108 protein-coding genes and 1 other RNA gene (2 of these 109 only partly in view) are annotated in these 112,737 nt (G+C 72.7%); 37 read left to right on the top strand and 72 right to left on the bottom strand.

Translation table 11 applies throughout. The features are described from left to right. Positions 1-689, bottom strand: partial view of a type I glutamate--ammonia ligase gene (glnA, locus tag BAY60_RS10720; RefSeq protein WP_112280569.1) — the 5' portion only. 655 nt of this gene lie to the left of the window's left edge; only the first 689 of its 1,344 coding nucleotides appear in the window; its start codon is at positions 687-689; its stop codon lies beyond the left edge, outside the window. A 28-nt stretch (positions 690-717) separates the two neighbouring features. Next, complete coding sequence (locus tag BAY60_RS10715) at positions 718-2,004, bottom strand: MFS transporter (protein ID WP_245992394.1); 1,287 nt, start codon at positions 2,002-2,004, stop codon at positions 718-720. A gap of 70 nt (positions 2,005-2,074) precedes the next feature. Between BAY60_RS10715 and BAY60_RS10710 the strand changes: the two genes are divergently transcribed. Next, positions 2,075-3,055, top strand: a complete 981-nt coding sequence (locus BAY60_RS10710; RefSeq protein ID WP_112280567.1) for a GlxA family transcriptional regulator — start codon at positions 2,075-2,077, stop codon at positions 3,053-3,055. Between the two features lie 9 nt (positions 3,056-3,064). Continuing rightward, complete coding sequence (locus tag BAY60_RS10705) at positions 3,065-3,766, top strand: LppX_LprAFG lipoprotein (RefSeq protein WP_112280566.1); 702 nt, start codon at positions 3,065-3,067, stop codon at positions 3,764-3,766. Between the two features lie 6 nt (positions 3,767-3,772). Here BAY60_RS10705 and BAY60_RS10700 read toward each other — a convergent pair whose 3' ends face one another. After that, positions 3,773-5,341, bottom strand: a complete 1,569-nt coding sequence (locus tag BAY60_RS10700; RefSeq protein ID WP_245992393.1) for an alpha/beta hydrolase — start codon at positions 5,339-5,341, stop codon at positions 3,773-3,775. Positions 5,342-5,381: 40 nt separating this feature from the next. Between BAY60_RS10700 and secA2 the strand changes: the two genes are divergently transcribed. From secA2 to BAY60_RS10685, 3 genes are all read left to right on the top strand, one after another. Continuing rightward, positions 5,382-7,706 (top strand): accessory Sec system translocase SecA2, encoded by a 2,325-nt coding sequence (gene secA2 / locus BAY60_RS10695; protein WP_112280565.1) that lies wholly within the window; start codon positions 5,382-5,384, stop codon positions 7,704-7,706. 143 nt (positions 7,707-7,849) lie between these two features. Further along, on the top strand, positions 7,850-9,574 hold the full coding sequence (locus tag BAY60_RS10690) for an NAD+ synthase (protein ID WP_112280564.1): 1,725 nt from the start codon (positions 7,850-7,852) through the stop codon (positions 9,572-9,574). 109 nt (positions 9,575-9,683) lie between these two features. After that, positions 9,684-10,226, top strand: coding sequence for a methylated-DNA--[protein]-cysteine S-methyltransferase (locus BAY60_RS10685; protein ID WP_211330220.1), 543 nt, complete (start codon positions 9,684-9,686; stop codon positions 10,224-10,226). 12 nt (positions 10,227-10,238) lie between these two features. On the opposite strand, the gene BAY60_RS10680 is transcribed toward BAY60_RS10685, so the two are convergent. Both BAY60_RS10680 and BAY60_RS10675 read right to left on the bottom strand, forming a co-directional pair. Next, positions 10,239-10,817, bottom strand: a complete 579-nt coding sequence (locus BAY60_RS10680) for a DinB family protein (RefSeq protein ID WP_112280562.1) — start codon at positions 10,815-10,817, stop codon at positions 10,239-10,241. Continuing rightward, positions 10,786-11,520 carry a DUF998 domain-containing protein gene (locus BAY60_RS10675; RefSeq protein ID WP_112280561.1) on the bottom strand — a complete coding sequence of 245 codons (735 nt, stop codon included), beginning with the start codon at positions 11,518-11,520 and terminating at the stop codon, positions 10,786-10,788. Before BAY60_RS10675 ends, BAY60_RS10680 begins: the two co-directional genes overlap by 32 nt. A gap of 183 nt (positions 11,521-11,703) precedes the next feature. Here BAY60_RS10675 and panB point away from each other — a divergent pair, with 183 nt between their 5' ends. Together panB and pip are read left to right on the top strand one after the other, a co-directional pair. Continuing rightward, positions 11,704-12,582 carry a 3-methyl-2-oxobutanoate hydroxymethyltransferase gene (gene panB, locus BAY60_RS10670; protein WP_112280560.1) on the top strand — a complete coding sequence of 293 codons (879 nt, stop codon included), beginning with the start codon at positions 11,704-11,706 and terminating at the stop codon, positions 12,580-12,582. Positions 12,583-12,601: 19 nt separating this feature from the next. Beyond that, a complete protein-coding gene (gene pip, locus BAY60_RS10665; protein ID WP_112280863.1) occupies positions 12,602-13,561 on the top strand; it encodes a prolyl aminopeptidase in 960 nt (319 codons plus the stop codon). A 19-nt stretch (positions 13,562-13,580) separates the two neighbouring features. On the opposite strand, the gene BAY60_RS10660 is transcribed toward pip, so the two are convergent. The 5 genes from BAY60_RS10660 to BAY60_RS10640 are packed head-to-tail and all read right to left on the bottom strand — an operon-like array spanning position 13,581 to position 19,059. Further along, entirely contained in the window at positions 13,581-14,387 is an 807-nt protein-coding gene (locus tag BAY60_RS10660; protein WP_112280559.1) for an ABC transporter permease, read from the bottom strand. Between the two features lie 8 nt (positions 14,388-14,395). Beyond that, entirely contained in the window at positions 14,396-15,280 is an 885-nt protein-coding gene (locus BAY60_RS10655; protein WP_170160348.1) for an ABC transporter permease, read from the bottom strand. A 4-nt stretch (positions 15,281-15,284) separates the two neighbouring features. Further along, a complete protein-coding gene (locus tag BAY60_RS10650; RefSeq protein ID WP_112280558.1) occupies positions 15,285-16,505 on the bottom strand; it encodes an ABC transporter substrate-binding protein in 1,221 nt (406 codons plus the stop codon). 13 nt (positions 16,506-16,518) lie between these two features. After that, positions 16,519-17,622: an ABC transporter ATP-binding protein gene (locus BAY60_RS10645; protein WP_112280557.1), complete on the bottom strand. Its 1,104-nt coding sequence runs from the start codon at positions 17,620-17,622 to the stop codon at positions 16,519-16,521. A gap of 15 nt (positions 17,623-17,637) precedes the next feature. After that, entirely contained in the window at positions 17,638-19,059 is a 1,422-nt protein-coding gene (locus tag BAY60_RS10640; RefSeq protein WP_112280556.1) for a gamma-aminobutyraldehyde dehydrogenase, read from the bottom strand. A gap of 125 nt (positions 19,060-19,184) precedes the next feature. Here BAY60_RS10640 and BAY60_RS10635 point away from each other — a divergent pair, with 125 nt between their 5' ends. Beyond that, positions 19,185-19,886: a FadR/GntR family transcriptional regulator gene (locus BAY60_RS10635; RefSeq protein ID WP_112280861.1), complete on the top strand. Its 702-nt coding sequence runs from the start codon at positions 19,185-19,187 to the stop codon at positions 19,884-19,886. Positions 19,887-19,923: 37 nt separating this feature from the next. Continuing rightward, positions 19,924-20,667, top strand: coding sequence for a cache domain-containing protein (locus BAY60_RS10630; protein ID WP_112280555.1), 744 nt, complete (start codon positions 19,924-19,926; stop codon positions 20,665-20,667). On the opposite strand, the gene BAY60_RS10625 is transcribed toward BAY60_RS10630, so the two are convergent. Next, positions 20,664-22,121 carry a PucR family transcriptional regulator gene (locus BAY60_RS10625; RefSeq protein WP_112280554.1) on the bottom strand — a complete coding sequence of 486 codons (1,458 nt, stop codon included), beginning with the start codon at positions 22,119-22,121 and terminating at the stop codon, positions 20,664-20,666. The two genes, BAY60_RS10630 and BAY60_RS10625, sit on opposite strands and share 4 nt — an antisense overlap. Positions 22,122-22,196: 75 nt before the next feature. Between BAY60_RS10625 and gabT the strand changes: the two genes are divergently transcribed. After that, entirely contained in the window at positions 22,197-23,531 is a 1,335-nt protein-coding gene (gabT, locus tag BAY60_RS10620; RefSeq protein ID WP_112280553.1) for a 4-aminobutyrate--2-oxoglutarate transaminase, read from the top strand. Beyond that, positions 23,528-24,955 (top strand): aldehyde dehydrogenase family protein, encoded by a 1,428-nt coding sequence (locus tag BAY60_RS10615; RefSeq protein ID WP_112280552.1) that lies wholly within the window; start codon positions 23,528-23,530, stop codon positions 24,953-24,955. The genes gabT and BAY60_RS10615 overlap by 4 nt, the downstream gene beginning before the upstream one ends. On the opposite strand, the gene BAY60_RS10610 is transcribed toward BAY60_RS10615, so the two are convergent. Genes BAY60_RS10610 through BAY60_RS10600 form a run of 3 tightly spaced genes read right to left on the bottom strand, consistent with a single transcriptional unit; the run spans position 24,927 to position 27,482 of the window. After that, positions 24,927-25,697 carry a helical backbone metal receptor gene (locus BAY60_RS10610; protein ID WP_112280551.1) on the bottom strand — a complete coding sequence of 257 codons (771 nt, stop codon included), beginning with the start codon at positions 25,695-25,697 and terminating at the stop codon, positions 24,927-24,929. The two genes, BAY60_RS10615 and BAY60_RS10610, sit on opposite strands and share 29 nt — an antisense overlap. Beyond that, positions 25,694-26,080 carry a DUF4326 domain-containing protein gene (locus tag BAY60_RS10605; protein WP_112280550.1) on the bottom strand — a complete coding sequence of 129 codons (387 nt, stop codon included), beginning with the start codon at positions 26,078-26,080 and terminating at the stop codon, positions 25,694-25,696. Before BAY60_RS10605 ends, BAY60_RS10610 begins: the two co-directional genes overlap by 4 nt. Then, the gene (locus BAY60_RS10600; protein ID WP_112280549.1) at positions 26,061-27,482 is read right to left on the bottom strand and encodes an RNB domain-containing ribonuclease; all 1,422 of its coding nucleotides are present in this window, start codon (positions 27,480-27,482) and stop codon (positions 26,061-26,063) included. The genes BAY60_RS10605 and BAY60_RS10600 overlap by 20 nt, the downstream gene beginning before the upstream one ends. A 112-nt stretch (positions 27,483-27,594) precedes the next feature. Here BAY60_RS10600 and BAY60_RS10595 point away from each other — a divergent pair, with 112 nt between their 5' ends. Continuing rightward, the gene (locus tag BAY60_RS10595) at positions 27,595-28,545 is read left to right on the top strand and encodes an ATP-binding protein (protein ID WP_112280548.1); all 951 of its coding nucleotides are present in this window, start codon (positions 27,595-27,597) and stop codon (positions 28,543-28,545) included. Here the strand turns inward: BAY60_RS10595 and BAY60_RS10590 are convergent, their stop codons facing one another. The 10 genes from BAY60_RS10590 to BAY60_RS10545 form a co-directional block, all read right to left on the bottom strand. Continuing rightward, positions 28,546-28,758, bottom strand: coding sequence for a hypothetical protein (locus tag BAY60_RS10590; protein WP_112280547.1), 213 nt, complete (start codon positions 28,756-28,758; stop codon positions 28,546-28,548). It abuts the gene before it with no gap. Positions 28,759-28,798: 40 nt separating this feature from the next. After that, positions 28,799-29,737, bottom strand: a complete 939-nt coding sequence (locus tag BAY60_RS10585) for a hypothetical protein (RefSeq protein ID WP_112280546.1) — start codon at positions 29,735-29,737, stop codon at positions 28,799-28,801. A 29-nt stretch (positions 29,738-29,766) separates the two neighbouring features. Beyond that, positions 29,767-30,756 carry a C40 family peptidase gene (locus BAY60_RS10580; RefSeq protein WP_112280545.1) on the bottom strand — a complete coding sequence of 330 codons (990 nt, stop codon included), beginning with the start codon at positions 30,754-30,756 and terminating at the stop codon, positions 29,767-29,769. 2 nt (positions 30,757-30,758) lie between these two features. After that, entirely contained in the window at positions 30,759-31,367 is a 609-nt protein-coding gene (locus tag BAY60_RS10575) for a hypothetical protein (RefSeq protein WP_112280544.1), read from the bottom strand. Positions 31,368-31,376: 9 nt separating this feature from the next. After that, on the bottom strand, positions 31,377-33,473 hold the full coding sequence (locus BAY60_RS10570; RefSeq protein WP_112280543.1) for a polysaccharide biosynthesis protein: 2,097 nt from the start codon (positions 33,471-33,473) through the stop codon (positions 31,377-31,379). 85 nt (positions 33,474-33,558) lie between these two features. Continuing rightward, on the bottom strand, positions 33,559-36,489 hold the full coding sequence (locus tag BAY60_RS10565; RefSeq protein WP_112280542.1) for an ATP-binding protein: 2,931 nt from the start codon (positions 36,487-36,489) through the stop codon (positions 33,559-33,561). 3 nt (positions 36,490-36,492) lie between these two features. Next, a complete protein-coding gene (locus BAY60_RS10560) occupies positions 36,493-36,981 on the bottom strand; it encodes a hypothetical protein (protein WP_112280541.1) in 489 nt (162 codons plus the stop codon). Positions 36,982-36,997: 16 nt separating this feature from the next. After that, positions 36,998-37,264, bottom strand: coding sequence for a hypothetical protein (locus BAY60_RS10555; protein WP_112280540.1), 267 nt, complete (start codon positions 37,262-37,264; stop codon positions 36,998-37,000). Positions 37,265-37,767: 503 nt separating this feature from the next. Next, positions 37,768-38,637 (bottom strand): SCO6745 family protein, encoded by an 870-nt coding sequence (locus BAY60_RS10550; RefSeq protein WP_112280539.1) that lies wholly within the window; start codon positions 38,635-38,637, stop codon positions 37,768-37,770. 27 nt (positions 38,638-38,664) lie between these two features. Then, entirely contained in the window at positions 38,665-39,120 is a 456-nt protein-coding gene (locus tag BAY60_RS10545; protein WP_112280538.1) for a MarR family winged helix-turn-helix transcriptional regulator, read from the bottom strand. 53 nt (positions 39,121-39,173) lie between these two features. Here BAY60_RS10545 and BAY60_RS10540 point away from each other — a divergent pair, with 53 nt between their 5' ends. Beyond that, on the top strand, positions 39,174-39,782 hold the full coding sequence (locus BAY60_RS10540; RefSeq protein ID WP_211330219.1) for a TIGR03086 family metal-binding protein: 609 nt from the start codon (positions 39,174-39,176) through the stop codon (positions 39,780-39,782). A 19-nt stretch (positions 39,783-39,801) separates the two neighbouring features. Here the strand turns inward: BAY60_RS10540 and BAY60_RS37040 are convergent, their stop codons facing one another. Next, the gene (locus BAY60_RS37040; protein ID WP_170160345.1) at positions 39,802-39,969 is read right to left on the bottom strand and encodes a hypothetical protein; all 168 of its coding nucleotides are present in this window, start codon (positions 39,967-39,969) and stop codon (positions 39,802-39,804) included. A 241-nt stretch (positions 39,970-40,210) separates the two neighbouring features. Between BAY60_RS37040 and BAY60_RS10535 the strand changes: the two genes are divergently transcribed. Beyond that, positions 40,211-40,423, top strand: a complete 213-nt coding sequence (locus BAY60_RS10535) for a KTSC domain-containing protein (protein ID WP_112280536.1) — start codon at positions 40,211-40,213, stop codon at positions 40,421-40,423. A 132-nt stretch (positions 40,424-40,555) separates the two neighbouring features. Here BAY60_RS10535 and BAY60_RS10530 read toward each other — a convergent pair whose 3' ends face one another. From BAY60_RS10530 to BAY60_RS10500, 7 genes are all read right to left on the bottom strand, one after another. Then, positions 40,556-40,996, bottom strand: a complete 441-nt coding sequence (locus BAY60_RS10530; RefSeq protein WP_112280535.1) for a hypothetical protein — start codon at positions 40,994-40,996, stop codon at positions 40,556-40,558. A gap of 766 nt (positions 40,997-41,762) precedes the next feature. Next, complete coding sequence (locus BAY60_RS10525) at positions 41,763-42,158, bottom strand: hypothetical protein (RefSeq protein WP_112280534.1); 396 nt, start codon at positions 42,156-42,158, stop codon at positions 41,763-41,765. Next, positions 42,158-42,541: a hypothetical protein gene (locus BAY60_RS10520; protein ID WP_112280533.1), complete on the bottom strand. Its 384-nt coding sequence runs from the start codon at positions 42,539-42,541 to the stop codon at positions 42,158-42,160. Before BAY60_RS10520 ends, BAY60_RS10525 begins: the two co-directional genes overlap by 1 nt. Positions 42,542-42,720: 179 nt before the next feature. Then, an RNA gene (rnpB, locus tag BAY60_RS10515) (RNase P RNA component class A) lies at positions 42,721-43,121 on the bottom strand. A 116-nt stretch (positions 43,122-43,237) separates the two neighbouring features. Further along, positions 43,238-44,362: a bifunctional RNase H/acid phosphatase gene (locus tag BAY60_RS10510; protein ID WP_112280532.1), complete on the bottom strand. Its 1,125-nt coding sequence runs from the start codon at positions 44,360-44,362 to the stop codon at positions 43,238-43,240. Beyond that, a complete protein-coding gene (locus BAY60_RS10505; protein WP_112280531.1) occupies positions 44,359-45,096 on the bottom strand; it encodes a zinc ribbon domain-containing protein in 738 nt (245 codons plus the stop codon). The genes BAY60_RS10510 and BAY60_RS10505 overlap by 4 nt, the downstream gene beginning before the upstream one ends. 13 nt (positions 45,097-45,109) lie before the next feature. Next, positions 45,110-45,913 carry a Nif3-like dinuclear metal center hexameric protein gene (locus tag BAY60_RS10500; RefSeq protein ID WP_112280530.1) on the bottom strand — a complete coding sequence of 268 codons (804 nt, stop codon included), beginning with the start codon at positions 45,911-45,913 and terminating at the stop codon, positions 45,110-45,112. 125 nt (positions 45,914-46,038) lie between these two features. On the opposite strand from BAY60_RS10500, the gene BAY60_RS10495 reads away from it, so the two are divergent. Continuing rightward, the gene (locus BAY60_RS10495; protein ID WP_112280529.1) at positions 46,039-47,274 is read left to right on the top strand and encodes a cytochrome P450; all 1,236 of its coding nucleotides are present in this window, start codon (positions 46,039-46,041) and stop codon (positions 47,272-47,274) included. On the opposite strand, the gene BAY60_RS10490 is transcribed toward BAY60_RS10495, so the two are convergent. From BAY60_RS10490 to BAY60_RS10470, 5 genes are read right to left on the bottom strand one after another with little or no spacing between them, the layout of a single operon-like run. Next, entirely contained in the window at positions 47,240-48,469 is a 1,230-nt protein-coding gene (locus BAY60_RS10490; protein ID WP_112280528.1) for a cytochrome P450, read from the bottom strand. The genes BAY60_RS10495 and BAY60_RS10490 overlap by 35 nt on opposite strands. Further along, complete coding sequence (locus tag BAY60_RS10485; protein ID WP_112280527.1) at positions 48,466-49,095, bottom strand: GTP-binding protein; 630 nt, start codon at positions 49,093-49,095, stop codon at positions 48,466-48,468. The genes BAY60_RS10490 and BAY60_RS10485 overlap by 4 nt, the downstream gene beginning before the upstream one ends. Beyond that, complete coding sequence (locus BAY60_RS10480; RefSeq protein ID WP_112280860.1) at positions 49,076-49,435, bottom strand: DUF742 domain-containing protein; 360 nt, start codon at positions 49,433-49,435, stop codon at positions 49,076-49,078. The genes BAY60_RS10485 and BAY60_RS10480 overlap by 20 nt, the downstream gene beginning before the upstream one ends. Continuing rightward, the gene (locus BAY60_RS10475) at positions 49,435-49,854 is read right to left on the bottom strand and encodes a roadblock/LC7 domain-containing protein (RefSeq protein ID WP_112280526.1); all 420 of its coding nucleotides are present in this window, start codon (positions 49,852-49,854) and stop codon (positions 49,435-49,437) included. Before BAY60_RS10475 ends, BAY60_RS10480 begins: the two co-directional genes overlap by 1 nt. A gap of 15 nt (positions 49,855-49,869) precedes the next feature. Beyond that, positions 49,870-51,255: a sensor histidine kinase gene (locus BAY60_RS10470; RefSeq protein WP_211330290.1), complete on the bottom strand. Its 1,386-nt coding sequence runs from the start codon at positions 51,253-51,255 to the stop codon at positions 49,870-49,872. 386 nt (positions 51,256-51,641) lie between these two features. On the opposite strand from BAY60_RS10470, the gene BAY60_RS10465 reads away from it, so the two are divergent. The 3 genes from BAY60_RS10465 to BAY60_RS10455 all read left to right on the top strand — a co-directional run bounded on the left by BAY60_RS10465 (position 51,642) and on the right by BAY60_RS10455 (position 54,017). Then, positions 51,642-52,139, top strand: a complete 498-nt coding sequence (locus tag BAY60_RS10465; RefSeq protein ID WP_112280525.1) for a low molecular weight protein-tyrosine-phosphatase — start codon at positions 51,642-51,644, stop codon at positions 52,137-52,139. Continuing rightward, positions 52,136-53,011, top strand: coding sequence for a fructosamine kinase family protein (locus BAY60_RS10460; protein ID WP_112280524.1), 876 nt, complete (start codon positions 52,136-52,138; stop codon positions 53,009-53,011). The genes BAY60_RS10465 and BAY60_RS10460 overlap by 4 nt, the downstream gene beginning before the upstream one ends. A gap of 166 nt (positions 53,012-53,177) precedes the next feature. Then, complete coding sequence (locus BAY60_RS10455) at positions 53,178-54,017, top strand: SURF1 family cytochrome oxidase biogenesis protein (protein ID WP_112280523.1); 840 nt, start codon at positions 53,178-53,180, stop codon at positions 54,015-54,017. A gap of 32 nt (positions 54,018-54,049) precedes the next feature. Here BAY60_RS10455 and BAY60_RS10450 read toward each other — a convergent pair whose 3' ends face one another. The 5 genes from BAY60_RS10450 to BAY60_RS10430 all read right to left on the bottom strand — a co-directional run bounded on the left by BAY60_RS10450 (position 54,050) and on the right by BAY60_RS10430 (position 59,630). Continuing rightward, positions 54,050-54,859 (bottom strand): MBL fold metallo-hydrolase, encoded by an 810-nt coding sequence (locus BAY60_RS10450; RefSeq protein WP_211330218.1) that lies wholly within the window; start codon positions 54,857-54,859, stop codon positions 54,050-54,052. A gap of 40 nt (positions 54,860-54,899) precedes the next feature. Continuing rightward, positions 54,900-55,775, bottom strand: a complete 876-nt coding sequence (locus tag BAY60_RS10445; protein WP_112280522.1) for a cobalamin biosynthesis protein CobD/CbiB — start codon at positions 55,773-55,775, stop codon at positions 54,900-54,902. 179 nt (positions 55,776-55,954) lie between these two features. Continuing rightward, positions 55,955-56,959, bottom strand: coding sequence for an NAD(+) diphosphatase (gene nudC, locus BAY60_RS10440; RefSeq protein ID WP_112280521.1), 1,005 nt, complete (start codon positions 56,957-56,959; stop codon positions 55,955-55,957). After that, on the bottom strand, positions 56,956-58,347 hold the full coding sequence (locus BAY60_RS10435; RefSeq protein ID WP_112280520.1) for a M16 family metallopeptidase: 1,392 nt from the start codon (positions 58,345-58,347) through the stop codon (positions 56,956-56,958). Before BAY60_RS10435 ends, nudC begins: the two co-directional genes overlap by 4 nt. Further along, positions 58,344-59,630 carry a M16 family metallopeptidase gene (locus BAY60_RS10430; protein WP_112280519.1) on the bottom strand — a complete coding sequence of 429 codons (1,287 nt, stop codon included), beginning with the start codon at positions 59,628-59,630 and terminating at the stop codon, positions 58,344-58,346. Before BAY60_RS10430 ends, BAY60_RS10435 begins: the two co-directional genes overlap by 4 nt. Before the next feature lie 72 nt (positions 59,631-59,702). Between BAY60_RS10430 and BAY60_RS10425 the strand changes: the two genes are divergently transcribed. Continuing rightward, positions 59,703-60,506 (top strand): SDR family NAD(P)-dependent oxidoreductase, encoded by an 804-nt coding sequence (locus BAY60_RS10425; protein ID WP_112280518.1) that lies wholly within the window; start codon positions 59,703-59,705, stop codon positions 60,504-60,506. Here BAY60_RS10425 and BAY60_RS10420 read toward each other — a convergent pair. Beyond that, positions 60,470-61,339: a helix-turn-helix transcriptional regulator gene (locus BAY60_RS10420; RefSeq protein WP_112280517.1), complete on the bottom strand. Its 870-nt coding sequence runs from the start codon at positions 61,337-61,339 to the stop codon at positions 60,470-60,472. The two genes, BAY60_RS10425 and BAY60_RS10420, sit on opposite strands and share 37 nt — an antisense overlap. Before the next feature lie 86 nt (positions 61,340-61,425). On the opposite strand from BAY60_RS10420, the gene BAY60_RS10415 reads away from it, so the two are divergent. Then, positions 61,426-62,421 carry an aldo/keto reductase gene (locus BAY60_RS10415; protein WP_211330217.1) on the top strand — a complete coding sequence of 332 codons (996 nt, stop codon included), beginning with the start codon at positions 61,426-61,428 and terminating at the stop codon, positions 62,419-62,421. A gap of 3 nt (positions 62,422-62,424) precedes the next feature. On the opposite strand, the gene BAY60_RS10410 is transcribed toward BAY60_RS10415, so the two are convergent. Further along, entirely contained in the window at positions 62,425-63,297 is an 873-nt protein-coding gene (locus tag BAY60_RS10410) for an RDD family protein (RefSeq protein ID WP_112280516.1), read from the bottom strand. Positions 63,298-63,352: 55 nt separating this feature from the next. Here BAY60_RS10410 and BAY60_RS10405 point away from each other — a divergent pair, with 55 nt between their 5' ends. Further along, complete coding sequence (locus BAY60_RS10405) at positions 63,353-64,360, top strand: stage II sporulation protein M (RefSeq protein ID WP_112280515.1); 1,008 nt, start codon at positions 63,353-63,355, stop codon at positions 64,358-64,360. A 126-nt stretch (positions 64,361-64,486) separates the two neighbouring features. After that, positions 64,487-65,509, top strand: a complete 1,023-nt coding sequence (locus tag BAY60_RS10400) for a class I SAM-dependent methyltransferase (protein ID WP_112280514.1) — start codon at positions 64,487-64,489, stop codon at positions 65,507-65,509. A gap of 27 nt (positions 65,510-65,536) precedes the next feature. Here the strand turns inward: BAY60_RS10400 and BAY60_RS10395 are convergent, their stop codons facing one another. Genes BAY60_RS10395 through BAY60_RS10375 form a run of 5 tightly spaced genes read right to left on the bottom strand, consistent with a single transcriptional unit; the run spans position 65,537 to position 70,443 of the window. Continuing rightward, positions 65,537-66,832, bottom strand: coding sequence for a DUF58 domain-containing protein (locus BAY60_RS10395; RefSeq protein ID WP_112280513.1), 1,296 nt, complete (start codon positions 66,830-66,832; stop codon positions 65,537-65,539). Beyond that, on the bottom strand, positions 66,832-67,791 hold the full coding sequence (locus tag BAY60_RS10390) for an AAA family ATPase (protein ID WP_112280512.1): 960 nt from the start codon (positions 67,789-67,791) through the stop codon (positions 66,832-66,834). Before BAY60_RS10390 ends, BAY60_RS10395 begins: the two co-directional genes overlap by 1 nt. Then, positions 67,788-68,870, bottom strand: a complete 1,083-nt coding sequence (locus BAY60_RS10385; RefSeq protein ID WP_112280511.1) for a DUF4350 domain-containing protein — start codon at positions 68,868-68,870, stop codon at positions 67,788-67,790. Before BAY60_RS10385 ends, BAY60_RS10390 begins: the two co-directional genes overlap by 4 nt. Further along, entirely contained in the window at positions 68,867-69,496 is a 630-nt protein-coding gene (locus tag BAY60_RS10380) for a DUF4129 domain-containing protein (protein WP_112280510.1), read from the bottom strand. Before BAY60_RS10380 ends, BAY60_RS10385 begins: the two co-directional genes overlap by 4 nt. Then, positions 69,493-70,443, bottom strand: coding sequence for a DUF7847 domain-containing protein (locus tag BAY60_RS10375; RefSeq protein WP_170160344.1), 951 nt, complete (start codon positions 70,441-70,443; stop codon positions 69,493-69,495). Before BAY60_RS10375 ends, BAY60_RS10380 begins: the two co-directional genes overlap by 4 nt. 124 nt (positions 70,444-70,567) lie before the next feature. Here BAY60_RS10375 and BAY60_RS10370 point away from each other — a divergent pair, with 124 nt between their 5' ends. After that, on the top strand, positions 70,568-71,638 hold the full coding sequence (locus BAY60_RS10370) for a neutral zinc metallopeptidase (protein WP_112280509.1): 1,071 nt from the start codon (positions 70,568-70,570) through the stop codon (positions 71,636-71,638). A gap of 19 nt (positions 71,639-71,657) precedes the next feature. Here BAY60_RS10370 and BAY60_RS10365 read toward each other — a convergent pair whose 3' ends face one another. The 5 genes from BAY60_RS10365 to BAY60_RS10345 all read right to left on the bottom strand — a co-directional run bounded on the left by BAY60_RS10365 (position 71,658) and on the right by BAY60_RS10345 (position 81,384). Beyond that, the gene (locus BAY60_RS10365; RefSeq protein WP_112280508.1) at positions 71,658-72,134 is read right to left on the bottom strand and encodes a hypothetical protein; all 477 of its coding nucleotides are present in this window, start codon (positions 72,132-72,134) and stop codon (positions 71,658-71,660) included. Between the two features lie 73 nt (positions 72,135-72,207). Next, positions 72,208-73,212, bottom strand: a complete 1,005-nt coding sequence (locus tag BAY60_RS10360) for a potassium channel family protein (RefSeq protein WP_425466463.1) — start codon at positions 73,210-73,212, stop codon at positions 72,208-72,210. A gap of 151 nt (positions 73,213-73,363) precedes the next feature. Then, positions 73,364-74,719 carry an IS4 family transposase gene (locus BAY60_RS10355; RefSeq protein WP_112280480.1) on the bottom strand — a complete coding sequence of 452 codons (1,356 nt, stop codon included), beginning with the start codon at positions 74,717-74,719 and terminating at the stop codon, positions 73,364-73,366. A 231-nt stretch (positions 74,720-74,950) separates the two neighbouring features. After that, positions 74,951-78,154, bottom strand: coding sequence for an ATP-dependent helicase (locus BAY60_RS10350; RefSeq protein WP_112280507.1), 3,204 nt, complete (start codon positions 78,152-78,154; stop codon positions 74,951-74,953). A 35-nt stretch (positions 78,155-78,189) separates the two neighbouring features. After that, positions 78,190-81,384, bottom strand: a complete 3,195-nt coding sequence (locus BAY60_RS10345; protein ID WP_245992391.1) for an ATP-dependent helicase — start codon at positions 81,382-81,384, stop codon at positions 78,190-78,192. Positions 81,385-81,456: 72 nt separating this feature from the next. On the opposite strand from BAY60_RS10345, the gene BAY60_RS10340 reads away from it, so the two are divergent. From BAY60_RS10340 to BAY60_RS10325, 4 genes are read left to right on the top strand one after another with little or no spacing between them, the layout of a single operon-like run. Next, a complete protein-coding gene (locus BAY60_RS10340; protein WP_112280506.1) occupies positions 81,457-81,747 on the top strand; it encodes an MGMT family protein in 291 nt (96 codons plus the stop codon). 14 nt (positions 81,748-81,761) lie between these two features. Continuing rightward, positions 81,762-82,616, top strand: coding sequence for a siderophore-interacting protein (locus BAY60_RS10335; protein WP_112280505.1), 855 nt, complete (start codon positions 81,762-81,764; stop codon positions 82,614-82,616). Positions 82,617-82,647: 31 nt separating this feature from the next. Then, positions 82,648-82,896 (top strand): type II toxin-antitoxin system Phd/YefM family antitoxin, encoded by a 249-nt coding sequence (locus BAY60_RS10330; protein WP_112280504.1) that lies wholly within the window; start codon positions 82,648-82,650, stop codon positions 82,894-82,896. Beyond that, positions 82,893-83,273, top strand: a complete 381-nt coding sequence (locus tag BAY60_RS10325; RefSeq protein ID WP_112280503.1) for a type II toxin-antitoxin system VapC family toxin — start codon at positions 82,893-82,895, stop codon at positions 83,271-83,273. The genes BAY60_RS10330 and BAY60_RS10325 overlap by 4 nt, the downstream gene beginning before the upstream one ends. An 82-nt stretch (positions 83,274-83,355) precedes the next feature. On the opposite strand, the gene BAY60_RS10320 is transcribed toward BAY60_RS10325, so the two are convergent. Both BAY60_RS10320 and BAY60_RS10315 read right to left on the bottom strand, forming a co-directional pair. Beyond that, the gene (locus BAY60_RS10320; protein WP_112280502.1) at positions 83,356-84,162 is read right to left on the bottom strand and encodes a uroporphyrinogen-III synthase; all 807 of its coding nucleotides are present in this window, start codon (positions 84,160-84,162) and stop codon (positions 83,356-83,358) included. Next, positions 84,155-85,123 carry a helix-turn-helix transcriptional regulator gene (locus BAY60_RS10315; RefSeq protein ID WP_112280853.1) on the bottom strand — a complete coding sequence of 323 codons (969 nt, stop codon included), beginning with the start codon at positions 85,121-85,123 and terminating at the stop codon, positions 84,155-84,157. Before BAY60_RS10315 ends, BAY60_RS10320 begins: the two co-directional genes overlap by 8 nt. Before the next feature lie 62 nt (positions 85,124-85,185). Between BAY60_RS10315 and BAY60_RS10310 the strand changes: the two genes are divergently transcribed. Next, on the top strand, positions 85,186-85,581 hold the full coding sequence (locus BAY60_RS10310; RefSeq protein WP_112280501.1) for a DUF3224 domain-containing protein: 396 nt from the start codon (positions 85,186-85,188) through the stop codon (positions 85,579-85,581). Positions 85,582-85,583: 2 nt separating this feature from the next. Beyond that, positions 85,584-86,702, top strand: a complete 1,119-nt coding sequence (locus tag BAY60_RS10305; protein WP_112280500.1) for a winged helix DNA-binding domain-containing protein — start codon at positions 85,584-85,586, stop codon at positions 86,700-86,702. A gap of 26 nt (positions 86,703-86,728) precedes the next feature. Here the strand turns inward: BAY60_RS10305 and BAY60_RS10300 are convergent, their stop codons facing one another. From BAY60_RS10300 to BAY60_RS10260, 9 genes are all read right to left on the bottom strand, one after another. Beyond that, positions 86,729-87,394, bottom strand: a complete 666-nt coding sequence (locus BAY60_RS10300) for a DNA alkylation repair protein (RefSeq protein ID WP_245992390.1) — start codon at positions 87,392-87,394, stop codon at positions 86,729-86,731. 64 nt (positions 87,395-87,458) lie between these two features. Beyond that, a complete protein-coding gene (locus BAY60_RS10295; RefSeq protein WP_112280499.1) occupies positions 87,459-88,133 on the bottom strand; it encodes a sirohydrochlorin chelatase in 675 nt (224 codons plus the stop codon). Beyond that, complete coding sequence (locus BAY60_RS10290; protein WP_112280498.1) at positions 88,130-89,254, bottom strand: uroporphyrinogen-III synthase; 1,125 nt, start codon at positions 89,252-89,254, stop codon at positions 88,130-88,132. The genes BAY60_RS10295 and BAY60_RS10290 overlap by 4 nt, the downstream gene beginning before the upstream one ends. Further along, the gene (gene nirD, locus BAY60_RS10285) at positions 89,251-89,604 is read right to left on the bottom strand and encodes a nitrite reductase small subunit NirD (protein WP_425466457.1); all 354 of its coding nucleotides are present in this window, start codon (positions 89,602-89,604) and stop codon (positions 89,251-89,253) included. Before nirD ends, BAY60_RS10290 begins: the two co-directional genes overlap by 4 nt. Then, positions 89,601-92,120, bottom strand: a complete 2,520-nt coding sequence (gene nirB, locus BAY60_RS10280) for a nitrite reductase large subunit NirB (protein ID WP_112280497.1) — start codon at positions 92,118-92,120, stop codon at positions 89,601-89,603. The genes nirD and nirB overlap by 4 nt, the downstream gene beginning before the upstream one ends. A gap of 123 nt (positions 92,121-92,243) precedes the next feature. Continuing rightward, positions 92,244-93,629 carry an MFS transporter gene (locus BAY60_RS10275; RefSeq protein ID WP_112280496.1) on the bottom strand — a complete coding sequence of 462 codons (1,386 nt, stop codon included), beginning with the start codon at positions 93,627-93,629 and terminating at the stop codon, positions 92,244-92,246. Between the two features lie 137 nt (positions 93,630-93,766). Then, a complete protein-coding gene (locus tag BAY60_RS10270; protein WP_112280495.1) occupies positions 93,767-95,209 on the bottom strand; it encodes an FAD-dependent oxidoreductase in 1,443 nt (480 codons plus the stop codon). After that, complete coding sequence (locus BAY60_RS10265) at positions 95,206-97,305, bottom strand: molybdopterin oxidoreductase family protein (protein ID WP_112280494.1); 2,100 nt, start codon at positions 97,303-97,305, stop codon at positions 95,206-95,208. The genes BAY60_RS10270 and BAY60_RS10265 overlap by 4 nt, the downstream gene beginning before the upstream one ends. A 226-nt stretch (positions 97,306-97,531) precedes the next feature. Beyond that, a complete protein-coding gene (locus tag BAY60_RS10260; protein WP_112280493.1) occupies positions 97,532-98,329 on the bottom strand; it encodes a TIGR02569 family protein in 798 nt (265 codons plus the stop codon). Positions 98,330-98,436: 107 nt separating this feature from the next. Here BAY60_RS10260 and BAY60_RS10255 point away from each other — a divergent pair, with 107 nt between their 5' ends. Beyond that, positions 98,437-98,976: a hypothetical protein gene (locus BAY60_RS10255; RefSeq protein ID WP_112280492.1), complete on the top strand. Its 540-nt coding sequence runs from the start codon at positions 98,437-98,439 to the stop codon at positions 98,974-98,976. A gap of 69 nt (positions 98,977-99,045) precedes the next feature. Here BAY60_RS10255 and moeZ read toward each other — a convergent pair whose 3' ends face one another. The 3 genes from moeZ to BAY60_RS10240 form a co-directional block, all read right to left on the bottom strand. Next, positions 99,046-100,224, bottom strand: a complete 1,179-nt coding sequence (gene moeZ, locus BAY60_RS10250; protein WP_112280850.1) for an adenylyltransferase/sulfurtransferase MoeZ — start codon at positions 100,222-100,224, stop codon at positions 99,046-99,048. A gap of 92 nt (positions 100,225-100,316) precedes the next feature. Next, a complete protein-coding gene (locus BAY60_RS10245; protein WP_170160343.1) occupies positions 100,317-101,441 on the bottom strand; it encodes a DUF3152 domain-containing protein in 1,125 nt (374 codons plus the stop codon). 102 nt (positions 101,442-101,543) lie between these two features. Next, positions 101,544-102,557 carry an alpha/beta fold hydrolase gene (locus BAY60_RS10240; protein ID WP_245992389.1) on the bottom strand — a complete coding sequence of 338 codons (1,014 nt, stop codon included), beginning with the start codon at positions 102,555-102,557 and terminating at the stop codon, positions 101,544-101,546. Between the two features lie 87 nt (positions 102,558-102,644). Between BAY60_RS10240 and BAY60_RS10235 the strand changes: the two genes are divergently transcribed. Then, on the top strand, positions 102,645-103,310 hold the full coding sequence (locus tag BAY60_RS10235) for a TetR/AcrR family transcriptional regulator (RefSeq protein ID WP_112280490.1): 666 nt from the start codon (positions 102,645-102,647) through the stop codon (positions 103,308-103,310). Between the two features lie 9 nt (positions 103,311-103,319). On the opposite strand, the gene BAY60_RS10230 is transcribed toward BAY60_RS10235, so the two are convergent. Next, positions 103,320-104,222, bottom strand: coding sequence for an alpha/beta fold hydrolase (locus tag BAY60_RS10230; RefSeq protein WP_112280489.1), 903 nt, complete (start codon positions 104,220-104,222; stop codon positions 103,320-103,322). Then, complete coding sequence (locus BAY60_RS10225) at positions 104,219-105,124, bottom strand: AurF N-oxygenase family protein (protein ID WP_112280488.1); 906 nt, start codon at positions 105,122-105,124, stop codon at positions 104,219-104,221. The genes BAY60_RS10230 and BAY60_RS10225 overlap by 4 nt, the downstream gene beginning before the upstream one ends. 56 nt (positions 105,125-105,180) lie before the next feature. Between BAY60_RS10225 and BAY60_RS10220 the strand changes: the two genes are divergently transcribed. Together BAY60_RS10220 and BAY60_RS10215 are read left to right on the top strand one after the other, a co-directional pair. Further along, positions 105,181-105,951, top strand: a complete 771-nt coding sequence (locus BAY60_RS10220) for a TetR/AcrR family transcriptional regulator (RefSeq protein WP_112280487.1) — start codon at positions 105,181-105,183, stop codon at positions 105,949-105,951. Then, positions 105,948-106,283, top strand: coding sequence for a DUF4873 domain-containing protein (locus BAY60_RS10215; protein WP_112280486.1), 336 nt, complete (start codon positions 105,948-105,950; stop codon positions 106,281-106,283). Before BAY60_RS10220 ends, BAY60_RS10215 begins: the two co-directional genes overlap by 4 nt. Before the next feature lie 78 nt (positions 106,284-106,361). Here BAY60_RS10215 and BAY60_RS10210 read toward each other — a convergent pair whose 3' ends face one another. Together BAY60_RS10210 and BAY60_RS10205 are read right to left on the bottom strand one after the other, a co-directional pair. Continuing rightward, the gene (locus BAY60_RS10210) at positions 106,362-106,592 is read right to left on the bottom strand and encodes a DUF3107 domain-containing protein (protein WP_112280485.1); all 231 of its coding nucleotides are present in this window, start codon (positions 106,590-106,592) and stop codon (positions 106,362-106,364) included. Positions 106,593-106,636: 44 nt separating this feature from the next. Then, on the bottom strand, positions 106,637-107,293 hold the full coding sequence (locus BAY60_RS10205) for a ferritin-like fold-containing protein (RefSeq protein ID WP_112280484.1): 657 nt from the start codon (positions 107,291-107,293) through the stop codon (positions 106,637-106,639). A gap of 394 nt (positions 107,294-107,687) precedes the next feature. Between BAY60_RS10205 and BAY60_RS10200 the strand changes: the two genes are divergently transcribed. The 4 genes from BAY60_RS10200 to BAY60_RS10185 all read left to right on the top strand — a co-directional run. After that, positions 107,688-109,319 carry a DEAD/DEAH box helicase gene (locus BAY60_RS10200; protein WP_170160375.1) on the top strand — a complete coding sequence of 544 codons (1,632 nt, stop codon included), beginning with the start codon at positions 107,688-107,690 and terminating at the stop codon, positions 109,317-109,319. Positions 109,320-109,323: 4 nt separating this feature from the next. Then, positions 109,324-110,685, top strand: a complete 1,362-nt coding sequence (locus BAY60_RS10195) for an Rv3212 family protein (RefSeq protein WP_112280482.1) — start codon at positions 109,324-109,326, stop codon at positions 110,683-110,685. Next, positions 110,682-111,581, top strand: coding sequence for an alpha/beta fold hydrolase (locus tag BAY60_RS10190; RefSeq protein ID WP_112280481.1), 900 nt, complete (start codon positions 110,682-110,684; stop codon positions 111,579-111,581). Before BAY60_RS10195 ends, BAY60_RS10190 begins: the two co-directional genes overlap by 4 nt. A 237-nt stretch (positions 111,582-111,818) precedes the next feature. Beyond that, positions 111,819-112,737, top strand: partial view of an IS4 family transposase gene (locus BAY60_RS10185; RefSeq protein ID WP_112280480.1) — the 5' portion only. The gene runs 437 nt beyond the window's last position; only the first 919 of its 1,356 coding nucleotides appear in the window; it begins with the start codon at positions 111,819-111,821; the stop codon falls past the right edge of the window.

Here is a 112,737-nt window from a genome sequence, read left to right as displayed (position 1 = left end):
GTCGCCCGCACGCCCTGCATGAGTGCGACCTCCTTGACGACGTACCGGAACGTCATCACGTTGTCGGCCATCGTCAGGGCGTCGGCGTAGCGCAGGTCGATCTCCTGCTGGCCGGGCGCGCCCTCGTGGTGGCTGAACTCCACCGAGATCCCCATGGCCTCGAGCGCCTCGATGGCGTGCCGGCGGAAGTGCGTGGCCGTCGCGTGGCTGGCCTGGTCGAAGTAGCCGCCGTTGTCGGCGGGCTCGGGCTCGCTGCCGTCCTCCGGCAGGTCCGCGAGCAGGAAGAACTCGATCTCCGGGTGGACGTAGCAGGTGAACCCGGCCTCGCCGGCCTTCGAGAGCTGCCTGCGCAGCACGTGCCGCGGATCGGCCCACGACGGCGAGCCGTCGGGCATCGCGATGTCGCAGAACATCCGCGCCGAGTAGTGCCCGCCCTCCGGCGTCTCCCACGGCAGCACCTGGAAGGTGGCCGGGTCGGGCTTGGCGACCATGTCCGACTCGTAGACCCGCGCGAAACCCTCGATGGCCGAGCCGTCGAAGCCGATGCCCTCGCTGAAGGCGCCCTCCAGCTCCGCGGGCGCGATGGCGACCGACTTGAGAAAACCCAGCACGTCGGTGAACCAGAGCCGCACGAAACGGATGTCGCGTTCCTCCAGCGTGCGCAGCACGAACTCCTGCTGGCGATCCATGCCGCGACCCTATGCGCGCCGTGTTAACTCAATGTTTCGGGGCCGTCTCCTCGTTCGGGCGAATGCGCAGGGACAGCACCGCCGCGATCGCGCACAGCCCGCCGGCCACGTACCACGCGAGGTCGTAGGCGCCGAGCTGGTCGCGCGTGAACCCGGCGCCGAACGCGGCCAGCGCCGCCCCCACCTGGTGCGAGGCGAACACCCAGCCGAACACGATGGGCCCCGTGAGGCCGAACCGTTCCCGGCACAGCGCGACCGTGGGTGGCACCGTCGCCACCCAGTCGAGCCCGTAGAAGACGATGAAGGCCCACATCGGCGGCTCGGTGGTGGCCGCGAAGAGCTGCGGCAGCACGAGCAGCGACGCGCCGCGCAGCGTGTAGTAGGCGCCGAGCAGCTTGCGGGGATCGACCCGGTCGGTCAGCCAGCCCGAGGCGATCGTGCCCGCGACGTCGAAGATCCCCACCAGCGCGAGCAGGCCCGCGGCGGTGGTGTGCGGCATCCCGTGGTCGTGCGCCGCGGGAACGAAATGCGTGCCGATGAGCCCGTTGGTCGAAGCGCCGCAGATCGCGAACCCGCCCGCCAGCAGCCAGAACGTCGGTGTGCGCACGGCGCCGGAGAGCACCGACAGCGCCCGCGCGGCACTGCTGCCGGTGCGGGCCGCGGCCTCCTCGACCGCGCCGGGCGCGGCACCGTAGGCCGTGGTGCCCACGTCGCTGGGGCGGTCGCGCAGCAGGAGCAGTACGACCGGAACCACCACGAGTGCCGCGCCGGACACGGCCAGCGAGGCCGGACGCCAGCCGTGGTCGGTGGCCACGTTCGCGACCACCGGCAGGAACACGAGCTGCCCGGCCGCGCCCGCCGCCGTCAGCACGCCACTCACGAGGCCGCGGTGCCGCACGAACCACCGGCTGGTGACGGTGGCGACGAACGCCAGCGCCATCGACCCGGTGCCCGTGCCGACGAGCACGCCCCAGCACAGCAGCAACTGCCAGCTCGCCGTCATGAACACCGTGAGCCCGCTGCCCGCGGACACCAGCACGAGGGCGCCTGCGACGACCCGGCGCATTCCCAGCCGCTCCATCAGCGCGGCGGCGAAGGGCGAGATGAAGCCGTAGAGCAGCAGGTTGATCGACACGGCGGCCGAGATGGTGCCGCGCGACCAGCCGAACTCGGCATGCAGCGGGTCGATGAGCACGCTTGGCGCTGCACGGAAACCGGCGGCGCCGACCAGCGCGACGAACGCGGCGAACGCCACCGGCCAGGCCCAATGGACACGCCGGGAGGCCGGGGCGGCAGGGGTACGAACATCGGTCACCACGACAGCGTCGTCACCGCGCCCTCCGGGCACGAGTGGCATGAATGCCAATATGTGAAAGAATCCTGCCATGGCTCCCGCTGTCCACCGGGTGGTGGTGCTGGCGATCGGTGAGGTCGTCGGCTACGACATGCAGATCCCGCCGCAGATCTTCACGGAGGCGCGGCGGGATGGGCTGCCGCTCTACGACGTGCGGATCTGCGGGGTCGACGACCGGCCCGTCCGGTGCGGCAGCGGCTACACGGCCGTGCTCGACCACGGGCCGGAGGCGCTGGACGACGCCGACACGGTGATCATTCCCGGCACCCGGGTGGACGGTCCTCGCACGAACGGGACGCTGCCCGGCGACCTCGCCGCCGCGCTGGACCGCATCCCGCCGAACGCCCGGATCATGTCCATCTGCACCGGCGCCTTCGTGCTGGGCGCGGCGGGCCTGCTCGACGGGCGCCCCGCCACGACGCACTGGGCGCATGCCGAGCGGTTCCGCGCCCTCTACCCGTCCGTCCGGCTCGACGAGAACGTGCTGTTCGTCGACGACGGCGACGTGCTCACCTCCGCCGGGCTCGCCGCGGGCGTCGACCTGTGCCTGCACGTCGTGCGCAACGACCACGGCAGCGAGGTGGCCAACACCGCGGCCCGCTACTGCGTCGTGCCGCCGTGGCGGGACGGCGGGCAGTCGCAGTTCATCGACCGGCCGCTCACGCACACCGCCGACGGCAGCACGGCCGCCACCCGAGCCTGGGCGCTGGAACACCTCGGCGAGCCGCTCGATCTGGCCACCCTCGCCGCCCACGCCCGGATGAGCCTGCGCACGTTCAGCAGGCGCTTCCGGGACGAGACCGGGCTACCTCCGCACACCTGGCTCACGCGCCAGCGGGTGCTGCACGCCCGCCACCTGCTGGAATCCACCGACCTGCCGGTGGACCGCGTCGCCGCCGAATGCGGGCTCGGCACCGCCGCGTCGCTGCGCCAGCACCTGAACGCCGCGATCGGCGTCTCACCGCTGGCCTACCGGCGCACCTTTTCCTCGCGGCGGCCGGCGTCCCGCTAACGTAGCCACATGGTGTTCCGCCGGACCGCCCTGCTTCTCGTCGTCATCCTCGGCCTGCTCGGCGGTTGCGCGTCGTCGCCCGACGCCACGGGGCCGATGCCCGAAGGCAAGGCTCTCCTCGACGCCTCCGCAGCCACGCTGCGGGACCTGCACACCGTGCGCTTCGAGGCCAAGGCGAACGGCGCCCTGCCCGGCCTGTCCATCCGCACGGTGTCCGGAGTGGCCAGCCGCGACGGCGGGCGGTACGGCTACGCGCGCGGCGAAGCCGACGTCCAGGAGCACACCGACCGCGTGCAGTACGACTTCCTGCTCTCCGGCGACCGGGTGCGGCTCACCGACCCCGAGGGCAGGGACACCCAGCGCGAGGTGGCCGAGCAGTTCAGCCCCGCCCGGCTGCTCGACCCCGAGCGTGGTCTGTACCAGCTGCTGGCCCACGCGCGGAACGTGCGCACCGAGACGCGGGAGGAACTCCACGACGTCCCCGCCTACCGCGTCGCCGGGCAGCTGTCCCGGGACGTCGTGTCCTCGGTGATTCCCGGCGTGCACGACGACGTCGACGTCAAGTTCTGGGTTGGCGCGGGTGCGCAGCGCACCCTGCTGCGCCTGTGGCTGCAGGTCCCGCCGCAGCAGAAGAACCAGGGCGCCGTGATGCTCGAGCTCGCCCTGACCGACCACAACCGGCCGGTGAGCGCCACGCCGGTGCGGGACTGACCGCGCTCAGCAGCGGGTGCCCTCCTCGGGCAGTGTCCCGTCGACGAGATAGGCGGTACCTGCCTCGTCGACGCAGGAGTTGCCCAGCACCAGGTACGCCGTGTGCTGGTTGCCCTCCACGGTCAGCAGCCTGCCCTCCAGCGCCTTCGCCAGGTTCACCCCCGCCTGGTACGGGGTCGCCGGGTCGTTGGTGGTGGAGATGACCAGCGTCGGCGGCAGGCCCTCGACGTCCGGCAGATGCGGCTCGGAGGTGTTCGGCACCGGCCAGAACGCGCACGCGTCGCGGGCCGACGACGGCGGGGTCCCCGGGTCGAGGAACGGTGCCACCTCGGCGTAGCGGCGCTGGGCGTCGCGAAGCCGCTGCCTGTCGGTCACCCTCGGGTCGTCGACGCAGCGGATGGCCACGAAGGCGTCCTGGGTGGTGTCGTACTCGCCCTGGGCGTCGCGCGCGTTGTACTGGTCGGCCAGCGCCATCAGCGTCCGGCCCTGACCCTGGCGCAGCTCGTTGAGGCCGGTGTTGAGCGGCTGCCAGAACTGCTCGCTGTAGAGCGCCTGGATGGTGCCGGTGGTGGCGTCCTCGTAGGAGAGCCCGCGCCCGTCGCCCACGGGCACCGGGTTGTCGATCAGCGGGCGCACGAGCTGCTGATAGGCCCGCGTGGCATCTGCCGGGTCGTTGCCGAGAGCGCAGTCCTGACGCTGCGCGCACCACGACGCGAACTCGCGGAAGGCCTTGCCGAAGCCCTCGCCCTGGGCCACCAGCGCATCCACAATGTCCTGCCCGGGGTCCACCGCGCCGTCGAGGATCATCGCCCTGACGTTGCGCGGGAACTCCTCGGCGTAGGTGTAGCCGATGCGTGTGCCGTAGGAGTAGCCCAGGAACGTCAGCTTCTCGTCGCCCAGCACCGAGCGCAGCACGTCGAGGTCCTTGGCGACGTCGCGGGTGCCGAGGTGGGCCAGCATGTCGTCGCCGTGCTCCGTGCGCTGCTCGCACTTCGCGGCGAACTTCCTCTCCTGCCGCTCCTGCTCGGCGACGCCCTGCCGGGTGCCGTCGACCTCGGTGTCCTCGGCGCGGTCGGCATCGCGTTCCCGCGGCGTCAGGCAGCGCACCTGCGGCTGGCTGGCACCGATGCCGCGCGGGTCGAAGCCGACGAGGTCGAACCGTTTCGCCAGCTCGCTGCCGCCCACGCTGCCCGCCATCTGGGCCGCGGCGGTCATACCGGAGGCGCCGGGCCCGCCGGGGTTCATGACGAGGGAGCCGATGCGGTCACCCGGCTCGCTCGCCTGCTTGCGCAGCACCCCCAGCGTGATCGTGGTGCCGCCGGGCTCGGAGTAGTCGAGCGGCACGGTCAGCCGCGCGCACTCCAGACCGTCGCCCTGAAACACCGACTCCGCCGCAGCCGATGTCGCGAAGGAACCGCAGTCGCTCCAGTCGAGCGACTGGCCGTAGAACCGCTCGAGCCCCTGCGGCACCGGCCCGGCCGGCCCGGCAGGCTCCTGGCCGGAGGAGCACGCGGTCAACCCCGCCGCGACAAGGACACACGCGGCGAGGGACAGGTAGCGTTCAAGAGCAGGCACGTGTCGATCGTGCCATCGAGATGGGAACGGGAGGCCACCGGTGGCGTTGATGAGCCGGGTGGGCAGACGGCTGCGCAGAATCATCCAGCGCCCGGCGAGCGTCGAGCTGACCCGCTACGAGGCGTTGCTTCCCGCGATCGGCGAGCGGGAAGCCGAGCTGGAGAAGCTCTCCGATGCCGAGCTCACGGACGCGGCGGCCCGGCTTCGCGAGACGGAGGCCTTCGGCACCGAACAGTACGTCGAGCTGTGCGCGCTCGGCCGCGAGGCGGCCCGGCGGGCGCTCGGCGAGCGGGCGTTCGACGTGCAGCTGCTGGGCACGATGGGATTGCTGTCCGCGCACGTCGTGCAGATGGCCACCGGTGAGGGCAAGACGCTGGCGGGCGCACTGGCCGCGGCAGGCTACGCGCTGCAGGGCAAGCGGGTCCACGTCATCTCCGTCAACGACTACCTGGCGCGCCGCGACGCCGAGTGGATGCGGCCGGTGTACGACCTGCTGGGCGTGTCCGTCGGCTGGGTCGAGCCCGCGCTGGGCGCCGCGCAGCGCAAGGACGCCTACGCGGCCGAGGTCTGCTACGGCGCGGTGAGCGAGATCGGCTTCGACGTGCTGCGCGACCGGCTGGTCACGCGGGTGGAGGACCTGGCGCAGCCGGAGCCGGAGGTGGCGATCGTCGACGAGGCCGACTCGGTGCTCGTGGACGAGGCGCGGGTGCCACTGGTGATGGCGGGCTCGGTGGATGCGGGCATCGCCGATGAGGAGGTCGCCACCATCGTGCGGCGGCTGCGGCTGGGGCTGCACTACGAGACCGACCCCGACGGGCGCAACGCGTGGCTGACGTCGGCGGGTGCGTCGGTGGTGGAGAAGGCGCTCGGCGGCGTCGACCTCTACGGCGACGACGGCGCGGACCGGCTCGCCGCGGTCAACGTGGCGCTGCACGCGCATGCGCTGCTGACCCGCGACGTGGACTACCTGGTGCGCGACGGCAAGGTGCAGCTGATCAACGCCTCGCGGGGTCGCGTCGCCGAGCTGCAGCGGTGGCCGGACGGACTGCAGGCAGCCGTGGAGGCGAAGGAGCAGCTGCCGCCTTCGGAGCGCGGCGAGATTCTGGACTCGATCACGGTGCAGGCGCTGATCGCGCGCTACCCGCAGGTGGCGGGCATGACGGGCACCGCGGTGGCGGTGGCCGAGCAGCTGCGCGAGTTCTACAAGCTCGAGGTGGCGGTCATCCCGCCGAACACCCCGAACATCCGGCAGGACAGGCCCGACCGCATCTTCTCCACGCCAGGGCGCAAGCTGCGGGCGATCGTCGAGGAGATCCGCACGGTGCACGAGAACGGACGGCCCATCCTCGTCGGCACGCAGGACGTGGCGGAGTCGGAGGAGCTGGCCGAGAAGCTCGCCAAGGCGGACCTGCCGTGCGTGGTGCTCAACGCGCGCAACGACGCGGAGGAGGCCGCGATCATCGCCGAGGCGGGCACCTACGACGCGATCACGGTGTCGACGCAGATGGCGGGCCGGGGCACGGACATCCGGCTCGGCGGCGCGGACGGTGCGGACCGGGAGCGGGTGGCGGAGCTGGGCGGGCTGCACGTCATCGGCACCGCGCGGTATCCGAGCAGCAGGCTGGACGACCAGCTCCGCGGGCGTGCGGGCAGGCAGGGCGACCCGGGCAGCTCGGTGTTCTTCGCGAGCCTCAACGACGAGCTGGTGCTGGCCAACGCGCCGGACGTGCCCGAGGGCATCGAGGCGGACCCGGAGACCGGCGAGATCACCGACCCGGCCGCGCACCGGCAGATCAACCACGCCCAGCGCGTCGCCGAGGGCGTCGACCTGGAGATCCACCGCAACACGTGGCGCTACACGCGGCTGATCGAGCACCAGCGCGCGGAGCTGCTGGAACACCGCGACGAGGTGCTCCGCACGGATCTGGCGCGGACGCTGCTCGCCGAGGAACAGCCCGGCCGGTGCGAGGAGCTGGCCGAGTCGGTCGGCGAGGAGACGCTCACGCGGGTGTGCCGGGAGATCCTGCTCTACCACCTGGACCAGCTGTGGGCCGACCATCTGGGCTACCTGGGCAACGTGCGGGAGACGATCCATCTGCGGGCACTGGCCAAGGAGCAGCCGCTGGACGAGTTCCACCGGGCGGCGATTCCGGAGTTCCACAAGATCCGCGCCGAGGCCCTGAAGCGCTCGGCGAAGACGCTGACGGAGGCCTCGGTGACCGAGGACGGCGTGGACCTGGCCGCAGCCGGGGTGCGCAGGCCGACGTCGACGTGGACCTACCTGGTGCAGGACAACCCGTTCGACTCCGACGCCGAGCAGGCCCTCAAGAAGGTGCGCGGCATGCTCCGCAAGAAGCGAACCTGACTCGCGTTTCTTCTCGCCGCTGTGGGAGCAAGGGACCTTTACTCTCGTTTTGTGGGAGTAAAGGTCCCTTGCTCCCTACGGCGCCGGGATGGGTGGGAGCCGACACAGCGCCGCGGGGGCGGGGTGTGGGTGAGAATGAGGCCATGCCGCAACTGCGCATCGCACTCGCCCAGGTGAACCCGACCGTCGGCGACCTGACCGGAAACGCCGGCCTGATCGTCGAGTGGACCCGCAAGGCAGCCGAGGCCGGCGCACACGTGACCGTCTTCCCCGAGATGTCGCTCACCGGGTATCCGGTGGAGGACCTCGCCCTGCGCAAGACCTTCGCCGACGCCTCACGCGCGCAGCTCGGCACGCTCGCCCGGCAGCTGGACGACGCGGGCTGCGGCGAGCAGCTCGTCTACGTCGGCTACCTGGACCAGGACGACGTGGGCCCGCGCAACGCGGCGGCCGCGCTGCACCGCGGCGAGGTGGTGGCCCGGCAGTTCAAGCACCACCTGCCCAACTACGGGGTGTTCGACGAGCGGCGCAACTTCAAGCCGGGACAGGAGCTCGAGATCGTGCGCCTGCACGGCCTCGACATCGGCATGGTGATCTGCGAGGACCTCTGGCAGGACGGCGGCCCGGTGGCCGCGCTCGCCGAGGCCGGGGTGGATCTGGTGGTGTCGCCGAACGCCTCGCCCTACGAACGGTCGAAGGACGACGTGCGGCTGCCGCTGGTGTCCGGCCGCGCGGCCGAGGCCCGCGCGCCGATCGTCTACACCAACCAGGTCGGTGGCCAGGACGACCTCGTGTTCGACGGCGACTCGATAGTCGTGGCGGCCGACGGCGCGCTGCTGAGCCGCGCGCCGCAGTTCGTCCAGCACCTGCTGGTGACCGACCTCGACCTGCCGTCGGGCGGATACACCGCCGAGGGCAGTTTCGCCGGCCTGCGGGTGCGCCGCAGGGTGCTCGGCGCGGACCCGGTCCCGGCCTACGAGCCGACTGCCGAGCCCGCGATCAGCGAACCGCTCTCCGACGAGGCGGAGGTGTGGTCGGCGCTGGTGGTGGGCCTGCGCGACTACGTGCGCAAGAACGGCTTCCGCTCGGTGATTTTCGGCTTCTCCGGCGGGATCGACTCCGCCGTCACCGCGGCGCTCGCGGTGGACGCGCTGGGCCCGGACGCGGTGCACGGTGTGGCCATGCCGTCGGTGTACTCCTCCGAGCACTCGCGCTCGGACGCCGCCGAGCTGGCCCGCAGGCTCGGCTGCCACTTCCGGGTGGAGGAGGTGGCCGACATGGTCGGTGTGTACGTCGACCAGCTGGGGCTGGCGGGGACCGGGCTCGCGGAGGAGAACATCCAGGCGCGCGTGCGCGGCATGCTGCTGATGGCGCTGTCGAACCTGGAGGGTCACCTCGTTCTGGCCACCGGCAACAAGACGGAGCTCGCCGTGGGGTACTCGACGATCTACGGCGACGCCGTGGGTGGGTTCGCGCCGATCAAGGACGTGTTCAAGACGCACGTGTGGGCGCTGGCGCGGTGGCGTAACGCCGAGGCCGAGAAGCGGGGCGAGACGCCGCCGATCCCGGAGAACTCGATCACGAAGCCGCCGTCGGCCGAGCTGCGGCCCGGCCAGGTCGACACCGACTCGCTGCCCGACTACCCGCTGCTCGACGACATTCTCGACGACTACGTGGAGGGCGACCGGGGGTTCGCGGACCTGCTGGCCGCCGGGTTCGACGCCGGCGTGATCGACCGCGTCGTGCGCATGGTGGACAAGGCCGAGTACAAGCGCAGGCAGTACCCGCCGGGTACGAAGATCACCTTCAAGGCGTTCGGCCGCGATCGCAGGCTGCCGATGACCAACGCCTGGCGCGAGACCCACTGAGGCCCGCCGGACGGGAGCAAGGGACCTTTACTCCCGCCAAACGAGAGTAAAGGTCCCTTGCTCCCGTCCGGGGGCGGTTTTGTCGGGGTGGGGGCGTAGCGTGCCGGGTGTGGTGGCAGTGGGGTTCGCGGTGTTCGAGACGGCGATCGGGCACTGTGGCATCGCGTGGAGCGAGGACGCCGTCGTCGGCAGCCAGTTGCCGGAGGGTGATCCGGAACGGACCCGTGCACGGCTGCGGGCGGCGTTCCCGGACGCGGTCGAGCGGGAGCCCAGCGCGCTCGCACGGCGGGCGATCGAGGGCGTCACGGCCCTGCTGCGCGGCGAGGACCCGGACCTGTCCGCCGTGGCGCTCGACCTCAGCCGGGTGCCGCCGTTCCATCGCCGCGTCTACGAGCTGGCCAGAACCATCCCGCCGGGCTCCACGATGACCTACGGCGAGGTCGCCACCCGCCTCGGCGACCCCGGCTCCGCGCGGGCCGTGGGCCAGGCCCTCGGCAGCAACCCGTTCGCGCCGATCGTGCCGTGTCACCGCATCCTCGCCGCGGGCGGCAAACCCGGCGGCTTCTCCGCCCGCGGCGGCACCGCGACCAAGCGCCGCATGCTGGAGATCGAGGGCTGCTACCTGGAGCCGCCCGCACTGTTCGACGTCTGAACGCACCCGGCGTCAGCGCGAAGCCAACCGCCCGCGCGGCACCCGCCACGGCTTCATCCACGGCGATTCCGGCCAGCCCTCGGCCGCCGCCATGAGCGGGAACGCCGTGGCGCCGTCGATGCTCTCGCGCAGGATGTCGGCATGCCCCGCGTGCCGCGCGGTCTCCTCGATCAGGTGCAGCAGCACCCAGCGCACCGACCACGCCTGCACGTCGTCCGGAAACCAGGGCACGTTCCTCGGCACCGGCACGGGCCTGCCGAGGTCGTCGATCCCGGCGACGATCTCCTCGGTGTCCGTGGCGACCCGCTCGTACTCGGAGATCACCTCTTCCAGGGTCTCCCCCGGCCGCAGCCGGAAGTCTGCGCCACCTCGCCCCGGTCCACGACCGAGCACGGTGTTCATCCACGCCCGCTCGGTGCTGGCCACGTGCTTGATGACGCCGCCGACGCTCAGCGCGCTCACCGTGGGCGTGGCGCGCGCCTGCTCGTCGGTGAGCCCGTACGCGGCGAGGCACAGCACGTAACGTTGCTGCGCCAGGTACCCGAGCAGGCCCTCCCGCTCATCGGCGACCGGACCGATCATTCCTGGCATGCAGGGACCTCCCAGTACGGACGTGCTCAGGCGTCGACTGGCCAGCATCCTCCCACCTCGGCCCGCCCTCCCGCCCGACCGTGACCAAGTAGGCGATGCCGGTGACGAGGATCGCCGCGGCCCCGCCCAGCTGGACCCGCATGGCCACGCCGACGAACTCGCCGCCGAACGCGGTCAGCAGCACGATCGCCGCCCACGCCAGCACCTCCACCGCCAGCACCACCGCCGCGGCGAACCGCCAGCCGCCGGTCCACCACACCAGCAGGCCACCGGGACCGGCCAGGTACACGACGTTGAGGGCCAGCGACACCGCGTGGTGCGCCCGCGTGGCCGCGCAGGCGGCACCGGCCGCACCGGGACAGTCCGGCGGGATGGCGCCGTGCAGGATCAGCAGGACACCGAACACGCACACGGTGGCCACGGTCACCCTGGCGTTGCGGTGCACAGGGGCCAGCCGCAGCAGTGGCGGACTCGCGAGCACGAACGCCGCACCCGCGACGATCTCGGCCGTCCGGAACAGGGTGCCGTGCGGCACGCCCTGCGCGCCGAGCGCGGCCGGCGCCGCGTGCAGCGGCGACAGCCCGGTGTCGAGCACGTACTCGAGCAGCCACGCGAGGTGGGCGAGCACACCGGCGACCAGCAGCGCGACGGCGGTCCGGCGAACCGCCGCGAGCGCGGTCGGGCGGTGCAGGACCGACGGCATGCGAAGTACTTATCACGGCCGACCACAAACAGGAACTGAAGATTCTTCACGTGAGATGCGCGGCCGTGTGAACCTCATCGCAGGCGGCTGGGCACCGGGCACGGCCGGTGCAACGCTGTGTGGTGCAACGATCCACGACCCGGGGACCTGAGGCAGGCCTCGAGGGAAGGACGGTCGACGACGATGTCTACGCCAGATCGTGACCACGCGAGCGAGACGGTCGCTCCCTACGGTTCCGGCCCTTCGGCGCAGGAAGCCGCGCCGCGCAAGAAGGTCCGCATCCACCATCTGCAGGAGCTCAAGGACCGCGGCGAGCCATGGCCCATGCTCACCGCCTACGACATGTACACGGCGGAACTGTTCGACGAAGCCGGGATCCCGGTGCTGCTCGTCGGGGACTCGGCGGCCAACAACGTCTTCGGCTACGACACGTCGCTGCCGGTGTCGGTCGACGAGCTGCTGCCGCTGGTGCGCGCCGTCACGCGCTCGGCCAAACGCGCTCTCGTCGTCGCCGACCTGCCGTTCGGCTCCTACCAGCTCTCGCCGCAGCAGGCGCTGGAGACGTCGGTGCGCTTCCTCAAGGAGGGCAGGGCGCACGCCGTGAAGCTCGAGGGCGGGCGCAGGTTCGCGCCGCACGTCGAGGCGCTGACCTCGGCGGGTGTGCCGGTGATGGGCCACATCGGGTTCACCCCGCAGAGCGAGCACAACCTCGGCGGCTACCGCGTGCAGGGCCGGGGCAAGGCGGGCGAGGAGCTGCTCGCCGACGCGCTGGCGCTGCAGGAGGCGGGCGCGTTCTCGGTGGTGATGGAGATGGTGCCCGCCGAGGTCGCCAAGCGCGTCACCCACGAGCTGCGCATCCCGACCATCGGCATCGGCGCCGGGTCCGACTGTGACGCGCAGGTGCTGGTGTGGCAGGACATGGCGGGCCTGCGCCGGGGCAGGGCGCCGCGGTTCGTGAAACGCTACGCCGACCTGGCCGGGATCCTTTCCGGCGCCGCGCAGGCCTTCGCCGACGAGGTGCGCCGTGGCGAGTTCCCGGCCCCCGAGCACGCCTTCCACTGAGCGGGTGGCGTTGGCCGCGATGCCGGAGTTGTATCCGCCGCTCGCCCCGCACGAGCACGGCATGCTCGACGTCGGCGACGGCAACCGCCTGTACTGGGAGTGCAGCGGCAACCCGGACGGCACGCCGGCGGTGGTGCTGCACGGCGGTCCGGGCAGTGGCAGCGCCCCGCTCACGCGGCGGCTGTTCGATCCCGCGGCGTACCGGATCGTGCTGTTCGACCAGCGCGGCGCGGGACGCAGCATCCCGCACGTGAGCGATCCCGCCGCCGACCTCGCGGTCAACACCACCTGGCATCTCGTCGCCGACCTGGAACGGCTGCGCGAACACCTGGGCATCGAGCGCTGGCTGCTGCTCGGTGGCTCCTGGGGCGCCACACTGGCCCTCGCCTATGCCGAGACGCATCCCGGACGGGTCAGCGGGCTCGTGCTGCGCGGGGTGTTCACCGCCCGCAGGCGCGAACTCGACTGGCTGTATCAGAACGGTGCCGGTCACCTCTTCCCCGAGGAGTGGGCCCGCTACCTCGCACCGGTGCCCGAGGACGAACGGCACGACCTGCTCGGCGCCTACCAGCGGCTGGTCGAGCATCCCGATCCCGGCGTCCGGCAGCGGGCCGCCGTGGCGTGGAGCGCGTGGGAGGGCGCGATCGTCTCCGTGGTCCCGCAGGAGGGCTACCGCGCGGGCTACGGCACGCCCCGGTTCGCGGTGCCGTTCGCCCGCATCGCCCTGCACTACTTCACCCATGGCGCGTGGCTGGAGGAGGGCAGGCTCATCACGGAGGCGGGCAAGCTCGCCGGGATCCCGGGGCGGATCGTGCAGGGCCGCTACGACCTGGTGTGTCCCCCGGCGACCGCCTACGAGCTGCACCAGGCGTGGCCGGGCTCGGAGCTGACCGTGCTCGAGGGCGCGGGCCACGCCGTCACCGACCCGGGCATGCTCGCCGCCCTGCGGGCGGCCACCGACGCGTTCGCGGGACGCTAGCCCGGCAGCCGGGCCAGAGCTAGAGCCGCCCGCCGCTGGCGGTGTCGCCGGAAAGCCGCTGCGCCAGGTACACCGGCACGGTCGAGACCAGGATCAGCACCGCAGCGACGACGTTGACCACCGGCGCCTGGTTCGGCCGGAACAGGTTGTTGAGGATCCAGATCGGCAGCGTCTCCAGCCCCGCGCCGAGCGTGAACGTGGTCACGATGATCTCGTCGAACGACAGCGCGAACGCCAGGAGCCCACCGGCCAGCAGCGCCGAGCGCAGCATGGGAAACGTCACGAGCCGGAAGGTCGTGACGCCGTCGGCGCCCAGGTCCATCGACGCCTCCTCCAGGTTCCCGCCGAGCCTGCGCAGCCGCGCGATGACGTTGTTGAACACCACGACGATGCAGAAGGTGGCGTGCGCGACGATCACCGTCAGCATGCCGAGCTCGATGCCGAACACCGTGCGGAAGGCGTTGTTCAGCGCGATGCCGGTGACGATGCCGGGCAGCGCGATCGGCAGGATGATCAGCAGCGACACCTGGTCGCGCCCGAAGAAGCGGTAGCGCTGCAACGCGAAGGCCGCCATCGTGCCCAGCACCAGGGCGATCACCGTGGCCGCGAGCCCCACCTGCACGCTCGTCCACAGCGCGCTCAGCGCGCCCTCGTTGGTGACGGCGCGGCTCCACCACTCCAGCGTGAACCGCGTCGGGGGCCAGCCGAAGGTGGTGTCGGCGTTGACGGAGTTGAGCAGCACGACCAGCAGCGGGAAGTAGATCACGGCGAGCCCGAGGCCGAGTGCGCCGAACAGGACGTAGCGGGTGGTCCGGGAGACGTTCACGGCGATTCCTAGAGGTTGTTCAGCGCGCCCGTGCGGCGCACGGCGGCGAGGTAGACCAGCATGATCACCACCGGCACCGTGGCGACCGTCGCGGCGAAGGGCAGGTTGTTGGCGGCGCCGATGTTGTCGTAGACGACGTTGCCGAGCATCTGGCTCGTGCCGCCGACGATGCGCACGGCGATGTAGTCACCCAGCGACAGCGAGAACGTGAAGATCGAGCCCGCCACGATGGCGGGGAACGTCAGCGGCAGGATCACCGAGCGAAACGTCCGCCACGGGCGCGCCCCGAGGTCACCCGAGGCGTCCACAAGCGACTCCGGCAGCCGTTCCAGCCCGGCGTAGATCGGCAGGATCATGTACGGCAGCCACAGGTACGAGAGCGTGAGCACGGTGGCGAACACGCCGTAGCCCGGACTGTCCACACCGAACGGCGTTCCCAGCCACGAGATCACGCCGTCGCCGGAGAGCATGATCCGCCATGAGTAGGCCTTCACCAGGTAGCTGGCCCACAGCGGCGTCATCACCGCGATCACGAGGATGCGCTGGGTGCGCGGGGAGCAGAACTTGGCCATCGCGAAGGCCATGGGGAACGCGATCACGGCATCGATCACCGTCACCAGTGCGGCGATGCCGAGCGTGCGCAGCGTGATGGTGCGGTAGACCTCGTCGGTGACGAGGGTGCGGAAGTTGTCCAGCGTCCAGTCCCGCACCACCTGGCCGGTGAAGGTGTCGGTGTGCCAGAAGGCGGTGACGAAGAGGGCCGCGAGCGCGCCGAGATAGGCCAGCCCGAGCCACAGCATCGGCGCCGAGAGCAGCGCCGTGAGACGCAGCCTCGGATTGCGGTGGAAGAAGCTCGACACGCCGTGTCGCGGCGCGCTCGCGGTCGTCGTCATGTGCTCAGCCCTTGATCTCGGTCCAGGCGCGGGTCCACTGGCCGTAGTCGGTGCATTTCACGTCGGTGCGGCCGTCGACGCACTGCTCGATCGGTGTGGTCCAGTACCAGATCCGGGAGGCGTACTCGGCGTCACCGGCGTGGTAGTTGTCGCAGTGCTTGGCGTCGGAGGTCAGCTCGCACGCCTTCGGGTTGGCGGGCGCCTCGCCGAAGTACTCGGCCACGGCGGCGTTGGCCTCCGGGCTGACGATGTGGTTGAGCCACTTGTAGGCACAGGTCTTGCGCTCCGACTTCGCCGACACCATCCAGGTGTCCGACCAGCCGGTGGCACCCTCGGACGGCAGCACCGACGACACCGGCGCCCCCTCCCCCGCGGTCAGGTTCACCGTCACCTGCCACGCGGTGCCCACCACGGCGTCGCCGTTCTTGAAGGCCTGGCTCTCCTTGAGGTAGTCCGACCAGTACTCGCTGACCATCGGGCGCTGCTTCTTGAGCAGGTCCACGGCGGCCTTGAACTGCTTGTCGTCGAGCGCGTACGGGTTCTTGATGCCCAGGTCGGGCTGGTGCTTCATGAGGTACAGCGCGGCGTCGGCGATGTAGATCGGCGAGTCGTAGGCCGTGATCTTGCCCTTGTACGGGGAGTCCTCGTCGAACACGGCCGACCACGAGTCGGGCGCCGGCTTGACCTTGTCGGTGCGGTAGGCCAGCACGTTGGCGCCCCAGCCGTGCGGAACGCCGTAGGAGGTGCCGTCGACGCTGTTCCACGACTTGTTCTTGAGGAAGTCGTAGACGTCGGCGTAGTTCGGGATCAGGTCGGTGTTCACCGGCTCGACGTCCCCGGCCGCGATGAGCCGCAGCGACGCGTCGCCGGAGGCGGAGACGACGTCGTACTGGCCGGTCTTCATCAGGTTCACGGCCTCGTCGGAGGTGCCGAACGGCTTGACGTTGACCTGGCAGCCGGTCTCCTTCTCGAACGGCGTCACCCAGTCCACGTTCGGGTCGTTGGAGCCGTCCTCGGCGTAGCCCGGCCACGCCAGGATGTTGAGCTGGCCCTCCGGCTCGCCCAGCTTCTGCAGGGCGGGCAGGTCGGGCGGGGTGAAGGTGCCACCGCCGGATCCCGAGCCGGAGCCGGACGCCGAGTCGCCGCCGCTGGTACCGCACGCCACGGTGGTGCCTGCGCACAGTAAGCCCGCGAACAGCAGGATGACGGACTTGCGTTTCCTCATCTGATCTTTCTCCTTACCTGTGGTCACTGGCGTCGGGCACGCGGAAGCTGTGCTCGGAGCGCCACACCAGCCGGACCCTGCTGCCGGCGAGCTCGAACGCCGGGCTGCCCTCGTTCTGCCGCACCGCGGCGAGCTGGCCGCCCACGTCGAGGGCGACCTCGTAGCGCACCGTGGCCCCGGCGTAGACGACGTCGGTGACGGTGCCGGTTGCGCTGACCTCGTCCGTCCCTGCCGGGGCCGCGAGGTCGGTGTCGACGCGGATCTTCTCCGGCCGGATGCTGTAGACGCCGCTCCTGCCGAGCACGGCCTCGGCGCCGCGGCCGCCGAGCAGGTTCGACGTGCCGACGAACCCGGCGACGAACGCGCTGGCCGGGCGCTCGTAGACCTCGACCGGTGTGCCGACCTGCTCGATGCGCCCCTGGTCGAACACCGCGATGCGGTCACTCATCGTCAGCGCCTCGTCCTGGTCGTGGGTGACGAACACGAACGTGATGCCGACCTCGCGCTGGATCTGCTTGAGTTCCACCTGCATGGCCTGGCGCAGCTTGAGGTCGAGCGCGCCGAGCGGTTCGTCGAGCAGCAGCACCTTGGGCCGGTTGACCAGTGCCCTGGCGAGCGCGACGCGCTGCCGCTGCCCGCCGGAGAGCTGGGCGGGCCTGCGCTGGGCGAAGTCCTCCAGCCGCACGGTGCGCAGCGCCTCCCTGGCCCGTTCGGCGCGCTGGGCCTTCGGCACCCGCTTGACCCGCAGCCCGTACTCGACGTTGGCCTGCACGCTCATGTGCGGGAACAGCGCGTAGTCCTGGAACACCGTGTTGACGTCGCGCTGGAACGGCGCGAGCCTGCTGACGTCGCTGCCGGCCAGCTCGACGGTGCCGCTGGTGGGCAGCTCGAAGCCGGCGATCATGCGCAGCACCGTGGTCTTGCCGGAGCCGGAGGGGCCGAGCATGGCGAAGAACTCACCCTGCGCGATGTCGAGGTCGATGCCGTCGACGGCGGTGACGGTGCCGAAGGTCTTGCGCAGCTCCCGCAGCCGCACGGCGGGCAGCGGCTCCGGCGCTCCGGCGGCGCCGGAGACCGGCGCGGCGGACACGGCGGACGGCGCCTGGTTCGGTGACATGTCGGGCCCCTTCCTTCACAGCGCCGTCATGACGTGCTTGACGCGGGTGTAGTCCTCGAGCCCGTACAGGGAGAGGTCCTTGCCGTAGCCCGACTTCTTGAACCCGCCGTGCGGCATCTCGGCGACCAGCGGGATGTGGGTGTTGATCCACACGCAGCCGAAGTCGAGCCCGGCCGCGAACCGCATCGCCCGGGCGTGGTCGGCGGTCCACACCGAGGACGCGAGGCCGTAGCGCACGCCGTTGGCGACGGCCAGCGCCTCGTCGTCGGAGCCGAAGCGCTGCACGGTGATCACCGGGCCGAAGATCTCCTCCTGCGACACCTCGTCGTCCTGCCGCACGCCGGAGACGACCGTGGGCTCGAAGAAGTAGCCGGTCTCGCCCTGGCGCCGTCCTCCCGTGTGGACGCCGGCGTGCGCGGGCAGCCGGTCGAGCAGGCCGGTGACCTTGGCGAGCTGGCCCGCGTTGTTGAGCGGGCCGTAGGCCACGCCGGTGTCGGACGGGGCGCCGGTGCGGGTGTCCCGCGCCTGGCGGGTGAGCGCGGCGACGAAGTCGTCGTGGGCGGCGTCCTGGACGAGCACGCGGGTGGCGGCGGTGCAGTCCTGACCCGCGTTGAAGTACCCGGCGGCGGCGATGGCCTCGGCGGCGGCGTCGAGGTCGGCGTCGGCGAAGACCAGCACGGGCGCCTTGCCGCCCAGCTCCAGGTGCACGCGTTTGAGGTCGGCGGCCGCCGAACCGGCCACCTCGGTGCCCGCGCGCACGGACCCGGTGATCGACACCATCGCGGGGATCGGGTGCTCGACGAGTGCCCTGCCGGTGCCGCGGTCGCCGCACACGACGTTGAGCACCCCGGGCGGGAGGAACTCGGCGGCGATCTCGGCGAGCAGCAGGGTCGACGCCGGGGTGGTGTCGGAGGGCTTGAGCACGACCGTGTTGCCGGCGGCGAGCGCGGGCGCGATCTTCCAGATGGCCATCAGCAGCGGGTAGTTCCAGGGCGTCACCTGGGCGCAGACGCCCACCGGCTCCCTGCGGACGAACGACGTGTGCCCGGCCAGGTACTCGGCGGCGGCCTTGCCCTCGAGCACGCGGGCCGCACCGGCGAAGAAGCGCACCTGGTCGGTCATCATCGGCAGCTCTTCGGCGGCGGTGAGCGCGAGCGGCTTGCCGGTGTCGGCCGACTCGACCCGCACGAGCTCCTCGGCGCGCGCCTCCATGGCGTCGGCGAGGCGCAACAGCGCGAGCTGCCGCTCGGCGGGCGTGGTGTGCCGCCACGTCTCGAACGCGGTGGCCGCCGTCCGCAGGGCCCGGTCGACGTCCTCGGGCCCGGCGACGGGCGCCGTGCAGTAGGGCTGCCCGGTGACCGGGTCGATGATGTCCGCGCCCGCGTCACCGGCGCCGTCGACGTACTCGCCGCCGATGAAGTGTCTGAGCTGTCGCATGGCGACGAAACATATAAGTCCATATGTAATATGACAAGACTTTGAGGCAAGATTGGCTCCATCGGGTCGCGGAGGAACCGAGGGGACGCATGCCGGAACGGATCTCGCTCAGCGCGCGGACGGCGATGTTCGCCCCGCTGGATCAGACGGGCAGGGTCGAGGCGGTGACCAAACGACTGGTCGACGCCATCACGCTGGGACTGCTCGCCGACGAGGAGCAGTTGCCCAGCGAGGCCGAGCTCGCCGGGCAGTTCGGCGTCTCCACGGTGACCGTCCGGGAGGCACTGATGGCGCTGCGGCAGCAGGGCCTCGTGGAGACCCGGCGCGGGCGCACGGGCGGCAGCTTCGTCCGCGCACCCAAGGACGGGCAGGCGGCCTCGCTGCGCGAACGGCTCCGGGGACTGTCGCTGACGGACCTGCGCGACGTCGGCGACCACTACCTCGCCGTGGCGGGCGCGGCGGCGAAGCTGGCCGCCGAGCGCAGCTCCGCCGAGGACGTCGAGCGGCTGGAGCTGGCCACCGACGACCTGCGGGGCGCCACCGGCGCGGAGGCCTCCCGGGCCGAGCGCCACTTCCACCTGGAGGTGGCCGCCGCCGCGCAGTCGCCCCGGCTGACCCAGCAGGAGGTGCAGCTGCAGGGCGAGCTGGGCGCGCTGCTGTGGCTGCACACGGGCGAGCACGCCGAGCAGGCCCGCGACGAGCACCGGGCCATCACCGACGCCATCGCCGACGCCGACGCCGAGCGGGCCCGCAGGCTCACCGAAGAGCACATCTTGGCCGCGATCGACCGCTTGGCCGAGCTGCACCTAGGCCTTTTGGAGCCATGACCTCTAAGCTGCCCCCAGCCGACACGAGGTGGGATCGATGGTGACCAACACGCGCGCACTGCTCGGCGACGAGATCGTCGAACAGGTCTCGGCTCTGGTCGAGGCGGTCTTCGACGGCCTCGGCCCGCTCGCCACGCAGGCGGGCGGGCTGTTCGCGGGCGAGTCCCCGCCGAGCGCGGCCGACCTGGAACGGCTGCGCCCGCTGGTGCTGGACGCGCTGAGCGGCGTGCACGGCCTCGTGGTCGGCGCGGGGTTCATCGCGGCCCCGCACGCGCTCGCCGACCAGGAGCTCGGCTTCGAGTGGTGGACCGCGACCGGCGACACGCAGCCCCGGCAGCTGTTCATCAGCCTCGACCCGAGCAGCGACCACTTCCTCGACTACACGCGCCAGTCGTGGTTCACGGTGCCGCGGGACACCGGGCGCAGGCACATCACCGGCCCCTACGTCGACTACCTGTGCACCGACGAGTACACCCTCACCTTCACCGTGCCGGTGCGCGCGGGCGGGACGTTCGCCGGGGTCGTGGGCTCCGACGTGTACGTCCGGGAGCTGGAACGTCTGCTCCAGCGGCGGCTGCGCGGGCTGCCCGGCCGCGCCGCCCTCGTCAACACCCAGGGCAGGGTGATCGTGTCCAACACGCCCCGCCAGCCCGCCGGGTCGCTGGTGCGGGCGTTCGACATCCCCGCCTGGTGGGGCTCCGGAGCCGAGCCGGTGTCCGAACCGGACACGACGCTGCGGCGCTGCGGCGACGCCCCGATCGCGCTGCTGGTGGCGCGCTAGAACTCGTCCACCGCGCTGAGCGCCACCCACAGCTCGGCCCGCGTACCCGGGGCGTCCAGGTCGCGCCCGGTCAGCTCCGCCACCTTCGCCATGCGGTTGCGCAGCGTGTGCCGGTGCACGCCGAGCCGAGCCGCGGCCCGCTCGGTGTGCCCGTTGTGCTCCAGCCAGCAGCGCAGCGACCGCACCAGCTCTCCCCTGCCGTGCCGGTCGTGCTCCCGCAGCGGCGCAAGCAGCTCGTCGGCCAGCGCCAGGGTGGCGTCGCGGCCGAGCAGGCCGGCCAGTCCGGTGGCGGCGTGCTCGGCGTAGCGCAGCACCGCTGTCCGGCCCGCGCGCGCCGCCTCCGCCGCCCGCCGTGCCTGCCGGTACCCGGCGGCGACGTCCGCTGTGGACGGTGAGACTCCGGCGTGCAGGCCGGTGATGCGGTGCGGCAGCCCGGTGGCGCGCTCGTCGGCGAGCACCACGAGGGTGTCGTCGTGCTCGGCGAAGAACCCGCCGTGCCCACCGTCCTCCAGCGCCTCGGCGGCCGCCGCCCTGGCCCGGCGGGGACCGGTGAGGACCACGACCGGCCACGGAGGCGCGGGCAGCGGGCCGAACACCGCGGCGATGGTGTCGGCCGCGAGCGTGGCCTGCCCGCCGAGCAGCAGCCGGGCCAGGCCCGTGCGCAGTCCCCGCAGCGCCGTGCCGTGACTGCGCTGCCGTTCCTGCGACAGCGACAGCAGCGCGGCGGCGGTGGCGATGACGTGCTGGTCGGCGGCGTCGAACCCGGTGGCCCTTCCCGCCGCGAGGAACCCGCGGGTGCGGGCGCCCAGCGCCTGCACGACGGCCTCGCCGTCACCGGCGGGCACCAGCAGGGCGCCGCCGCGCACCCGGCCCAGCTCGCCCCGCAGCCCCTCGCCCCGCGCCCGCGCCGCGGCGGGCGCGGCCTCCCGCACGCCGCCGTCGCCGTCGAGCAGCAGGACCCAGCCGTCCACCAGCCGCGCGAGCGTGCGGACCAAAGCGCCCGGCTCGCGGTGCCGCAGCGCCGTCCTGGTGAGCTCCTGCTGGCCCCGGCCGGTGCGCACCACGGCGGCATAGGTGTCGGCGGCCACGGCGGCCGACACCGCCTTGGTGATCGCGATGAACGGCGTGGCTCTCGGCACCTCCAGCAGCGGCAGCCCGGCCCGTTCCGCGGCGCGCACCAGCGCGGGGGGCACCTCGGCGTGGCTGAGGCCGCTGCCGAAGCCCACCCCGGCCACCCCGGCGGACACCAGCCTGCGCACGTAGCCGTCCAGCGGCTCGCCGCCCAGGGCGAGCCCCGTGGTGAGCAGCAGCTCGCCTCCGTCGAGGAACGCGGTGGGATCGGCAAGCTCGGTGGGATGGACCCACGCGATCGCCCGGTCGAGCCCGTCCGCACCGGCGCGGACGCGCAGACCGAGGTCGCGTCGCGCGGCCAGAGCACGCAGGATGAGTGCCATACTGGCGAACTCTAGTCGCCGAACTGTCCGAACCGGCGTGGTGACCCGAGGCCGGGCAGGGCACATGCTGGGCTCATGACAGCCACCACCACGCATCGCAGGCTGCGCACCGAGATCCCCGGCCCCGCCTCGCGGGCCCTGCAGCAGCGGCGCGCGGGCGCCGTCGCGGCCGGGGTGAGCTCGGTGCTGCCGGTCTACGTCACCTCCGCCGACGGAGGGCTGCTCACCGACGCCGACGGCAACACGCTCATCGACCTGGGTTCCGGCATCGCGGTCACCAACGTGGGCCACGCCGTGCCCGCCGTGGTCGACCGCGTGCGCAGGCAGGCCGGGGAGTTCACGCACACGTGCTTCATGGTCGCGCCCTACGAGGGCTACGTGGAGGTGTGCGAGGCGCTGGCCGAGCTCACCCCCGGCGAGCACGCCAAACGCTCGGTGCTGTTCAACTCCGGCGCCGAGGCCGTGGAGAACGCGGTGAAGATCGCGCGGGTCGCCACCGGAAGGCAGGCCGTGGTGGTGCTCGACCACGCCTACCACGGGCGCACCAACCTCACGATGGCGCTGACCGCCAAGTCGGTGCCCTACAAACACGGCTTCGGCCCGTTCGCGCCCGAGGTGTACCGCGTGCCGGGCTCCTACCCGTTCCGCGACACACCGGGCGTGACCGGTGCGCAGGCGGCCGCCGCCGCGATCGACAGGATCGAGAAGCAGATCGGTGGCGACGCCGTGGCCGCCGTGGTCGTGGAGCCGATCCAGGGCGAGGGCGGCTTCATCGACCCGGCACCCGGCTTCCTGCCCGCGCTGGCGCGATGGTGCGCCGAGCAGGGCGCGCTGTTCGTCGCCGACGAGGTGCAGACCGGGTTCTGCCGCACCGGCGACTGGTTCGCGTGCGAGCACGAGGGAGTCGTGCCCGATCTGATCGCGACGGCGAAGGGCATCGCGGCCGGGCTGCCGCTGGCCGCCGTCACCGGGCGCGCCGAGCTGGTCGACGCCGTGCCGCCGGGCGGGCTCGGCGGCACGTACGGCGGCAACCCGGTGGCGTGCGCCGCCGCGCTCGGCTCGATCGAGACCCTGCGCGCGCAGCGGCTGGACCGGGCCGCCCGCGCGATCGGCGACGTGGCGCTGCCCCGGCTGCGGGCGCTGGCCGCCGAGACCGGCGTGATCGGTGACGTGCGCGGGCGCGGCGCGATGCTCGCCGCCGAGTTCGTCCGGCCCGGCACGACCGAGCCGGATCCCGCACTGACCAAACGGGTCGCGGCGGCCTGCCATGCCGAGGGCGTGGTGGTGCTGACCTGCGGCACCTACGGCAACGTGGTGCGCCTGCTGCCCCCGCTGTCGCTGCCCGCCGACGTCCTCGACGAGGGCCTGACCGTGCTGGAGCAGGCCGTGCGGACGGAGGCCGCGGCATGAGCACGCCGTTCTGGGTCGCGGGCAAGCCCGTCACCCGTGCCGAGACCGCCGTCGTCCGCCACTCCTACGACGACAGCGAGGCGGGTACGCACGCCGTGCCGGCCGACGCGGACGTCGAGGAGGCCGTCGCCGCCGCGCACGCGGTGCGCGCCGAGGCCGCCGCCCTGCCCGCGCACGTGCGGGCGGGCGCGCTCGACCACGTCTCGCGGGCGCTGACCGAGCGGGCCGAGGAGTTCGCCGCGCTGATCACCGCCGAGTCGGCCAAGCCCATCAAGTGGGCACGCGCCGAGGTGGGCAGGGCGGCCTCGACGTTTCGCTGGGCCGCCGAGGAGGCGCGACGTTTCGCGGGCGAACTGCAGCGGCTCGACACCGACCCGGGCGGCACCGGGCGGTTCGCGCTGGTGCGGCGGGTGCCGAGGGGCCCGGTGCTGGGCATCACGCCGTTCAACTTCCCGCTCAACCTGGTGGCGCACAAGGTGGCGCCCGCGATCGCGGTGGGCGCGCCGATCGTGCTCAAGCCGGCGCCCGCGACGCCGCTGACGGCGCTCGCGCTCGGCGAGGTGCTCGCGGAGACCGGACTGCCCGCGGGCAGCTGGTCGGTGCTGCCGGTCGGCAACGACGCGGCCGCACGGCTGGTCACCGACCCGCGCCTGCCGGTGGTGTCGTTCACCGGCTCGGTGCCGGTGGGCTGGGGTATCCGCGACGCCGCGCCACGCAAGCACGTCACGCTGGAGCTGGGCGGCAACGCCGCGGTGATCGTGGCGCCGGACTGGCCCGACCTCGACTTCGCCGCCGAGCGGATCGCCACGTTCGCCATGTACCAGGCAGGGCAGTCGTGCATCTCCGTGCAGCGGGTCTACGCGCACGCCGACGTGTTCGGCGAGCTGTCCGAACGGGTGGTGGCGAAGGTGCGCGCGCTCGGCACCGGCGACCCGCGCTCGCCGCGGACCGACGTCGGCCCGCTCATCAACACGGCCGCCGCGCGGCGGGTGGAGTCGTGGATCGACGAGGCCGTCGCGGCGGGCGCGCGGCGCGACACGGGCGGTGGGCGCCACGGCGCCACCGTCGCGCCCACCGTGCTCACCCACGTCCCCGAGGACGTGTCGGTGCAGGCGGACGAGGTGTTCGGGCCGGTCGTGTCGGTCAACCGCGTCGCGTCGGTGGACGAGGCGCTGCGGCTGGTCAACGCCTCCCGGTTCGGACTGCAGGCCGGGGTGTTCACGCGTGACCTTCCGACGGCGTTCCACGCGTCCGCGACCCTCGACGTGGGCGGCGTCGTGGTCGGCGACGTGCCGAGCTTCCGCGCCGACCAGATGCCCTACGGCGGGGTGAAGGACTCCGGCGTCGGCCGGGAGGGCCCTGCCGCGGCGATGACGGACCTCACCGAGGAGCGCGTCACCGTCCTGACCGGACTGACGCTGTGAGCGCGGCGTGCGCGGGGACCAATGACGGCCCGTACCAGGTGAGGTAGCGGCCCGACACGAGCGCGTACGGCACACCGGGAAAGGCCTCGGGCCCGTCGTCGTCGGTGAACTCGTACGGCTCGTCGGGCAGCACCAGCAGGTCGGCCTCGCCGTCGGCGAACCGGCCGCGCAGCTCGTCGAGCTTCGGGCGCGGGTAGCGCTCGGCGTGGCCGGAGTAGACGGTCGCGACACCGAGGCGGCGCAGCACGTCGCCGCCGAAGGTGTCGCGGCCGAGCACCACCCACGGCTTGCGCCACACCGGGACCACGGCGCGAGCCCACACCGGCGGCACGTCCCGCCACCGCCGATCGGCCTCGGTGAGCCACCCGGGTTCGGCGATCCCGAAGGCCTCGGTGAACAGCGTCCGCAGCGAGGTCAGCGCGGCGGGCACGGTGGCCGGAGCGGCCATCACCCACACCGGCACGCCCTCCGCGCGCAGCCGCGCCACGTCCTCGGGCCGGTTCTCCTCGGAGTTGGCGAGCACGAGGCCGGGCCGCAAGGCGAGCACGGCGTCGACCTTCGGGTACTTGGAGCCGCCCACTCTCGGCACGTCGAGCGTGGGCGGGTGGGTGCAGTAGTCGGTGGCCCCGGTGACGGTGCCCGGCAGCGTGGCCTCGACGGCCTCGGTGAGCGCGGGCACGAGCGACACCACGCGCGACGGCGGCCCGGCCAGACCGACGTCGGCGCCGAGATCGTCCTTCACGAGCAGTACTCCAGCAGCACGTCGGCGTGGCAGGGTTGGGGCGCGCACCAGCAGCCGAGCGCGAGGCCGTCCAGTTCGCCGCCGCGCAGGCGGCGCAGCAGCTCGGGCTGTTCGGCGAGGTACTCCCGGTAGTGGCGGATCATCGCCTGGCGATCCTGCTTGCCCTCCTTGACGAACGGGTTGGCGAAATCGGACTCCGGCCACGCGTGCCGGTTGCCCGCGTGCCCGACGTAGGCGATGAGGTTCTGCTCCACCAGCCACGGCACGAGGTGCTTGTGCGGCCCGGACCTGCGGACGTTGACCACGACGCTGTGCCCGTCGAGCACCTGCTCGCGCAGGTCGTGCTCCCACCGGGTCCACGCGTCACCGGACGGGTCCTTCAAAGGAGACCTTCCTCCCCTCGGTGTCGACGGCGGTGAGCCGCACGGCGATGCGGCCGCTGTCGGGAAAGCCGCTGCCGGTGCACCTGGTCAGCACGGGCGGGTCCTCGACGAACACCTCGGCCCGGTTCTCCTCCGCGCGCAACACGACGGCGTCGAACGTCCGCCCGACGTGCTCGGCGAGGATCCAGGCCTCCACCTGGTCGAGGCACGCCCGCTCGACCCTGGCCGCGCGGGTGTCCGAGGCGCTCATCAGCTCGGGCAGGTCGGCCAGCGCCGCCCGGACCCACGCGGGCACCGCGCGCCCGTGCGTCACCGCGAGGCACACCTCGGTGGCGAAGCGGTCGACCAGCCGCCGGATGGGCGCGGTGACGTGTGCGTAGGGGCCGCCGATGCCTGCGTGGGTGGCCAGCTCCGGCACCCCGCCGTCGAACGCGGTGTACCCGGCGCCACGCAGCAGCCTGGTCGTCCCCGCGTAGAGGGCGAGCGACGACGGCTGCCGGGGATCGAGCCCGGCGAGCAGTTCCGACACCGTGGCGTCCTCGGGCCAGGCGATGCCCAGCGCCGTCGCCGTGCGGCGCAGCCAGTCGACGGCGTCGTCGCCCGCCTCGGGCAGCGTACGCAGCACGCCGACACCCGCCTCGAGCATGATCGAGGCGGCCGCCATGCCGGTGAGCAGCGAGATCTCGGAGTTCCACAGCTCCACGTCGTTGCGGGGACGCAGGGTGAGCAGCCAGCGGCCGTCCGGGCCCGCCGCGATCTCCTGCTCGGGCAGCTGCAGCTCGACGGCACCCCGGCGCACCGCCAGGTCGCGGCGGAGCCTGCCCAGCTCGGGCAGCGCGGCGATCGAAGGGTGCGCCCGCCCGCCGTCGATGGCGGCCTGCACCGTCTCGTAGTCGAACTGCTCGGTCGACCGCACGAGCGCGCGCCGCACCCGCACGGCGGTCGGCTCGCCGCCCGAGTCGGTGTCGATGGTCCACAGGACGGCGGGCCGGGTGGCACCCGGCAGCAGGCTGGCCGCGCCCTCCGACAGCTCGGGCGGGTGCAGGCCGACGTTGCCGTCCGGCAGGTACAGCGTCTGGCCGCGCCTGCGGGCCTCGCGGTCCACCTGACCGCCGGGCCGCACGAAGGCGCCGAGGTCGGCGATGGCGTAGTGCACCCGGAACCGGCCCGCGGGCAGGCGTTGCAGGTACACGGCCTGGTCGAGGTCCTTGGAACCGGGCGGGTCGATGGTCACCAGCGGCAGATCGGTGGCGTCCTCGCGGCCGCCCTCGGCGTCGGCGGGGTCGCCCGCGACGGCCTCGGCCTCGGCGAGTACGTCGGGCGGGAAGGATTCCGGCAGCTCGAAGTCGGCGCGCAGCGAGGCGAAGTCGCCGGCGCCCGGCGTGTGGACCACCAGAGCCACACCCAAACCCTAACGCGGCGAGGGTGCCCGGTGACCCGTTCGAGTGCGGCTCACCCGGGTGTACGGTACGCGCACAGGAAATGAAAACCGATCCCACTTTCAGGAGTTACCCGTGAAGGTCGCCTTCGTCGGCAAGGGCGGTAGCGGAAAGACGACGCTGGCCTCGCTGTTCACGTCCTATCTCGCCGAAGCCGGGCACCCGGTGCTGGCCATCGACGCCGACATCAACCAGCACCTGGCCATGGCGCTGGGCGCGAGTGAGGAGCAGGCCGCGGCGCTGCCGACCCTCGGCGACAACCTGCCGCTGATCAAGGAGTACCTGCGGGGTGACAACCCCCGCATTCCCAGCGCCGCGGCGATGATCAAGACGACGCCGCCGGGACGCGGGTCGCGGCTGGTGACGCTCGGCGAGAACAACCCGATCACCGACGCGTGCGTGCGCCGGGTGGGCGGCGTGCGCCTGGCGGTCACCGGCCAGTTCGCCGACGACGACCTCGGCGTCTCCTGCTACCACTCCAAGGTCGGCGCCGCCGAGCTGCTGCTCAACCACCTCGTCGACGAGGCGGGCGAGTACGTCGTGGTGGACATGACCGCGGGAGCGGACGCGTTCGCCTCGGGCCTGTTCACGCGGTTCGACGTGACGTTCCTGGTGTGCGAGCCGACCGTGCGCAGCGTCGGCGTGTTCCGACAGTACACCGGCTACGCGCGCGACTTCGGCGTGCGGCTGGCCGTGGTGGGCAACAAGGTCACCGACGACGAGGACGTGGACTTCCTGCGCGAGCAGGTCGGCGAGTCCCTGCTGGGCTGGGTCACCGGATCCGGGCACGTCCGCGCCGCCGAGCGCGGCAGGCCCCGCCCGATCGGCGAGCTGGAACCGCACAACCTCGGCACGCTGCGCACCATGCTCTCCACTGTGGACTCCACGACGCGGGACTGGGAGACCTACCAGCGGCAGGCCGTGGAGTTCCACCTGCGCAACGCCAACGCGTGGGCAGGCTCGGAACTGGCCGCGCAGGTGGACCCGGACTTCGTGCCGGGACCGCTGGCGACGGCGTCGAGCTAGCTACTGGTCCTCGCCGCCCCATTCGGCGTCGGCCTTGTCGGCCTGGCGGGTGCGCTCGCGAGCGATCTCGAGCGCCCGCCGGGCCGTCTCCTCGTCCGGGTAGGGCCCCATCCGGTCGATGGCCCTGGACACCTCGCCGTGCTCGACCTCGCCCGTCCTGGTGTTGAACCACCATCCGGGGTCCGGGTTCGGATCCTTGCTCATCGGTGCCATACCTCCAGCGTCGCACGGGACAGGGCCGGCAGCACCCCGCTCAGGGGCGGTAACGGTAGGGGATCTCCGTCGGCTCGTCGCCGGTCGGGCCGAACTCGCCGCCACCCGGCTCGGTCCGCCGCCCGCCGCCCTCGCCGGGCATCTCGTCGAACCAGCCCCGCTCGCGGCGCTCGCTCTCGGCCGCTGCCCGCGGCTCCGGCGCCGACCGCTGCTCGGAGACCGGTGCCCGCTCCGCGGGCTGTTCCGGCGCGGGTTGATCCACCGCTGGTGGCTCGGCAGCCGGACCCGGCTCCGGGCGCTGGACGGGCTGCTCCGGCAGGGGCGAGGCCGCGGGGCGTTGCCCGGCCGAGCCGGCCACCGACCGGGCGGTGGGCGGGGGCGGCAACGGTGGCGCGGCCGGCTGCGCAGGCTGCGGGGTGGTCCGCCACACCGGCTGGGGGCCGATGTTCATCGGCGCCGGGCCGCCCGGCTGCGCCGCCTGTGCCTGAGCCCGCGCCTGCTCCACCTGCCGCACGATCGGGTCCAGGCAGGACACCAGCACGGTGGTGTTGTCCGGGTCCTCGACCTTGCGGCCGCTGCGCTCCCGGTACACCATCTCGCCGTCCCCGTCGATCTCCACGAGGTACCCGGCCTCGGCGAGCTGCTCCTCGTCGAGGTCCACCAGCCGCTCCGGCCGCGACGGCACCACCCGGTAGGTCGGCCACGACAGGCGGCCGTGCGTCTCGTGGAACTGGGCGAGCAGGTTGGTCATCTGCTGCTGCCACGGCAGCGGCATCGACTCCGCGAGGGAACGCGGCAGCACGACGTAGCCCGCCTCGACGCCCGGCCAGCCCCGGCGCAGGTAGTCGGCGAGCGGGGTACTCGACGCCGGGGGCGCGTTGCGCGGGGCCGACGGGACGCCGAACATGGTGCGCGGGTCGGCGTCCAGACCGGGGTCCTGCCTGCCGGACTTGCCGCGCTTACCCCACTTCTTGGCCATGACTGTCACTCCTCGTCACAACGAACGCCTCACACGCCCGGCCGCACGGCCTGGGGCAGCAGCTCGGCCTCGTCCCACGCCACCGGCCGGGTGTGCACCGGGACGCCGCTCTGCTGCGCTTCCACGATCTTCCCGTCGCCCAGATACATCGCAACATGGTGAATGGTGGCCGGGTTCGACGGGTCGTAGGCCCAGAACAGCAGGTCGCCCGGCTGCGCCTGCTCCACCGGCAGCATCGCGCCCGCCTTGTACTGGTCGCGGGACACGCGCGGCAGCGTGATCCCCGCCGCCTCGTAGGCCCGCAGCATCAGCCCGGAGCAGTCGTAGGAGTCGGGGCCCGTCGCGCCCCACACGTACGGCTTGCCCCGCTCGCCGAGCGCGAACTGGATGGCCTTGCCCGCGACCTCGTTGGGTGGCAGCACGGGGCCCATGCCTTGGCCGCAGCCGGTGGCGTCCTGGATGTTGCCGACGTTCTCGACCAGGTGCACCGCCATCGGCTCCCAGTCGTGGTAGCGGTCGGGAAACGCCGAGCGCTCGACAGCCTGCGCCGCCTCACCGGGCCGCATCTGCTCCCAGCCCGGGACGGACTCGAGCACGTCGTAGAACTTGTTGACCTGGTACGGCGGGTTGGTGACCTGGGCGACGGTGCCCCAGCCCATCGAAGGGCGCATCTGGAAGATGCCGAGGGAGTCGCGGTCGCCGTAGTTCAGGTTGCGCAGGCGCGACTCGGTCATCCCCGCCTGGATGGCGATCTGCCACGCCCTCGGGGACAGGTCGCGTTCCTTGCCGATCGAGATGATCAGCGCGACGATGGCGCGCTGCTCGGCGTCCAGCTCGGCCGCCTCGCCCGCGCCCCGGTCGCGCTGGCCAGGCTGGGTGGGCCCGAGCGCGGCGTCGCAGCTCAGCGGCGTCACCCCGGCGGCCTGCTGCCTGCTGTCGAGGATGGTCACCATGCCCGCGGCCAGCAACACGGTGATGACGGCCGCGGTGAAGCACCCGACCAGAACCCCGGCGCGCACGGCTAGCCCACCTGGTCGTAGTGCGCCACGCGCCAGCCGGCGTCTGTGCGCACCACGGTGATGCTCAGCGACGGACCATCCGTGGGCACGTGCGCCTCCACCGAACTGGTGTAGGAGGCGGCGGCCCTGGGCTCACCGGTGACCTTGGTGGCCGGGATGTTGGCCGGGTTCACCGACCGCATCACCGGCAGGTACTCCTCGGTGGTGTAGGGGCGAAGACCGTTCAGCCACTGCTCGCTGGTGATGCCCTTCGGGTGCTTGACCCACGCGGACGCCCACTTCTTGGCGACGTCCAGCGCGGCGGGAGCGGGCGGCGCGGTGGTGGGTGAGGCCAGCGGTTCGGAGAGCCGCGTGGGCAGGGCGCTCGTGGACAGCGTGTCCCCCGAACCCGGCCGGGTCTCCCCGCTGCCCGCCGAGGTCTCGGTGGTGGTCGGCGACGCGGCGCCCGCGTCGCCGGGGCCGCCGAGCAGCCGCGGCAGCACGATGCCCGCGGCCACGACGATGGCCACGACCATGATCGCCGTGCCGATGAGGTGAGCGGGCGAGCGCAGCGGCCAGCCCCACAGGCGGCGGTACACCGCCGCCCGGCCCCGGTGTGTGCGAATCGGCATCCCGGCCCCCTACCGCACCAGGTGGTCGGTGTCGCGGACGTCGTCGCCCCGGACCTCCAGCCCGCGGGACGGCCGGTACAGCACGAACACCGGCTTGCCCGCCACGAGCTCCGGCTCCACCCGGCGCGGCTGTGGCGCGGCGCCGACCGGCTGGGGCGGCGGCTGCGGCCCTCGCGGGGGTGGCGTCTGGTAGGCCGCGCCCTCGGCCGCCGACCCCGCCGAGGCGATGCGCGACGGCACGACGAACGGGTCGGCGTCGTCGCCGCGGTCCCAGCTGCGGTCGCTCACCGGCACGGTGTCGACGCGCCTGCTGGGCACGGTGACGGTGGGTCGCTGCTGCTGCATGTAGTCCCCCGGCGAGCGGCCGGGCGTGAACCCGGCGAACGCGCCCGCGGGCGCACCGCCTCCGGCGGGCAGGGCGGGCCGGCCGCCCGCGCCCTCCAGCGTGCCGCCGCCCGCACCGGGCCAGTGCGAGGCCGGGTGCATCGCGCCGCCCGAGGTCGAGTCCAGCCGCTGCGCGGTGGCCATGACCGCCGCCTCCGGACGGCCCCGGCCACGCGTGGCACCCGCCTGGCCCCGGGTCTGCGACCCGCCCGCGGCCTCGTCCTCGTCGCGCACGGTGCGCCAGAACTCGTCCTGCGGTGTCGGCTCGGTCGACTGTTTGCGGAAGCGGGAGAACAGCCCACCGCGGGGTGTCGGCACCGCGGAGCCGACCATGCTGACCGACATCTCGACCATCTGCCACAGCCGCCGGGCAGGTCTGCCGACCATGAACAGCAGCACCGTGACGAGTCCCGCGATGACCATCTGCGTCAGCATCGACAGTGCACTGCCCGCCGAGAAGATCGCCTGCAGCAGCAGGGCATGCACACCCGCTAGGACGGACAGCACGAGGAGGTTGAAGACCACCGTGCCGAGCACCTTGCCGACGCGCCTCAGGATGTCGTGGTGCAGGATCGCCACGAGGCCGATGAGCGGAGCAGTGAGCGTGAACAGGCGCACGAGGACCTGCGCGAGCAACACGGCCAGCTTGGCGAACAGCTGGAACAACGCGTAGACGAGGCTTTGCAGAAGGCTGAGCAGACCCGTGCCGGTACGACTGCCGTCCTCTCCGGTGAAGTACCCGGTGGCCGGTCCCAGCTGATTCGCGATGTTCTCGAAGTTCTGCTTCTTCTGTTCGATGACCTGCTGGTTGCCGTCGTCGCCGTTGACCATCTGGTTCCAGGTGAACGCCTGGGCGTCCAGCAGCCGCCTGCCGAACTGCTCGGCCTGCGGCGCGTCGGGTGATCCGAACTCGCCGCGCAGCCAGTTCTTGTAGACGACCTCGTTGTGCAGCATCGTCGGCAGCACGTGCCGCACCACGCGGTTCTCGGAATCGTCGACGAAGCCCGCCTGGATCTGCGACGTGGTCCGCACGATGGCGTCGTCGATCGTGTCGTAATAGCGCAGCATCGCCATGGACGACGCCGCGAGCCAGACCCCGGCTAGAGCCAGCAACGCCCGCCTGCTCACCGTCGACAGGTCACCACGCCAGATGTTGCGGAACATGAAGATCGCCAGCAACAGCGCGAACAGCCCGAACAGCTGCGCGTAGATGTTGTTGTAGACCTTCTCCGCGCCGCTGGAGACCGCATTGTCGAGCGGTGCAAGCAGCCGGCTGTTGATCACCGTGTAGTGCAGTGCGTTCGTGGCACCGACGATGTTCTTGCCGATGTTGTACAGCTGGTTGCCCGCCCACGTGTCGACCGTGGTGTTCGGGTCCGAGATCGCGAGCGCACCGCTGTCGCAGTCGTAGACGTGCCAGACCATGCCGGCGTAGCCGTAGTCGACATAGGCGCTGCGCGCTTCGCCCTGGCCGTGCGGCGGGTCGACGGCGCCGACCATGCCGGACCCCGGACGCTCCGGATTCGGCGCCTCACAGTTCTGCGCCGCGGCCGGTGGCGCGGTGGCCAGCAGCTGCAGCCCGAGCAGGGCGACGACCAGGAGCAGGGACCGGCGTCTCTCGTGCCCCCGGGCCGGGCGCACGACACCCTGCCGCCGCCTGCGCACGCGCCGCCACGCCCACGCGCAGCCGAGAACGACCAGCAGCGTCAGCAGGGTGCTCATGCGGACCGCTCCACGAGTCCGCGTGCTTCACGGCCGGCGCACTCCCGGTGGCCGGCCCGGCATCGGTGCCACGGCTGAAGGCTCCTCATGCGGCATCCCTGCCGGTGCCGTTCTTCCCGGCGCCCGCGTGCTGCTCCCGCTTCTCCTCCGCGCCGTTGACGCCGGCGCTGCCGTCGCGCGCGTCCTCGGGCTCGGCCGCGTCCTGGTCGCCGTCGGCGGCCGCCGCCCTGCCGAGCAGCTGCTCCTCGGTGAGCCCCATCTCCAGCTCCGCCGCCAGCTCCAGGTCCTCCTCGAGCTCGTCGTCCGGCGGCGGTTCCGGCACGTGGTACTCGGGTTCCTCGTCGCCCCGGGCCGTGCCCGGTTTCTGCGGCTTCTCCTGCACCGCGCCCGGTGTCGTGTCGAGCGCCGACCGCAGATGCTCCAGGTGCGGCCCGGAGAAGTCCACGCGGATGCGTTCCACGCCGCCCGCGCCGTCGCCGAAGATGAACTGCCGCGGATCGCGGTCACGCTGCAGCTCGCGCTGCGAGCCCGGTCGCCTGCCCAGCGCCGAGACCACCTGCTCGTACCCGACGCCCACCGGCACCTTGAGCAGGCGCAGCGCGTCGGCCTGGGCCTCGTCGTCGTCGAGCCTGCCGACGAACACCGAGTCGAGCAGCGCCACGAAGCCCTGGATGCGGAGGAAGTCGGCCGGGATCTGCGACGACAGCAGGACCCGGACGTTCCACTTCCGCGAGTCACGGGCGAACCGGTTCATCAGCACGCGGCCCGTGGGCACCTCGGACAGGAAGAACGCCTCGTCGATCCAGACACCCTTGCGGAGGTCCTTCGACTTCTCGTACACCGAGCGCTGGGTGAGCCACGCCGCCAGGTTGAGCATCTCCACGCCGAGGGCCTCGGCGTCGGTCCAGTGCTCGCGGCCCACGCCCTCCTTCGGCAGCGTCAGCCCCGCCATGGTGAGCACGGTGAGCCGGTCGTCGCGGGTCTCCGAGTACGGGTCGGCGTCGGTCTCCGGTATCAGCAGGGACATGCGTTCCCGCAGCTCGTCGAGGAAGTCGGCGACCACGACGGCGTGCTCGTGGTGCTCGCTGGAGTCCCGTCGCAGCGCGTCGATCACCTGGCCGGGGTCGGCGTCGTAGCGCCCGCCGACGGTGCGCACGGCCCGCAGCAGCACGATGCGCGTCTGCGGCATCCTCGCCACGTCGTAGGGCAGCACGCCGGTCAGCACGTCCAGCACGAGGCGGCGCCGCGTCGCGCCGGCCAGCGCCCGCTCCCGGCGCCAGGCCCGCTCCGGATCCTCCTCGTCCATGAAGTGCTCGAGCAGCGGCTCCGCCACCACCCGGTACGGGTTGAGGATGCCCGGCTGGGCGTTGAGCAGGTTGATCGGCCGCGCGTACGGGCGCAGCTCGGGCAGCTCGCACAACCGCGACAGCGGTCCGGACGGGTCCAAGATCGTCCAGTGCGCCCCCGCGCGCATGGTCTTGTAGACGATGCCGCCACCGAGGAACGACTTGCCGCCACCGAGCCCGGCGACCATGGCGGTGAGGCCGGAGCCGTCGCGGATCTCCTGCGCCATCCACGGGTCCCAGGCCACGGGCCGCCGGGTGGCGGTGCAGGTCTCACCGAGCAGAATGCCGCGCCGGTCGCCGACCTCCGCGGTGGCCGTGGGCACCGCCGAGGCCGCCCACACCACCGAGCCGCGGCGCATGTAGGCGCCGGAGGCCAGCGGCTCGCCGGGGATGAACTCCCTGGCCATCGCGTACTGGGCCTCGGGATGCTCGATGGCGATCTTCGGCTTGTAGAGGTCGAGCAGCTGCTGCGCGAGCCGCAGTGCCTCCCGCTCCGAGGGACCGGACACCGCGAGCCGCCACCACGACCGCACCCGGGTGGCCAGCGCCGTGAAGCCCGAGGTCATCTCGTCGTCGATCTCCAGCACCCGCGAGGCCTGCCGGGCCAGCGACTGCGGTGGCTCGAGCTCGTGTTCGTCGGTGTAGTGCTTGACCTGCGAGCGCACCTTGTTCATCTGCCGCTGCAGCTCGCCCGCGACCTCCTCGGGCCTGCGCACGTAGATGCGCGCCGACCACTCGACGGCGGCGGGCAGCCGGTCGGCGTGCTGCACCCACGGGTCATCGACCTCGGGGATCTGCAGCCCGTGCATGAGTCCGACCGTGAGCACGGCGACGTTGCGCTTGACGCCCGCGTTGGAGCCGGTGCGCCCGCGCACGGTCACCGTCGGGGCGTAGGGGTCGCAGTGGAAGTCGGCGGCGTCGGTGAAGCTCGCGAGGTCCTCGGGCTCCCACGTGGAGCCGGGCACGGCGGGCAGGTTCCTCGGCGCGGGCAGGCCCAGCGAGCACGAGCGGTGCATCAGCCAGGACATCTCCTCGGCGTGCACCGGGCGGCCCTCCAGCCCGGAAGAGCCGATCACCTGGTCGAGGTGCTCGACCTCGGAGTCGAGGGCGACGAGCTCGGCGTCGACGAACTCGGGCGCGATGCGGCGCAGCAGCGGCGCGGCGCGCTCCACCGCGCGGTCGACCACTCGCCGGGTCTGCACCTGGACGCCCAGGTAGACCTCCTTCTCCGCCATCGAGCGGCCCATGAGCTGTTGCTGCTCGCCGATGAGGTAGTCGTCGAAGGACAGCGAGCCGGGCACGTCGGAGGGCCGGTTGTGCGCGTTGTGCACGTGGGCCTCGGCCCACATCCGGATCGGGTACGGCCGGTTGGTCACGCGCAGGTGCAGCCAGCGGCCCTGCAGCTCGGCGTACTGGCCCGCGATGGCGGCGATCACGTCACGGCGCTGCGAGTCGGAGCGGAACGACCAGCGCTGCGGCGCCAGCCGGTACCACGCGTACACCTCGTGGCCGGTGCGCAGCAGGTGCCCGTCGATGGTGCGCGCCGCGATGGACGGCGTGTAGGTGGGTATGGCCTGCTCGCCGGGCAGCCGCCGGCCGCGGCGACTGCCCTCGGCCTGCCTCGACTGTGCCGGCTGCGTTGCGTCCCGGCTGCGGTCGCGACCGAACAACGACTACCTCCCGGCCGGCGCCGGGGATCGGCGGCGGCGCGCTCGTGCTGTGTCAGTACCGAACCCCGGGTGGGGACTCTGTCGGGACGGCCCGCGAGCGGGACCTGGTCGCCCGCGCTTGGCTTTGGGCCGGGGTCGCTCGGTTCTCACCTTGATCTTGCTGGCGCTGGCCGCCCCTCCCGTGCCGCTCGTGCGCTCGCGGGGGGCGTGCAGTTCCCGCAGCCACATCGCGAACACCGAGGACAACGGCCGTTCGTGGCTGATCTTGGCCGTGATCAGGCGGGTCAGGGCGATGGTGATGACGAAGGCCCACGCGGTCGAGAAGAAGCCGAAGCCGAAGCCCAGCTGCCGCTCGACCCCGAGCACCACGAGGAACAGTGGAATGCCCACGCCCCAGGCGACATAGCGGGCACGCCACGGAAACGTGGCCTTCGGCGGGCCGAGCCAGACGGCGTCGACCCGGTAGACCTCGTCATCGGTACGGATACGCACTGCGGCGCGTCCCGCGTCAGCCGGTGAACAAGCCGGCGATCCATTCGCCGACATCGACACCGAGACCGCTCACCGCCAGGCCGATGATCGCGAGCGCGACCACCACACCGGCCAGCCTGCGCATCACGCCGGCATTGTCGCCCTTGCCGCCGCCCAGCCAGAGCAGCAACAGCGCGACAGCGAGCAATACGAGCGGAATAATGTTGTCGATCAGCCAGGCCCGCACACCTGTCGTGCCGAGCTCGCCGCTTTGCGCCAGCGTCGCAAGGGTCATCGTGGTCATCGCGTACTCCCGAGTGCCCGGAGTGTGGTGCCCGGCGCACAGGTGTGCGTCAGGCAGAGGTTCCAGCACTTGCCGTGTTCAGACAACATCATGGCGTTACGACATGTAGGGGTCAAAGGGCACCGGAGCGAGGCCGCCACTCCACCCGGCACACATCGCGATCGCACTCACTGAAACTCGTCCGTCCTCCATCATCGCCGTATCGACGTTCAGGTTTAACCCTGTCCACCCGGATTTCCTAGTGTGCGTATGGACTCACTCACACGCGTAGATCCTTCTTACTGTGGGTACTGGGTGGTCCCCGAAAAAGAGGGCGGTAACAGTGAACCATGCCCCGATCGGGCTCTTGCCAACGAGCCGGTTCGTGACTGTCCTCGGCAACACACACCGATTTGACAACCAGCCGAACGAGCGATCCGGGCTACGCACAGCATACAGCTGCCCCCGATTTCGACGACGGAGAGTCAGGCTTAGCCCGTTGTGGGGGTTTTTCACCCGGCCACTCACCGGCGGGCGGCAAAGAGGTCCGGCGGGAACGCCCCCGCCGCCACCGCGGCCCGGCTGAGCTCCCTCGCCAGTTCCCGGATGCGTCCGGCCTTCTCCGCTCCCACCCTCTGCCAGGGCACGGCGGCCGCGGCGTTGGTCTCGTCCTCAATGCGTTCGCGTTCGCGCACGCCGGCGTCGGTCAGCGCCCCCGCGGCGTCGAGCAGGCCCCGCTCCCGCAGGCCGTCCACGGCGGCCGTCCACTGGTCGTCCGACCAGCCACGCCGCTTCTTGGCCGCCTCCTCGCGGAAGCCCTGCCCCGTGGCCGTGTGGGTGACGAGCGCGTCGAGGCCGCCGAGACCGTGACCGACCAGCACCGCGATGTGCCCGTCACCGCGGTACTCGCGCAGCAGTGAGGCGCCGTGCCAGAGCGTCTGCACCGGACCGGCGGGCCAGTCCAGCTCGGCGTGCCCCGCGTAGAGCGGCCTGCCCTCGGGCGTGCAACCCTGCGCCGCCTCCCGGACGAGCCCGGCCAGCTCGGCGAGGCGGTCGGAGCCGGCGAGCTCGTCGCCGAGGAGCCTGCGCAGCGCGGCTTCGGCCGCCTGGAACCGGGCCTCGACGATCTTCGCGGGCTCGGCGAGCGTCCAGGCCCTGGGGATGTGCCGCGCGACGAGCTCCGGGTTGAAGCTGTAGAACGTCGCGCTGACCACGCCCGCGTTGACGGGGCCGAGCGGTGCCGAGCGGCTCGCGAAGTACGCCATCCGGCCGCCTTCGAGCCCCAGGTCGGAGAAGGCCTGCTCGGCTTCGGGCGCGAAGTAGACCATGGAATGCAGGGGTTCGAGGACGCGGTGGCACTGGGCGGCGGCGGTGCGGGCTTCGGTTTGGTCCATGAGGCGGAGGGTAACGGCGCGGGCGCCTCAGCGGGACCGGTCGAGGTCCTCGCGGGCGAGCCGGGAGAGCCGCGCGAGTGCGCGCAGGAAGACGGCGCGCTCGTCGGCGGGGAGCCGGCCGAGCCAGCGCTGTTCGCCCTGCTGGATGCTGCGCTGCACGTCGTCGCGCAACCGCCTGCCCTCGCCGGTCAGGCGCAGCAACCGCGCCCTGCGGTCGGCGGGATCGGGTTCGCGCTCGATGAGGCCACGTTCCTGCAGGGTGTCGAGCACGCCGATGATGCGTGTCTTGTCCGCGCCGATGGCCTGCGCCAGCGCGGCCTGGGTGCGCACGGGCTCGTCGCCGAGACCGCACAGCACGGCGTAGCCCCACATGCTCAGGTCGTGCTCGGCCAGCACGGGCTGCTCCGCGGCCACCAGCACCTGCACGAGGGGCCCCAGCATCGCGGCGAGATCGTCGCGCCTGCCGTCGGGCTGCTCGGGCATGGCGACAGGTTAGTCGCCTTGACTTATGATAAGCATCAGCATATCGTATGCTCGTGCTTACCATTGGCTGGGAAACTCTGCTAGGTCTGCACGAGCGCGCGGTCCGGGAGACGATCGAGCTGGTACGGCGGGTCCGCCCGGAGGACCTGGACCGGCCGACGCCCTGCACGGAGTGGACGCTCGACGAGCTGGTGTCACACATGACGACCCAGCACTACGGCTTCGCGGCGGCGGCCCGCGGCCATGGCGACATCGATGCGGTGTGGCGGCAGCCGCCGCCCGGTGAGGACCACGCTGCCGAGTACGCGCGGGCGGCCGAGGACGTGCTGGCGGCCTTCGCGGCGCCGGGCGTCTCCGGCAGCGAGTTCGCGCTGGCCGAGTTCGGCGCCGGTGTCACAGCGCCCGCGCCGTTCGCGGTGTCGGCGCATTTCGTGGACTACGTGGTGCACGGCTGGGACGTCGCGCGCAGCCTCGGCCTGCCGTTCGCCCCCGACGGCGACATCGCCGAAGCCGCGTTGCGGGTCGCGGAGCAGGTTCCGGACGGCCCCGAGCGGAAGGAGCAGGGTGCGTTCTTCGGTCCTGCCCTGCCCGGTTCCGGCGCCACGGACTCGTTCGAACGGACGCTGCTGTTGCTCGGGCGCTCCCCCACCTGGCCGGGCTGAGGGGCTGGGCAGCGGCGGCTCAGTCGGGATCCGTGGCGGCGAGGTAGCGGGCGCCGACGCGGAGCTCCTGCAACGCGGACGTGAAGATGCTGAGTGCCCTGAGGTCCTCGCCCCGGTGGCGCTCGATCACCCGCACGATCAGCTCGCTGGCTTCGCGCAGCTCGTCTCGGTCTTCGGCGCTGACCATGGTTCACCATCCCCATCGGGGTCGCCCACGTCTCGTGTGGGCGGCAATCGGCCTGTCCTTGGTCGCGGAACCGGTTCTTCGCGTGTCCCGATTCTAGGCCGGGTGGGCGACAATTTCGGGCCGCAACGCCCCCGCCGCAGACGGTGTGGCGAGAATGTCCTTCTGGCGAGTGAGAGCCGCGCCCGCCGGGCACATCATGGGGATGAGTGCTTTCGCACGATCTCGAGTTCCGGGAGCGGGGATGAGACGCAGGCCCCTCGAGTCGTCCAGCCTGCGTGCGGCGGGCTACGACGGCGCCCGCAGGGTGCTGGACGTCGAGTTCCACACCGGCCGGATCTACCGGTACTTCGCCGTGCCCCGGGAGGTCTATACCGGCCTGCTGGCCGCAGCCAGCAAGGGCCGCTACTACAACGCGCACATCCGCGACAACTACGACTACGACCGCCTCGCCTGACGCCCCGCGGACGGGAGCAAGGGACCTTTACTCTCGTTTCGCGGGAGTAAAGGTCCCTTGCTCCCGGTTTCAGCGAGGCCCGCGGACGACCGAGTCGGCTCCGGCACAGACCGTTCCGGCCCGGGACCAGCGCTACAGCGACCCGGGAATGTCTGCGCGTGGTACGACCCGCCGCGGGGCCGCGAGCGCTCGTGCGTCGGCTGCCGGCATGACGGCACCGTGGCCGTCGTCCGAACCGAGCAGTCGGGCTACGTCGCTCGCCTGCACGGCAATGGAGCTTCCGTACCGGCAATCCACGACCTGCAGAGCATCACCTCTCGCGATGCTGCGTCGACTGCCGTCGGCGCAGGTGTAGCGCCAGATGCGGCGGTCGCGGTGCCACTCGGACAAGCTGCGGTCCATGCCGCGCTCGTCGTCGTAGATCGCGAGGTACAGCTCGCCGCTGCCGTAGCTCGTGCGGATCTTGGTGAGCTCGTAGAGCTTGACGTAGTTCGACTTCTTCAACCGGCTTCGGCGCCACTGCACCCAGTCCGCACCCGCCGAGATCGTGTCGATGTTGAACGGGTTCGACATCAGGTATGAGCCCAATGATGATGATCAGCCAGATTTGCCACGGCCTGAACGCGTTCAGCCCGAAGTCGTTCAGCAGTGACAGGACACCCGTGCCGACAACCAGGAACACGAAGGAGAACGCCGCCCTGGCGAGCCCCGCCTTCGAGGTGTCCTTCCACCATGCCAGCAGGTGGCTTGGGCTTGCGGGACAGGGCCATGTCGCGGAGGGGGTCGGCCTCGGGGTGCTTGTCGTTGCCGGTGTAGCCCGGCGCGTGCGGTGGGAACGGCTTGCCGGTCTCCGAGTCCGGGCGGCGCGGCAGGCCGTCGCCGGTGCTCGACGTTCCCTCTGGCGTCGTGGTCAACCTCTCGTGCGCTACTCCGGGTTGACGATATCGGCAACCCACTGCCCGGCGATCCCGCCAAGCACGCCGCCTGCGGTGCCGACCACCAATGCTCCGATCGGGCCCCCACCGAGCCGACGAGGGCGCCGTACGCCCAGCCGGCAGCGGCGCCGCCGGCAGCCGACGAGGCGATGACGACTCCGGTGTCCGAGAGGGCCTTACCCCACGATTGCTCGCCCTTGTAGGCACCGATGCCTTCGTTTCACGGCGACCAGGAGCCCGCCTGCGTACGACAGACCTTTCAGGTAGCTACGGCTGTTCTCCAGCACCTTGCTCGCACCGGGTTCGAGGTCAGACAGCGCACCTTTGCCGGGATAGGCGGACAAGGCATCCCGTGCCCACTGCGGTACGTGCTTGACGTATCGCCCGTACTCGTCGGCTTTGGCCTAGTAGTACTCGGTGCCGGCGTTCGTGGCGGAAACGTAGGTGACGAGCGTCTTCTGGAAGTTCTCGGGCAGGTGATGGAACTTGCCGAGCGCGAAGTTGGTGAAGTCGGCGCCGGTGTTGCGGAAACGGTCGGCGAGCTTCGAATACTCCAGCCGGCTGTTCTCCATGCTCGCGACGAAACTCCGCGAGTGCGACGCGGTCGTGAAACCCAGCGAGACGTAGTCGTCGGCGGGCTTCGAGTTCCGGAAGGCCTGTTGGAGGGCGTTGTGCGCGTTGCCTTCCTGGTAGCGGGCGTCGGTGACGATGGCCTTGCACTCGTTGTAGACGGCCGCCTTGGCGTTGTAGTCGGCCACGGCAGCGTTGTGCGCGGCGATGGCCTTCTTGTTCTCCGCCATCACCTGCCGCGCATGAACGGCCCCTCGATCCTCAGGCCGCCGAGGCTGGCCTTGCCGCGCGCATCGTCCATGCGCCGGATCACGCCACCCAGCGCGTCGGCGAAGTCCCGCAGCGCCCGTTCCATCCTCCCGGCCTGCTCGCCGAGCCGCTGCCCGGTCCCACAGGAGGCGGCCAGCGCGGTGAAGGTCGAATAGCCCACGACCACGCGTTGACCGGTGGCCAGCTCCCACAGCTCGATCGCGCTGTCCGGCTCCCGCTCCACCGTCGACACCAGCACACCATCGGGCGCCGACTCGGCGACCTCGACCGGCGTCAGTACGCGAACCCGCGCCGGTCGACCCGAACCGGGCACGTCGCGCTCGGCCGCCCCGTGATCCTCCACGTGCTCCGCACCTGCAGAGTCCGATCTCCCACCGAGAGTAATGGACAATGACGGTGCGCAACCGGTTCTCGCAGATCCTTGGGGCTCGCCGTGAACCGAACGGTCCGGTCCTCCGGCCAGCGACGATCCGCCGGATGGCCGCGCAACGGCCGGTCTCGCCGAGGGCGGGCGGCAGGGGGCGGACGAGTTGGCATGTAAGCCGGATTCTGTCCCGCGGCTGCCGTGCGGCGCCGCGACGAGCGACCATCCATCTCGGCCTGCCGTTGCCGGCAGGCTCCAGCGGTCTACCCGCAGGCATCGGACGGGCCGCCCTCGAACGCCTGCGCAGGGGCCGAAACCCCCTCTTGACCTTGCTCCGGGTGGGGTTTACCGAGCCGTCCCGGTCACCCGGGACGCTGGTGGTCTCTTACACCACCGTTTCACCCTTACCCCGCGCCAGGCGCGGGGCGGTCTGTTTTCTGTGGCACTGTCCCGCGGGTCACCCCGGGTTGCCGTTAGCAACCACCCTGCCCTGCGGAGTCCGGACTTTCCTCGGTGCCGTCCCTCCCGGGAACGGCATCGCGGCCGCCCTGCCAACTCGTCCGCCCATCCAGCCTACTCCCCGCACCCCGCCGAACCGGGAGCAAGGGAGGTTTACTCCCGCCAAACGAGAGTAAAGGTCCCTTGCTCCCGTCTTGGGCATGGTGGGCAGGAGGGCTACTGGAGGTGGGAAATGTCGTTGACGAGGCGGACGGAGGCGTTGCCGTCCGGGTAGAAGTCGGCGATCGAGAGTGATGCCGGGTCCAGGTGCAGGCGGAAAAGCAGGGACGGGCCCGCGTCGAGGCCCAGGCGCAGCAGTGACTTGATGGGCGTCACGTGGCTCACCACGACCACCGTCCGGCCCGCGTAGCCCGCGAACAGCTCGTCGAGGACCTTGCGCACCCGGCGGTGCACCTCGTCGAAGCTCTCCCCGCCGGGAGGCGGCACCGACGTGTCGCTCATCCACTTCCGGTGGATCTCCGGGTCGCGCACGGCGGCCTCGCCGAACGTGAGGCCTTCCCACGCGCCGAAGTCGGTCTCGACCAGCCCGGGGTGGGTGCTCACCCGGCCACCCGCCGCGTCGGCGACGGCCTGCGCCGTCTGCATCGCGCGCAGCAGCGGGGAGGCCACGACCACGGGATCGTCGACGAGGCCGTCCATCGCCGCCAGCCGCGTGGCCGCCGCCTCGGCCTGTCCGCGCCCGTGCTCGGTCAGCGGCACGTCGCCGCGCCCCGAGTAACGGCGCTCCACCGACATCTCCGTCTGGCCGTGCCGCAGCAGCAGGAGCCTCGTCGGCGTGCCCGTCGCCCCCGTCCAGCCCGCCGGCGACGTCCGGTCGGGACCACCGTGCCCCTCGGAGACCTCCTCCGGTTCGGGGTCCGCGCCGCCCGCTCCCGACTGGGTGTCCATGGCCTCGTTGGCCAGCCGGTCGGCGTGCGCGTTCTGCGCACGCGGGATCCAGTCGTAGCGCACCCTGGCGAACCCGGCCGCGAGGTCCCTCGCCCGCTGCGCGAGTGGCTGCAGCGCTGCGTTCTTGATCTTCCAGCGGCCGGACATCTGCTCGACCACCAGCTTCGAGTCCATCCGCACGTCTACAGTGGACGCACCCGCCTCCGCGGCGGCCTCCAGGCCCGCGATCAGGCCGCTGTACTCGGCGACGTTGTTGGTGGCCACGCCGAGCCCGGCCTGCCGCTCGGCGAGCACCCGGCCGGTCTCCGCGTCCTTCACCACCGCGCCGTAGCCCGCGGGCCCCGGGTTGCCCCGCGACCCGCCGTCGGCCTCGACGACGACGTGCTCGGTCACAGGCCGGACTCCAGTGTGCGCACCAGGATGGCGCCGCAGTTGTCGCAGCGAACGACCTCGTCCTCGGGCGCCGCCTTGATTTCGGCGATGGCGTTGCGGTCCAGCTCCAGCTGACACGCGCCGCACTTGCGGGATCGCAGCAGCGCCGCGCCGATCCCCCGCTGCTCACGCACCCGCTCGTAGAGCTTCAGCAGGTCCTCCGGGAAGCGCGGCAGCAGCCCGGCGCGGTCGGCCTCCCTGCGCGCCTGCGTGGTGTCGAGGTCGGCGATCGCCTCGTCGCGCCGCTTCGCGGCATCGGTGAGGTCCTGCTCGGCCTTGTCCACCTCGGCGGCGGTGCGCTGGGCGTCGGTGTCCACGGCCTCCTTGCGCTCCATGAGCTCCAGCAGGTCGTCCTCCAGCGCCGCCTGACGGCGCGCCAGCGTGTCCAGCTCGTGCTCGAGGTCGGTCAGCTGCTTGGCCGACACCGAACCCGACTGCATGAGGGAGCGGTCGCGGTCGGCGCGGGCCCGCACGGACTCGACCTCCCGCTCCTGCCTGGCCACCTCGCGCTCCAGGTCCGACGCCGAGGTCTGCACGGCCACCAGCGCATCCTTGCGCTCCCTCAGTGTCTTCTCCGCCTCGGCGATCTCGGTCAGCTCCGGCAGGGTGCGGCGGCGGTGCGCCACCCTGGACAGCTCGGCGTCGACCTTGGCGAGCTCCAGCAGCTGCCGTTGCACTGCGGCGTCAGCCTTCACAATGCCCTCTCTCTCACGCTGTCAGGTTCCACGGATCGGTGCACCGCGTGGAGACGTGAACCTCGACGTTACCCGCACCCCGGATCACCTCGGCGGCTTGCCCGCACCACGGCCACTCGCTTGCCCAGTGCGTCACGCCGACCAGCGCCGGCACCCGCCCCAGCCGCTCCAGGTGCTCCCCCGCGGGGTGATGCCGCAGGTCGGCCGTCACATAGGCGTCGACCCCGGCCTCGGTGGCCGCGCCGAGGTAGCCGTCGCCCGCGCCACCGGACACCGCGACAGTCCTGATCGGACGGTCGGGATCACCCGCTCCGTGGACGCCGGGCCGGGTTGCGGGCAGCGCGGCGGCCACCCTGCGCACGAACGTGCCGAACGGTTCCGCCTCGGCCAGTTCACCGATGCGGCCGATGCCGGTGTCGCCGCCGGGGTGCGGTGCGAGCGGGCCGGTCACCCGCAGCCCGAGCGCGGTGGCGAGCGCATCCGAGACGCCAGGGTTGGCGGAGTCGGCGTTGGTGTGGGCACAGAACAGCGCGATGCCCTCGCGGATCATGCGGTGCACGAGCGCGCCCTTCGCGGAGTCGGCGGGCACCCCGTGCACGCCGCGCAGCAGCAGCGGGTGGTGGGCGACGATCATCCGCGCGCCGAGCTCGACGGCCTCGTCCACGGTCGCGGCGACCGGGTCGACGCACACCAGCACCCGGCCGGCGGGCTCAGCGGGGTCTCCGCACACCAGCCCCACTGCGTCCCACGATTCGGCGAGGTCAGGCGGGTAGGCCGCGTCCAGCGCGGCGATCACGTCGGACACTGTGGCTGGCATGGGCCGATCCTCGCATGCGCCCGCGTGCTCTAGGCCAACCGTCTGAACTTGCCCTCGGACGGCTGAGCGCCACCGGTGATCATCGCTAGCCTCGTACGGTCGTGCCCTGCTTACCGAGGAGTGTTATGACCACCGCTCGCGAAGCACCTGACATCCTTTCCCCCGACTTCGCCGCCAACCCCTACCCGGCCTACCGGATCATGCTGGAGGACCATCCGCTGATCTGGCACGAGCCGATGAACAGCTACATCATCAGCCGCTACTCCGACGTGGCGCGGGCGTTCAAGGAGCCGGTGTTCACCACCGACAACTACGACTGGCAGCTCGAACCCGTCCACGGCAAGACGATCCTCCAGCTCAGCGGGCGTGACCACGCGGTGCGGCGCGCGCTCATCGCGCCCGCGTTCCGCGGCCAGGAGCTTCAGCACAGGTTCCTGCCGGTGATCGAGCGCAACGCCGCCGAACTCATCGACGGCTTCCGCGAGCGGGGCACCGCCGACCTGGTCACCGACTTCGCCCGGCACTTCCCCATCAACGTGATCGTGGACATGCTGGGCCTCGACCGCACCGAGCACGCCCGCTTCCAGCGCTGGTACACCTCGATCATCGCGTTCCTCGGCAACCTGAGCCAGGACCCGGACATCACCGCCGACGGCCTGCGCACCCGCGCCGAGCTCGCCGAGTACATGATCCCGGTGATCCAGCGGCGCCGCGGCGACCTCGGCGACGACCTGCTGTCCCAGCTGTGCGCCGCCGAGGTCGACGGCGTGCGGATGAGCGACGAGGACATCAAGGCGTTCGTCAGCCTGCTGCTCGCCGCCGGGGGCGAGACCACCGACAAGGCCATCGCCAGCATCTTCAAGAACCTGCTGGAGCACCCGGAGCAGCTGCGCGCCGTGCGGGAGAACCGCGCGCTGATCCCGAAGGCGTTCGCGGAGACCCTGCGCTACAGCCCGCCGGTGCACATGATCATGCGCCAGCCCGCCGAGGACGTCGAACTCAGCGGTGGAGTCGTGCCCGCGGGCAGCACCCTCACCTGCCTCATCGGTGCCGCCAACCGCGACCCGCGCCGCTACGCCCACCCGGACGCGTTCGACATCTTCCGCGACGACCTGCCCACGGAGACGGCGTTCTCGGCGGCGGCCCAGCACGTGTCGTTCGCGCTGGGCCGCCACTTCTGCGTCGGAGCGCTGCTGGCCAAGACCGAGGTGGAGGTCGGCGTCAACCAGCTGCTGGACGCGATGCCGGACCTGGAGCTGCTCGACGGGTTCACGCCGTCCGAACAGGGCGTGTTCACCCGTGGCCCGGCATCCCTGCCGGTGCGGTTCAGCGTCCGCCGAGCGGAACGTACGCCGGTGTGAAGGTGACGGGCAGGCTCACCAGCCCGCGCATCCACACCGACGGCTGCCAGCGCAGCTGCTCCGGGTGTACCGCCAGGGTGAGATCGGGCAGGCGGTCGAGCAGGACCTCGACCGCCGCCTTGGCGATCACCTCGGCCAGCTCGGGCGCGGGCCAGGGGCAGCCGTGCTCGCCGTGGCCGAACGACATCTGCGCATGGTTGCCCGCGGCGCCGCCGCACGAGTGCAGCTGCGGGTCGGCGTTGGCCGCGGCGAGGCCGAGGATGAGCAGGTCGCCTGCCCGCACCCGCTGGCCGCCCACCTGGGTGTCGCGGGTGGCGAACCGGCCGATGAAGTTCTGCGTCGGCGTGTCCTGCCACAGCACCTCGTTGAGCGCCTGCCCGACGCTGGCCCGCCCGCCGGCCAGGGTCGTGGCGAAGCGGTCGTCGGTGAGCATCAGCCGGATGGTGTTGCCGATCCAGTAGCTCGTCGGCTGGTGCGCCGCCGCGATGATGACCACGAGGTCGAGCAGGATCTCCTCGTCGGTCAGCCCGGAGGGATGCTCGATCAGCCGGGTGGGCACGTCCTCGCCCGGCTGCCTGTGCTTGAGCTCCACCAGCCGCGCCATGGCCTCGGCCACGCGCTGATGCGCGGCGGCGGACTCGGCGTCGGCGTTGACCGACAGGGTGATGTCGCGCACCAGGGACGGGATGTCGGCCTCCGGCATGCCGTACATGCCGGCCGTCACCAGCAACGGGATCGTGGAGGCGTACTGCTCCATCAGGTCGGCCTCGCCGGTGCCCGCGAACGTGTCGATAAGCCGGTCGCCCGCCTGCTCGGCCAACGTACGCAGCTCGAACTGGTCCACTTCGGCCAGTGCGTCGCTCACGGCGCCCGCGCGCCTGCGGTGCTCGTCGCCCTCGGTGAACATCAGCGAGGGGTTGTAGGCGACGAACCCCAGCTGCGGCCAGTCGGCGGGCACGTTGTCCCACTGGTTCCAGCGGCGCGTGTCGCGCGCGAACAGCTGCGAGTCGCTGGTCACCTGGTGCACCTCGCGGTAGCCGCACACGAACCACGCCGGAAGGTCGCCGTCGAGCAGCACCGGTGCGACGGGGCCGTACTCCCGTTTGATCCGCGCGTACAGGCCGGCCGGGTCCTGCTGGAACTCCGGCCCGTACAGCCGCACGGCGCCGGTGTGCGTGAGCTGGGCGTCGGTCATGAGACGGTCTCCCGGGCGGTAGACAGGGCGTAGAGGTGGTCGACGAGCGTGATGAGCACCCGCTTGGACGACTCGCGCACGCGCGCGTCGCAGTCCACGAGCGGGACGTCCCGGGACAGCGTGAGCGCCTCGCGCAGTTCGCCGAGGCTGTGCTCCTCGCTGCCGGGAAAGTTGTTGCGGGCCACGATGAACGGCGTGCCGTGGTGCTCGAGCCGGTCGATGGCGTACCAGGAGTCCTCGATGCGGCGGGTGTCCACGAGCACCACGGCGCCGAGCGTTCCGGCGAACAACCGGTCCCACAGGAACCAGAAGCGTTCCTGACCGGGAGCGCCGAACAGGTAGAGGATCATCTCCTCGTTGAGGCTGATGCGGCCGAAGTCGAACGCCACCGTGGTGGTGGTCTTGTCGGTGACGGCCGTGTTGTGGTCGACGCCCACACCGGCCTGCGTCATGGTCTCCTCGGTGTTGAGCGGGCGGATCTCGCTCACCGAGCGGACCATCGTGGTCTTGCCCACGCCGAAGCCGCCGACGACGACGATCTTGAGACCGTCCGTCGCCGTGCTGCGCAGCGGGGTGCGGCCCGCCGGGTCGGCTCTGCCGTGGGCCTCAGAGATTGTGGAGTCCAACGAGCACCTTCTTCAGGAATGCGGCGTCAGGCAGTTGCGCGCTGGCGCGAGGCGAAGACGGGTGGCGGGCCGAGACGTGGCCGGAACCGAGCAGGTCCGACACGAGGATCTTGACGACGCTCACCGGCAGGTTCAGCTCCGAGGCGAGCTCGACGACGGCCGTCGGGTACCGGCACGTGCGCAGGATCCGGACATGCTCGGACTGCATGCCGGGCACCGGATCGGTCTCGCTGACGATGAGCGTCACCAGGTCGAGGTCGGGCTCGTCCGCGCGGCTGCGCCCGCCGGTGACGGTGTAGAGCCGGTCGGGGTCCTCGCTGTCGACGGCCTCGCGGATCATCATGCCGGCTGGTTGGTGGGCTGCTGGTGGCGTGGCGGCGAGGTGAGGAACGCGCCGATCTGCTCCACCAGCTCGTCCATCCTGTGCCCGATGAGGCCGACGTCGGCCTCCGGTGCCGCGAGCACCGCGAGGTGGGCGCCCTCGCCCGCCTCCACGATGAACAGCAGCCCACCGTGGAACTCCGTCATGGACTGCCGCACCCCACCGGTGCCGTCGCCGAACTCCACCGACGCGCTCTGCGAGAGGGCCTGCACCCCGGCGGCGATGGCGGCCAGCTGGTCGGCCCTGTCCACGCCGAGAGAGGCGGTGTGGCACAGCTTGAGGCCGTCCCTGGACAGCACCAGGGCGTGCGTGGCGCCCGGCGTGCTCTGCACCAGGTTCTCCAGCAACCACTCGAGGTTCGGGTTCGTCGTGCTCATGACACCAATCTCTTGCTAGCTGCCCTGGTTGGCAGACGGGCCACTGTCGGGTTTGTGCGCGCGCGTGCCCTGCCGGAAGGCACCGAACCGGGCGCCGGCGTCGGTGCGCGGTTTCGGTGGTTGCGACGCCGGTGCCTGCGAGGGCTGCGGCGTGCCGGCCAGGGTCTGTCCTCGTTGCCGTTTCGGCAGGCTGCGGGTGCGGGGCTGCTGCGCGGAACCGCCGTCGGCGCGCTCGTCACCGTCGAGCACCGCGGTGACCGCGCCCGCCGACGCGGGGGCGCCGGGCGCGGCATGGTGGCCGCCGCTGTCGCGTGAGGGCCGCGGCAGGCCCGCCGCGGACTGCGGTGCGGTGGGCCGGAAGTCGTGCCGTGGCTGCGTGACGAGGTGGTTCGGGATGCGCAGCACCACGCCGGTGCCGCCCCGCGACGACGGGCGGAAGAACACGTGCAGCTCGTGCTTGCGGGCGAGACAGCCGACGACGGCGAGCCCGAGCCGCGTGCCGGACAGCTTCGTCAGGTCGAGCGGTTCGGTGGCCGAGACGGCCTTCTTGGCACGCTCCAGCGCCTGCGGCTTCATGCCGAGGCCACCGTCCTCGATGGTCACGACGACGCCGGTGTGCAGCTCCTCCACGTAGACATGGACTTCCTCCGTCGGCGCGGAGAACCTGGTGGCGTTGTCCATGAGCTCGGCGAGCGCGTGCATGACGTCCTCGGCCGCATAGCCGACGATCGCGGCCTGGCTCGCCGAGTGCACGCGAACCCGCTGGTAGGCGCGGATCCGGCTCATGGCGCCCCGCAGGATGCTTTCCATGACAATGGGTTTGGTCCAGCGCCGCCCGGAGCGGGCCCCCGTGAGCACGGCGATGCTGTCGGCGAGCCTGCCCGCCTGCGCGGTGCTGTGGTCGAGTTTGAGCAGGTCGCCGAGAACCTCCTCGGAGTGCCGGTTCTCCATGTCGCGCAGTTCGGCGAGCATGCTGGTGGCCAGTGCCTGCACGCGGCCCGCGGCGTTGGCGCAGGCGGCCATGGCGGCTGCCCGCTGCCGCTGCCCGAGACCGATCTCCTTGGTGAGCAGCTCCACGATGCGCTGCTGGGTTTCGTTGTCCGGCAACGACAGTTCGGAAAGGACGGTGCCGGCCGGCGCTCCTTCTCGCAGCCTGCGGGCGGCGGCCGGCAGCGTGTCGTCGGCGAGCTCGGCGAGGCCGGCCTCCAGCGTGTGCACCCGCTCGCGTGCCCCGCGGACCTGCTGGTCGCGGTAGACGGCGACGGTCGCGGCCGCGCACAGCAGGGCGGCGGTGATCCCGCCCGCGAGTGCGACGAGCAGCCGGTGGTCCGCGGGAGTCTGCAGCGTGGCCCACACCCACACCCCACCGGTGACCAGCACCGTGACGAGCAGGACGAGCAGGGCCCGGTTCAGCGGAGAGCGCTCCGCGCCGGCGCGGTTCGCAGTGGACAGGGAAATGGGAGCCCCCAAAGTACCTGTGGGTGTCTGCCTGCTCCCGCCTGTGCGGGCGGGACTCGGGCCGTTGACGAGACCGGGAGCTTAGTACGACTGGACCACCGAGGGGAACCGGTTCGGGCGAACGTCGTCCCCCGAATTCCGGCCCCCCACCGCCGCAGCAGGCTCCCCAATGCCACATTCGTAACGTTCAACTTCCCCAATGCGGCATTCGCTCCACTGGATGGAGCGAATGCCGCATTGGCTCCACCCAGTGGAACAAATGTGGCATTGGGGAGCTTGGGGCGCGGCCCTCGCCTTCGGGGCGTTCGGGCATCAGGGAGACTGGCGGCATGGCTGACCAGCAGGGCAGGAAGCCCACCGCCAGTCCGCTGCGGATCGTGTTCGTCTGCTCGGGCAACATCTGCCGCTCGCCGATGGCGGCGCTGGTGTTCCGCGAGCACCTGCGCCGCGCCGGGCTCGGCGACGCCGTGCACGTGAGCAGCGCGGGCATGGGGCCGTGGCACGCGGGCGAGCCCGCCGACCCGAGAGCACGGGCCACACTGGAGCGCGCAGGCTATCCGGTCGACCACGTGGCCGCCCAGATCGGCGAGGCCGACCTGGACGCCGACCTGTTCCTCGCCGCGGACACCGGGCACCTGCGTGACTTGCGCAGGCTGGTCGGCGACCCGGACAGGGTGGTGCTGTTGCGCGAGTTCGACCCCACGGCACCGCCCGGCGCCGAGATCCCCGACCCGTACTACGGCGACGGCGACGGCTTCACCGACGTGCTGGGCATGATCGAGCGCGCGATGCCCGGCCTGCTCGACTGGGTGCGCGAGAACCGATGACATCACGCGAAGCGGTGCGCGCCGTCGAGCGCCACGTCGGCGCCACGCCGGGACACACCTACGCGCTGGGTGGTGACGCCGTCCTGGTGAGCCTGTCCCGCGGCGGCCAGGTGGTCGCCAAGCGCGGCGCGGGCGCGAACGCCGCCCGCGCGGAAGCCGCGGGGCTGCGCTGGCTGGCCGAGCACGGCGACGTGCCCCTGCCCGGCGTGCACGGCTACGACGAGCAGTGGCTGGTGATGGACTACGTCGCGCCCGGCGCGCCGAGCACGGCCGCGGCCGAGGAGTTCGGACGCGGGCTCGCCGCACTGCACCTGCGCGGAGCGCCCGCGTTCGGCGCGCCGCCGCCGGACGGGCCTGCCGACGCGTGGATGGGCCTCGCCCCCATGCGCAACGAGCCGCACGACGACTGGGCGAGCTTCTACGCGCGGCATCGCATCGAGCCCTACGTGCGGTCGGCCGTCGAGCAGGGCCTGTTCTCGGAGGACCACGCCGCCGTGTTCGACGACGTGTGCGCGCGGCTGCCGGAGCTCGCCGGGCCGCCGGAGCCCCCGGCGCGGCTGCACGGCGACGCCTGGAGCGGCAACGTGCACTGGGCGGCCGACGGCAGGGCCTGGCTGATCGACCCCGCCTCCTACGGCGGGCACCGGGAAACCGACCTGGCGATGCTCGGCCTGTTCGGCACGCCCCTGCTCGAGCACATCCTCGGTGCCTACGCCGAGGCCGCACGCGACGCCGGTACCCCGCTCGCCGAAGGATGGCGTGACCGAACCGACCTGCACCAGCTGTTTCCCCTGCTCGTGCACGCGGTGTTGTTCGGAAGCGGGTACGCGCGGCAGGCGGTCGCGGCCGCACGGCGCGCACTGCGCGCCTGACGCACGCCGGCTCCGGGAGGAGAGCACACACCGTCTCCCCATCCGGTCACCCGCTCGTGCGCGACGACGAGGGCACCCACCGACGAGGTACGGGAGCCGGGCCGTGCGCCGGGAGGGACCGTCCCCCGCGCTGTGAGCACCCCGCCACTGCGCATACCGTGGAAGGGTGCGGTGGAAGTTCCTGCTGAGGCCCGGCTGGCTGGCGTTGACGCTCGTCGTGTTCGTCTTCGCCGGTGCCTGCTACACGCTGCTGGCGCCCTGGCAGTTCCAGCGCGACGACGAGCGGGAGGCGCAGAACGCGGCGGTGAGCGCGTCGTTCACGGCGCGGCCGCAGCCGCTGTCGGAGGTGCTGCCCGGTGACCGGCCGCCCGGCCAGGACACCGAGTGGCAGCGGGTGACCGTCCGCGGCACCTACCTGCCCGGCGACGAGGTGATCGCGCGGCTGCGGACCGTGCAGGGCGAGCCCGCATTCGAGGTGCTCACCCCGTTGCGCACCACCGAGGGCCAGGTCGTGCTGGTGGACCGCGGTTTCGTGCGGCCGGACAACCGGACGCGGGTGCCGCCGTACGCGGCGCCGCCCCGGGGCCAGGTGACCATCGAGGGACGCGTGCGCGCCGACGAGGCGAACCCCGAGGGCAGGCCCGCGTTCGCCGACGCCTCCACCGGCGGCAGGCTGCACGCCTACTCGGTGAACTCCGGTGTCGTCGCCGAGGCCACGGGACTGGACATCCGACCGGGCTATGTTCAGCTGTCGGCGGGCCAGCCGGGTGTGCTGAACGTGCTGCCGCTGCCGAAGCTCGACGCGGGCCCGTTCTTCTCCTACGCCCTGCAGTGGATCGCGTTCGGCACGATGGCGCTGGCGGGCTGGCTCTACTTCACGCTCCGGGAGCTGCGACCGGGCGGCGTGCTGGCCGAGGACCGGCCGCGCGGCGATCGGCGCAAGTCGGTGGCGCAGATCCTGGCCGAGGACGAGCAGGCCGAGCGCGAGCAGGCCCACTCGTCCTGACGGCCGAGCCCCTCGACGCCGGGCCGCGCGGTCTATGTCAGCCAGCGTCGTCCCTGCCCGGCGAGCACGCGGCCGAACTGCAGCTCGGGGAAGTGAGCCCCGGCGCCGAGGGTCGCTTCGTCCTCCAGCTCCCGGAACAGTCGTTCGCGGACCCGGGCGGCCAGCCCGGGATCGACGTCGCCGATCGACTGCCACGTGGGCTCGTCCAGCTGCACCGGGCAGACGATCGCGTCGCCGAGCAGCAGGGCCCTGCGGCCGCGCGAGGAGACGACGACGCTGAGATGTCCCGGGGTGTGCCCCGGCGTCATCATCAGGCTGACGCCGGGCGCGATGGTGGTGTCGTGGTCGACGAGCCGCAGCCGGTCGCCGCGTTGCGCCGCGGCCAACAGGCCGTGCCGGATGTGCTCGAACATCCACACGTCCGGGTTCAGCACGAAATGGTCCCAGTCGCGCGCGCCGAACCAGATCGTGGCGGCGCCGAAGACCGGCGCGGCGCCGGTGTCGAACAACCAGCCGCAGTGGTCGGCGTGCAGGTGGGTGCAGACGACGTCGGTGACGTCGGAGGGCAGCACACCCACGGCGCGCAGGCCGAGCGGCAGCTGGCCGCCGACCAGCAGCCTGCGGGGCCCGTCGTCGCGTAGTTCGGGTCCCATCCCGGCGTCCACGAGGATCGTCCGCTCGCCGGTGCGGACCAGAAAGCAGCCGATGGGCAGCCAGGCCATGCCGTGGCGGCCGAACAGGTCCTCGTGGCCCTCGGGGCTGGCGTGCTCGCCGAAGTAGGCGGGCGAGGCACGGAACGTTCCGTCGGCGACGGGGTGGATGTCGATGTCGCCGATCAGCACGGATCCTCCCGTGGCGTTCGCCGGGCCGGTCCCGTCCAGACTAGCCCGAAACGGCCCCGCGCCCCCGCCCCACAGCGAGCAGCAGGGCGAGCACGGCGGAGACGGCACCGGCCAGCCAGCCGACCACGCGCGACAGCTCCACGGCCCTGGTGACGTGGCCCGCGTCGGGGTTGCGGCCGTCGCCGAGCACGGGCAACTCGCGCACCTCGTGCGGGTAGACGGTGCGGCCGCCGAGGCGGATCTCCAGCGCCCCGGCGAACGCGGCCTCGACGCGGCCCGCGTTCGGGCTCGGGTGCAGCACGGTATCGCGTCGCCAGGCCCGCCACGCGGCCCCCGCGGAACCGCCGACCACCGGCGCGCCGCTCACGGTGAGCGCGGCGGCCACGCGGGTGGGCACCAGGTTGACCAGCTCGTGCAGCCGGGCGAGCGTCCAGCGCAGCCGCGACGGCGCGGGGCCCTGCCGTTCGGCGGCGTCCCGCAGCAGCGCGACGGCACGGGAGCCGAGCAGGCCCGGCACCCCGGCGACGGCACCCCACAGCAGCGGCGCGACCACGTCGTCCGAGGTCGCCTCGGCGACGTTCTCCACGGAGGCGCGCGACAGCCCGAGCACGTCGAGACCGTCGGTGCGGCGGGCGTCGAGTGCGGACAGCGTGCGGCGGGCGGTGTCGAGGTCACCGGTCTCCAGGTCGCGCGCCAGCTCGGTGCCCTGCGCGGAGATCCGGGCGGCGCCGAGCACGGACCACGTGCCGAGTGCGGTGCCCGCCAGCCGCAGCAGCGGCCTGCGGCGGCCCGCGCGCTCGGCGACGAGGGCGAGCAGCGCCGCGCCTCCGGCGGCGGAGCCCCGGCGCCGCGGGTCGCCGACCGCCCCGTCGGCGATCACGCCCACCAGCAGTCCGATGGCCCGTGCAGCACTCACCCCAGCATGCCCCCGCAATCCGACGTGCTCTGTTCGGGTGAGACTACTGGACCAGTCCGCGCACGCTCCGTGGGGCTCGGCCCGGTGTGTTGGTCACCCACGCCGGTGTGCTGGCCGCGCGGGCGACGGCCCGGCGGCGCCACCGGCCACCACGGCTGCCCGGACGGCCTACGTGGGCGTCAGCCTCGATCGGCCGACGCCCACGACCGCAGCATCACGTGCGCGATCGACGAACTGCCCGGCAGCAGGAGGTCGTCGTGTTCCCCGGCGAACGCCGCGCGCACGTCGGCGCGCGAGAACCAGCGGGCGTCCTCGATCTCGCCGTCGGCGGGCACCACGTCCGCGTCGAGGTCGGTGCGCGCGGCGAAGCCGAGCATGATCGAGCGCGGGAACGGCCACGGCTGGCTGCCCAGGTAGCGGATGTCGCGCACCTCGACGCCGACCTCCTCGCGGATCTCCCTCGCCACGCACCCCTCCAGCGACTCGCCCGCCTCCACGAACCCGGCCAGCACCGAGTACCGCTTCGGCGGCCACACCGGCTGCCGCGCCAGCAGCACGTGCTCGCCGTTGACCCCGGCCTCGTCGTGCACGAGACAGATCACCGCCGGGTCCGTGCGCGGATACTCCTCGCGCCCGCACTGCTCGCACTGGCTCGCCCAGCCGAACTGCAGCCGCCGCGTCCGCCCGCCGCAGCGGGCGCAGAACCGGCCCCGCCAGTGCCAGTTGCGCAGGGCCTCGGCCGTGGTCAGCAACCCGGCCGACGTGTCGTCGAGCAGCGAGCCGTGCCCGCGCAGCTCGACCCACACCTCGCCGTCGGCCGACGGCGCCTCCTGCCGCACGCCCCAGCCGCCCTCGACCCCGACGGTCTCGGCGTCCTCGGGCGGCGCGCCCAGCACGAGCCAGTAGTCGGAGTCCTGCCACTGGCCCAGAAACGACGCATCGGCGGGCGGTTCGTCGCCGAAGTCCAGCGCCTTGCGGGTGCGCAGCCCGATGCCGCCCGCGGGCGGGTCGAGCGCGGCCTCCAGCGGCACCGGCGTGCGGCCGTAGCGGTCCACCACCACGACCCGCGCGTCCGGCCAGCGGGCCCGCAGCCGCTCCGGGTCGGCCCGCAGGTCCTCCTGTCGGTCGGCCGTGGAGCGCGACAGCGCGGGCAGCGCCCCCAGCTGGAAGGGCGCCACGGTCATGAGCCCGCGGCCCCCGGCTCCCCGATGCTCACGCCGCCGAGCGCCGTCAGCGGGCGCGCCAGCGTGTCCGCGTCGCCCACGACGACACCGGTGAACCGGCTCGGCGCGAAGAACTCCAGCGCCGCCTCGGCCACCTGCTCCGCCGTGACCGCCGCGACCCGCTCCGGGTGCCCGGCCAGCCAGTCCACGCCGAGACCCACGGTGGCCAGCGCGGTGAGCTGGCTCGCCAGCCCCGCCTGCGACGACGCCCCGATGAGCAGTGAGCCGATGGCGTACTGCCGCACCGACTCCACCTCCTCGGCGGTGGGCGGCACGAGGCCGAGCCTGCCCAGCTCGTAGCGCGTCTCCAGCAGGGCTGCGGCGGTCACCTCACTCGCAGTGTCGGCCTCCACCTGCAGGGTCGCCTTGTTGCCGGTGAACTCGAACCCGGACTGGGCGCCGTAGGTGTAGCCCTTGTCCTCGCGGATGTTCTCCACCAGCCGCGACGAGAAGTAGCCGCCGAAGGCCAGGTTCGCCAGCTGCAGCGCAGGGTAGCGCGGGTCGGTCCTGGGCAGCGCCTGCGCCGACAGCCGCAGCTGCGACTGCACCGCGCCTGCCCTCGGCACCAGCAGCAGGTCGCCCGCGGCGAGGTCGGGCAGCTCGGGCATCTCCGTGGCCCGGCGGTCGGAACGCCACTCACCGAGTGCCCGCTCCACGTCGCCGACGGCGGCGTCCGGGTCGAGGTCGCCGACGAGCACGAGCACCGCGCCCCCGGGCAGCACCGCCGAGGCGTGCAGCGCGCGCACGGCCTCCGGGCCGACACGCTCGACGTCGCCGGGCTGCGGCACCTCCCGCGTGTAGGGATGGTCGCCGTAGCGGCGCCGCTGCAGCGCCTCCCTGGCGATCACCCGCGGCTGGGTGCGTGCCACGGCGAGCCGCTCGACGATGCGCGCCCGCTCCCTCGCCACCTCGTTGTCGGCGTGGGTGGCGGCGGTGAGCACGTCGGCCAGAACGTCCAGCAGCGTGGGCAGGCCACTGGCCAGCGCACCACCGGACAGCGTCAGGTGCTCCGGGTCGACCGCGGTGCCGAGGTCACCGCCGATGAGGGCGAGCTCGGTGTCGATGGCCACGCGGTCGCGGCGCGCGGTGCCGGTGGCGATGGTCTCGGCCAGCACCTCGGCCGTGGCCGGGTGCATCGGGTCGTCGGCGGCGAACGGGATCGCCAGCCGGGCCTCCACCATCGGCACGTTGGCCTTGCGCACGGCCAGCACGCGCAGGCCGTTGGCCAGCACGGTGTCGGTGTGGGCGAGGTCGGCGGCGGCGCGCTGCTCGCCGAGTCCCGGCACCGGCCGGGGCCCGCGTTCGGTGCGGCCGATCTCGCCTGCGCTGCGATGCGTCGCCGCGGTCACTGCTTACCTCCCTGTTCCGGCTCCACCACGAGCACGGCTCGCGCGTCGGGGCGCAGGCCCTTGGCGGCCTCGGCCACGCGCTCGGCGGTCACCGCGGCGATGCGGTCGGCCAGCCCGAATGTCAGCCCGGCGTCGCCGTGCAGCAGTTCGAACGAACCGAAGCCGAGCGTCCTGGACACCAGCCGGTCGTGGTCGGAGTGCAGGTTCGCGCTCCACCTGGCGATCACCCTGGTCAGTTCCTCCTCCCCGGGCGGGGTGGTGGCCAGGGCGTCGAGCTCCTCGTCGAGCGCGCCCAGCACCCGCTCGGCGCTGACGTCCGGCGGGTGGATGGCGGTGACGGAGAACGTGTCCGGGTCACGTGCCTCGAACGGGCCGAACAGACCCGCTCCCGCGCTGATGTCGGTGACCAGCGGCTCGCGGTGCACGAGCCGCTGCTGCAGCCGGGAACCGTCGCCGTCGGTCAGCACGCCGGCGAGCACCAGGTGGGCGAGGTAGGAGTCCAGCTCGCCCACCGGGTCGGGCATGCGGTAGCCGACGGCGAGCGCGGGCAGCGGCGCGTGCGGGTCGGTGTGGTGGCCGCGCAGCTCCTCGGTGGGCCTCGGCTCGGCGAACGAGGGCCGGTGCGGCTTCGGCCGGGCGGGCACGTCGCCGAAGTGCTTCTCGATCAGCTCCCGCGCGCGGTCCACCTCGAAGTCGCCCGCCACCGTGAGCACGGCGTTGGCGGGCGCGTAGTAGGTGTCGAAGAAGGCCGCGCAGTCGTCGAGCGTGGCCTGTTCGAGGTCGGTGAAGTCGCCGTAGCCGTTGTGCGCGTTGGGAAACGTGGAGTACAGCACCGGTGGCAGGAGAATCCAGGGAAACCCGCCGTACGGCCGGTTCAGCACGTTGAGGCGGATCTCCTCCTTCACCACGTCGATCTGGTTGGCGAGGTTCTCCTGCGTCAGCTTCGGCGCGCGCATCCGGTCGGCTTCGAGGAACAGGGCCCGCTCCAGCGCGGCCGACGGCAGCACCTCGAAGTAGTCGGTGAAGTCCGGGTGCGTGGAACCGTTGAAGGTGCCGCCGCTGCTTTGCACGTAGCGGAAGTGCGCGAGCTTCTCGAGGCTCTCGCTGCCCTGGAACATCAGGTGCTCGAAGAGGTGCGCGAAGCCCGTGCGCCCCTCCGGCTCGGAGCGAAAGCCCACGTCGTAGTGCACGCTGACGCCGACGACCGGAGCGGTCGCATCCGGCGCGAGCACCACCCGCAGGCCGTTGTCGAGAGTGAGTCTGTGTAGCTCGGGTACGGCCATGACCACACCCTACGCGGGCGCGCGCGCCCGCCAGGTCCGGCGTACGGTCGAACTGCGGACGGCGGGAGCCTCATGAGACCACTCAGCGAGCAGACGATCCTGATCACCGGAGCCACCGACGGCCTCGGCCGGTATCTCGCGGAAGAGCTGGCGGGCAAGGGCGTGCGGGTGGTGGCGCACGGGCGCGACGCGGACAAGCTCGCCCGGCTGCGCGAGGAGGCGGGCGCCGAGACGGTGCGGGCCGATCTGGCCGAGCTGCGCCAGGTGCAGCGCCTTGCCGAGGAGATCACCGCGCGCTACGACCGGCTGGACGTGCTGATCAACAACGCGGGCGTCGGGTTCGGCTCCGACGAGCGGCGGCGCGAGGAGAGCGCCGACGGCATCGAGCTGCGCTTCGCCGTCAACTACCTCGCCGGCTACCACCTGACCCACCGGCTGCTGCCGCTGCTGTCCGCGCCCGCACGGATCGTCAACGTCGCGTCGGCGGGCCAGCATCCGATCGACTTCTCCGACCCGATGCTGCGCCGCCGCTACACCGGCACGCGCGCCTACGGGCAGAGCAAGCTGGCGCAGATCATGTTCACCATCGACCTCGCCGAGGAGCTGCGCGGCTCGGGCATCACCGTCAACGCGCTGCATCCGGCGACGCTGATGGACACCACGATGGTGCGCGAGGCGGGCCGGGGTCCGATGAGCAGCCTGGCCGAGGGCGGCCAGGCCACGCTGTGGCTGGCGACGGCGGCGGAGCTGGGTGCGGTCACCGGGCACTACTTCCACGGCACGCGGCCCGCCGAGCCGCACGAGCAGGCCGCCGACCCGCAGGCCCGCGAACGCCTGCGTCAGCTCAGCGACGAGCTGGTCGCGAAGGCGCTGTAGCTGTCGGCGTCCGCGCCCTCGGCGTCGAGCGCCGCGAGAGCCACCGTGGTGGCGTCGTCGGCGGGAAGGTAGGCGGTGAGCCGGTGTTCCTCGCCGCCGGGCAGCACGAGGCTCTCGTAGGCCAGGTGCAGCCCGCCGGCGCCGGGGTGCGCCCACCGCTCGTCACCACTGCCCGCGGGAAGCGCGGCGGCGGCGGTGAACCGGCGGCCGAACTCACCCCCTGCCGTGATGGACAGCTCCTCGGCGAGCACGGCCGCGCCGTGGTCGCCGAGGTCGGCCGCGGCGCGCAACGCGGCGGCGTGCCGGTCGGCCACCCGCTCCCATTCCGAGAACGTCGTCCGCGCCCGCGGGTCGGTGAACACGAACCGCGCGAGGTTCGGCGGGTCGGTGTCGAACAGCCCGGCCGGAGCCGCGAGCCTGGAGAACCCCGCGGTGCAGGCGAGCACGTCGCCCCGCGCGTCGGTGACGAGGGCGGGGGTCGGCTCGAGCCGGTCGAGCAGCGCCCGCACGGTCGGCCGCACCGTGGGCTGCGGCGGCGCGGACGCGCAGGCGCCGCCGGTGCCCGCCTTCACCAGCCGATGCAGGTGGCCCCGCTCCTCGGGAGCCAGGCCGAGCACGTCGGCCAGCGCACCGAGCACCGGGGCCGACGGGTGGCGGTCGCTGCCGCGTTCCAGGCGGGTCAGGTACTCGACGCTGATGCCCGCGAGCGCGGCCAGCTCACCCCGGCGCAGCCCCGGGGTCCGCCTGCGCGGCCCCGCGGCCAGCCCGACGTCGGCGGGCGTGACCGCCTCCCGCCGCGCACGCAGGAACCGGCCGAGTGCGTTGTCGGTCATGCCCGCCCACTCTAGGCGCGCGAGCGCCGGAGGGGGTCCCTTTCCCGGCCTCCCTCCGCGGGGCGGGCGGCGCGACGCTGGTGCGCATGGACATGCGATATCACCTTTTCGGCCCCACCGGCCTGCGCGTCTCCGAACTGCTGCTGGGCACGATGGGGCTGGGTTTCCGTGACCCGCGCGAGGTCCGCCGCGTGATCGACGCCTACGCCGACGCGGGGGGCAACGTGCTCGACACGGCCTCGGCCTACGGCGAGGGCGAGGCCGTGCTCGGCTCCGTGCTCGAACGGCGCGACCGGTTCGTGCTCGCCACGAAGTACACGCTGTCGCGGGACGCGGCAGATCCGAACGGCGCGGGCAACCATCGCAAGAACCTCGTGCTGTCGCTGGAACGGAGCCTGCGCAGGCTGCGCACCGACTACGTCGACATCCTCTGGGTGCACGTCTGGGACCGGCACACCCCGGTGGAGGAGACCATGCGCGCGCTGGACGACCTCGTGCGCGCGGGCAAGGTGCTCTACGTCGGCATGTCGGACGCCCCGGCGTGGGTGGTGGCGCACGCGAACACGCTCGCGCAGTGGCGCGGCTGGACGCCGTTCGCCGGGCTGCAGGTGCGCTACAACCTGCTCGATCGCGACATCGAGCGGGAGCTGCTGCCGATGGCGGAGGCGTTCGGGCTGAGCGTGGCCGCGTGGGCGCCGCTGGCGGCGGGCAAGCTCTCCGGCGCCGCCGAGACGGGTGCCTCCAGCCGGTTCGACCCTGGTGCGCTCACCGAGACCGAACGCGCGGCGGCGCGGGCCGTGCGGGAGGTCGCCGACGACCTGGGCGCCACGCCCGCCCAGGTGGCGCTCGCCTGGACCCGCGCCAAGTCGCGGGCGGTGCTGCCGCTCGTGGGCGTGAGCACCGTCGAGCAGCTCACCGACAACCTCGGCGCGCTGGCGCTGACGTTGCCCACCGAGGCGATCGCGCGGCTGGAGGGCGCGGTGGAGTTCCGGCTGGGCTTCCCGCACGACTTCATCGCCGAGTCGGAGCCGTCGTCGTTCGTCTTCGGCGACGCCGCGACGCGGGTGGTGCCGCGATGCTGAGGCTCAGGACGGCGGCGTGAACGGGCCCAGGTCCTGCCGACCCTCCCCTGTGGACGGTGGAGGCGGCGGGGTTGCCGGAGGCGGCGGTGGCGGCGGGGCGGGATGCCCCGGCGGGGCGGGCGTGGCGCGGGCGTACTCCCGCGACTGCCGTTCGGCCAGCACCGCCGACAGGTAGGCCCATGCCGGTGTGTAGGGCGGGATGGGAGCGCCGATGCGCTGGGCGACCTCGGCGGCGAGGCGCAGGCCCACGCGTTCCCGCGACGTCTCGTCGAGCTCGTGGTACCGGCCGAGGTACTGCCGGGCGGCCAGCGCCAGGTCGGCGGGCAGGCCGCTGAGGTCGAGCCCGGCGGCCCAGGGCGCCAGCGCGGGCGGCATCACCAGCCCGGCCGTCGGCGTCTCCGGCACCCGCTCCCGCACGACGACGGTGCCCGCGAGAAAGTCGCCGACCCGCTTGCCCTTGGCCGAGCTGAGCGAGACGACGAAGCCGATGAAGCTCCACGCGCCGAACGGGCCGAAGTCGACGAAAGCCCCGGCCAGTGCCCGGACCAGCGCGTGCCGGAACCGGATGGGGCCGCCGTCCTCACGGACGGCGCGCAGGCCGAGCGCCGCCTTGCCGAGGGTGCGCCCGCGGGTCAGCGTCTCGCAGGTCGCCGGGTAGCCGATGAGCACCAGCACCTGCACCACGGTGATGACGGTGACGACGAACGCCGTGTCGTCCGGTGTCGGCGTGAGTGCGAGCACGGTGACCACGACGATCAGGGAGACCAGCTGCACGATCAGGTCGATCCCGTAGGCGAGCGCGCGGCTCGCCGAGCGGGCCAGCCGCAGGTCGAGCACGACGGCGTCGCCGGTGACGAGATCGGATTCGTGCGACACGTGCCCAGTATCGTGGGTGCCGAGCGGCTCTCGCAGCGGGCAGGGGTGTTGGCACGTGGACCTGGATGTGTTCGTCGGCGCGCACCGTGCCGAGTGGGACCGCCTCGCCGAGCTGGTGCGGCGCGCCGGCAGGCTGAGCGGACCCGAGGCCGACGAACTGGTGCTGCTCTACCAGCGGGTGTCCACGCACCTGTCGCTGCTGCGCTCCACCGCGCCCGACCCGGCGCTGCTGGCGAGGCTGTCGTCCCTGGTGGCGAAGGCTCGCTCGGCGGTCACCGGAACGCACACCCCCGCGTGGCGGGAGGTGGGCCTGTTCTTCTCCCGGCGCTTCCCCGCCGCCGTCTATCGCAGCGCGCCGTGGTGGGCGGCGACGGCGGCGGTGTTCGTGCTCGTCACCGGGCTGCTGTCGGCGTGGGTCGCGAGCAGTTCCCGCGTGCGGGCCACGATCGCCGCACCCGAGGAGATCCGCGCGATGACCGAGCCGGGCGGGGGCTACGAGGCCTACTACTCCAGCAACCCCGCCGCCTCGTTCGCCGCCCAGGTGTGGACGAACAACACGCAGGTGGCGGCGGCGTGCCTGCTGCTGGGGGTGCTGCTCGGCGTCCCGGTGCTGGTGGTGCTGTGGCTCAACGCGCTCAACCTCGGCGTGGGCATCGGGCTGATGACCTCGGCAGGGCGCGGGGAGTTGTTCCTCGGCCTGCTGGCGCCGCACGGGCTGCTGGAGCTGACGGCGGTGTTCGTGGCGGCGGGCGCGGGCCTGCGGCTGGGCTGGACGGTGATCGACCCCGGACGGCTGAGCCGGGCGGCGGCGCTGGCGCGGGCGGGCCGCTCGGTGGTGGCGATCGCCCTCGGCCTGGTGTGCGTGCTGCTGGTGGCGGGCGTGATCGAGGCCTTCGTGACACCGTCCGGTCTGCCGACGTGGGCGCGCGTGGGCATCGGCGTGGCGGTGGAGGCGGTGTTCCTGGCGTACGTGTTCGTACTCGGCAGGCGCGCGGCGCGCGAGGGCGAGACGGGCGACCTCGACCCGCGCGACACCGGCGATCTGGCGCCCGCGGCGGGATAGGCTGTTTCGTTTCCCTACCCCCGGGCGACTGTGATAGAGGACACACATCGCTCGAGGAGGTCGCCATGACCACCACCCAGCCGGACGCCGCCCTCGACGAGGCGCGTCGAGGAGTTCGCGGGCACGCTGTTCGGGTTCGTCACCGGCGGCCTGCTCAGCCACCTCGTCGCGGTCGGCCATCACACCGGCCTGTTCGAGGCCGCCTCCCGCGGCCCGGCCACGAGTGCCGAGCTCGCCGCACGGGCCGGGCTGCAGGAACGCTACGTCCGCGAATGGCTCGGCGCGATGGCCACCGGAGGCGTCTTCACCTACGACCCGGCCACCGCGACGTTCACCCTGCCCCCGGAGCACGCCGTGTCCCTGACCGGCACGGGCGCGGCCAACCTCGCGCCGGTCGCGCTCATCGCCAGCCTGCTCGGCGAGCACGTGGACGGCGTGACCCGGGCCTTCCGTGAGGGTGGCGGCGTGCCGTACGAGGAGTTCCGACCGCGGTTCACCGGCGTCATGGACGCACTGAGCCGCGGGCTGTTCGACGAGCACCTGCTGACCGGCATCCTGCCCGCCGCGGGGCGGCTGGCAGGCAGGCTCGCCGACGGCATCCGCGTCGCCGACGTCGGCTGCGGCACCGGCCACGCGCTCCACGTGCTCGCGGGTGCCTACCCGGCGTCGACGTTCACCGGCTACGACCTCGGCGCCGACGCGATCGCCAGTGCCAGGACCGAGGCCGGGGAACTCGGGCTGGACAACGTGACGTTCGAGGTGTGCGACGTCGAGCTGTTGCCCACCGAGCCGCCGTTCGACGCCGTGTTCGCGTTCGACGCCATCCACGATCAGGCCGCACCCGCGGCCGTGCTGCGCCGGATCCACGACGCCCTCGTTCCCGGCGGCTGGTTCGTGATGATGGACATCAAGGCCTCCAGCGACCTCGCGGCCAACCTGGACAACCCGCTCGCCCCGCTGCTCTACGCCGTCAGCACCCTGCACTGCATGACGGTGTCGCTCGCCCGCGGCGGTGCCGGGCTCGGCACCGTGTGGGGCGAGGAGCTGGCGAGGACGATGCTCGCGGAGGCCGGGTTCACCGGCATCGAGGTGCACGACGTGCCCGACGACCCGATGGACTCGGTCTACGTGTGCCGCAGGCCGGAGTGAGCCGCCTGCCGCGCCGCGGCCCGCGCGTTACAGCGCTCCCCTGGCCTTGAGGTCCAGGTAGGCGTCGGCGAGCGCGGGCGGCAGGGCGCCGGGACCCGCGTCGACCACCTCGGCCCCGTGCCGGGTGAGCAGCGCGGTCACGTGGGCACGCTCGGCGAGCGTGCGCTCGGCCGCCGCCGCGCCGTAGACGGCGTCGGCGTCGCCGCGCCCGCGTGCCAGTCCGGCCACGGCGGGGTCGGCGACGGCGCCGACGAGCAGGCGGTGCCGGGCGGTCAGCGACGGCAGCACCGGCAGCAGTCCCGCCTCCAGCGGCGCCGGGTCGAGCCCGGTCAGCAGCACCACGAGCGAGCGACGGCCCGCCCGGCGCAGCACCTCGCCTGCCAGGCCACGCGCGTCGAGCTCCACCAGCTCGGGTTCCAGCGGCGCCATGGCGCCGACCAGCGACGGCAGCAGCTCGGCCGAGCCGGTGCCCTGGACGCTCGCGCGCACGCGGCGGTCGTAGGCGAGCAGGTCCACCCGGTCGCCCGCCCTGCCCGCGAGCGCGGCCAAGAGCAGCGCCGCGTCCAGAGCGGTGTCCAGCCGGGTGCCGTCGCCGATGCGGCCCGCCGCCGTCCGGCTGGTGTCGAGCACCAGCAGCACGCGCCGGTCGCGCTCCGGCCGCCACGTGCGCACCATGACGTCGCGGGCGCGCGCGGTGGCCCGCCAGTCGATCGAGCGCACGTCGTCGCCGACGACGTACTCGCGCAGCGAGTCGAACTCCGTGCCCTGACCGCGCACGTGGGCGGCGCTGCGGCCGTCGAGCTGGCGCAGCCGGTCGAGCTTGCCGGGCAGGTGCCGCCTGCTGTGAAACGGCGGCAGCGCGCGCACCGTCCACGGCACGGTGTGCGAGCCCTGCCGCGCGGCGATGCCCAGCGGGCCCACGGCGCGGACGGTGACGCGGTGCGCGTGCCGGTCGCCGCGGCGGGCAGGGCGTAGCCGCGTCACGACGGTGCGCGCCTGCCCGGGCGGCACGGCCAGCGTGTGCCGGTCGTCGACGGCGCCCGCGCTCGGCGGCCACGCGTCGCGCAGCCTGCCCCGCACCCTGCGCCTGCCCGGGTTGGCCACCCGCAGGCTCACCTCGGCCTCCTCGCCGAGCCGCACCGACGTCGCACCGGAGCGGCTGAACGTCAGCGCCCGCACGCTGCCCGCCAGTGCGAGATCGGCGGCCAGCGCGGCGAGCACCACACCCGTCGCGGCGGCCACCCCCGCCCATGACGGCGCGAGCAGCGCCACCACGAGCGCGCCGGCGAGGGCGAGCAGACCGGCGCGGGCGGTCAGCGCCATCAGCGCGGCACCGGCACGGAGGCCAGCAGCCGGTCGAGCAGGCCCTCCGGCGTCGCGCCCTCCAGTTCGGCCTCGGGGCGCAGCTCGATCCGGTGCCGCAGCGCGGGCCGGGCGAGCGTCTTGACGTCGTCCGGGGTCACGTAGGCCCGGCCGGACAGCCACGCCCAGGCCCTGGCCACCGACAGCAGCGCCGTCGCACCGCGCGGCGAGACACCGAGCCGCACCGCGGGCGAGTCCCTGGTGGCCCGGCACAGGTCCACGACGTAGCCGGTGACCTCCCCTCCGACGGTCACCGACCGCACCGCCTGCCGCGCCGCCTCCAGGTCCGTGGCGTCGGCCACGGGCCGCACGCCCGCCGCGCCGAGGTCACGCGGGTCGAAGCCGGAGGCGTGCCGGGTGAGCACGGCGATCTCGTCCTCGCGCGACGGAGCGGGCATGGTCAGCTTGAGCAGGAACCGGTCCAGCTGTGCCTCCGGCAGCGGGTAGGTGCCCTCGTACTCCACCGGGTTCTGGGTCGCGATGACGACGAACGGCTCCGGCAGCGGGCGCGGCGCGCCCTCCACCGACACCTGCCGCTCCTCCATCGCCTCCAGCAGCGCCGACTGGGTCTTCGGCGGGGTGCGGTTGATCTCGTCGGCCAGCAGCAGGTTGGTGAACACCGGGCCCTCGCGGAACGAGAACTCGGCGCTGTGCGGGTCGTACACGAGGGAGCCGGTGACGTCGCCGGGCATCAGGTCGGGCGTGAACTGCACGCGGGCGGTGCGCAGGTCCAGCGCGGCGGCGAGCGTGCGCACCAGCAGCGTCTTCGCGACGCCGGGGACGCCCTCGACGAGCACGTGGCCCCGGCACAGCAGGGCGATGATGAGACCGGTCACGGCGGCGTCGTTGCCGACGATCACCTTGCCGACCTCGGCCCGCAGCGTGATGAGGGCCTGCCGTGCGTCGGTAGCGGCTGTCACTGCCTCACCTCATTCTCGAGTGCGTCCAGTGCGTCGGCGAGCCGCACCAGCGCGGCGTCGCCCTCGGGCGGAGGGCCGTACAGCAGCGGGCCCACGTCCCGCCCGGTCCTGGCGGCGATGGCCGCCAGCACGGTCTGTGGGCCGGCGTCGGCGCCGAGACCGAGGCGCCCACGCAGCCGGCCGAGGCTCGCGCGGCGCAACGCGTCGGCGGCGTGGCCGGTGGCGCCCGCCCTACGGTAGAGCCGCGCCCTGCCCTCCACGGTCTCGGCCGCACGCACCACCACCGGCAGCGGTTCGGTGACCACGGGGCCGAGCCTGCGGGCCCGCCACAACGCCAGCAGGACCACGGCGACGCCTGCCTGTACGGCGCCGAACACCCAGGCGCCGGGCAGCAGGTCGTACAGCGACTCCTGCCCACCCGCGAGGCCGGGATCGCCCGCCGAGGGCACGTACCAGACCAGGCGCTGGCGCTCGCCGAGCAGCCGCAACGCGAGTGCGGCGTTGCCCTGCTCGCCGAGGGCGTCGTTGCCGAACGCCTGCGGCCCGCCCACCACGGTCACGCGGCCGCTCTGGGCGATCGCGCCGTCGTAGCAGGTGCGGCGGGCCTGGTAGCCGGTGCCGCCGATGGTCACGGGCCCGGCGGCGGTGGCGGCCGCCAGGGCACAGCCGGGCTCGCGGGTGGTGACCGCCAGCCCGTTCTCGCGGGAGACGGCGGGCGCGACGGCGGTGAGCGCCTCGTCGCCCGGCTCGACGAGCACGACGTGGGCGGCCTGCCCGGCAAGGCGGCTCAGCGTCGCGGGATCCACCAGGTCGGGGTCGGTGACGAGCAGGGTCGCGCCGGCAGGGCGCAGCCCCGCGCTGGTGTAGGTGGGTTCCACGGTGACGCCCTGCCGGTCGAGCAGGCGGGCGAGCGCGCGGCCGCCTGCCGGGTCGGCGGAGCGCGGGTCGAGCGGAGGGCCGCCCGCGGACCGGGCCAGTGCCAGCACGATGCCCGCGGCACAGACGAGCAGCACGATCAGCGCGGGAGTGCGCACGGCCCGCCACACCGTCCTGGCGTCCGGTGAGACCGACGTGCTCACGGGGCCACCGGCCGGGCGCCGGCCAGGCGCGTGTCGAGATCGCTCAGCCGCGCGTACGCGGCGACGGTGGCGGCCCGCCCCCCGTAGTGCACCTCGTCGAACAGCGTGGCCGCCGAGTGCAGTTCGCCCGCGAACTGCGGCACCAGCCGTCCGGCCTCGGTGGCGGCCTCCCCCGCGGTGCGCCCCGCCCGCTCGTCGAGCACGCCGCGTTCCTCCAATTCACGCACGACGGCGCGGAAGCGCTCCCGGACGGCCTCGGCCAGCTCGCCACGCTCGGCCGCGTGCTCGGCGGCCTGCCGGTGACCGGATGCGGTGCGCGGCGCCCCGGTGAACACGGGCTCGCCACGGACCCGGCCGCGGCGCGCCGGCTTGCCGACCCGCAGGCGGATCACGAGCACCAGCACGACGAGCAGCAGCAGGAACACCACCAGGCCCGCGACGCCACCGGGGGTCGCGCCCGCCAGCGCCCCGAACAGGTCGGCGAGCCGGTCGCCCAGCCAGTCGATGGCCTGCTGCACCGGCGACGGCCGGGCCTGCGCGTAGTCCGGGTCGGCCAGCTCGGCGCGGGCGAGGCGCCTCGCCTCGTCCCTGCCGAGCTCGACCGGGACGTCCGCGCCGGCGATCACTGGCCCCCGGCGGCGCGGGCCAGTTCGATGTCAAGGCCCTCCTTGCGCATGCGCTGGTCGATGTAGAGCAGCGCGGTGACCGAGGCGACGAACGGCACCGTGATGGTCTGTGCGACGGCCGCCCCGAGCTCGTTGATGACCAGGTCGGTGACCGTCGGCGTGGCGGTGGTGAGCGAGCCGGTCGCGAAGCCGAACGGGATCTGGATGATGAACCCGATCACGAAGGTGATGATCATGGCCACGATCAGCACTCCGAACACGCGCCACCACGACCCGCGCATGAGGGCCCTCGACCGGCCCATCGACTGCCCGATGCGGCCGCGCTCCAGGACGAGCGCGGGCGTGGCCAGGCTCAGCACCACGTAGGCCCAGATGCCGGGGATGATGAGCAGCAGGGTGCCGATCGCGACGAGGATCGTGACGACGATGGTGAGCCCGAGCAGCGGCAACAGCCGCGGCTTCAGCTCGTTCCACGCCTCGCCGAAGCCGATGGCCTGGCCGAGCACGGCCTTGCCGACCACCACCATGAGAAAGCCGGTGAGAAACGTCTGCGTCAGCACCGTGATGATCGCGATGACGCCGGTGGCGGACAGGCTGTCACCGAGGGCCGCCATCGCCTGGTCCAGCTGTTCCTGCTGCGAGGCGCCGGCGTCGATGGTCACCGGGTTGAGGCTGTCGAGCACCCAGAGGTCCGCGGCGAGGTAGAGCAGCGCGCTGAGCAGCGCCACCACGGCGGACGCGCCGAAGACGACGCCCGCGTGCTTGCGCATCGTGGTGATCGCGCCGTCGACGATCTCGCCGAGGCTCAGCGGGCGGAGCGGGATCACACCCGGCTTCCCGGCGGGGCCCGCGGGACCCTGCCCGCCGCCCTGCGGATACTGCGGGTACTGGGGATACCGCGAAGCGTCACCGGAGTCCGGCGACGACCAGCCACTCGAATCCGTCATTGAGCAATCCTCGCATTCCGTGGAAATCGCACATCCCGCCGTACCCCCGGATTATGCAAGGCACGCCGCGGGGACCCTTACCTCGATATGCTGACGCGGAAGTCGATCTAGCGCAGGACGGCCCATGACACAACCGCCCCCGTGGCCGTACGGTCCGCCGCCGCACCCGGACGGCGACGGAACCGGCGGCCCTGGGTTCCCGCCACCCCGGAACCGGAGGGGGCCGCTGATCGTGGCGTCCCTCGGCGGTGCGACGTTGCTCGTGCTGAGCCTCATCGTGGTGTTCACGCTCGCCGGTGGCGGCGATCCGTCCGCGGGCGGCAACTACACCCCCAACGCGGCCACCAGCAGCAGGCCACCCAGCGCTCCCAGCACGGCCACGACCGCCGAGTCCACCGGCAGCTCGTCGCCCGCCTCCACCACCGCCAGCACGCTGCCTCCGAGGCGGAGCGCCCCGGTGGCGGCCCCTGGCCCGCAGAAGATCCTCAAGCTGGCCGATCATCCCATCCTGCAGAACCCCGACGAGGGCCTGCAGAACCTCGCGTGCGCGCTGCCGCCGTGGCAGAGCAACCCCGCGGCGGCCGAACGCTTCTTCTCGGCGGCGACACGGTGCCTCGACGCGGCGTGGGGGCCCTTCCTGCGCGCCTACAACCTGCCGTTCGTCTCGCCGAAGCTGCACTTCCCTTCCGGGCCGAACTTCCGGACGCCGTGCGGCACGATCGACGTCGGTATCGCGACGGCCGCCTACTACTGCGAGAACAACCTCTACGTGCCGTTCGCCGGGCTGCAGACCGATCAGTACGGCGACAACCCCGGCGTCTACCTGGCACTGCTGGCCCACGAGTACGGCCATCACGTGCAGGAGGTGGCCGGGATCATGGACGCCGTGTGGCAGCGGATCTACGCGGTGGGCCAGCACAGCCCGAAGGGGCTGGAGCTGTCACGCCGCAAGGAGCTGCAGGCGCAGTGCTTCTCCGGGATGTTCCTGGGCTCCCACGTCGACCAGGGCGGTTCGATCAGCAGGGACATGTACGAGAAGGCGTGGTACGACCAGGAGACGCGGGGCGACGACACCTCCGGCACCCACGACCACGGCAGCAACGCCAACTACGCGGCGTGGTGGCGGGCCGGTGCCTACGACAACCGCATCGCCGACTGCAACACCTTCGCCGCCGCCCCGGCCGACGTCGCCTGAACGGCACCCTTCCCTCGGGCTAGAGCAGCGCGACGGTGCGGCGGGGTCCGCGGGCGACGAGGTAGGCGTACATGCCGCCCGCGGCGCAGCTCAGCACCAGCAGCACCAGGCCGACCGGCCTGCGCAGGTCGGTGGTGCCGAGCGCGGTGCTGGCCAGCTGCACGTCGATGAGCCCGCTCTCCGGCGCCTCGGAGGGCACGGCGATGTCCACCCGTTCGTCCTGGTCGTGCCCGCAGCCGTTGAGGGTTCCGTTGCGGGTCTCGCCGCCGAACTCGAAGCGGACCGTCTCGGCGGCGTTGGGGTTGGAGCAGTCCGCGGGCAGCGTCACGGTGGCCTCCACGGTGCGCATCTCCGCGACCGCGGGCACGCCGAACAGGGAGGGACCGGCCCACCAGGCCGCAAGGACGATCAGCAGACCCGTTGCCGCGGCGACGCCGAGCACCTTCCAGGTGAGGGGCGGCGTGGGCCGCCGACGTTGATCCGCTCGCTGCCGCACGTACCCAATCGTTCCAGATCGTTTCGCCGATGCACAGAAAGCCGCGGCGCACGCCGCGTCACACGGCCGGGGGTCAGCGCGGCAGGTCCTCCGCGGGGGTGACCTTGCGGACGTAGAGGAGCCGGTCGCCGGGTTCGATGGCGTCGGCCTCCGGGGCGTCGACCCGGTAGAGCTGCCCGTCGCGCACGATGCCCAGCACGATGTCGGGCAGATGCCGGGGCGAGCCGCCCGCTTCGGACTCCTCCACCGGCCGCTCGGCGATGGCCAGCCCGGTCTGCGGGGTGAGCAGGTCCTCCACCATGTCCACCACGAGCGGGGTGCGCGTGGCGATGCCGAGCAGCCTGCCCGCCGTCTCGCTGGAGACCACGACCTGGTCGGCGCCGGACTGTTTGAGCAGGTGGACGTTCTCCGCCTCCCGCACCGAGGCCAGGATGCTCGCCTTGGGCGCCAGCTCGCGGGCGGTGAGGGTCACCAGCACGGCGGTGTCGTCGCGGTTCGGCGCGATGACGACCGCCCGCGCCCGCTGGACACCCGCGACGCGGAGCACGTCCGATCTCGTGGCGGAGCCGTGCACGGTGATGAGGCCGAGCGCGCTCGCCGCGTCGAGCGCCTGCTGGTCGGTGTCGACGACGACGACCTGGTTGGTCTCGACCCCTTCCTCGGCCAGCAGCGCGTTGACCGCGGACCGGCCCTTCGTGCCGAAGCCGATGACCACCACATGGTCACGCACGGTGTTCCTCCACTTCTGGATCCGCAGCGCCTGGCGGGAACGCTCGGTGAGTACCTCCAGTGTGGTACCGACGAGCACGATCAGGAACATCACTCGCAGTGGCGTGATCACAACGATGTTGACCAGCCTCGCCGTGGCGGTGACCGGCGAGATGTCGCCGTAGCCGGTGGTCGACAGCGACACGGTGGCGTAGTAGATGCAGTCGAGGAACGACACCCCGTCGCCGTTGGCGTCCTTGTAGCCGTCGCGGTCGAGGTAGACGATGAACACGGCGGCGAACAGAAAGAGGATCGCACCGACGACGCGCCGGATGATCGAGGTCAGCGGGCTGATCGTCGTCTCCGGCATCCGGAGGACGCCGACGAGTGCGTGGCCCGGCTGGTCGGCGAGCGGCAGCCGCCTCAGGCGCTTGATCACGGTGCGGAACTCTAGTCGCCCTCCGCCGCCCCCACAGCGGACGCCCGCCCACCAGAGCTCCCCAATGCCCAAGGCCGGGTAGTTAGGGCGGGGTGGTGCGTGTCAACGGGCTTGTTGCGGCGTTGGTGATGGTTATTTCGATGGTGATGGTGTGGCAGGTGGGGGGTTGGTGGGGTTTGTTGTAGGCGTATTTGGATAGTGGTCGTTTGACGGTTCGGGGGCAGGTGCGTGCTCGGCGGGCTGGGAGCAGGCTGGCCAGGATGTGGGTGCCGATGGTGCCGATGAGGTCGATGTGGGTGCCGGCGATGATCGACTGGGCGGTGATGACCTGGTCGCGGGCGGCGTGTAGCGCGACGCTGAACCCGGCCCGGTCGGGGGTGAGGCCGGGGCGGGAATTGGTGGCGTCGGTCATCGCGATGCGCAGGATTTGATAGGTCGCCAGCAGTGCCCAGAGTTCCTGCTGGGCTCCGGTCGGGGTCTGCGAACGCAGGACCCGCCCGCGGGTGAGGGTGTGTTTGAGGGCGAGGTAGGCGGTTTCGATCTCCCAGCGCTGGTGGTAGAGCTCGATCAGGTCGGTGGCCGGATAACGCTGGGGGTCGAGCAGGGTGGTGACCAGCCGGTAGTGCTCGCTGCGGTGGGACCCGTCGGCTGTGGTGACGGTGACCAGGGCTTCGATGACCCGGACTTCGACGCCGCCGATGATCGAGCGGATCGACCCGTCGGTGTGGCGGCCCAGCAGTGGTGGGCGTCGGTTGCCTTTGAGCCGGATCAGCAGGTCCGCGCCGGTGCTGGCGGTGCCGGCGAGGAAGGTCGCGGCGTCGAAATTGCGGTCGGCGAGCAGCACCATCCCCGGACGCAGCCGGTTCAGCAGGGTGGCCGCGTAGGCCAGTTCTCCGTCGGCGGGGCTGCCGAACACCGCCGCGATCAGCGCGCGGGTGCCGCACTCGACCAGCGTGACCAGCCGCAGCAGCGGATACCCGGCCGAGGGATGGGAGGCGGTGCGGCTCATCTGGGTCCAGGCCCGGTGGGGTTCGCTGTCGGGGATGGCGACCTGCGTTCCGTCGATCGCGACCAGTCGCAGGCCCCGCCAGCAGGCGCCGGGGGTGCGGGGCCGGGCCACCGGCCCGGCCAGCAGAGTGAACAACGCGGCCAGCGGGCCCGGCCCGAGGCGGGACCGGGCTTGCCGCAATGCCGACGCCGTCGGCGTCGCCGGCCGCAGCGCACCCAGACCGGCGGTCAGCGACGCAAACACCCCGCGATAGCCACGCTCGGGGAACAGGCCCATCGCCAGCAGGAAGTACACCGTCACCCGGGCCGGCAACAACCGCACCCGCCGCTGCGTCGCCGCGGGCGCCTCGGCCAGCACCGCATCGACCATCTCGAAGGGCACGACCTGGGTCAGCTCACCAAGGTGACCCGGCGCGAACACACCAACCATCCGGGATATGACAGACTGCGCAGACAACGGAGCTCCCGCCGAACGTTGATCTTGGTCGACAATGTTCTAGCGGAAGCTCCGTTGTCCTACTCCACCAGGGTTGACACCACACCCACGCCCCTAACTACCCGGCATTGCCCCAATGCCACATTCGGTCCACTCAGTGGAGCGAATGCGGCATTCGCTCCATCCAGTGGAGCGAATGCCGCATTGGGGAGCTTGCGGCGGCGGTTACCGGGCGGCGGGGACCGAGCGCAGCAGGTTGCGCAGGCCTTCGGCGTCGAGCAGGTCCACCGGACGCAGGGTGCGGCCCGGGCGCACGTAGTGGAACGCCGCCCGCACCTTCTCCAGCGGCGCCCCCGACAGCCCCGCCCACGCCAGCCGGTACGCCGCCAGCTGCACGGACAGCGCGGGCAGCCGGTCGTCGTCCGGCACCGCGCCCGTCTTCCAGTCCACCACGGTCCAGCCGCCGTCCGGGTCGGCGAACACCGCGTCCATCCGGCCGCGCACGGTGACGCCGTCGATGTCGGTGGAGAACGGCACCTCCACGTCGTGCGGCGTGCGGTGCGCCCACGCGCTGCGCTCGAACGCCTCGCGCAGCGCGTCCAGTTCGGCGTCGTCGGCCGCACCGACGTCGGCCGCGCCGGGCAGGTCCTCCAGCTCCAGCAACCGCTCGCCCGCGAAACGCCGCTCCAGCCAGCCGTGGAAGGCGGTGCCGCGCCGGGCGTAGGCGTTGGGCGGGAACGGCAGCGGCCTGCGCAGCTTGCGCGCGAGTGCCTCCGGCTCACCGGCCAGCTCCACGAGCTGGCTCACCGACAGCTGGCCGGGCAGCGCGATGGCCTGCCCGTCGCCCCGCGCGCGCTCCCGCTCGGCGAGCAGCACGTCGGTGTCGGCGATCCAGCCGTCCGGGTCGTCCTCGGCCAGCGGCAGGTCCAGCTCCTCCAGCGCCTCCAGCACCAGGTTCGCGCCCTCGCGCACCCCCTCGCGCCGCCTGCCGAGCGGGTCCGCGGGCCAGCTCGCCGAGCGAGACGCGCTGACCAGCGGATTGTCCTCCTCGGCGGCAGGCTCCTCCGCCCACCGGGCGATCGTGCCCACCCGCTCGTCGTCGCGGATCACCTCGGCCAGCTCCAGCAGGAAGGCCGAGGGCCCCTTCGGCCGCGCGCTGCTCTCGTTCCACCAGTGCCCCGAGGCGAGCAGGCAGTGCTCGGCACGCGTCAGCGCCACGTAGCACAGCCTGCGCTCCTCCTCGGCGTGCCGTTCGGCGAAGCGCTCCTCGTGCTCGGCGCAGGCGTCGATGACCTCCTTGCGGTCCTCGTCGCCGCGCAGCCGCAGGTCGGGCAGGTCCTGCGCGTCCCCGCGCAACACCGCGGGCAGCTCGGGCACCGTGCGCAGCCACGACGACGAGCGCCGCTTGCCGGGGAACGTGTCGCGCACCAGGTGCGGCACCGCCACCACCCGCCACTCCAGGCCCTTCGCCGAGTGGACGGTGAGCACCTGGACCCGGTCGGCCACCACCTCCACCTCGCCCGGGGGCAGGCCGTCCTCGGCGTGCTCGGCGGTGGCCAGGTAGTCCAGAAAGGACAGCAGCGTTCCGGTGGGCGAGTTCTCCGCGTACTCGGTGACCACGTCGGCGAAGGCGTCCAGGTGCGCGCGTCCCGCGCCACCCGGACGGGCCAGCGCCTCGACGTCGAGCAGCATCGTGCGCTCCACATCGGACACCAGCTCGGGCAGCGGCTGGTCGAGCCTGCGCCGCAGCGCCTGGAGCTCCCTGGCGAGCATGCGGATGCGCGCGTACCCCTCCGCCGAGTAGCGCTCCGCCTTGCCCGGATCGTCGAGCGCGTCCACCAGGCCCGCCTGCTCGGCACGCTCGGCCACCAGCACGTCGTCGTCGGCGGAGAGCTCCTTCGCGCGCCGCCACAGCGCGCCGAGGTCGGCGGCGCCGAGCCGCCAGCGCGCGCCGGTGAGCAGCCGCGCCGCCGCGGTGCCGGAGAGCGGCTCGGCCAGCACACGCAGTGTGGCCACGAGGTCGGCGACCTCCGGCTCGTCCAGCAGCCCGCCCAGCCCGACGACCTCCACCGGAAGCCCGCGTTCCCGCAGCGCGGCCGCCACCGGCGCCATGTCGGCCCTTCTGCGCACCAGCACGGCGGCCGTGGGCGGGGTGCCCGTGGCGTCCCGCTCGGCGAACCACACCCCGGCCATCGCGTCGGCCAGCCACTCCCGCTCGGCCCGCACGTCCGGCAGCAGCGCGCAGCGCACGTCCGCGGGCCCCGCGCCGTCACGCGCCCGCAACTGCCGCACACCGAGGCCCTGCGCGCGCAACGGCTCCGCGACGGCGTTGGCGAGCGTCAGCACCTCCGGCGGGTTGCGGAAGCTGGTGAGCATGCCGTACTCGTGGGCGGGCGCGTGCTCCACGCCGTCGAGCCGGGGAAAGTCGGTGGTGAACCGCGGCAGGTTCGCCGCACTCGCACCCCGCCACCCGTAGATGGCCTGCGCCGGGTCGCCCACGGCGGTCACCGGCATCGGCCGCGACCCGCCGAACAGCGCGCGCAGCAGCACCCGCTGGGCGTGCCCGGTGTCCTGGTACTCGTCGAGCAGCACCGCGCCGTAGCGGGCACGCTCGCCCTCCACCACCTCGGGATGGCCGTCGGCCAGCCGCGCCGCCAGCGACATCTGGTCGGCGAAGTCCAGCGCACCCTCGGCGCGTTTGCGCTGGTGGTAGGCCTCGATCAGCGGCAGCAGCTGGAGCCGGAACCGCTGGGCCGTGAGGATGTCCTGCAGCGCGACGGGAAGGGACTCCCGTTGCCCCTTGGCCCTGGGCGCGTTCTCCACGATGCGGCAGAACCACGCCGTGTACTCGCGCAGCCGCCCGGGATCCACCAGGTGTTCGCCCAGCTCCCCCGCGAGCCCGAGCAGATGTGCGGTGACCGACGGCGGCACGCGGTCGGTGTCCAGATCGTCATCCCATGTGGACACCACGCGATGCGCCAGCTGCCAGGACGCGGTCTCCGACAGCATGCGCGCCCCGGGCTGCACGGGCAGCCGCAACCCGTGCTCGGCGAGCAGCCGTCCCGCGTAGGCGTGGTAGGTGAGCACGGTCGGCTCGCCGGTGAGCACGGACATCCGGCGCTCACCGCTCGGGTCGAGCCGGTCGAGCAACCCGGACCCGGCGAGGCGGCGCAGCCGGGCACGCACCCGGTCGGCCAGCTGGCGCGCGGCCTTGCGGGTGAAGGTCAGGCCCAGCACGCGTTCCGGGGTCACCAGGCCGTTGGCCACCAGCCACACCACGCGCGCCGCCATGGTCTCCGTCTTGCCCGCGCCCGCTCCCGCGACGACGAGCGCGGGCTCCGGGGGCGCGGCGATGACGGCGGCCTGCTCCTCGGTGGGCGGATGCAGGCCCAGCGCGTGCGCGATCTCGGCAGGAGGGACGAGATTCATGGCGCCTGGCGCGGGAGGGAGTACGTCGGCGCGGTTCACGGCCCGGTCACCTGCCTGCCCTCGGGCCGCAGCGGGCACGCGCCCCGGCCGGGACAGCGGTCGCAGTCCGGATTCTCGTTGGCGGTGTACTCCGGGCCCGCCGTGGCGGCGGCAGCCTGCAGCACGAGCTCCAGCCACTCCTGGCCGGCCTCGTCGTCGAGCGGCGGCTGCTCCCGCTGGGCGGCGCCGGTCTTGTTGTGGCCCTTGGCCACGTAGACCAGCCGCGCGCCGCCGGGCTTGCGGTCGCCCTGCCCGGCGAACGCGCCGAGCATCAGCGCGAGCTGGTAGGCGGCCAGCTGCGGATGCCGCTCGGCGTCGGCGGCACTCACCGCGTTCTTGCCGGTCTTGATGTCCACGATCACCGGCCTGCCCTGCGCGTCCAGCTCCAGCCGGTCGACCCTGCCGTTGAGCTTGACGCGCAGCTCGCCCGCCGCGGCGGGCAGGTCCACCTCCATGTCCTGCTCGACGGCCAGCTGGGTCAGCTCGGCCCGGCTCTGCCGCAGCCACGTCAGGAAGTTGTCCATCATCTGTTCCACGCGGCGGCGCTCGCGCCGCGAGAACCACGGCGCGCCGGCGTCCACCTTCGCCCACGCGGCGTCCAGCTCGGCGCGCAGCTGCTCGTCGTCGGCGCCGCTGGCGGCGGCCTGCGCGAGCGCGTGCACGAGCGTGCCGGTGACGGCGGCAAGCTGCGCGGGGTCGCTGCCGCCGTGCCGTTCCAGCAACCAGCGCAGCGGGCACTTCGCCAGCGTGTCCACAGTGGAGGGGGAGATGCGCACGACGTCCTGCGCGCCCCGCAGCGGCATGGTGGTGGATGCCTCGGCGAGCCCGTACCACTGGTCCGGATGGGCGCCGGGGACCCCGGCCCTGGCGAGCCGGGCGAGCTGCCGCGCCGCACGCCGCCTCCTGGCGGGCTCGGTCTCCGCGTCGCACACGGCCGCCCGCAGCTCACCGACGAGCTCGGACAGCACCAGCGAGCGTTCGCGCTGGTAGCGCCGCACGTCCGGGCCCGGCTCGTCGTCGCCGGTGTCGACCAGCTCGTCGACGAAGCGCGACGGCTGCTCGTCCTCGCCCTGCACGGCGCTGATCAGCAGCATCGACCGCGCCCGGCTCGCCGCCACGTAGAACAGCCTGCGCTCCTCGGCCAGCAGCGGCGCCGTGGCCGACACCGTGTCACCGTCCACACCGGACAGCAGGTCGACGAGGCGCTCGACGCCGAGCAGCGTTCCGCGCAGGCGCAGGTCGGGCCAGCTGCCCTCCTGCGCCCCGGCCACGGCCACGACCGTCCACTCCCGGCCCGCCGCGCCGTGGGCGGTGAGCAGCGAGACGCCGCCGCCCCGCGCGGCGGTGGGCGCGAGGCTGTCGCCCGCGATGTGCTGGGAGGTCAGGTACTCGGCGAACCCGGCGACACTGGCCTTCGGCAGCCTGTCGACATAGCGACCCGCCGCGTGGAACAGAGCCACGACGGCGTCGAGATCGCGGTCGGCCTGCGCACCGAGCGAGCCGCCGCGGGCGATCTGGCGCACCAGCCGGTTCTGCAGCCTGCTGGCCTGCCACACCTCCCACAGCACGTCCTCCACGCCCGCCCCGCGCCGGATCGCCTCGCGGGCGGTGGCGATGAGCCCTCCGATGCGGCGCACCGGGTTGGCCTCGGCGTCGGCGAGGCCCGCGAGGATGTCGTTGTCGCGCAAGGCCTCCACGAGCAGCTCGTCACTGGAGCGCTCGCCACCGGCCGCCAGCTCCAGCCTGCGCAGCCCGCGGCGCAGGCGGCGCAGTGCCAGCGGGTCGGCGCCGCCGAACGGCGAGGACAGCAGCATCTCGGCGAGGTCGGCGTCGAGCAGCTCAGGATCGGTCGCCACCCGCAGGATCGCCAGCAGCGGCCGGACGCCGGGCTGGCGGGCCAGCGGCAGCTCCTCGGTGGCCGACGCGATCGGCACGCCCGCCGCGCCGAGTGCCCGCTGCAGCACCGGGAAGGAGCGCGACGGCGAGCGCACCAGCACCGCCATCTCCGACCACGGGACGCCGTCGATGAGGTGGGCGCGGCGCAACTGGTCGGCCACCCAGCTCGCCTCGGCGGCGGGGGTGGGCAGCAGCCGCGTGCGCACCACGCCCTCGTCCTCGCCCGCGGGCAGCGGGGACCGGTGCCCGGTGCCGCCTGGCAGGTTCGCCGCCACGCGAGTGACCGCGTCGCGCACGGCGGAGGCCATGCGGTGGGTGCGATCGAGCGTGAGGGTGCGACTGCCGTCGGGGTCGGCGTCGGCGAGCAGGCGTGGATCGGCGCCCCGGAAGGAGAACACGGCCTGATCCGGGTCGCCGGCGAGCACGAAGTCGTCGGCGGCGCCGCCGAGCAGGCGCAGCAGCCGGAACTGCAGCGGGTCGAGATGCTGGGCGTCGTCGACGAACAGGTGCCGGACACGGTTCTGCTCACGGGTGAGCAGCGCCGGGTCGCCCTCCAGTTCCACGAGCGCCCCGGCCACGAGCTCGGCGGCGTCCAGCGCGGGCGAGCCGGGCGTACCCAGTGCGTTGCCTCCGGAGCCCTGCAGGAGGGTGACCTCCTCGTACTGGCGCCAGAAGGTGCCCGCGGCCACCCATTCGGCACGGTGCTGCTGGCGGCCGAGCTTGACCAGGTCCTCCGGGCCGAGGCCACGCTCGGCCGCCCGCAGGATCAGGTCGCGCAGCTCCTCGGCGAAGCCGGGCACCGAAAGGGCGGGGCGCAGCGGCTCGGGCCAGCCGGGAGCACCGCGCTCCAGATCGCCCGCGAGCAGCTCGCGGACCACGACGTCCTGTTCCGGCCCGGACAGCAGCCGGGGCGGCGGGCTGTCGTTCAGCCCGGCCTGCAGGCGCAGCACGGCATAGGCGTAGGAGTGCACGGTGCGCACCATCGGCTCACGGATGGTGCGCCCGGAATGCCCGGGGTCGGCGGTGAGCCTGCGCGTGATGTCGGCGCGCACGGCGTCGGCGGCGCGCCGCGAGGCGGTGAGCACGAGCAGGCTCTCCGGGTCCGCACCCTGCCGGACCCGCTCGGCCGCGGCCGTGGCCAGCAGCGTGGTCTTGCCGGTACCGGGGCCGCCGAGCAGGCGGACGAAGCCCGCGGGCCCGGCGAGCAGCCGGCGTGCACGCCCGTTCCACTCGTGCGGCCGGGGCGGGTCCGCCGGCGGGCGCACGAGGCGCGCGTTCAGGCCGCTCGCACTCACGCGTCGATGGAATCATGCCGGTCCGACGGAACCGCGCACCGGCGCGGCGAAGCAGCCGCTTGAATGTGAGGTATGGACGAGGAACTGCACGAGCGCGTGCGGGAGGTCGTGACGACGATCCCGCCCGGCAAGGTCGCCACCTACGGCGATGTGGCGGCGGCCGCGGGAGCCAGCACGCCGCGGCTGGTGGGCCGCATCCTGTCCGAGGACGGCGCCGACCTGCCGTGGCACCGGGTGCTGCGGGCCAACGGCACGCCCGCCCCGCACCTGGTGCACCGGCAGCTGGAGCTGCTGCGCGCGGAGGGCGTGCTCGCGGACGGGCAGCGAATCGATCTACGGAGGTACCGCTGGCAGCCGTCGTAGGTTAGCCTTGCCTAATGACCACGCAGGCGGCTCCTCCCCAGCTGACCTACCGCTCGTTGACGGTCGCGGCGGTGCGCAGGCTCAGCCCGCATCTGACCCGCGTCACGTTCACCGGCGAGGACCTGCGCGGGTTCACGAGCGTGGCGCCCGACGAATACGTCAAGGTGTTCTTCCCGCTGCCCGGACAGGACCGGCCACAGCTGCCGCCGCCGGTCGCCGACGACGTGACCTCGTGGTACCGCACCTACCTGGCGATGCCGGACGGCGTGCGCCCGCCCATGCGGACCTACACCGTGCGCGCGCACCGGCCGGAGGTGCCCGAGATCGACATCGACTTCGTGCTGCATCCCGACAGCGGCCCCGCCTCGGCGTGGGCGGCGAGCGCCGAGCCCGGCGGCGAGGTGGCGCTGCTGGGCCCGCACGGGCTGTACTCGGTGCCGGAGGGCACGACGTGGCAGCTTCTCGTCGGCGACGAGTCGGCGATCCCGGCGATCGGCGCGATCGTGGAGGACCTGCCCGCCGGGGTGACGGCGCGGGTGTTCGTCGAGGTCGCCGACCTCGCCGACCGGCAGGACTTCGCCACCGCCGCCGACGTGCAGGTGCACTGGATCCCCCGGCGTGGCGCCTACGGCGACGCGGTGCTGGCCGCCGTGCGGGCCGCGGAGCTGCCACCCGGCAGGCCGTACGCGTGGATCTCCGGTGAGGCGAGCATGGTCAAGTTCACGCGCAGGCACCTGGTGCGCGAGCGCGGCGTGGACAAGCGGGCGATCACGTTCACCGGCTACTGGCGCCTCGGCCGCAGCGAGGAGGACACCGGGCGGGAGAGCCTGCGCAAGCTCGACTCCGGCGAGCCGCTCGAGGAGGAGTAGCGATGGTAGCACTTGTGCTACCCTGAAGGACATGACAACCGTGGGCCTGCGCGAGCTGCGACAGCACGCCTCTGAGCTCGTCCGGCAGGTCGAGACGGGCGAAGAGGTCACGATCACCGTCGCGGGACGCCCTAGTGCTCGCCTCGTTCCCATCGGCCTCCGGCAGTGGCGCACGTTCGACGACATCGCCGACCTTTTCGGCGGCGAGGCCGATGCCGACTGGGAGCGGGACCGGGAGCTGATCGACCAACGGCTCCGGAATCCGTGGGACCACGAGTGAAGGCGATCCTCGACACCAGTGTCCTCCTGGCGACGGGCGTGGCCCCCTTGCCGGGCGAACTGGCGATCAGCGCCGCCACCCTTGCCGAACTCCATTTCGGTGTCCTTGTCGCCCGGGACGAGCGGACCCGCGCCACCCGCCTGCGAAGATTGACCACCCTCGAGCGACGTTTCGATCCGCTGCCCCTCGACGTGGCAGTAGCGGCCAGCTACGGCGAATTGGCGGCCGCCGTGGCACAGGCGGGCCGCCAACCACGCGCACGCACCATGGATCTGCTCATCGCCGCTACCGCGCACGCCCACGACGCCCGGCTCTACACCCGCAACGTCAAGGACTTCGCCGGCGTCGGCGACCTTGTCGAGGTGGTCGAGGCCTGAGCGCGGCGAGACAGCGCCGCTCCGGTGAGCCGCTTCGCGCGGCCGGACCGCGTGACCGGCCAACACGCCGGGTGAGCAGCGGTCAGCCGCCCAGTTCGGCGACCAGCAGCTTCACCAGGGCTCCCAGACGTTGCCGTTGCGGCTGCACCGTGGGCACCCCCAGCTCCGTCAGCGGCGCCGCGGTCACCGGGCCCACGCACGCGCACAGCACGCGCTCGCCCAGCGCGGCGACGAACTCCTGGTGGCAGCCGCGCTCGCGGGCCAGGGTCAGCAGGTTCGCCGTCGCCGGTGCGCTGGTGAACGCCAGCGCGTGCACCTCGCCGGCCAGCACCCCGTCGATCAGCCGGCCCGCGGGCCGCAGGTCCTCCGGCCACTGCCAGCGATACGGCTGCACCTCCACCACCCACGCACCCGCCTCCCGCAGGGCGCCCGTGTACTCGGGCAGCGGCTGACCGTGCAGCTGCACGGCGACCCGCCTGCCGCGCACGTCCTCGGCGAGCACCCGGTCGAACAGCTCCCGGTTCGTCTCCCCCGGCGCCGACCACGCCTCCGTGAGGCCGCGGCCACGCACGGCGCCCTTCGCCTTCGGCCCGCGCACGAACAGCCGCGCGCGCGACAGCGTGCCGAGCAGCCGCTCGCCGCGGCCCCAGCCGTCGGCGGCCTCCAGCCAGCCCCGGAACCCGGCACCGGTCGTGATCGCGGCCAGGTCGACGTCGGCGGCGACGACCTCGTCGGTCGCCGCGCGCAGCCGCTCGTCGTCGGGCAGCGGCACGATCGTGATCGTCGGGGCATGCCAGACCGTGGCGCCGTGCCGTTCGAGTGCGCCGATGAACTCCTCGGCACGCCGCTCGGCCGTGATGCCGATGGTGCTGCCGCTCAGCTCACCCATACAGCGCACCCATCTTCCTCACCGCCTCGGCCACCTGTTCCCGAAGCTCGGCGGGCTCCAGCACGTGCAGCTCCGGGCCGAAATGCAGCAGCTCGCCGAGTGCGGGCGCACCGGGCTCGACCGGCAACTCTACCCGGGACCAGCCCGACTCATCCGGTTCGGTGCCCGTCCGCTCCAGGGCCCGCGCGCCGACGGAGCCCAGGTAGACGGGCACGAGTGCCCTGCCGAGCGGGGACAGCCGCACCAGCGCAGTCCCCGGGTAGAGCCTGCGCTCGAACTGCTCGGACCAGTCGCGCCAGTAGGCGGCCAGGTCGAAGCCGCCGGGCCGGGTGAACCCCTCGCCGGTGTCGGTGAGCTCGTCGATCCGCGACACCCGGTAGGTGCGCTCACTGCCGTCGCAGCGCGCCGCGAGGTACCAGGTGCCCGCCTTGAGCACGAGCCCCAGCGGGTCGAGCGTCCGCTCCACGGCGCTGTCGTCCCAGCGCCGGTAGCGCACCCGGATCCGTCTGCTCTGCCACACAGCCTCGGCCACGTCGGCGAGCCGCTCCAGCCGCTCGATGCCCCGGTGCCAGCCGGGCACGTCGAGGTAGAAGCGCTCGGCCACCTCGGCCGCCCGCGAGCGCAGTTCCTCCGGCAGCGCGGCGTAGAGCTTGAGCTGCGCGGCGGCCAGCACGGTGCCCAGGCCCAGCTCGGCGGCCGCGACGGGCAGCCCGGCCAGCGCAAGCGCTTGCGCCTCCCCCTCGCTCAGGCCGGTCAGCCGGGTCCGGTAGCCGCCGAGCAGCTGGTAGCCACCGCCCCGGCCCCGGTCGGCGAACACCGGCACCCCGGCCGCGGACAACGCGTCGATGTCGCGGTACACCGTGCGCACCGAGACCTCCAGCTCGGCCGCCAGCTCCTCCGCGGTCATCCGGCCGCGGTTCTGCAGCAGCAACAGCACCGAGAGCAACCTGCTCGCCCGCATGTGGCCCATTCTGCCCGCCATACCTGACACAAGATGTCAGGCAAGCGCGCGACGCTGAGGCCATGAGCGAGAACACCTACACCATGCGCACCTGGGACGAGAACGTCGTGAGCGGCCCGGAGGACGGGCCACGGTATGCCCACGCCCGCGCCACCTTCGCCTACACCGGCATCATCGAGGGCAGCTCCACCTGCGACTACATCCTGTACTACGCGGGTGAGGGCTACGCGAGCGAGGAACGAGCACCCGGCCTCGAGCGCATCGAGGGCAGCGTCGACGGCCGGAAGGGCAGCTTCGTCATCCGGCACGACGTAGCGTATGGGCCGGACGGCATCACCGACGAGTGGCACGTGGTGCCGGGCTCGGGAACCGGCGAGCTGGCCGGGCTGAAGGGCACCGGCACGGCGGCGAGCGCGACGGAGACCGTTCCCTACACGTTCGACTACTCCTGGGACTGACGATGCTCGACGTCGACCGCAAACAGGTGCTGGCCTACCGCATCGCCGCGCACGGCCTGCACCGCGAGGACGACGACGCGGGCGCGCTCGGCGTCTTCGACCTCGGCGTGCAGGACGTCACCCAGCGCGACACCGCCGCGCTGGCGCTGGCGGCCCGGCTTCCCGGCCCGCCACCGTCGCTCGCGGACGACGACCGGTTCGTGCTCGCCTGGACCCACCGGGGCGCCCCGCACTACCACCGCGCCGAGGCCTTCCCCGCGCTCATCCGGGCACTGCTTCCGGTGGACGACGCCGACGCCGAGGCCCGGATGCTGTGGCAGCGCAAGGAGGTCGCCGCGGTGGGGATGCCCGCGAAGGAGGTCCTGCTGACGGCGGCACGGGCGATGCGCAAGGTCGTCACGACACCGATGACGAAGGGCGCGGCGAGCGCGGCCGTCACGAGGGTCATCCCCGAGGGCCTGTCCCGCTGGTGCAGGCCGTGCCAGGCCACGCACATCCACGAGCAGCTGATGCGGCTGGCCACGCCGCTGGCCGGGATCCGGCTCGAAGCGGGCGTGCATCCGGCGACGCTGGCTCCCCTGAAGGGCCGCCCGCGCATCCCCGCGACGACCGACGTGGCGACGGCGACGGCGACAGTCGCGAGTTACCTGCGGTTGCACGGCCCCGCGACGGCCGCCGACGCGGCCGGGTTCGTCGGCACCACCCGCGCGACCGTCGAGAAGCACCTGTGGCCCGGCGACCTCACCGAGGTGCGCATGGACGGCCGTGCCCGGTACCTGCCTGCCGGCGCGGTCGCGGCGCTGGAGCACCCGCCCGAACCCACACCGGTGCGGCTGCTGCCGCCGTGGGACCCGTACCTGCAGGCCCGCGACCGCGCCCTGCTGGTGCCGGACAAGGCACATCAGAAACAGCTGTGGAAGATCCTCGGCAACCCGGGCGCCGTGCTGGCCGACGGCGAGCTCGCGGGCGCGTGGCGCACGAAGTCCTCCGGCAAGCGCCTCGACGTGACGGTGACCGCGCTGCTGCCGCTGCGCAAGGCCGTCCGCGCGGAGGTGGAGGCCGAGGCCGAACGCGTCGCGGCGGTGCGCGGCCTCACCGGCGCGCGGGTGAGCTGGTCGTGACCGGCCGGCGACGGCACTGTGCCGTCCTACGACCGCGTGAGGTAGTGCCGCCGGAGCTGCGGATCGAGTTTCTCGACGGCGTAGCGCAGGGCCGTGCGCGGCATCGTGGGAGCGTGCCGGTCGAGGAACTCGCGGAGCCTGCGCTCGTCGCGCTTGCCCGCCTCGCGGACCCAGCCGCCGACGGCTTTCTGGACGAGGTCCTCGGTGTCGTGCGCGAGCAGGTCTCCGATCGCGAAGGTGTCGTCGAGATCTCCCCGGCGGATGAAGGCGAACGTCGCGACGATCGCGGTGCGCCGCTCGTACCACCGCTGCGACCTCGCGAGCTCGTACAGCGGATCGCGCGGCTTGTCCAGCAGGTATGCGCCGACCACCCAGGGCGCCGCACGGTCCACCAGGTCCCAGGTGTCGATGCGATCGTGTCGCCGGAGGTAGAGCTCGAAGAGCTCCGCCCTGCGCTCCTCGCCGGTCGTTCGCCGCCGCGCCTGGAAGTCCATGACACTGACGGCTCCCACGCGGCTCTCGTGGCGAGGTGACTCCAGCAACACCTCGATCTCGGCCGGAACAAGGCTCACGAACTCCTTCGCCAGCCCGAAGACGTCCCGCATCGGAGGCCGTCCGGACGCGGGCATCAGCGCATCGAGCCGCCGCTCGAACTCGCCGGCTGTGCCCTCGGCGGTCGTCACCACGGTCACCACGGCCCTTCCTGCGTGCGGGTGCCGGACGACTGTACGACGCGCTGCCGCCGGTCGTCAGGTGCTACGCGGCCCGCGTGGCGCGCCGCGCCTCCCGGTAGCGGCGCAGCACCAGCTCGGCGACGGCGGGGTGGGCGCCCAGCGGCGTGCTCACCACCTCGGCGCCCGCCTCGGTCACGCGGCGCTGGAACAGTCCGGGCGCCAGCAGCCACGACGCCACCGCCACGCGCGAGCCGGGGCGGCGCGCGGCGGCCACGGCCTCGGCGACGGACGGCCGGGCCGTCGCCGCGTACCCCACGCGCACCGGGCGGCGCAGCCGGCTGCCCAGCGCGTGGGCCGCCGCGGCGACCTCGCCGAGCGCCCGCTCGGCGCTCGAACCCGCCGCCGCGAGCACCACCGCGTCGCCCGGCGCGTACCCGGCGGCGCGCAGCCGGCCGGCCAGCGCGTCGAGCAGCTCCGGTGCGGGCCCGAACGCCTCGGCGACCACCACGTCACGGTTGCGGCTCGCGGCCACCTGCGCCGGGATGTCGGTGCGCACGTGGTAGCCCGCCGCGAGGAACGCGGGCACCACCACGGCCGGACGGCCGATGGCGTCGAGCACCGTGGTGACGTCCGGCTGCCGGACGTCGGCGTAGGCGACCGCCACCTCGGCTCCCCGCCGTCGCACCCGCTCCGCGAGTGCCTCGGTGACCTTCGCTCCCGCGGGATCCCGTGTGCCGTGGGCGGCGAGCACGATCACGACGCCTCCTGTTCCTCGCCGGAGACCACGGCAAGCCGGTAACCGCGCTTGACGACGGTCTGCACGAGCCTGCTCTCGCCAAGGGACGTGCGCAGCCTGCCGATCGCGGTCTCCACGGCGTGTTCCTCGCCGCCGCTGGGCAGCGCGGCCGTCAGCTCCCTGCGGGACACGACGCGGCCCGGCCGCTCGGCCAGCGCCCGCAGCACGGCCATCGGCGCGGGCGCCACCTCGCACAGCTCGCCGTCCACCAGCGCGGCCTGCCCGCGCAGCTCGATCCGCTTGCCCGCCGCGCACAGCCGGGGCGAGCGCGCGATCAGCGCCTCGGCCAGGGTCCGCGCCAGCGCACCGATGCGCGCCCGCTGCGGCTGCACTGTCGGGATGCCCAGCGCGGCCAGCGGGCCCGCCGTGATCGGGCCGACGCAGGCGACCACCACGCGCTTGGTGAGGGCGTCCACCAGCGCCGCCTGCCTGCCGGTGCGCCTGGCCATGGCCAGCATGCTCGCGGCGGCCGGGGCGCTGGTGAACGGGAGCGCGTCGATGGAGCCGTCGAGCACCGCGTCGATGAGCCGGTCGAGCGGTCCCGGATCGGCGGGGCCCACCCAGCGGTACACGGGGACCTCCACCACCTCGGCGCCCGCCGAGCGCAGCGAGTCCACGAAGTACGGCAGCGGCTCGCCGTGCAGCTGCACCGCGATCCGCTGACCGTCCACTCCGGAGTCCAGCAGATGCTGCAGCACCTCGGCGTTGCTCTCCGACGCCGGGGAGTAGGCCTCCGAAAGGCCCGCCGCGCGCACCGCGCCCTTCGCCTTCGGCCCGCGGGTGAGCAGGTTCGTGTGCGCGAGCCGTTCGAGCAGCGCCTCGCCAAGCCCCCAGCCCTCCGCCGCCTCGATCCAGCCGCGGAACCCGATCCCCGTCGTGGCCACCACGGCGTCCACCGGCTGCCGCAGCAGCAGTTCGGTGGCCGCGTGCAGCTCCGTGTCGTCGGCCAGCGGCACGATCCGGATCGCGGGCCCGTACCGCACGGTGGCCCCCTTGCGCACCAGCAGCGCGCCCAGCTCCTCGGCCCGGCGCGCCGCCGTGATGCCGATGGCGAAGCCCGCCAGCGGCGGGGTGGCGGTCACGGCGAGCCCACGTGCACGACGCCGTCGGCGACGCGGATCGGGTACGTGGCCACGTGCACGCTCTCGTCGTCGAGGCAGGCACCGGTCCGCAGGTCGAACCGCTGCTTGTACACCGGCGAGGCCACCACGGGCGCGCCTGCGCTGTCGCCGACGATGCCGCGGGAGAGCACGGCGGCGTTGCTGAAGGGATCGATGTTGGACAGTCCGTAGAACTCGTCGTCGTCGGTGCGGAAGACGGCCACCTGCGTCCGGTCCTCCAGCAGCGCGGCCACCCCGTAGGCCCTGGGCACGTCCTCCACCCGGCACACGGCCACCCAGGTCTGCTCGCCGCTCATCGGCAGCACGGTCATCGGCTCACCACCTCGGGCACACCGAGCAGCACCGGCACGGGCTGCTCGCGTTCGGTCCGGAACGAGATCGTCGGGTCGGGGGTGCCGGGCGCGTTGACGAACGACGTGAACCGCGCCAGCTTGTCCGGGTCCTCCAGCACGCCCTTCCACTCGTCGGCGTAGTTGCTGACGTGCTCGGCCATGGCCTGCTCCAGCTCGCCGCAGATGCCGAGCTTGTCGTCGACGACGACCTCCCGCAGGTGGTCGAGGCCGCCCTCCAGCTCCTCCAGCCATGCCGCCGTGCGCTGCAGCCGGTCGGCCGTGCGCACGTAGAACATCAGGAACCGGTCGATGATCCGGATCAGCGTCTCGGTGTCCACACCGGACACCAGCAGGTCGGCGTGCCGGGGCACCGCGCCGCCGTTGCCGCACACGTAGAGGTTCCAGCCCTGCTCGGTGGCGATGATGCCGAAGTCCTTGCTGCGTGCCTCGGCACACTCGCGCTGGCAGCCGGACACCGCCGACTTGAGCTTGTGCGGCGAGCGCAGCCCCCGGTACCGCAGCTCCAGCTCCACGGCCAGCCCGACGCTGTCCTGCTGCCCGTAGCGGCACCACGTGCTGCCGACACACGACTTCACCGTGCGCAGCGCCTTGCCGTAGGCGTGCCCGGACTCGAACCCGGCGTCGACGAGCCGCCGCCAGATGCGCGGCAGCTGGTCGACGGTGGCGCCGAACAGATCGATCCGCTGCCCGCCGGTGATCTTGGTGTAGAGCCCGAACTCCTTGGCGACCTCGCCGAGGACGATGAGCTTGTCCGGGGTGATCTCGCCGCCGGGCACGCGCGGCACCACCGAGTAGGTGCCGTTGCGCTGCAGGTTGGCGAGGAAGTGGTCGTTGGTGTCCTGCAACGTGGCCTGCTCGCCACCGAGGATGTGCCCGTGGCCCAGGGTCGCCAGTATCGAGGCCACCGCGGGCTTGCACACCGCGCAGCCCCTGCCGGTGCCGTGCCTGGCGATCAGCTCGCTGAACGTGCCGATGCGGGTGGCGCGCACGATCTCGAACAGCTCGGCGCGCGACTGGGGGAAGTGCTCGCACAGGGCCGTGGACTGCTCGACGCCGCAGGCCGCGAGCAGCTTGCCGAGCATCGGCACGCACGAGCCGCACGAGGTGCCCGCGCGCGTGCAGGCCTTGACGGCGGCCACGCTGTCGCAGCCCTGTTCGGCGATGGCGGTGGTGATGGCACCCTTGCTCACCGCGTTGCAGGAGCAGATCTGTGCCGCCTCCGGCAGCGCCTCGACGCCGACGGCGTTCTCCCCTGCACCGGCGGGCGCGATGAGCGCGGCGGGCTCGGCGGGCAGCTCGTTGCCGACCAGCGGGCGCAGCAGGTTGTACTCGCCCGCGTCGCCGACGAGCACCCCGCCGAGCAGGGTCCGCGCGTCGTCGGACACGACGAGCTTCTTGTAGGTGCCCGCCACGGCGTCGTGGAAGGCGACCTCGAGCGCGCCCTCGGTGGTGGCGTGGGCATCGCCGAAGCTGGCGACGTCGACGCCCATCAGCTTGAGCTTGGTGGAGGTGTCGGCGCCGGGGAACGACGCCTGCTTGCCGAGCAGCGTCGCGGCGGCGACCTCGGCCATCGAGTAGCCGGGCGCGACGAGGCCGTACACGCGGCCCTCGATCGCCGCGCACTCGCCGACGGCGAGGATGTGCTCGTCGCTGGTCCGGCAGGTGGCGTCCACCAGCACGCCGCCGCGCTCGCCGACGTCGAGGCCGCAGTCGCGGGCCAGGTCGTCGCGCGGGCGCACCCCTGCGGAGAACACGAGCAGGTCGACGTCCAGCTCCGTGCCGTTGCCGAGCCTGGCGCACAGCCTGCCGCGGTCGGCCTCGATGGCGTCGGTCGACGTGCCGGTGTGCACGGTGACGTCCAGATCCGTGATCAGCCTGCGCAGCAGGCCGCCGCCGCCCTCGTCGACCTGCAGCGGCATGAGCCGGGGCGCCATCTCCACCACGTGCGGCGACAGGCCCATGTCGCGCAGCGCCTTGGCCGCCTCCAGGCCGAGCAGACCGCCGCCGACCACCGCGGCGGCGGGGCGGCCCTTGCCTGCCCTGGCCCGCTCCACCGCGTCGCGGATGGCGTCGAGATCGTCGATCGTGCGGTACACGAAGCAGCCGGGCAGGTCCCGCCCCGGCACCGGCGGCACGAACGGCCGCGACCCGGTCGCCAGCACCAGGGCGTCGTAGGACTGCGTGTGCCCCGCGGCCGTCGTGACGCGCCGCGCGGCCCGGTCGATGGCCACCACCGGGTCGCCGAGGCGCAGCTCCACGTTGCCGTCCCCGGCGTAGTCCGATCCCGGCAGTGCCAGCCGGTCCGCGTCCCAGTCGTCCACATAGGACGTGAGGCCGACGCGGTCGTAGGCGGGCCGCGCCTCCTCGGCCAGCACGACGATCCGCCACGTCGCGTCGACGTCGTCGGACCGGACCGCCTCCACCAGGCGGTGGGCGACCATGCCGTGCCCGACGACGACCAACGTTCGGTTCATGAACAACCTCCGTGAGAACTGCCCTCATGCTCGCCAGGGCGCGTATCCGGGCCGCTTCCTCGGTGTTGCGGCGCTGTTACCAATCGCTCCCTTCGCAGTTCAGGGGCCGGTGTGCGGGCAGGCTCACACCCGGGCGTAGGCCAGGCTCGGCACCCGCCGAACCGCGAAGCTGCTGCGCAGGTAGAACCACCAGGTGGTGCCCACGCAGACGGCGTAGAAGGCGAGGATCGCGATCAGCGCCGGGGTGAGCGTGCCGCCGCCCTCGAGCGAGAACTTGAACACCAGGTTGACCAGCACGCCGCCGAAGGCGCCGATGGCGCCCGCGACCCCGACCACGGCACCGGCCTGGCGCTTGGCCGCCTTCGCCACCGCAGCCGGGTCGTCATCGGGCCCCGCGGTACGCCTGGCCTCGGCGGCGAAGATCATCGGGATCATGCGGTAGGTGGAGCCGTTGCCGATGCCGGTGAGCACGAACAGCAGGATGAACGAGCCGAAGAACAGGGCGAAGTTGTGCTGCGTGACGCTGATCAGGACGCCGACGGTGCCGATCATCAGCCCGGCGAAGTTCCACAACGTGATGCGGCCGCCGCCGAGCCGATCGGAGAGCCAGCCGCCGAACGGCCTGCTCACCGAGCCGATGAGCGCGCCGAGGAACGCCAGGGCCACGAAGCTCGTGTGGTCGGTGAAGCTGAGCTTGATCAGCGACGGGAAGGCGAACGAGTAGCCGATGAACGAGCCGAACGTGCCGATGTAGAGAAACGACATCACCCAGGTGTGCTTGTTGGCCATCGCGACGCGGTACGACCGTCCGTCCGGCTTCGCCGACGTCAGACTGTCCATGAAGGACCACGAGCAGACCGCCGAGACGATGATGACGGGCATCCACATCAGTGCGGCGTAGGCGAGGTTGATGCCGGTGCCGATGCTGATGACCAGCGGCACGAACAGCTGGGTCACGGCGACGCCGAGGTTGCCGCCCGCGGCGTTGAGGCCGAGCGCGAGCCCCTTCTTGCCCTCGGGAAAGAAGAAGGAGATGTTGGTCATCGACGAGGAGAAGTTGCCGCCGCCGAAGCCCATCGCCGCCGCGACGAGGAGGAAGAACCAGAACGGCGCCTGGGTGTTCACCGCCACCAGCAGCAGCACGCACGGGATCATCAGCAGCGACGCGCTGACGGTGGTCCACGCCCTGCCGCCGAACTTCGGGATCGCGAACGTGTAGGGCACGCGCAGCGCCGAGCCCACCAGGTTGGGCACGATCAGCAGCCAGAACGTCTGCCCGACGCTGAAGTCGATGCCGACCTCGCCGAGGTTCACCACGACGATGCTCATCAGGATCCACACGTTGAACCCGAGGTGCTCGGCCAGGATGGAGAAGCCGAGGTTGCGCCAGGCGACCTTCTTGCCGCCCGCGTTCCAGAACTTCTCGTCCTCCGGCTCCCAGTGGTCGATCCACCGGCCGCGCCGCGGCGTCGCCTCCGGTGCTGCGGGTTTCTCGGCTGCGAGAGTCATGGGTGTCTCCTTGGGCCTCGCTGACGGGGTTCGTTGGCGGACACGCTAGGAACCGCCGGTTTCGGCGGCCCGCGCGCGACGTCGCGCGCGTGCTAACGGGTGCTCACCGCGCCGAGGGCACGGTGTGAGGTCGGTGGTCAGGCGGTGCTGGCCAGCCAGTCGGCGATGCCGCACACCGCGTCGGCGCAGCTGCCGCAGCCGGTGCTCGCGCGGGTGGCCGACGCGAGTTCGGCCACAGTGGACGCTCCGGCGCGCCAGGCGTCGACGAGCCTGCCCTTGCTGACGGAGTTGCAGCGGCACACCACCGCCGAGGCGGGCAGGTCGGCAGGGCTCGCCGCCGCGGGCGCGCCGGAGGGCAGCGCCCTGCCGAGCAGCAGCGCGAGCCGGTCGCTCGGCGCGGGCACGCCCCGGTCGTAGAGCTGGGTGATGGTGGCGGCGGCGTCCGGCAGGCCCAGCAGGATCGCTCCGGCGATCCGGTCGTCGCGCAGTACGAGCTTGCCGTACCGGCCGCGCGCCGGGTCGTCGAGGCACAGCACCTCGGTGCCGGCGTCGGCGGTGCCGGCGCTGGTGTCGCCGAGCGCCGCGAGGTCGATGCCGCGGGCCTTCAGCCGGGTGACCACGGAGGTGCCCCGGTAGCGGGCGGCCGTGTCGGTGCCGGTGAGCAGGCCGGCGAGCACCTCTGCCTGTTCCCACGCGGGCTGCACGAGCCCGGACACCGTGCCCGGATGCTGCGCGCAGTCACCGAGGGCGTGGATGCGGCCGTCGCTGGTGCGCAGCGCGTCGTCGACGACGATGCCGCGGTCGACGGCGAGCCCGGCGTCGGCGGCGAGGCCGGTCTCCGCGCGCACCCCGGCCGACACCACCACGAGGTCGGCGTCGACGTGGCTGCCGTCGTCCAGCTTGAGCCCGTCGCCCGCCACGTACTTGGCGGCGCTGCGGCCCAGCCGGAAGTCGATGCCCTGCTCGCCGAGGGTGCGCGTGAGCACCCGGCCCGCGCCGGGGTCGAGCTGGCGCTCCATCACGTGGCCAACGGGGTGCACGACGGTCACCAGGTTGCCGCGCCCGGCCAGTCCCCTGGCCGCTTCCAGCCCGAGCAGGCCGCCGCCGAGCACCGCCACGGGCGCTCCCGCCCTGGCCGCGGTGAGGATGCGCTCGCAGTCGTCGAGGGTGCGGAAGGTCACCGCGCCCTCGGCCAGCTCGCCGTCGACGGTCAGGCCCTCCACCGGAGGGAGCCAGGGCCTGCTGCCGGTGGCGAGCACCAGCGCGTCGTAGCCGACGCGGCTGCCGTCGGCCAGCTCGACCGCGCGCTCCGCCCTGTCGATGCGGACCGCCTCGGCGTCCAGCCGCAGGTCGATGCCGTGGCGCCGTGCCCAGTCCTCGTCGTGCAGCCGCACCGCGTCCGCGCGCATGGAGCCGGCGACCACCGCCGACAGCAGCACGCGGTTGTAGGCGTGGTGGGGTTCGGCGCCGAGCACGGTGAGCGTCACGCGCTCGGCGCCGGGGTCACGGCGACGGACCTCGTCGGCGAACCGGGCGCCCGCCATGCCGTAGCCGAGCACGACGACGTGGCGGGGGCTCATCGGGCACCGTCCTGTGTGCTCAGGCGCACCGCGCAGACCTTGAACTCGGGCATCCGGCTGGCCGGGTCGAGTGCGGGGTTGGTGAGCAGGTTGGCCCGCTGCTCCCCAGGGAAGTGGAAGGGCAGGAACACGACGTCGGGCCGCAGCGAACCGACACAGCGCACCCGTGCCGTGACGGCACCACGCCGCGAGACGACGCTCGCGAGGCCGCCGTCGGTGAGCCCGGCGCGCCGCGCGGTGTCCGGGTGCACCTCGACGTAGACCTCCGGCACGCTGTCGTTCAGTTCCGCGACGAGGCGGGTCTGCGCGCCGGACTGGTAGTGCTGCAGCACGCGTCCCGTCGTGGCCTGCAGGGGGAACTCCTCGTCCGGTGGTTCGGCGGGGCCGGTGTGCGCGACGGGCACGAACCGGGCGCGCCCGTCCGGGTGGGCGAAGGCGTCGAGGAACATCCGTGGGGTCCCCGGGTGCTCGTCGTCCGGTACGGGCCAGTACAGCGCCTCACCCGCGCGCAGCCGGTCGTAGCTGACGCCGGAGTAGTCGGCGGGCCCGCCCGCCGAGGCGGCGCGCAGCTCGGTGAACACGGTCTCGGCGTCGGCGGGGAAGCGCTGTGCGGGCTGGCCGAGCCGCTGGGCGAGCGCGGACAGCACCTGCAGATCGGTGCGCACACTCTCGGGCGGGTCGACGGCCTTGCGGCGCAACAGAACCCGCCCCTCGAGATTGGTCATCGTCCCGTCCTCCTCGGCCCACTGCGTCACGGGCAGGACGACGTCGGCGAGCGCGGAGGTCTCCGACAGCACCAGATCGGCGGTGACCAGGAAGTCCAGCGCGGACAGCCGCTCGGCCACGTGCGCCGACCGGGGCGCCGACACGACGACGTTGCTGCCGAACACGAGCAGTGCCCGCGGGCCGTCACCGGTGCCGAGCGCGTCGAGCAGCTCGTAGGCGGACCGTCCCGGCCCAGGCAGCGACTCCGGTGGCACGCCCCACACGCCCGCGACGTGCTCCCGGGCCGCCGGGTCGGCGATCTTGCGGTATCCGGGCAGCTGGTCGGCCTTCTGGCCGTGCTCGCGCCCGCCCTGGCCGTTGCCCTGCCCGGTGAGGCAGCCGTAGCCGGAGCCCTGCCTGCCGGGAAGGCCGAGCGCGAGGGCCAGGTTGATCCAGGCGCTGACCGTGTCGACGCCCGTGGCGTGCTGCTCGGCGCCGCGCGCGGTGAGCACGTAGGCGTTGCGGGCGCGGGCGAGCATTCCGGCCACGCGCCGCTGGTCGGCGGCCGCGACGCCGGTGATGCGCTCGACGTGCTCCGGCCAGTACCCGGCCACGACGCGCCACACGGCGCCGAAACCGGTGGTCCTTCTGTCCACGTAGGACTGGTTCAGGTGCCCGTCGGCGACGACGGCGTGCAGGATGCCCAGCGCAAGGGCAAGGTCCGTGCCGGGTGCGGGTGTCAGGTGCAGGTTGGCCTGCTCGGCGGTCGGCGTGCGCCGCGGGTCCACCACGACGAGCCCGCCCCTGCTGCTCGCGCCCGTGAGGTGCTGGACGAACGGCGGCATCGTCTCGGCGGGGTTGGCGCCGACCAGCAGCACCACGTCGGCGTCCGCGAGGTCGGTGAGCGGGAACGGCAGCCCGCGGTCGAGGCCGAACGCCTTGATCCCGGCCGCCGCCGCCGAGGACATGCAGAACCGGCCGTTGTAGTCGATCTGCGACGTGCCCAGCGCCACGCGGGCGAACTTGCCCAGCAGGTAGCTCTTCTCGTTGGTGAGTCCCCCGCCGCCGAAGACGGCCACGGCGTCGGCTCCGTGCACGCGCCGGATCTCGCGCAGCCGGGTGGCGACGAGGTCGAGCGCGGTGTCCCAGCTTGCCGGGCGCAGCTCGCCGTCGACGCGGACGAGCGGGCTGGTCAGCCGGGCCGGAGAGCCCAGCAGTGCGGGCGAGGTCCATCCCTTCTGGCACAGCCCGCCGCCGTTCGCCGGGAACCGGCGCGGGGTGACGGTGGGTGTGCCGCCTGCCTCGCTGGTGAGGCTCATGCCGCACTGGAGTGCGCAGTAGGGGCAGTGGGTCTCGGTGGCGATCGCCGTGGGTTCGGCCGTCAGCGTCAACGGGCACCTCCTGCTCGCTGGCAGCTTCCGACGGTAGGCAGCCCGTGTTACTTGGACGTGGCCGAATGTTTCAGCCGTGCGACATTGCGCGCCGATCCCGCCGAGCCCGTGGTGAAGCTCCCCAATGTGGCATTCGCTCCACTGGATGGAGCCAATGCGGCATTCGCTCCATCCAGTGGAACAAATGTGGCATTGGGGAACCTTCTCCCGCGCGGCACCGGAGCCGTCAGAGGATGTCGCTGACCTCGCTGGCGGCGGCGCGCAGGCCGTCGAGGGCCGAGGCGGTGGATCGCGGGTGCAGGGAGTTGAACGCGAGCCGGAACAGCACGGCACGCAACAGCAGCTGGGGCCACTCCGGCAGGTGTGCCCAGCGGCGCAGCAGCTCGCCGTCGGCGCCGCCCCAGGCGACCGCGTCGACGGCGGCCACGGCGGCGCCCCACTCGGCGGGCCGGTAGTGCGGAACGAAGTCGACGATGCCGGGCGGTGCGTCGCCGTCGAAGAGGACGTTGCCGAACAGCTCGCCGTGCACGACCTGGTCGGGCAGCTCGACGGGCTTGCGGGCGGGGGCGAGGATCTCGAACCAGCGGCCGCCCTTCGTCTCGTCGAGCTCGGCGTCCTGTTCCTGCCAGGCGATGCGCTCGGCGACGGCGGCGATACCGGTGCGGCCGGAGAGGAAGTCGGGGCGGGGCAGCTGGGCCGTGGCCTGATGCAGCTTGACGGCCGTGAGCACGACGGCGTCGTGGCGATGTTCGGGCGTTCCGGAGACGAAGCGGCTGGCGGACCATCCTGCGATGACCCAGCGGCCGTCGGTGGTGCGCACGGGGTGGGCGATGCGCAGGTCGGGCACGTCGAGGGCGGCGAGGGTGCGAGCGAGCCACACGGCGTGGGCTCGATCGCTGACGGGTCTCAGCACCAGGCCGTCGCAGCGCCACGCGCCGGTGCCCGGCAGCGGCTCCGCGGAGGCCGCATCGGTGCCGAACGCCGCGCAGACGTGCGCGGGAGGCGGTTCTCTGCGGGCCACGATCGCTGACGCTACCGCCTGCGGAAGATGGCGCCGAGCAGGCGCACCGCCGGCGAACTGAGTAGATCTACCGTGGGAATCCGGCCGTCCCGCTGGCAGGGTTGCGGTTCATGATCGAGGTTCCGGTGCGGCGGGACGGTCCGTGGCCCGTCGTGGCACACGTGGCGGCCCTGTGGGTTGCGGGTGCGGTGACGACGCTGACCGGCGGCTGGCTCGTCGTCCTCGCCGCGTTCCTGCACGCGGGGTTCCTGCTCGTCCCGCCGGTGCTGCTGCTCGCGGCGCTGACCTACGCCGTCGGCACGGCCACCCGCCGCGTGACGTCGCTGACCGCCGGCCACGGCATCCGGCTGCTGTGGGCCCTGGCGTACACGTTCCTCAGCACGGTGGCCGTCCTGTTCACGGTCAGCGCGCTCGACGCCCTCGGCACCCCGTTTCCTCCCGCGGTGAACCTCGTGCTGCTCACACTGCCGTTCCCGCTGGTGGCCTGCGCGTTCGTCGACCGCTGGACGGTGCGTGGCCCCGCGCTCGTGGTGCTGCTGACGGGCGTCGCGCTGTGCGTCTGGCTGCCGGAACCGGTGCCCGGCGCCCCGGCGGGATCACCGGTGCTGCGCGAGTTCGGCCAGTTCCTGCGCGCGTTCGTCACCGCCTGACCCGGGAGCAAGGGACCTTTACTCCCGCCAAACGAGAGTAAAGGTCCCTTGCTCACTGCCCTGGGGGCGTCAGTAGGTGGGCAGGCTGGTGTCGATCTGCCTTGCCCAGGCGAGCACGCCGCCGCCAAGGTGGGTGGCGTCGCGGAAGCCAGCGCGGTGCAGCGCGGCCAGCGCCTCGGCGGAGCGGGCCCCGGACTTGCAGTGCAGCACGATGGGCTTGTCCTGCGGCAGTTCGGCCAGCGCCTCCCCGGACAGGATCCGGTCCTTCGGGATCAGCGTGGCGCCCTTGATGTTGACGATCTCGTACTCGTGCGGCTCACGGACGTCGATCAGCGCGAAGTTCTCACCTGCGTCGAACTTGGCCTTCAGCTCGGCGGGCGTGAGGGTGTGGTCCGACGCCGCCTGCTGCGCCTCGTCCGAAACGACACCGCAGAACGCCTCGTAGTCGATCAGCTCGGTGATCTTCGGCGTGTCCGGGTCCTTGCGGATCTTGACCTCGCGGTACCGCATCTCGAGCGCGTCGTAGCTGATGAGCCTGCCCAGCAGCGGTTCGCCGATGCCGGTGATCAGCTTGACGGCCTCGGTGACCATGATCGAGCCGATCGACGCGCACAGCACACCCAGCACGCCACCCTCGGCGCACGAGGGCACCATGCCGGGAGGCGGCGGCTCCGGGTAGAGGTCGCGGTAGTTGAGGCCCCTGCCGTTGGGCGCGTCCTCCCAGAACACGCTGACCTGGCCCTCGAACCGGAAGATCGAGCCCCACACGTACGGCTTGCCGAGCAGCACGGCGGCGTCGTTGACCAGGTAGCGGGTGGCGAAGTTGTCGGTGCCGTCGAGGATCAGGTCGTAACCGCGGAAGATGTCCAGCGCGTTGTCGCTCGTCAGCTGCTCCTGGTGCAGGATGACGTTGACGTAGGGGTTGACCTCCGCGATCGACTCCTTGGCCGAGACGGCCTTGGGCTTGTCGATGTCGGACTGGCCGTGGATCACCTGCCGCTGCAGGTTCGACTCGTCCACGACGTCGAAGTCGATGACGCCGAGCGTGCCGACACCCGCGGCCGCGAGGTACAGCAGCGCCGGGCTCCCCAGTCCGCCGGCACCGATGACCAGCACCTTCGCGTTCTTCAGCCGCTTCTGCCCTTCCATCCCGACATCCGGGATGATGAGGTGGCGGCTGTAGCGCGCGACCTCGTCCTTCGTGAGCTCGGCGGCCGGCTCCACCAGCGGCGGCAGCGTGCCTGACATCGGGTCCTCCATCTCGCGGGTGACGCAGTCCTTCAATCTATAACCGGTGAGGCCGTTCCGGTCTTCCCCGCGTCCACATGGTGGACGCCCGGCTACCGGCTCTTGGCCTGCGGGTTCGGCCATGCGTTGGGCTTGCACACCTTGCCGTCGGCGGGGACGGTGCCCCGGTCGCCGCCCGTGCGGTTGTTGAGCTGCGCCACGTAGTCGTTGGCCACGCCGAACGTCTGCTGCATCATCACCGGCGCCAGCCCGCCGTCCTTGCGGCAGCCCTCGTGGCCGAGGCCGAGCGCGTGCCCGACCTCGTGGTTGATGGCGTACAGCCGGTAGCCGGTGAGGTCGCTGTTGAACGCGAGCGCACCGCGGACCCAGCGCGCCAGGTTGATGATCACCCGGTCCTCGCCCTGCACGTCCGCCCTGCGGCAGGACGCCTCGAACGGGATGGACGAGCCGCAGACGTCCGGCCTGTGCGCGGTCTCCGGTGTGGTGAGACTCACCCGGAAGTCCGGGTTGGGAAAGCTGGCGTCCACCCGCTGCAGGGTCACGTCACCATTGCCGGTCCAGCTGCGGGGATCCGACAACGTGCCCTCGACGGTGGCGGCGAAGCTGTCGTCACCGGCGTAGCTCGCCGGGTCGATGCCGTCCTCGACCTCGATCGTGTAGGTGTAGAGCTGCCCGCCGCTGCCGACCTTCTCGCCCGAGCCCGGCACGACGTGCCACGTGCCGCGACCGGACTTCGTGTAGTCGCCGCCCTCGGGCAGCTTCGCGGTGGGGATGTCGAGCTTGACCTGCTCAGGGGGGTTCTCGGTGGCCACGGGTTCCTGGCTCGGCGCGCCGGCCGACGGCGCCGACTCGGCGGCCACGTTGGCGGCTTCCTCGTCGGAGGTGCGGGTGGTGTCGAACACGACGAGCGCGGTGATCACCACGAGGATCGGCAGGGCGTAGGCCCGCCAGCCGTAGGTGGCCGCGACCCTGCGCAGCCACGAGGGCCGGGGCGGCTCGTCGTCGTCCTCCCGCTCGGCCATCGGCTGCCACGAGGCACGCAACGGCTCGGCGGTCGTCCGCCGGGCACCCGAGCGGTAGCGGTCGTCGGACAGCCGCGACGCACCACGGTAGCGGGAGGCGCCGTAGTGGTCCCTGGACGGCGGGGCGCCGGACCGACGCGCCGCGTACTGCGTACGCTGCCCGTCTCGCCGCACTCCCTCTTTCGCCCGGTCCACGGCCCCAGGGTGCCACATGCGGACGGTCACACCGGAGCCGACCGGCGGGCCGCCGACCGAATACGTGTCACCCGATCGGAGCAGAAATCGTGGCCCCGGCGCCTACCACTCGCCCGTCTCGACGCTCTCCCACATGCCCAGCACCGCCCGCGCGACGGTGCGGGGGCGCTCCATCTGCGCCACGTGCCCCGTCCTCGGCAGCACCAGCAGCCGCGAGCGGGGCAGCACCTGCGCCGTGCGCTTGGCCCTGCGCACCGAGATGACCCTGTCCTTCGTGCCCCACACGACCAGCGACGGCGCCTCGACGGTGCGCGCGACCGACCACAGCGACCTCGACCCTGCCGTGAACCACATGCGGAAGATCTCCATCGTGCTGCGGGCCATCGCGTGGTTGACCCACTCGTAGGCGGCCCGCGCGCTGTGTTCCTCGGCCAGCTCGTCCAGCCGGTGCTCGGGAAACGCGTGCGGCTCCGCGAAACACAGCCTGATCACCTGCTCCGCCCGCTCCCTCGGGCCCAGCGCGGCGAGCTCACGACGTGCCTTCTTGCCAACGACAGGCAGGTAGGCCAGCGCCATCCTCGGGTCGGACAGCCGTCTCGGGTCGAGCCTGCGGTCCGGCATCGCGGGCGAGACCAGCGTCAGCGTGCGCACCAGCTCCGGCCTGCGGGCGGCAACCAGCAGCGCGATCGCACCGCCCATCGAGTTGCCGACCAGGTGGACCGGCTCCGCGCTGTCCTGCTCGACGAAGCGCGCGACGACGTCGGCGTGCGCGCTGAGACTGAACGTGAACCCGTCCGCGGGCTCGGAGAAGCCGAACCCGGGCAGGTCGAGCGCCGCACCACCCGCGACGGGCGAGAGCAGGGCCGCGAGGTCGGTCCAGTTCGTCGACGAGCCGCCGAGGCCGTGCACGTACACCACCCGCGCGTGGTCGGCACCGGGTGTGCGGCGAACGTGCAACCGGAGGTCGCCTACCCTCTCCTCGGTGCCCGGCCACGGCTTCGTCGTGGCGTCGACCGGCGGCAGCGGCGTCGCCGAAAGCGGGACATGAGTCAGCGGCGGGCGGCCTCCGGCCTTCGCCGAGGGGGCCGCCGTCCGGCGGGACAGCGTTTCGGACACGATTCCAGCATGCCTCATGTCCACCGGTTTTGGCGCCCGATGCATACCGGCGAGTAATGTGCTGTGGGACTGGAAGTTGGAGGCGGCATGACGGAGACGGCGCGACCGCAGGCGCACACGGCGAGCGACACCACCGCACCGGCACAGCTGGGCCGCGGGGTGCGGTTGCCCCGTACCGAGCGCCGGGCGCAGCTGCTGTCGGCGGCGCAGCAGGTCTTCGCCGCCAACGGTTACCACGCTGCGGCCATGGACGACATCGCCGAGCGGGCCGGTGTCAGCAAGCCCGTGCTGTACCAGCACTTCCCCGGCAAGCTCGACCTCTACATCGCCCTGCTGGAAAGCCACGTCGAGCACCTGGTCGGCCGGGTGCAGGAGGCGCTGTCGTCCACCACCGACAACAAGCAGCGCGTCAAGAACGCCGTCGGTGCCTTCTTCGACTTCGTCAGCGGCGACGCGGGCGCGTTCCGGATGGTGTTCGAGTCGGACCTGCGGGGCGAGCCGTCGGTGCAGGAGGCGGTGGACCGCGCGACGTCGGCCAGCGTCGACGCGATCACCGAGACGATCACCGCCGACGCCGGGCTCGACGAGGACAAGGCGCGGCTGCTGGCCGTGGGGCTGGTGGGCATGAGCCAGGTCAGCGCCCGGTTCTGGCTGCAGCACCACAGCTCGATGAGCCAGGAGGAGGCCGTGGCGCTCACCTCCACGCTGGCGTGGCGCGGCATCGGCGCCGGTTTCCCGCTCCAGCACCCCTGACGAGGCGCCTCAGCGCACGGCGGCGCCGGTGAGCTCACGCAGCTGCGCGGCGACCTCGGCCGCCCGCTCCTGCGGGAGCATGTGCCCCGCGCCGGGATAGAGCACGAAGCGCGCCGACGGCAGTTCCTCCGCGATGGTCTCGGCGTGCCGCACGGGGCAGAGCCGGTCGGCCTCGCCCGCGAGCACCACCGCACGCGTGGTCCGCAGGGCCGCCAGTGCCACCCTCCGGTCGTGCAGCGAGATGGCCTTCTGGAACCCGCCGACGCTCGCCGGGTGCGCCCGCAGCAGCTGGTCGGCGACCGAGGCGACGTCCTGCCGGCGCGGGCGCCTTCCGAAGACCAGCCAGCGCGCGCCCGCCCTGGCTGCGGCGGGCCGCAGCGGCAGCGCCTCCCCGCGGTACTCGGCGAGCAGGCGGGCCAGCCGCCGCTCGATGCGGGCCGCCCCGCTGCCCGCCGCCCCCGGCAGGCCCAGCGTGATCCGGTCCATGTCGCAGCACGACGTGGCGACGAACCCCACACCCGCCACGCGGTCGGCCACCAGCCCCGGATGCCGGTCGGCCAGCGCCATGATCGTCATGCCGCCCATCGAGTGCCCCGCCAGGACGAGCCTGCCGCCGGGTGCCCGGTCGGCGAGCAGCTCGGCCAGGTCGTCGGCCAGGTGGTCGATGGTCGCGGTGCCGGGCCGCGCCGGGTCGGAGAGGCCGTGACCGCGCAGGTCGTAGCGCACGACCCGCACGTCGCGGGGCAGGCCGGGCAGCACACGGTCCCACGTGCGGTGGTCCTGGGTCCAGCCGTGCACGAGCACGAGGGTCGCGGCCGCGTCGGCGGGCCCGGTCTGCTCCACGTGCAGCGAGGTGCCGTCGCCGGTGACGAACCGTCCCTGGCGCGTCTCGCGTGGCGCTGCCAGCGTCATCGGCCGCTCACCAGGAACGACCGGCGCCAGAACGTCATCCCCGGCCTGCCGACGAGGCCCGCGTCGTCCAGGAAGGCCATGATCCGCTCGCCGGAGTAGCGGACGGTCTCCTGCCAGTGCGGGTTGCTCATGGCGGCCTGGTAGCCGTCCCTCGGCCGGATCCCGACGGCCTTGTAGACGGCCGGGTTGACGAGGCTGCGGGTGATCTCGTGCGAGACGACGGCGATGAGCAGCCGCTGGTAGGCCAGCTCCTTCTTCGACAACCGCGCCATGCCGCGCGTGACCTCCTCGCGGGCGAACGTGACGTGCCGGGCCTCCTCCAGCACGTGGATGCGGTTGACCATGCGCACGAGCGGCTGGATGTCCGGGTCGTTCATCTGCTCGCGCTGCAGCCGGTCGAGCACCTCCTCGGCCACGAGGATGGAGCCGTAGAGCGCGGGCCCGTAGCCGATGACCGGCAGGATCTTGCCGAGCCTTCGCCGCCACAGCACCGGGCCGTACGGCGGGCAGCCGATCCGCTCGGCCATCCTCGCGAACATGGTGGAGTGGCGGCACTCGTCGGCGACCTCGGTGAGCGCGTACTGGGCGTGGCTGCTCGTGGGGTCGGCGTCGTAGACCTCCTTGAGCAGCATCTGCATGAGCAGGATCTCGAACCACAGGCCGTTGGTGGCCACGCTGGCGAGCTCGTGCTTGCCCAGCTCGATCCGCTGCTGCGGGCTCAGCCGGTCCCACAGTTCGGTGCCGTAGAGGGTGGAGCGGTGCTCGGGGATGAAGCGCTTGCCCTCGACCAGGGGCGCGGCCCAGTCGATGTCGACCTCCGGGTCGTAGAACTTGTTCGCCGACGACTTCAGCAGCCGCTCGGCGGTCTTCTCGCGCCCTGGCTCCCTCAGGGTCCGCGTCATCGCAGGCACCCACCTTCCCCTTTGTGTAACCCTTGGTAACAGTTACTTCTGGTAGCATGCGGCGCATGGCGGACGGTGTCAAGCGCAGCAGCAAACACGCGGGCAAGCAGGCCGCGCCGGCCGGGGACGCACGCCGCGACCGGTGGCGCAAGCACCGGATCGCCCGCAGAGCGGAGTTCGTGGAGGCCGCGCTCACGGCACTCGACGAGCACGGCCCCGAGCTGGGGATGGACGACGTCGCCGCGGCGGCCGGGGTCACCAAGCCCGTGCTGTACCGGCATTTCGACGACAAGGCCGACCTGTACCTTGCGCTCGGCCAGCGCGGCACGGAGCTGCTGTTCGAGCGGCTGCTGCCGGCCATCAACGCCGAACTGGCGCCGATTCCCCGCATCCGGATGGCGCTCGACGCGTTCTTCACCGTCATCGAGGAGCATCCGAACCTGTACCGGCTGCTCGCGCGCAAGTCCTTCGCCGACAAGCCGGTGGACGCCGACGTCGTGGCCGAGGACAAGGAGGTCATCGCCACCGCGCTGACCGCCCTGCTCGGCGACTACATGCGCATGTTCGGCATGGACTCGGGCGCGGCGGAGCCGTGGGCGTTCGGCATCGTCGGCATGGTCCAGAACACCGGCGAGTGGTGGCTGGACAAGCGCACGATGAGCCGCGACAGCGTGGTCGAGTACCTGACGCAGATCATCTGGGCCGCCATCGACGGCCTGTGCCGCCAGCACGGCGTGACCATCGACGGCAACCAGCCGCTCGACGCGAACAAGGTGGTCAAGCTCGCGCCGGTGACACCGGCCGAGCCGGACAGGGAGACGTCATGAGCGGGCACGACGAGCACGGGCACGACGACGAGGACGGCTACACCGGCGCCGCGACACTGGTGCTCCAGAGCGAGGAACTGGCCGTCGAGGTCGAGCTGCGCGGGCACTTCCAGCCCATCGACGGCTACTACCACTGGTACGGCCGGATCAGGCCGCACGAGCGGGTCTCGGCCCTGGCAGCGGGCAGGAAGCAGCCGGTGGAGATCAGGACGCCGCAGGGTTCGGCCGAGGGCGAGCTGTCCGACCCCGACCCGTGGGACCGCTACCGGATCATGGGCACGAGCACGCCCCCGTTCCGCGTGCCCACCTCGCTGTCCGACCTGCCCAGCTGACCGGCGGCACACAGCGAACGACCCGTTCGCCGCGTCGTCCGCGGGAACGGGTCGCCGGCCGTGACCGGGAAAACGGCGTCAGGAGCCGACGGCGAAGCCGACCTTGCGCACGTCCGACGGCGCGATCTCGACGTAGGCGATCCGGTCCGAAGGGACCAGGAACTTGCGGCCCTTGTCGTCGGTCAGGCGGAACAGGCCGTCGTCGGCACCCAGCGCCTCGGCGACCAGCTTCTCGACCTCCTCGGCCGACTGGCCACTGGACACCACGAGCTCCCGCGGGGTGTCCTTGATGCCGATCTTGACCTCCACGTGAAACCTCCGCCTGCGTGTGTGCCGGTTCGTTCCCTCCCAGGCTAACCGAGACCGAGCACCTGCATCCGCTTGGTGTGGGCCTGCTGCAGCCTCCGGAACAGCGCCGCGATGCCCGACAGGTCGCCTGTGCCCTGCACGATCAGCTCGGCGAGCCCGTCCCGCTCGGCCACGATGTACTGGGCCTGCGTCAACGCCTCACCGAGCAGCCTGCGCGCCCACAGGGCCAGCCGGTCGCGCTGCGTCCGGTCGGCTTCGATGGCCGCCGCGACTTCACGCTCGGCGAACGCGGAGTGCCCCGTGTCGGCCAGGACGGTGACGACGAGCTCCTTGGTCTCCGCGTCGAGCAGCTGGCCGAGCTCGCGGTAGAGGTCCGCGGCGAGGTTGTCCACGACGTAGGCCTTGACCAGCGACTCCAGCCACGACTTCGGTGCCGTCGACGCCTGGAACGCGTCGACGTGGCGGATGAACGGCCGCATCGCCTCCTCCACCGGCACGCCGTGCTCGGCCAGGTACCGCTCGAGCAGCCGGTAGTGGCCGATCTCGGCGGCGGCCATCGAGGCCAGCGCCGCCCTCCCGGCGAGGGTGGGAGCCGTCCGCGCGTCCTCGGCGAGCCGGTCGAACGCCGACAGCTCGCCGTACGCCAGCACCCCCAGCAGATCCGCGACACCGGTTGCGATCTGCGCTTTCGCCTCACTCACGGGTGTCACCGTAGTGCAGGCTCCGCGGCCGCGGGCGCGGCACGCGGATGACGGTGCTCCGGGGCGGGGAGACCAACGACACGTGACTCGCGTGCGAGCACGGTCACTGCCGAGCGGGTGGACAGGGTACACTTCGGACTGGTAGTGACAGTTCCATCGAGTCGTGTGCCGCCGTGCAGGGCGAGACCGCCCCGCGACCACACCTCGGTGAGACAGCAGTGTGCGTGCACGCCTCCGGCGGCGTTCCCGCGCGTGACGCGTTTCGTGTGCTTCGGGCCGCGAAACGGACCGCATTCCGCGTGGTCGAGTGTCGCGTAACAACCGGCAGTGCGCGCTGGTATGAGAGAGGCGAATCAAGATCATCGAACCGAACGACAACCCCGGTACCGACCCCATCGAGCTGGAACACAGCGAGACCGGCGTACCCGAGGTCGACACCTCGCACCCGCTGCAGGCGGTGCCCGACGTCGAGCCGGAGTCCCCGACCTTCGCCGAGCTCGGCGTCCGTGACGAGATCGTGCGGGCCCTGAACGAGGCCCGCATCGAACGCACCTTCGCCATCCAGGCCCTCACGCTCCCGCTCGCGCTGGCGGGCGAGGACGTGATCGGGCAGGCCCGCACCGGCATGGGCAAGACGCTGGGCTTCGGCGTCCCGCTGCTGCAGCGGCTGGAGCTTCCCGGCGACGGCACCCCGCAGGCGCTCGTCGTCGTGCCGACGCGCGAGCTGTGCCTGCAGGTGACGCACGACCTCACCGACGCCGCCAAGCATCTCGGCGTCCGCATCGCCGCCATCTACGGCGGCCGCCCGTACGACCAGCAGATCAACGCCCTGCGCAAGGGCGTCGACGTGGTCATCGGCACCCCCGGCAGGCTGCTCGACCTCGCCGAGCAGCGGCACCTCGTGCTCGGCAAGGTCCGCTCGCTGGTGCTGGACGAGGCCGACGAGATGCTCGACCTCGGGTTCCTGCCCGACATCGAGCGCATCCTGCGGATGGTGCCCGAGCAGCGGCAGACGATGCTGTTCTCGGCCACCATGCCGGGCCCGATCATCACGCTGGCCCGCACGTTCCTGACCCAGCCGACGCACATCCGCGCCGAGGAGAACGACGCGGGCGCGATCCACGAGCGCACCAGGCAGTTCGTCTACCGCGCGCACTCGCTGGACAAGCCGGAGCTGGTCGCGAAGGTGCTGCGCGCCCGCGAGCGTGGCCTGACGATGATCTTCGCGCGGACCAAGCGGACCGCGCAGAAGGTGGCCGACGACCTCGCCGAGCGCGGGTTCGCCGCGGCGGCCGTGCACGGCGATCTCGGCCAGGGCGCGCGCGAGCAGGCGCTGCGCGCGTTCCGCTCGGGCAAGGTGGACGTGCTGGTGGCCACCGACGTCGCGGCACGCGGCATCGACGTCGACGACGTCACCCACGTCATCAACTACCAGACGCCCGAGGACGAGAAGACCTACGTGCACCGCATCGGCCGCACCGGCAGGGCGGGCAAGACCGGCGTCGCGGTGACGCTCGTGGACTGGGACGAGATCCCGCGCTGGAAGCTCATCTCCGACGAGCTGAAGCTCGGCATGCCGGAGCCGGTGGAGACCTACTCCACGTCGAAGCACCTGTTCAGCGACCTGGACATCCCGGAGGACGCCACCGGGCGGCTGCCGCTGTCCCAGCGCACGCGCGCCGGGCTCGCGGCCGAGGAGGAAGAGGACCTCGGCGGAAGGCAGCGCTCGCGCGGCCGGTCGGCGGCCTCCCCGCGGCGTCGCTCGGCGCCGCGCAAGCGCACCCGCGGCGGCGTGGACGTCGGCGCCGAGGGTGGCTCCGAGGGTGAGCAGGACAAGCCGTCCGAGGGCGGTTCGCGGCGCAGGCGGCGTACCCGGGGTGGCGGCAGCAAGCCGTCCGCCGAGACGCCCGGCGGCGACAAGGCCGACTCCGAGAACGGCGACGGCGCGGAGCGGCCCGCACGGCGCAGGCGCAGGCGCCGTTCGGGAACGTCCAACGCGGCCGAGACGTCCGCGAGGGCAGACTGAAGTCGTGAGCAGCTCCTCCTCCGGCCGGCACCGCAAGCAGGACACCGGCGAGCACGCACCCGTGCTCGCCCCCGGCACCGAGGACGTGCTCGCACAACCGCAGCCGGAGCCGGTTCCCACGCACCGTGGGGCCCGGCATTCGGCGCGTCCGCGCCCCGGCAGGCGCTCGCCGTGGAACCGGCGCCGCGACCGGGTGGCCGCCGCGCTGCTCACCGTGCTGGCGGTGACGGCAGGCGTCGTGGTGTGGACCTTCAGCGACAGCAGGGCGACCACGCAGGAGACCGCCCCGCCTCCGCCCGCGCTGCCCGCCGCGCCGGACTCCGTGCCCGCGCAGCTGACCGAGCGCTGGCGGGCACCGAGTGAGGCCACGCCCGTGCCGGTCGCCGAGGGCGCGTCGGCGGTCACCGCCTCCGGCGGCGAGGTCGTCGGCCGCGACCCGCTGACCGGCGAGCAGCGCTGGCGTTACGCGCGGGACCTGCGGCTGTGCACGGTCGGGGGTGCCTGGGGCCGTGTGCTGGCCGTCTACCGCAAGGACACCGGGTGCAGCGAGGTCACCCAGCTCGATCCCGGAACGGGCAGGCGCACGGCGCAGCGCAACGGCGACGCCGAGCTGGGCACGCGGCTGGTCGCCGACAGCGGGCATGTGACCACCACCGGCGAGCACCTGCTCAACACGTGGCGCAACGACCTGGTCAAGAGCATGGAGTACGGCCGGGTGTACGGACTGGTCAATCCCGACAGGCAGCCCCGCACCGGCTGCTCGTACAGCTCCGTGGCCGCGGCGTCCGGCCGGGTCGGCGTGATCGAGCGCTGCCCGGGGGAGAACGCCGACCGGCTCACCGTGCTGGTCGCGGCGGGCGAGGAGGCCGACGAGCCGGAGGAGGAGTTCAGCAACCTCCTGCCGGGCGTCAGGGGCACGCTCGTGGCGATGTCCGGCGAGTCGGTGGCGGTCGCGATGCCGGACACCGGGCGGCTCGTGGTGTTCGACTTCGAGGGCAGGCAGCGCGCCGCCTACCCCGTCGACGTGCCTGCCGCCGAGCTCGCGCGCGCACCGCAGCGAGTGGTGCCGACCTCCACCGGCGGCGAGAACCTGTACTGGTTCACCGGATCGAGGACAATGGCGTTGTCGCGGGACGACCTCGCGCCCCGCTGGTCGGTGACCGGCACGCTCGGGCCCGGCACGGTGTTCGCGGGCCAGTACGTCGTGCCGATCGAAGGCGGGCTGGCCGTGGTGGACGAGGCGACGGGCGACACGCTGCGCACCGTCGCGGTCGACCGGCACGGCTACGAGGGGCCGGTCCGGCTCGCGGCGGTGGGGCCGGTCCTGCTGGAGCAACGGGGAGACACGCTGGTGGGCTTGCGATGAGCGAGGCGGAGTTCGTTCGCGACGAGGTGCCCTCACAGCTGTCACCGCACGGCGGGCGGCGCACCGAACTGCCGGGGCGCTACGGCCCCATCGCGGCACTGAGCGGGCCGGCGCCCGCCGAGGCCGCCGCCACGGTGCTGCTCGTGCCCGGCTACACCGGCTCGAAGGAGGACTTCGCGCCGCTGCTCGACGGGCTCGCGGGTGCGGGCCTGCACCCGGTGGCCGTGGACCTGCCCGGCCAGTACGAGTCACCCGGCCCGGACGACGAGTCCCGGTACCTGCCCCTGGAACTGGGTGAGGTCGTGGCCGAACTGGCGGGCACGCTCGCCGCCGACGGCAGGCCGGTGTTGCTGCTGGGCCACTCCTACGGCGGACTGGTCGCGCGGGGCGCCGTGCTGGCCGGTGCGCCGGTGGCGGGGCTGACGCTGCTCAACAGCGGCCCGGCCAAGCTTCCGCCGGGGTTCCGGCTGCAGGCGCTCGACGCGGGCGAGCCGCTGCTGCGCCAGCGAGGTGTGGAGGCGGCCTACGCGGTGCGGGAGCAGGTGAGCGCGGCGTCGCCCGCGTGGGGGCTGCTGGCGGCGGAGCTGCGGGCGTTCCTGCGGAAGCGCTTCGTCACCTCGTCGGCTGCCGGGCTGCTGGGCATGGCGCTCGGGCTGCGTGCCGAGCCGGACCGGGTGGCCGAACTTGCCGAGCGCCTGCGGGACCGTGCCGTACCGGGTCTGGTGGTGGCCGGCGAGCGCGACGACGCCTGGACGGTGCCGGTGCAGCAGGAGATGGCGCGCAGGCTGGGCGCGCCGTTCGCCGTGGTCGCCGATGCCGCGCACTCCCCCAACACCGAGAATCCGGACGGCCTGCTCGACGTCCTGCTCTCGGCCTGGCGCACCTGGCTCGCCTGACCCACAGCGCCGCCCCAAGCTCCCCAATGCCACATTTGTTCCACTGGATGGAGCGAATGCCGCATTCGCTCCACTGAGTGGACCGAATGTGGCATTGGGGCAATGCCGGGTAGTTAGGGGCGTGGGTGTGGTGTCAACCCTGGTGGAGTAGGACAACGGAGCTTCCGCTAGAACATTGTCGACCAAGATCAACGTTCGGCGGGAGCTCCGTTGTCTGCGCAGTCTGTCATATCCCGGATGGTTGGTGTGTTCGCGCCGGGTCACCTTGGTGAGCTGACCCAGGTCGTGCCCTTCGAGATGGTCGATGCGGTGCTGGCCGAGGCGCCCGCGGCGACGCAGCGGCGGGTGCGGTTGTTGCCGGCCCGGGTGACGGTGTACTTCCTGCTGGCGATGGGCCTGTTCCCCGAGCGTGGCTATCGCGGGGTGTTTGCGTCGCTGACCGCCGGTCTGGGTGCGCTGCGGCCGGCGACGCCGACGGCGTCGGCATTGCGGCAAGCCCGGTCCCGCCTCGGGCCGGGCCCGCTGGCCGCGTTGTTCACTCTGCTGGCCGGGCCGGTGGCCCGGCCCCGCACCCCCGGCGCCTGCTGGCGGGGCCTGCGACTGGTCGCGATCGACGGAACGCAGGTCGCCATCCCCGACAGCGAACCCCACCGGGCCTGGACCCAGATGAGCCGCACCGCCTCCCATCCCTCGGCCGGGTATCCGCTGCTGCGGCTGGTCACGCTGGTCGAGTGCGGCACCCGCGCGCTGATCGCGGCGGTGTTCGGCAGCCCCGCCGACGGAGAACTGGCCTACGCGGCCACCCTGCTGAACCGGCTGCGTCCGGGGATGGTGCTGCTCGCCGACCGCAATTTCGACGCCGCGACCTTCCTCGCCGGCACCGCCAGCACCGGCGCGGACCTGCTGATCCGGCTCAAAGGCAACCGACGCCCACCACTGCTGGGCCGCCACACCGACGGGTCGATCCGCTCGATCATCGGCGGCGTCGAAGTCCGGGTCATCGAAGCCCTGGTCACCGTCACCACAGCCGACGGGTCCCACCGCAGCGAGCACTACCGGCTGGTCACCACCCTGCTCGACCCCCAGCGTTATCCGGCCACCGACCTGATCGAGCTCTACCACCAGCGCTGGGAGATCGAAACCGCCTACCTCGCCC

The sequence above is a fragment of the Prauserella muralis genome, assembly GCF_003202285.1.
Classification (GTDB): Bacteria; Actinomycetota; Actinomycetes; order Mycobacteriales; family Pseudonocardiaceae; genus Prauserella_B; species Prauserella_B muralis.
Note: the sequence above shows the minus strand (reverse complement) of the source record. Positions and strands in the feature narration are given on the sequence as shown.

Excerpts from the sequence above, each read along its gene's own strand:
- BAY60_RS10710 (WP_112280567.1), top strand. The coding sequence starts at position 2,075 with ATGGCTCCCGCTGTCCACCGGGTGGTGGTGCTGGCGATCGGTGAGGTC.
- BAY60_RS10705 (WP_112280566.1), top strand. The coding sequence starts at position 3,065 with ATGGTGTTCCGCCGGACCGCCCTGCTTCTCGTCGTCATCCTCGGCCTG.
- BAY60_RS10690 (WP_112280564.1), top strand. The coding sequence starts at position 7,850 with ATGCCGCAACTGCGCATCGCACTCGCCCAGGTGAACCCGACCGTCGGC.
- BAY60_RS10680 (WP_112280562.1), bottom strand. The coding sequence starts at position 10,817 with ATGCCAGGAATGATCGGTCCGGTCGCCGATGAGCGGGAGGGCCTGCTC.
- BAY60_RS10675 (WP_112280561.1), bottom strand. The coding sequence starts at position 11,520 with ATGCCGTCGGTCCTGCACCGCCCGACCGCGCTCGCGGCGGTTCGCCGG.
- panB (WP_112280560.1), top strand. The coding sequence starts at position 11,704 with ATGTCTACGCCAGATCGTGACCACGCGAGCGAGACGGTCGCTCCCTAC.
- pip (WP_112280863.1), top strand. The coding sequence starts at position 12,602 with ATGCCGGAGTTGTATCCGCCGCTCGCCCCGCACGAGCACGGCATGCTC.
- BAY60_RS10655 (WP_170160348.1), bottom strand. The coding sequence starts at position 15,280 with ATGACGACGACCGCGAGCGCGCCGCGACACGGCGTGTCGAGCTTCTTC.
- BAY60_RS10650 (WP_112280558.1), bottom strand. The coding sequence starts at position 16,505 with ATGAGGAAACGCAAGTCCGTCATCCTGCTGTTCGCGGGCTTACTGTGC.
- BAY60_RS10645 (WP_112280557.1), bottom strand. The coding sequence starts at position 17,622 with ATGTCACCGAACCAGGCGCCGTCCGCCGTGTCCGCCGCGCCGGTCTCC.
- BAY60_RS10640 (WP_112280556.1), bottom strand. The coding sequence starts at position 19,059 with ATGCGACAGCTCAGACACTTCATCGGCGGCGAGTACGTCGACGGCGCC.
- BAY60_RS10635 (WP_112280861.1), top strand. The coding sequence starts at position 19,185 with ATGTTCGCCCCGCTGGATCAGACGGGCAGGGTCGAGGCGGTGACCAAA.
- BAY60_RS10630 (WP_112280555.1), top strand. The coding sequence starts at position 19,924 with ATGGTGACCAACACGCGCGCACTGCTCGGCGACGAGATCGTCGAACAG.
- BAY60_RS10625 (WP_112280554.1), bottom strand. The coding sequence starts at position 22,121 with ATGGCACTCATCCTGCGTGCTCTGGCCGCGCGACGCGACCTCGGTCTG.
- gabT (WP_112280553.1), top strand. The coding sequence starts at position 22,197 with ATGACAGCCACCACCACGCATCGCAGGCTGCGCACCGAGATCCCCGGC.
- BAY60_RS10615 (WP_112280552.1), top strand. The coding sequence starts at position 23,528 with ATGAGCACGCCGTTCTGGGTCGCGGGCAAGCCCGTCACCCGTGCCGAG.
- BAY60_RS10590 (WP_112280547.1), bottom strand. The coding sequence starts at position 28,758 with ATGGCACCGATGAGCAAGGATCCGAACCCGGACCCCGGATGGTGGTTC.
- BAY60_RS10585 (WP_112280546.1), bottom strand. The coding sequence starts at position 29,737 with ATGGCCAAGAAGTGGGGTAAGCGCGGCAAGTCCGGCAGGCAGGACCCC.
- BAY60_RS10575 (WP_112280544.1), bottom strand. The coding sequence starts at position 31,367 with ATGCCGATTCGCACACACCGGGGCCGGGCGGCGGTGTACCGCCGCCTG.
- BAY60_RS10570 (WP_112280543.1), bottom strand. The coding sequence starts at position 33,473 with ATGAGCACCCTGCTGACGCTGCTGGTCGTTCTCGGCTGCGCGTGGGCG.
- BAY60_RS10555 (WP_112280540.1), bottom strand. The coding sequence starts at position 37,264 with ATGACCACGATGACCCTTGCGACGCTGGCGCAAAGCGGCGAGCTCGGC.
- BAY60_RS10550 (WP_112280539.1), bottom strand. The coding sequence starts at position 38,637 with ATGGACCAAACCGAAGCCCGCACCGCCGCCGCCCAGTGCCACCGCGTC.
- BAY60_RS10545 (WP_112280538.1), bottom strand. The coding sequence starts at position 39,120 with ATGCCCGAGCAGCCCGACGGCAGGCGCGACGATCTCGCCGCGATGCTG.
- BAY60_RS37040 (WP_170160345.1), bottom strand. The coding sequence starts at position 39,969 with ATGGTCAGCGCCGAAGACCGAGACGAGCTGCGCGAAGCCAGCGAGCTG.
- BAY60_RS10535 (WP_112280536.1), top strand. The coding sequence starts at position 40,211 with ATGAGACGCAGGCCCCTCGAGTCGTCCAGCCTGCGTGCGGCGGGCTAC.
- BAY60_RS10530 (WP_112280535.1), bottom strand. The coding sequence starts at position 40,996 with ATGTCGAACCCGTTCAACATCGACACGATCTCGGCGGGTGCGGACTGG.
- BAY60_RS10525 (WP_112280534.1), bottom strand. The coding sequence starts at position 42,158 with ATGGCGGAGAACAAGAAGGCCATCGCCGCGCACAACGCTGCCGTGGCC.
- BAY60_RS10500 (WP_112280530.1), bottom strand. The coding sequence starts at position 45,913 with ATGCCAGCCACAGTGTCCGACGTGATCGCCGCGCTGGACGCGGCCTAC.
- BAY60_RS10495 (WP_112280529.1), top strand. The coding sequence starts at position 46,039 with ATGACCACCGCTCGCGAAGCACCTGACATCCTTTCCCCCGACTTCGCC.
- BAY60_RS10490 (WP_112280528.1), bottom strand. The coding sequence starts at position 48,469 with ATGACCGACGCCCAGCTCACGCACACCGGCGCCGTGCGGCTGTACGGG.
- BAY60_RS10480 (WP_112280860.1), bottom strand. The coding sequence starts at position 49,435 with ATGATCCGCGAGGCCGTCGACAGCGAGGACCCCGACCGGCTCTACACC.
- BAY60_RS10475 (WP_112280526.1), bottom strand. The coding sequence starts at position 49,854 with ATGAGCACGACGAACCCGAACCTCGAGTGGTTGCTGGAGAACCTGGTG.
- BAY60_RS10465 (WP_112280525.1), top strand. The coding sequence starts at position 51,642 with ATGGCTGACCAGCAGGGCAGGAAGCCCACCGCCAGTCCGCTGCGGATC.
- BAY60_RS10460 (WP_112280524.1), top strand. The coding sequence starts at position 52,136 with ATGACATCACGCGAAGCGGTGCGCGCCGTCGAGCGCCACGTCGGCGCC.
- nudC (WP_112280521.1), bottom strand. The coding sequence starts at position 56,959 with ATGACCGTGGCGCCCTTCCAGCTGGGGGCGCTGCCCGCGCTGTCGCGC.
- BAY60_RS10430 (WP_112280519.1), bottom strand. The coding sequence starts at position 59,630 with ATGGCCGTACCCGAGCTACACAGACTCACTCTCGACAACGGCCTGCGG.
- BAY60_RS10425 (WP_112280518.1), top strand. The coding sequence starts at position 59,703 with ATGAGACCACTCAGCGAGCAGACGATCCTGATCACCGGAGCCACCGAC.
- BAY60_RS10420 (WP_112280517.1), bottom strand. The coding sequence starts at position 61,339 with ATGACCGACAACGCACTCGGCCGGTTCCTGCGTGCGCGGCGGGAGGCG.
- BAY60_RS10415 (WP_211330217.1), top strand. The coding sequence starts at position 61,426 with ATGGACATGCGATATCACCTTTTCGGCCCCACCGGCCTGCGCGTCTCC.
- BAY60_RS10395 (WP_112280513.1), bottom strand. The coding sequence starts at position 66,832 with ATGGCGCTGACCGCCCGCGCCGGTCTGCTCGCCCTCGCCGGCGCGCTC.
- BAY60_RS10375 (WP_170160344.1), bottom strand. The coding sequence starts at position 70,443 with ATGACGGATTCGAGTGGCTGGTCGTCGCCGGACTCCGGTGACGCTTCG.
- BAY60_RS10370 (WP_112280509.1), top strand. The coding sequence starts at position 70,568 with ATGACACAACCGCCCCCGTGGCCGTACGGTCCGCCGCCGCACCCGGAC.
- BAY60_RS10360 (WP_425466463.1), bottom strand. The coding sequence starts at position 73,212 with ATGCCGGAGACGACGATCAGCCCGCTGACCTCGATCATCCGGCGCGTC.
- BAY60_RS10355 (WP_112280480.1), bottom strand. The coding sequence starts at position 74,719 with ATGGTTGGTGTGTTCGCGCCGGGTCACCTTGGTGAGCTGACCCAGGTC.
- BAY60_RS10350 (WP_112280507.1), bottom strand. The coding sequence starts at position 78,154 with ATGAATCTCGTCCCTCCTGCCGAGATCGCGCACGCGCTGGGCCTGCAT.
- BAY60_RS10340 (WP_112280506.1), top strand. The coding sequence starts at position 81,457 with ATGGACGAGGAACTGCACGAGCGCGTGCGGGAGGTCGTGACGACGATC.
- BAY60_RS10335 (WP_112280505.1), top strand. The coding sequence starts at position 81,762 with ATGACCACGCAGGCGGCTCCTCCCCAGCTGACCTACCGCTCGTTGACG.
- BAY60_RS10330 (WP_112280504.1), top strand. The coding sequence starts at position 82,648 with ATGACAACCGTGGGCCTGCGCGAGCTGCGACAGCACGCCTCTGAGCTC.
- BAY60_RS10320 (WP_112280502.1), bottom strand. The coding sequence starts at position 84,162 with ATGGGTGAGCTGAGCGGCAGCACCATCGGCATCACGGCCGAGCGGCGT.
- BAY60_RS10315 (WP_112280853.1), bottom strand. The coding sequence starts at position 85,123 with ATGCGGGCGAGCAGGTTGCTCTCGGTGCTGTTGCTGCTGCAGAACCGC.
- BAY60_RS10310 (WP_112280501.1), top strand. The coding sequence starts at position 85,186 with ATGAGCGAGAACACCTACACCATGCGCACCTGGGACGAGAACGTCGTG.
- BAY60_RS10305 (WP_112280500.1), top strand. The coding sequence starts at position 85,584 with ATGCTCGACGTCGACCGCAAACAGGTGCTGGCCTACCGCATCGCCGCG.
- nirD (WP_425466457.1), bottom strand. The coding sequence starts at position 89,604 with ATGACCGTGCTGCCGATGAGCGGCGAGCAGACCTGGGTGGCCGTGTGC.
- nirB (WP_112280497.1), bottom strand. The coding sequence starts at position 92,120 with ATGAACCGAACGTTGGTCGTCGTCGGGCACGGCATGGTCGCCCACCGC.
- BAY60_RS10275 (WP_112280496.1), bottom strand. The coding sequence starts at position 93,629 with ATGACTCTCGCAGCCGAGAAACCCGCAGCACCGGAGGCGACGCCGCGG.
- BAY60_RS10270 (WP_112280495.1), bottom strand. The coding sequence starts at position 95,209 with ATGAGCCCCCGCCACGTCGTCGTGCTCGGCTACGGCATGGCGGGCGCC.
- BAY60_RS10255 (WP_112280492.1), top strand. The coding sequence starts at position 98,437 with ATGATCGAGGTTCCGGTGCGGCGGGACGGTCCGTGGCCCGTCGTGGCA.
- moeZ (WP_112280850.1), bottom strand. The coding sequence starts at position 100,224 with ATGTCAGGCACGCTGCCGCCGCTGGTGGAGCCGGCCGCCGAGCTCACG.
- BAY60_RS10235 (WP_112280490.1), top strand. The coding sequence starts at position 102,645 with ATGACGGAGACGGCGCGACCGCAGGCGCACACGGCGAGCGACACCACC.
- BAY60_RS10230 (WP_112280489.1), bottom strand. The coding sequence starts at position 104,222 with ATGACGCTGGCAGCGCCACGCGAGACGCGCCAGGGACGGTTCGTCACC.
- BAY60_RS10225 (WP_112280488.1), bottom strand. The coding sequence starts at position 105,124 with ATGACGCGGACCCTGAGGGAGCCAGGGCGCGAGAAGACCGCCGAGCGG.
- BAY60_RS10220 (WP_112280487.1), top strand. The coding sequence starts at position 105,181 with ATGCGGCGCATGGCGGACGGTGTCAAGCGCAGCAGCAAACACGCGGGC.
- BAY60_RS10215 (WP_112280486.1), top strand. The coding sequence starts at position 105,948 with ATGAGCGGGCACGACGAGCACGGGCACGACGACGAGGACGGCTACACC.
- BAY60_RS10190 (WP_112280481.1), top strand. The coding sequence starts at position 110,682 with ATGAGCGAGGCGGAGTTCGTTCGCGACGAGGTGCCCTCACAGCTGTCA.